Here is a 113037-nt window from a genome sequence, read left to right on the forward strand (position 1 = left end):
AGTGTTCATGCTCCTCAACCTCATGGACGAGCAGGAAAAGATCCCGGTGGCCGGCAAGGTCGTCTGGATCACCCCCAAGGGGGCCCAGGGCAACCGTGCCGCCGGCATCGGCGTGCAGTTCAACGACGGCGACACCGGTGCACGCAACAAGATCGAGACCTACCTCGCCGGTGCCCTCAAGTCGGACCGCCCCACCCACACCATGTAACGCCGCGCCGGCCCATCGTGGCCGGCGCCTCCTGACGTCCAAGTGATCCGAACCATGCTGGTCGATTCCCACTGCCATCTCGATCGCCTCGATCTCGCCGCTCATGGCGGTTCCCTCGATGCGGCGCTCGAGGCTGCCCGTGCCCGCGGTGTCGGGCAGTTCCTCTGCATCGGCGTCAGCGCCGACAACGCCGCCGCGGTCAAGGACCTGGCCAGCCGCTATGCCGACGTGCATTGCTCCGTCGGCGTGCACCCGCTGGACCTGGCTCCCGGCGAAGCCCCGGCCCTGGATTGGCTGCTGGGTGAGCTCGACCACCCCCGCGTTGCCGCCATCGGCGAGACCGGCCTCGACTACCACTACGAGCCCGAGGCCGCCGAGTTGCAACAACAGGCCTTCCGCCTGCACCTCGAAGCCGCCCGCATCACCGGCAAGCCGGTGGTCGTGCACACCCGCGAGGCGCGCGCCGATACCCTGGCGCTGCTGCGCGAGGCAGCGCTGCCCCAGGCGGGCGTGCTGCACTGTTTCACCGAGGATTGGGAAATGGCCAAGGCGGCCCTGGACATCGGCTTCTATATCTCGCTGTCCGGCATCGTCACCTTCCGCAACGCCGAAGCGCTGCGCGAGGTCGCCCGGCAGGTGCCGGCCGACCGCCTGCTGGTCGAGACCGACTCGCCCTACCTGGCCCCCATTCCGCATCGAGGCAAGCCCAACCTGCCCGAGTACGTGCGGGAGGTCGCCGAGTTCCTCGCACAGCTGCGTGGGGTGGAGTTCGAGCGCTTCGCCGAGCAGACCACCGCCAACTTCCGGCGCCTGTTCCCCTTGGCGCGCCTGGCGGGTTGAAACTCGCGGGCAAAAAAAACCCGGGTTCTGGGGGATGAATCCGGGTCAAGACCATTAGGAGTAAAACAAAGGTACGCGATCCTCGGTACCTTGACTGGTGGGGCACTTGGGGGGAGATGCCGCACGCCAGTCATTTGAGTATTGGTCAATATCCTCTAGCGTCCAGATGCGATTGCTCGTTTTTTAAACAGATTTGGAATACGCGCAAGGCGTCTGAGTCCTCAAGCGTCTGCCGACTGGGCTTGTGCCTGCCGGTGACGGCTACGCCCCTTCCTGACCGGGCTGCGCTCAATGGTCGCACCCCGAATCCACGCGCTGGCGTGCGTCATCTTTGTGCAGAAGGGGTGGCGTTGCGATCCGAAAGCCTACTGCGTGTGCGCTTCGCGTTCATCGGTATGACCGCTGCAAGCCATCTGGTTCGCGGTTTCCAGGGCCTTCGAGCATGCCCTGAAACATGTCGAACCCATCTGGCAATAGGCTCATAGTCGGATGTTCCGTGCATTTTGGCGCTAATTAGGCATAATACGCGGCTTGATTTTTGACCCTACAGTCCCTTTATGCAGAAAGAACCCCGTAAAGTCCGTGAGTTCCGCCGTCGTGAGCAGGAAATCCTCGACACCGCCCTGAAACTGTTCCTGGAGCAGGGTGAAGACAGCGTCACCGTCGAGATGATCGCCGACGCGGTGGGCATCGGCAAAGGCACCATCTACAAGCACTTCAAGTCGAAGGCGGAGATCTACCTGCGCCTGATGCTCGATTACGAGCGTGACCTGAACGAGCTGCTGCATTCGGCGGATGTGGACCGTGACAAGGAAGCGCTGTCGCGCGCTTACTTCGAATTCCGCATGCGTGACCCGCAGCGCTACCGCCTGTTCGACCGCCTGGAAGAGAAGGTTGTGAAGAACAGCCAGGTGCCCGAGATGGTCGAGCAACTGCACAAGATCCGTGCTTCCAACTTCGAGCGCCTGACCCAACTGATCAAGGGCCGCATCGCCGAAGGCAAGCTGGAAGACGTCCCGCCGTATTTCCACTACTGCGCGGCCTGGGCCCTGGTGCATGGCGCCGTGGCGCTCTACCACTCGCCGTTCTGGAGCAACGTCCTCGAGGACCAGGAAGGCTTCTTCCAGTTCCTGATGGACATCGGCGTGCGCATGGGCAACAAGCGCAAGCGCGAGAATGACGCCCCATCGGGCTGAGTGATCGCGCCCAGCCGGATGGCAAATGCATGGGACTGGCGATGGGGCGGCGATATACTTCGCCCCATTCCCCGTCGGAGCGTCCCATGATCGTCGACCGCCAAGGCAGGCGCTTCCGCAACCTGCGCATCAGCCTGACCGCCGCCTGCAACTACGCCTGCACCTACTGCGTGCCCAACGGCAAGCGCCTGGTCGCGGCACAGGACGAGCTTTCTGCCGAGGCCATGGTTCGCGGCGTCTCCTACCTGATGGAGGCCGCCGGCATCGAGCGCCTGCGCATCACCGGCGGCGAGCCGCTGGTGAGCCCCAAGCTCGATCACTTCCTTCGCGGCGTCAGCGGCCTCGGCCTCGATGACATCAGCCTCACCACCAACGGCCAACTGCTCTCGCGCAAGCTGCCGCTGCTGGTCGATTGCGGCATCCGCCGCCTCAACGTTTCCCTCGACACCCTGGATGCCGACGCCTTCCGGGGTATCGCCCGTGGCGGTGACCTGAAGACCGTGCTGCAGGGGCTCGCCGAGGCCCGGGCGGCGGGGCTGAAGATCAAGCTCAACATGGTGCCCCTGCGTGGCCAGAACCTGGACCAGGTCATGCCGTTGCTGGAGTACTGCCTGGAGAACGGCTTCGAGCTGCGCTTCATCGAGCTGATGCGCATGGGTCACCTGGCTCGCGATGGCGTCGGCTTCCAGCAGCAGTTCATCGGCCTGGACGAGCTGCTCCAGTTGATCGGCGAGCGTCACGAGTTCGTCCAGGCCGAAGCGCCGGTGGACGCCACCGCGCTGCGCTATGCGATTCCCGGGCTGGGGTATTTCGGCATTATCGCCAACGAGAGCGTGCCGTTCTGCCGCACCTGCTCGCGCCTGCGCCTGTCCTCCACCGGCTGGCTCCACGGCTGCCTGTCATCGAGCAACCGTCACTACGTCGGCGACCTGCTGGACAAGCCTCGCCACCAGGCCCTTCCGGGCCTGCAGCGGCTGCTGGTCAAGGCTCTGGCGGACAAGCAGGACATCGCCTTCTCCGGCGGCGTCACCGTCATGAAGATCATCGGCGGCTGAACGCCCGTCCCTCCCGTACCGATAAACGCAGCTCGGGCGATCCAGGTCGCGAGCTCGCGCTCGTCGTTCGCCTGATCCACCAGCAGCGCCTCGAAGTCAGGAGCGTGTCGCCATCGCGATGGTGATTCTCCGGCGGCATATGACTCGTCACAGGCGGAACGAGGCGACGGCGGACTTGAGTTCCACCGCCAGGCGTGACAGGTCCTGGCTGGAGGCGCGGGTCTGGCTGGCTCCCGCCGAGGTCTGGGTGGACAGGTCGCGGATGTTGACCAGGCTGCGGTCGACCTCGCGGGCCACTGCGGCCTGTTGTTCGGCAGCGCTGGCCACCTGGACGTTCTGTTCGTTGATCGAGGCGATGGTCCGGGCGATGTCGCCCAGGCTGCCATCGGCGGCCTGAGCGAGGTCCACCGTTGTCTGGGCCAGGCGCGAACTGCCCTGCATCGTGGCGACGGTGGCACTGGCCTCCTGCTGCAGCTGGTTCACCATCTGCTCGATTTCCCGGGTGGATTGCTGGGTGCGCTGTGCCAGCAGGCGAACCTCATCGGCCACCACCGCGAAGCCGCGCCCCTGCTCGCCGGCACGTGCGGCCTCGATGGCGGCGTTGAGCGCCAGGAGGTTGGTCTGCTCGGCAATCGAGCGGATCACATCGAGCACCTTGCCGACGTCCTGCATCTGCCGGGCGAGCTTCTCGACACGTTCGGCGCTGCCGGTCACGTCGGTCGCCAGGGCGTTGATCGAGCGCACCGTCTCGCCCACCTGCTCGCGGCCATGGCGCGTGGCGGTATCGGCCTGCCGCGAGGCGTCCATGGTCGTGGCCGCGTTGTGGGCCACCCCGTCCACCGCGGCGCTCATCTGGTTGCAGGCCGTGGCCGCCTGCTCGATCTCCTGGTTCTGCTGCACAAGGTCCCGGTTGGCGTCTTCGGTCACCGCATGCAACTGCTCGGAGGCCGAGGCGAGCTGGGTGGAGGAGTCGGCGATGAGGCTGATGGTCTGCCGCAGGTTCTGCTGCATGCCGCGCAGGGCGTTCATTAGGGAAGTCGCCTCGTCGTGCCCTTCCACCGGAATATCCCGGCTCAGGTCGCCCTGGGATACCTGGCTCGCCACTTCGACCGCCTGGTTCAGCGGCCGCACGATGCTTCGTGAAAGAAGGAGGGCGAGGATGACGGCCAGTCCGACGGCTCCGACAAGAATCAGCACGACAAGCAGGTTGGCGCGCTGGAAGGCAGAGGTGCTGGCCGTCGAGGCCTGCTTGGCTCCCTCCTCGTTGATTCTTATCAGTGCGGCGAGATCGTTACTGAGTGCACTGCCCAACTCATTCAGCTTGGCGGTGACCAGTGATTGGGCGCCGTCCTTGTCACCGGTTTCCAAGTGCTGGACCACTGTGCCGCGGACATCGATGTAGCTGCGCAGGTCCTCGAGATACCGGTCGAAGAGCCGCTGCTCCTCATCGCTCGAAATCATCCTGATGTAACTGTCCCGGGCTTTTTGCAGTGCCGTTTCGTCAGCCGCCAGGCGGTTTCTGGCAGCCTCGTCGTAGGTCACCAGGGCCCGCAGTGTAGAGGCTCGAAGCTGAAGGGTCGCCTCGTCCATGTGGCCTAGGGCGATGATGCTGGGAAGCCAGTTCCCATCGACCGCTTCGGAGCTGTCATGCATCTGGTGCATTTGCATCAGGGAGCCTACCCCGACCAGCATCAGCAACGTGACCAGAACTGCAAAGCCAAAATTGATCCGGGTGGATACACGTAACGAGCGAATCAACATGATGATCTCCCCAGTTGCACGGGCGTGTGGCGATATGAGTGCCCGATAGAAGTTTCAGGTCATGGGCGGATGTTTAACGAGCCGTTTGTGAAAAGTGCGTGAATTCAATAAGGCCACGATGACTCGTCGTCGTTACAGCAGTTGCAAGTTCCTATTCCTACAGCACTGATGGCAAAGTGCTTTTATCGTATTGTCGACTATTTCTACGGTATTTCCATGGGCGACAGGCGGTATAAGACTTTAGTGGGAAGTTGGATGGCTGATAATGATTTTCAGCTGAATGTAGTGGCCGTTATTGATTGCAAGCACGGCTCAACTGCGTATGGCCAATCCAGTCGAGCCGTGTCGCATCGAATATTTCGACGGCGCGTGCAATCTTCAGGCATTTTTGAATTCCGCACGCTCCTAGGCTTCCTGCCTGCCCGTATCGCTCGCTGGCATCAACGCTGCAAGTTCGATGTTCCTGAATCGGCTGCAATCCCGTCCCGCTTCCTTGGCCTCATATAAGGCGGCATCCGAAAACTCGAGAAGTCTTGCGATGTTCGGTACGACTTCATTGCTTTCACTGGAATGCGGCCAACTGGGACTTTCTTCATCGAAACTGGCGACGCCGATTGAAACCGTCACGTTCCCGTGTGGGCTGTCGGGGTGGGGAATGTTCAAGTGCCTGACACCGTCCCCCAGTTGGTCGGCTATGCGGCAGGCGCCGACATGATCGGTTTCGGGCAACAGCACGGCGAACTCTTCACCACCATAGCGGGCCACCAGGTCGGCGGGTCTGTTGATGCAGGCGCGCAGGGCATGGGCGACGGCGATCAGGCACTGGTCGCCCTGCAAGTGGCCGTTACGGTCGTTGTAGCGTTTGAAATAGTCGATATCCATCAGCAGCAATGAGAAGGGTTGCCCGTTGCGGCGGGTCCTCAGCCATTCGCGCTCGATGGTCTGATCGAGGAAGCGACGGTTGGCCAGGCCCGTCAGGCCGTCGGTCTGCGCCAGCAGGTTGAGCCGGTCCATGGCCAGCTTCAGGTGCAGGTGCGTCTTCACCCGTGCATTGACGATGGCAGGGCGTATGGGCTTGCCGATGAAGTCCACCGCGCCCAGGGCGAGGCCCGCTTCCTCCATGCTCGCCTCGGTGTGGCTGGTGATGAAGATGACCGGGACGTCGCGCAGTTCCATTTCGGTCTTCATCCGTTCACAGACCTCGAAGCCGCCCATGCCGGGCATTTCGGCATCCAGCAGGACCAGGTCGGGCCTTTGCTCCTGTGCCGCCCGGAGTGCATCGGGGCCGTTGGTGGCGAAGCGGACCTTGCCGAGACTGCCGATCGCCTTGCTGAGGATGCGGATCGCTGAAGTGTCGTCATCGACGATCAGCAGGGAGGGTGTGTAGTCCATGGGGGTCACTCCTTGGCCACGAGGCCTGCGGACTCGAGCAGGTGCAACGCCTGTTCGAAGTCCAGGTTGTCGATCGCCTGCCAGACCTGTTCGGCCAGCGCCTGGCTCGAAACCTGGATGGCAGGGTATGCCTGGGCGAACTGCTCCAGCGCGGCCATGTCGTGGTCGCGCAGGTGGTCGATCAACCTCGCCAGCGCGGGGCCCGCTGCCAGGTGGTCCGCGTCGCTGCGGGGGAGGGTGATCGCCTCGATGACGCCCGTCTGGCGTTCGAGTTCGAGATAGGCCCCCACCAACTGCCCGAGCAGTACCGGCAGGTGTGGGGCGTCGGGTTCGACCCGCAGCAGGGTCTCCGCCTCACCTGCAAGCTTGTGAAGGCGCCGGGCACCGAGCATGCCCGCCGACCCCCTGAGCTTGTGCAGGCGCGCTGTTAGCCCGGGCGGGTCGTCCTGCAGGCGCCGCCGGGTCGCTTCGTCGTCGCGGAATTCGCCGAACTCGCTGAACAGCCGCCGCAGCGAGGAGTTGAACAGCTCCAGGTCGTGACTCATGCGCTGGGCGACTTCAACGGTATCGATGCCTTCTATCGTCGGCCAGGGGCGGGAAGGCCCGGTGGGCGCCTCGATCGGACGTATGGGCAGGGGAGCGCCCCGGGAGTCCTGGACCGCCCGGCGGATGGCGCGGATCAGCACCTTGGGTTCCAGGGGTTTGCTGAGGAACTCGTCAATTCCGGCCGCCTTGGCCTGCCGACGTTCTTCCGGCAACGCTCCGGCGGTCAGGGCGAGCACGGGCAGTCGTTGCAGGCCGAGTTCGCCACGCAGTCGGCGGGTGGCCTCGAACCCGTCCATTTCCGGCATGTGCAGGTCCATCAGCACCACATCGAAGGCGGTGGTGTCCTCGCGCAGACAATCCAGCGCCTGGCGGCCGTTCATGCAGGTCTGCACCTCGGCGCCCTGCTGCTGGAGCATGAGACTGGCCACCTCGAGATTGATGTCGCTGTCATCCACCAGCAGCAGCCTTATGCCCTCCAGCCACCGGGCCTGGGTGATGTCCAGCTCGGTGGCGTGGATCAGTTTCTCGCCGTGGCCGTTGGGATGCCCGAGGCTGGCGGCAGCGATGGCGTTGTAGAGATCGGAGCCGTCCAGTGGCGTTCGGGCGTGATGGTCCACCAGTGCATCTTCCAGGGTGGGTGCAGCCGATGTCCGTGGCGCCGAGAACACCACGCTGCTGGGCATGCGTTCGCGTCCCAGCAATGCCCTGAGCTTTTCGAGCGTCTCCAGCACATCGTCGCCGGCCAAGTGGTCGAGTAGCAGGACATCGGCCAGTGGATGGCGGCGTGCGAGCCGTTGCCCGAGGTGTTCGAGCAGGTCTTCCCGTCTGAAGAATGGGGTGGCTCGCCAGCCCAGCGAGCGGCACAGCTGTGTGAGTCGCTGGCGTTCGCTCTCGTCCTGGCTCACCACCAGCACATCCAGGCTGGACGCGTTATCCGACAGGGCCTGTTCGTCGATGATCGGATCGAACGGCAGGCGTACCCAGAATTCGCTGCCCACCCCGAGGGTGCTGCGCACACCGACCGTCCCGCCCATCTTCTCGGCCAGGCCGCGTACCACCGACAGGCCCAATCCCGTGCCGCCGAAGCGACGGGTGGTGGAGGTGTCTGCCTGGGTGAAGGGGAGAACACCCGCTCGATCACCTTGGCATCGATACCACAGCCGGTGTCCCGGACGCTGATGCAGAGCCAGCAGCGTACGTCGGTCTCGTGGGCGCATTCGACATTGACCTCGATGCCGCCGGCGGCTGTGAACTTGAGGGCGTTGCCGATCAGGTTCATGAGGATCTGATTGAGTCGCAACGCGTCGCCGGCAAGTTGTTCGGGCAGCGCATCGGCCTTGACTTCGAACCGCAGGCCCTTGGCTTCGGCCTGGGGCGCGAACAGTTCGGCGAGCTCGCCGAACAGCCGATGGGGACGGAACGGGCTGTTCTCCAGAAGCATCTCGCCGGCCTCGATCTTGGCGATGTCGAGGATGTCGTTGATGATCCCCAGCAGGGAGCGCCCGGCGATCTGCAGCTTGCCGAGCAGTTTCTCCTGCTGCTCGTCCAGGCGCGTGCCCTGCAACAGGTGGGCGATGCCGATGACCGCGTTCATGGGGGTGCGGATCTCATGGCTCATGTTCGCCAGGAACAGGCTCTTGGCGGCGTTGGCGCTTTCGGCCGAGGCTTTGGCCGCAAGAAGCTCGGCGCTGTTGCGCAGGCGCTCGGTGATGTCCTGGGCGATGGCCAGGTGACCGATGATCGCACCGGTTTCCATGCGAATGGAGGTGATGACCATGGACACCTGGATCTGCGAGCCCCCCTTGCGGATGTAGGTCCACTGGCGTGTTTCCGCGCCTTGCTCGTCGGGTTTGCAACGGAATACCTCCATCCCCTCGATGGGGCGGCCGTATTCGCGGCTGAGTTCGACCGCACGTGCCTGGACTTCCTCTGGCAGGTGGAAGTCCAGGAGATTGCGGATGCCGATCATTTCGGCGGCGGTATAGCCCAGCAGCAGTTCCGCGCCCCGGTTGAAGACGACGATCTCGCCCTGCATGTCCACGGCGATGATGGACACCTCGGACGAGGCGTCGAGCACCGCCTGCAGCAGGCCGGCGACCCGGGAGAGTTCGGCGGTGCGTTCGCTGACCTGTTGCTCGAGGTTGGCGTTGAACTGGCGCAGGTAGTTCTCCGCGCGCTTGCGGTCGCTGATGTCGTGCATCAGCTTCGCCGCGCCGAGGATGCTGTCGTCGGCCTCGCGGATCAGGCTGCAGGTGATGGTCACATCGATCAGGCGACCATCCTTGTGCAGGCGCTGGGTCTCCAGCGTCGGGCCGCGTTCCCCGCGTGCCACCCGTTCGAGCAGCGCTTCATCCTCGGCCAGGCGTTCCTGCGGGACCAGCAGGGGGGCCAGGGGGCGGCCGAGGATCTCCGCCTCGGTGTAGCCGAACATCTGCTCGGCGGCACGGTTCCAGGTGATGATCCGGCCATCCAGCGCCTCGCCGATGATCGCGTCGCTGGAGTTCTCGACGATGGTCGCCAGCCGCGCCTGGCCGGCCATCACCTGGTGCTGGCGCTGGCGTGACAGCAGCAGGGTGCCGACCATGCCGGTGAGCAGGAGGCTGGCCAGCAGCCCGACCACGAACACCCTGGCGGGGTGCACGGGGTCCAGGGATTCGACGAAGGCCGCATGGGCGCTGACCTGGAACAGCCAGGTGCGCCCGTAGACCTCGCGTTCGAAGCTGTAGGTCTGGACCAGCTCGCCATCCGGGCTCTGGTGGTGGGTCTCGAAGATGAGCTTGCGCTGCGGGGCGTCGGTCTTGTCGTAGATCGCCAGGTGGAGGCTGTCCACGGGCAGGTCGAGGTCGGTCATCACCTCGCTCATCGCCAGGGGGGCGTAGCTCCAGCCCAGGGTTTCCTCATGGCGCGAGGGCAGGTCGGCGGGGGTGTCCGGGGTCCTGTAGACGGGCAGCAGGAACAGGAAGGAGCGATAGGCCTCCCTGGATTCGTTGATGAAGGTGATGGGCGCGGTGAGCGTGGCCTTGCCGCTGAGCATCGAGCGTTGCGCGGCGAGCCGGCGCAGGGGTTCGGAGGCGATGTCCAGGCCGATGGCTTCGATATTGACCTCCGGCGGATCGATGTACTGGATCACATAGCGTTCGCCCTGGAAGGGGGCGAACTGGTGGATGGTGAAGTTCGGCTGGCCATCGGCCCTGACCCTGTGCAGGAACTCCGCCTCCTCGTTGACCCTCACCCGGCGGATGAAACCGAACCCACGGGCTCCTGGGAATTCCTCCTGGAGGTTGCGCGCCCGGCTGTAGCGGGTGAACAGGTCGAGGGTGACATTGTCGATGCCCAGCATATGGACGGCGCCGCGCCAGCCCCTGAGGCGGAACTCGTAGATGCGCAGGCGCGACATGAGGTCGCCCTCTACCTCGCGGCTTTCGTCCTTCAGGGCCTCCTGCACGTGGTTGTCGATGGAGCGGACCTGCTGGAGGCTGGCCAGCGCGCTGAGCAACAGGCCCGAGAGCAGTACCAATGCCATCCAGATGGCGATGTGGATCCACGGCTGTGCCTTCATCCGCTCGAGTTCTCACGCCGGTGGGTGTTCGAAGCGGCCTGGGTAGGATGCTTCGAGCCCTGACTTTCCTGTCTTTATCCGTATTGGCGCCAGCGTACTTATGCCTAGTATCACTGTGACATCATTCTCTCGATGGAGAAGACGTCGTCTCGCTGTTGCCTCCTCACTATAGATGGCCCTTTGCCCGACTTCCGGGCAAATGACGTCGCGTGCGACTCGGCCTTTCGCCGATCGGTTCCGGCCCGATGAACCGCACCGGGCACGCTTCAGACTCCATTCAGATTGGCTGCGGATACTCGCCCCCATCGAAACGCACGTTGGGGGCCAGACATGATCCAGTCGCAATGGGAATCGTTGTTCCCGCTTCACTTCGGCAGCCTGGGGGAGCGCCACGCCTTCCTGGACCTGAACCTGCAGGGAGACCCGGGGCGCGCGGAGCTGGAGTCGTTCGTCCAGCGTGGCTTCAAACAGGCTCATGGTGCGGATATCCAGCACTTCCTGCCGGAGATGCTCGGACTCTACGACGGCCGCGGCACCCTCGACGCCGCCGTGGGCATCCGCCTGGCCAGCACCGGGCAACTGTTCCTCGAGCAGTACCTGGATGAGCCGATGGAGGCTGCGCTGGCGCCGCGGGTGGGGGAGGTGTCCCGGGCGGCCCTGGTCGAGGTCGGTAATCTCGCGTCGCTGTCGGCCGGTGGCGCACGGCTGCTGATCATCGCCGTGACCTGGCTGCTGGCGGCAAGAGGCCTGCGCTGGGTGGCGTTCACCGGCACCTCCACCCTGGTCAACAGCTTCCACCGCCTCGGGCTCGAACCCATGGTGCTGGGCCGCGCCGATGCCGAGCGCCTGGAGGACCCGGGCAGCAACTGGGGCACCTACTACGAGCAGCGCCCGCAGGTGTTCGCCGGGGACATCCAGCACGGCCATTCCGAGCTGGAGCGTCGAGGCATCTTCCAGCGCCTGGGTTTCCCGCTGCTGCTGGGGGAGAACGGTAATGCGGCCTGATACCCGCTGGTTCCGCCAGCTCCTGGAACAGCATGCCGGGCGCGAGCCGCAACGTTGCGCGATACGTGGCATCGAACACCGCTACACCTATGCGCAACTGCTGGATGAGCTGGCGTTGCGCGAGTCGCGGCTCCGCGCGCAGCCGGCGGGGCCCATCGCGCTGCTCCTGGACAATGGCCCCGAGGCCCTGCTGTGGGACCTGGCCGCGTTGCTCAGCGAGCGCCCCTGCATCGTGCTGCCGCCGTTCTTCAGTGCTTCCCAGCGTGCGCATTGCCTGCAATTGAGCCAGACGCCACTGGTGCTCGCTGGCGAAGCGCTGACCGACGAGCTGCATGCGCTGGGCTACCTGTTCAGCGAGGGATTCTGGAAGCGCCCGGTGAGCTCCCCGGCGTTGCTGCCGGCGACCACTGCCAAGATCACCTACACCTCCGGCAGCACCGGCACGCCCAAGGGGGTATGCCTGTCGGCCGAGTCGCTGCTGCGTGTCGCGCGGGAGCTCGAAGCCGCCAGTCGCTCCACGGGGCCTAGCCGCTACCTGGCGGTGCTGCCGCTGGGCGTGCTGCTCGAGAACCTGGGCGTCTACGCGGCGCTGATCGCCGGCGCCGAGGTGACGCTGCTGCCCCTGGACCAACTGGGCATGAGCGGGGCCAGCGGCATCGACCTCAAGCGGCTGCTGAGCTGCATCCTGCTCAGTGGCGCGCAGAGCCTGATCCTCGTGCCCCAACTGTTGCTGGGCCTGGTCACGGCCATCGAGCGCGGGCTCACGCAGATCGGTGCATTGCGCTTCGTCGCGGTGGGCGGGGCGCGGGTCTCGGCGAGCCTGCTGGCGCGTGCCCAGGCCATCGGCTTGCCGGTGTTCGAGGGCTACGGCCTCTCCGAGTGCGCGTCCGTGGTCTGCCTCAATCGCCCGGAGGCCAACCGCCCCGGTACGGTCGGGCGTCCGCTGCCCCATGTCGAGGTGCGCCTGGCCGAGGATGGCGAGGTGCTGGTGCGTGGCTCGACCCTGCTCGGCTACCTGGGAGAGCCGCCGCCGGATTCTCCTTGGTGGCCGACCGGCGACCTGGGGCACTTCGATGAGGAGGGCTACCTGCACATCCTGGGCCGCAAGAAGAACCAGTTCATCACCAGCCTCGGTCGCAACGTCAACCCGGAGTGGGTCGAGGCCGAGCTGACCCAGGACGGCACCATCCTCCAGGCCTACGTCCAGGGCGAGGGGCTCGCCCACAACCTGGCGCTGCTCTGGCCGCTGTCGCCGGAGACGACCGACGCGCAGCTGGAGGCCGCCGTGCAGCGCTGCAACCGCGAGTTGCCCGACTACGCCCGGGTGCACCGCTGGGTGCGGCTGGCCGAACCCTTCACATCCGCCAACGGCCTGCTCACCGGTAACGGCCGGCCGCGTCGCGAAGCGATCTACGTCCGTTACCAGACCCTTCTCAACCAACTCGCCAACGAATGAGGCCCACCATGTCTTTCTTCGACTCGCTGCAAGCTGCAACCCATGAGGAGCGCCAGACCCTTTTCGGCGTCCCGGTGATCCGCGATGCCCTGGGCGGAACCGTCAGCCTGGAGGGCTACATCGCCTTCCTGACCCAGGCCTACTACCACGTCCGCCACACGGCGCCCCTGATGATGGCCTGCGGTGCGCGCCTGCCCAGCCGGCTCGAGTGGCTGCGCAAGGCGGTGTGCGAATACATCGACGAGGAGTACGGCCACGAGCAGTGGATCCTCAATGACATCGAGGTCTGCGGCGGCGACCCCGAGCAGGTGCGCAACGGCAGCCCGTCGCTTCCCATCGAGCTGATGGTGGCCTACCTCTACGACACCATCGCGCGGCACAACCCGGTCGGGCTCTTCGGCATGGTCAACGTGCTGGAGGGCACCAGCATCGCCCTGGCCACCCATGCGGCGGGCAGCATCCGCACGTCCCTCGGCCTGCCCGCCAATGCCTTCAGCTACCTGAGCTCCCACGGCGAGCTGGACCAGGACCACATGGCCACCTACCGCAAGTTGATGGACCGCCTCGACCAGCCGGAGGACCAGCAGGCCGTCATCAAGACCTCCAGGGTCGTCTACGGGCTCTATGCGGACATGTTCCGTGGCCTGCCGCGCGCCAGCGTCCGCGACGAGGTGCGTCATGCGCTTGTCTGACTGCCGTGCCGTGCTCACCGGCGCCAGCGGGGGCATCGGCCTGCAGTTGGCCGGGCAGTTGTGCGAGGCGGGTGCCCAGGTCCTGGCGGTGAGTCGCCACGAGGGCAGCCTGGCGGCGCTGCGCCAGCGCTTCCCCAACCAACTGCGCTGGCAGGAGGCCGACCTCAACCAGGCATCCGGACGCCAGGATGTGCTGAGTGCTGCCTGGCAGATGGGCGGGACCAACCTGCTGATCAACGCAGCGGGGATCAATCACTTCGCGCTGTTCGAACAGGCCAGCGAGGAGGGCATCGCGGAGCTGCTCGACCTCAACGTCAAGGCGACCCTGCAGCTGACCCGCCTGCTGCTGCCGCTGCTGCGCCGGCAGGAGCACGCGCTGATCACCAACATCGGCTCCACCTACGGCTCGATCGGCTACCCCGGCTATGCGGCCTACTGCGCCAGCAAGTTCGCCCTGCGCGGTTTCTCGGAAGCCCTGCGCCGCGAGCTGGCGGACACGGCGGTGGATGTCCTCTATGTCGCGCCGCGCGCCACCCGCACCGCGATGAACGGCGCTGCCGCCAGGGCGCTCAACGATGCCCTCAAGGTCGGCACCGACGATCCCGGCGATGTCGCCGTCGCGGTGCTGGAAGCGATCGAGCGCAATCTCCGCGAGCTCTACCTGGGCTGGCCGGAGAAACTCTTCGTGCGCCTGAACCACCTGCTGCCGGGGCTGGTCGACCGTGCCCTGCGCAAGCAGCTGCCATTGATTCGTCACCACAGCCGCCCGGGGGCGGGGGAGATCGGCAAATGAAACGACTGATGCTCATCGGCCTGCTTTTCGCTTCATCCTTCGCCTTCGCCCTGGATGAAGCGGGTCAGCAGCGCCTGGCGGATATCCAGACGCGCTGGGCGCAGATCCAGTACCGCACGGCCGAGGCGGAACGTGCTGCGGCCTTCGCCAGGCTGGCTGCCGACACCCAGGCGTTCGCCCGCCAGCAGCCGACCGCCGCCGAGGCCTGGATCTGGAACGGTATCGTCACCAGCAGCTGGGCCGGCGCCGAAGGTGGCCTCGGGGCGCTGGGCAAGGTGAAGGACGCCCGGGCCAGCCTCGAAAAGGCGCTGGCGCTGGACCCCAGGGCCCTGCAGGGTTCCGCCTACACCAGCCTGGCCGCCCTCTATGATCGAGTCCCCGGCTGGCCCATCGGCTTCGGCGATGCCGAGAAGGCCGAGACGCTGCTCCAGGAAGCGCTGCGCCTGAATCCCGACGGCATCGACAGCCTGTATTTCTGGGGGGATCACCTGTACCGTCAGGACCGCTTCGCCGAGTCGAGGCAGGCCCTGGAGCGCGCACTGCAGGCCGCTCCCAGGCCCGGTCGCGAGCTGGCTGACCAGGGGCGGCGGGAGGAGATCAATGCTTTACTCAAGACCCTCAAGGACAAATAGGACTGGGCATGCGCCTGTTGCTGGTTGAAGACGACACTGCGTTGGGGGAGGGCCTGCGGACGGGCCTTCGCGAGGAGGGGTACACCATCGACTGGCTGCAGGATGGCGCCAGCGCATTGCATGCACTGACCCAGGAGAACTTCGACCTGGTGATTCTCGATCTCGGCCTGCCGCGGATGGATGGCATCAATGTGCTCAAGCGCCTGCGTGGCAGCGGGTCGGTGCTCCCCGTGCTGGTGCTCACGGCGCGCGATGGCATGGAGGATCGCATCGCCGGCCTCGACGCGGGTGCCGACGACTACCTGATCAAGCCCTTCGACCTCAACGAACTCAAGGCGCGTTTGCGTGCCTTGCTGCGTCGCAGCAGTGGCCGCGCCAAGGTGCTGATCGAGCATGGCGGGGTCAGCCTCGATCCCGTCTCGCAGCAGGTCCACTACCAGGGCCGGCCTGTCCTGCTGACACCGCGCGAGTACCTGCTGCTGCACGAGCTGCTGGCGCAACCGGGGAAGGTGTTCAGCCGCGAGCGCCTGACCCAGCTGCTGTATGGCTGGGACGAGGAGGCGGAGAGCAACACCCTCGAAGTGCACATCTATCACCTGCGCAAGAAGCTGTTCAGCGAGCTGATACGGACCGTCCGCGGGATCGGTTACCTGGTGGAAAACAGACTATGACGTCGTTGCGGCAACGCACCCTCTGGCGGGTGGTGATCCTGCTCATCCTCGGTACCGGCCTCCTGGCGCACTACAACTACCGCGACAGCAGCCACGAGATCGCCGAGGTCTACGACGCCCATCTGGCCCAGAACGCCCGCCTGCTGCAGGGCGTGATGAGCCTGCCGCTCGCCCCCGCCGACCGGGGGCGGCTCTACGATGCCTTCGACGAGGCCCTGCGCCAGGCCGGCAGGCCGGGTGTCGGGCACCCCTACGAGAACAAGCTGGCGTTCCAGGTCTGGCGCGACGGTGGCGAGCTTCTGGTCCATACGCCCAGTGCGCCACGGATCGACCCTTCGCAACGCCTTCCGGGCTTTTCCGACATCGTCATCGAGGGCAAGCAGTGGCGTGGTTTCCTGCTGCCGGTGCCGGCGCAGCAGGTGTCGATCTGGGTGGGTGAGCGCAAGGATGTCCGCGGCGACCTGGTCGGGCGCATCGTCCGCCATACCCTGTTGCCGTTCCTGTTCGGCGCTCTGGTGCTGGCACTGCTGGTGTGGTTCGCCATCGGCTCGGGGCTGCAGCCTCTGCAGAACATGGCGAACGTCATCCGCGGGCGCCATGCCAAGTCGCTCGAGCCCCTGCAACTGGCGCCCCTGCCCAGCGAACTGGAGCCGATGCAGGCCGCCATCAACCGGCTGCTCAGCCAGGTCGCCGACCTGCTCAAGCGCGAGCAGCGCTTCATCGCCGACGCGGCCCATGAGATGCGCACCCCGCTGGCCATTCTCCGCCTGCATGCACAGAACGTGGAGGAGGCCCGGACCGAGGAAGACCGGGCCCGGGCGCTGGGCTTTCTGATCGGCGGGGTGGATCGGCTGAGCCGAGTGGTGAACCAGTTGCTCACCCTGGCGCGGATCGAGCCGCGGCTCGGCCAGCGCCACCTGGAGGATGTCGACCTGGCCAAGGTCGCCATGGACACGCTGGTGGAGATGACGCCCTGGATACTGGAGCGCAACGTTGAGCCTGTGCTGGATATCGAGCCGGGCACCTGCCATGTCCGGGGCGACGCGATGAGCATCGGCATCGCCCTGCAGAACCTGGTCAGCAATGCGGTGAATTTCTCGCCGGTCGATGGCGTGGTGAAAGTCGGCCTCATCGTCCGCGAGGGGCATGTCGAGCTGTCGGTCGAGGACGAGGGGCCCGGTGTTCCGGCCGATCGCCTGGCGGTGGTGTTCGAACGCTTCTTCAGCGATGGCCACGAAGGGGGGGCCGGCCTCGGGCTGCCCATCGTGCGGACCATCATGGAACACCTGGGCGGCGCCGTCCGCCTGGAAAACCGGCCCGGCGGCGGAGCCCGGGCCACCCTGGAGTTTCCCTTCGCGGAGGCGGCCGGGCGCCCCGCAGCCTAGTGGGGCTCGTCGTCGCCCGGTAGCGGGCGGCGGCGGCCGGTGATCATCGAAAGCGGCAGGTTGTCGCGTACGCGCAGGCTTTCGAACACGGCGGCGGCCACGTGCAGCGACACGAGCAGGGCCAGGCCGTTGGCGATCCAGCGATGCGCATCCTCCGGCCATTCGGCGCCCCACAGCGCATCGACTTCCTGCATCAGGTAGCCGGTGAGCCCGAGCAGTGCCATGGACAGCATCATCAGGATCATCACCAGCGCGCCGAGGGGCGAGTGCCCCAGGCGGTGGTGCGGCGCGCCGCTGCGCAGGGCGCGCAGGTGCGTGGCGAGGCGTCCGGGGGTGGGCCAGAAGTCGCGCCAGCGGGCGCTGCGTGGGCCGATGAAACCCCACGGCACCCGGACCAGCAGGCAGAAGCAGGCGTAGTAGCCCAGCCAGGTGTGCCAGGCGTCGCCTTCCTCGGTGAACAGGTAGTTGGCGAAGAAGGCGCCGGCGACCGAGGCATGGAACACGCGGACGACGGGGTCCCAGAGCCGGATGGTCGCTCCGCCCATCAGTTTTCCACCCGGCTCTTGACCGGCTGGCCGGTGACCGGGTCGTGATAGATCTCGACCTTGCGCTTGTCCTTGTCGAAGCCGTAGATCTCATAGCAGTTGCCGGAGGTGATCTTGAACTTGCTGATCTGGTAGCCCTGTTCCTTCAGCTGTGCCTGGAATTGCTCGGGGTCCTTCCAGGTGGAGCGTTCGGCGGTGGTGCACTGGGGGGAGGCGAGGGCCGCGGTGCTGGCGATGAGCAGGGCGGGAGGCAGCAGGTAGCGCATGATGAAGTCCTCGATGGAGTGGGGAGGCTTCACTCTGCGCGTCGAAGCTTAAGGGATTCTGAGGGGGGCGATATCGACATTCCGGCGCGGTTGAGGGAGGCTGTGCCGCCTGAATTTCTCCTGGCGCCCGGGGTCAGCTCTTGCAGGGGGCGATTCGCGCCAGGGTTTCGACGGTGCGGTGCCCCGGATGGAAAGCCCGTTGCGCACCCTGGCGCAGGGACGCCACGCGCGGCAGCGGCTCGTGCGGGCGCGCTGGCAGGCGTTCGAGGGTGTGCGGCGGGCTACGGGGGCGGCCCGGATTGGCGGCGGAGTACGTGATGGCGCGGAAGCTGCATCGCTGCGCCGAGTGCCGGTTTTTCGTCGCCGGCCGTGGAGGATTGAGAATGCGTAGTTTGATGCTGTTGCTGGCGCTGCTGGCCCTCGGGGGCTGCATGAAGGTCAGCGACATGACCCTCGGCGCTCGCGAGCAGATGAGCGACGCCGGGCTGCTGGATCACAGCGAGACCTATCGCTCGATGTCCTGGCGGCTGCAGCCGGATTCGTTCATCTACATCGCCCAGAGCAGTTTCATGCCCCAGGGCGGCACCCACACCAAGGCGAACGTGGTGGCCGAGGAGGCCTTCAAGGGGTTCGTCGAATACTTCCCGCTGGTGCGCCGTGCGAGCCAGCCGGTGAGCCTGGAGCAGGCGATGAGCGAGGCCCGTTCGCTCGGGGCCAACTACCTGCTGTACAGCCGCTTCGCCGATGCCGATGATCGCATCGGCACGCTGGAGGAGTGGGAGGACCAGGAGGCGCTGGACCGGCTCGGCGTCGACAATGGCGTGATCCAGCTGATGCTGATCGAGACCGGCAACCGCTATCTGGTGGACACGGCGCGCATCACCCATCGCGGTGGCCTGTTCACCTTCCATGACCAGAAGCCCGAGGACCTGATCGGGCCGCCGTTGAGACAATATGCGCGCAGCCTCATGGGGCTGAGCCGCTGAGGAGGATGTGATGAACGACCCGGGCAAGGCCGGCGATCTGCTGGCGCAGATTCCCAAGGAGAAGGGGCTGCCGCCGGTGCACCTGTGGAACCCCGATTTCTGCGGCGATATCGACATGCGCATCGCCCGCGACGGGACCTGGTACTACCTGGGCACGCCCATCGGCCGCAAGCCGATGGTCAGGCTGTTTTCCACCATCATCCGCCGCGATGGCGACGACTATTTCCTGGTCACGCCGGTGGAGAAGGTCGGCATCACCGTCGACGACGCGCCCTTCGTGGCGGTGAGCGTCGAGGTGAGCGGGGAGGGCGAGGCGCAGGTGTTGCGCTTCGTCACCAATGTCGAGGACGAGGTGGAGGCGGGCGCCGAGCACCCGATCCGTGTCGAGACCGACCCGGTCACCCAGGAGCCGGCGCCCTACGTTCATGTGCGCACCAACCTGGAGGCGCTGATCCATCGCAATGTCTTCTACCAGTTGGTGGAGCTGGCGGTGGTGCGCGAGGTCGATGGTCGCAACTGGCTGGGCCTGTGGTCGGGTGGGCAGTTCTTCCCGATCGGCGAGGAGCCTTGACCGGGGCTTTTCCCGCAGGCAACAAAAAAGGCCCCGAGGGGCCTTTTTCGTTCGTCGCGCTTACATGTTGGGGTAGTTCGGGCCACCGGTGCCTTCGGGCGCGACCCAGGTGATGTTCTGGGCCGGGTCCTTGATGTCGCAGGTCTTGCAGTGGACGCAGTTCTGCGCGTTGATCTGGAAGCGCTTCTCGCCGTCTTCCTGGGTCACCACCTCGTATACGCCGGCCGGGCAGTAACGCTGCGCGGGCTCGTCGTAGAGCGGCAGGTTCTTGGCGATCGGGATGCTCGGGTCGGTGAGCTTCAGGTGGCAGGGTTGTTCCTCTTCATGGTTGGTGTTGGAGAGGAATACCGAGCTCAGCTTGTCGAAGCTGAGTTTGCCGTCGGGTTTCGGGTAGTTGATCTTCGGCGCTTCGCTGGCCTTCTTCAGGCAGGCGTGGTCCGGCACGTTGTCGTGCAGGGTGAAGGGGATCTTGCCGCCGAAGATGTTCTGGTCCAGCCAGTTGATGCCGCCGCCGATGACCGGGCCGAACTTGTGCAGCGCGGCACCGAAGTTGCGGCTGCGGAACAGCTCGTCATACAGCCAGCTGGCCTTGAACGCGTCGACGTAGGTGGTCAGCTCGTCGCCGCCTTCCTTGCCGCCCAGCAGCGCTTCGGCCACCGCTTCGGCCGCGAGCATGCCGGACTTCATGGCGGTGTGGCTGCCCTTGATCTTGGCGAAGTTCAGGGTGCCCAGGTCGCAGCCGATCAGCGCGCCGCCCTTGAAGACCATCTTCGGCAGCGAGTTCAGGCCGCCCTTGCAGATGGCACGGGCACCGTAGGCCACGCGCTTGCCACCTTCCAGGTACTGCTTGATCACCGGGTGGTGCTTGTAGCGCTGGAATTCGTCGAAGGGCGACAGGTGCGGGTTGGAGTAGGACAGGTCGACGATCAGGCCGACCACCACTTGGTTGTTCTCCAGGTGATAGAGGAAGGAGCCACCGGTGTTGTCGGTGCCCATGATCGACAGCGGCCAGCCGGCGGTGTGCACCACCAGGCCCTGCTCGTGCTTGGCCGGGTCGATGTCCCAGATTTCCTTGATGCCGATGCCGTAGTGCTGGGCGTCGGCTTCGGAGTCCAGGTTGTATTTCTTGATCAGTTGCTTGCCGATGTGGCCACGGCAGCCTTCGGCGAACAGGGTGTACTTGCCACGCAGTTCCATGCCGGGGGTGTAGTAGCCTTCCTTCGGATGGCCTTCGCGATCCACGCCGAGGTCGCCGGTGATGATGCCGCGTACCACGCCGTTCTCGTCGATCAGCGCTTCCTGGGCGGCGAAGCCCGGGTAGATCTCGACGCCCAGGCCTTCGGCCTGCTGGGCCAGCCAGCGGCACAGGTTGCCCAGGGAGATGATGTAGTTGCCCTCGTTGTGCATGGTCTTGGGCACGAAGAGGTCGGGGATCTTGATCGCGCCTTCGGCATCCTTGAGCATATAGATGTCGTCGCGCTTGACCGGGGTGTTCAGCGGGGCGCCGAGTTCCTTCCAGTCAGGGAACAGCTCGTTCAGCGCACGCGGCTCGAACACGGCACCCGAGAGGATGTGGGCGCCGACTTCGGAACCTTTCTCGACCACGCATACGCTGATCTCCTGACCAGCTTCGGCGGCCTTCTGCTTCAGTCGGCAGGCGGCGGACAGGCCAGCAGGGCCGGCGCCGACGATGACGACGTCGAATTCCATGTATTCGCGTTCCACAGTCATTCTCCTCAAGGCTCTCTTCGATGTTTTATGTGGGAGGGCTAGGCTCGATCCCTGACCAGAGCTGGCGCATTATATCCACACCCTTTGGCCGGTCCAATACAAACGTTTGTTTGAATTTTGTAGAAGCCTGATAGGATAAGGCTCTGCGGCTTATGGCGGGGTATTTTCCCGTATTGACCGGATTAGGCGTTACGGTCAAGATACGGGCGGTTTTGCGCTCGCCGTATGGGCTGACCGTCGGTTCCGGCCGACGAGCATCACCCGCCAGAGGCTCGTCCTTGGCGACATTCTTATTCACCGGAGAGTAACGAGGAATCCATGAAGGTTCTTGTAGCTGTCAAACGAGTGGTCGACTACAACGTCAAGGTTCGCGTCAAGGCGGACAACTCCGGCGTCGACCTCGCCAACGTCAAGATGTCGATGAACCCCTTCTGCGAAATCGCCGTGGAAGAAGCCGTCCGTCTGAAGGAAAAAGGCGTGGCGAGTGAAATCGTCGTCGTCACCATTGGCCCGGCCACTGCTCAAGAGCAGCTGCGTACCGCCCTGGCCCTCGGTGCTGACCGCGCCATCCTGGTCGAAAGCGCCGAAGAGCTCAGCTCCCTGGCCGTCGCCAAGCTGCTGAAGGCCGTCGTCGACAAGGAACAGCCCCAGCTGGTGATCCTTGGCAAGCAGGCCATCGACAGCGACAACAACCAGACCGGCCAGATGCTGGGTGCCCTCACCGGCTACGCCCAGGGCACCTTCGCCTCCAAGGTCGAAGTCGCCGGCGACAAGGTCAACGTCACCCGCGAGATCGACGGCGGCCTGCAGACCGTAGCCCTGAACCTGCCGGCTATCGTCACCACCGACCTGCGCCTGAACGAGCCGCGCTACGCGTCGCTGCCGAACATCATGAAAGCCAAGAAGAAGCCTCTGGACACCGTCACCCCGGACGCCCTGGGTGTTTCCACCGCTTCCACCGTCAAGACCCTGAAAGTCGAAGCGCCTGCTGCCCGCAGCGCCGGCATCAAGGTCAAGTCCGTGGCTGAACTGGTCGAGAAACTGAAGAACGAGGCGAAGGTAATCTAAATGACTATCCTGGTTATCGCTGAACACACCAATGCCGCCCTGGCCGCTGCCACGCTGAACACCGTTGCCGCTGCCCAGAAGATCGGTGGCGACATCCACGTCCTGGTCGCTGGTGCCGGTGTCGGCGCCGCTGCCGAAGCCGCCGCCAAGGTCGCTGGCGTTTCCAAGGTCCTGGTTGCCGACAACGCCGCCTTCGCTCATCAGCTGCCGGAAAACGTCGCGCCGCTGATCGCCGAGCTGGGCAAGGGCTACAGCCACATCCTGGCTCCCGCCACCACCAACGGTAAGAACTTCCTGCCGCGCGTCGCCGCCCAGCTGGACGTCGACCAGATCTCCGAGATCATCGCGGTCGAAAGCGCCGATACCTTCAAGCGCCCGATCTACGCCGGTAACGCCATCGCCACCGTGCAGTCCTCGGCTTCGGTCAAGGTCATCACCGTGCGCACCACCGGTTTCGACGCCGTTGCCGCCGAAGGCGGTTCCGCTGCCATCGAAGCCGTCGGCGCCGGTAGCGACGCCGGCAAGTCCGCCTTCGTTGGCGAGGAACTGGCCAAGTCCGACCGTCCGGAACTGACCGCAGCCAAGATCGTCGTTTCCGGCGGCCGCGGCATGCAGAACGGCGACAACTTCAAGCACCTGTACGCGCTGGCCGACAAGCTGGGCGCTGCCGTCGGCGCTTCCCGCGCTGCCGTCGACGCCGGTTTCGTGCCGAACGACATGCAGGTCGGCCAGACCGGCAAGATCGTCGCTCCGCAGCTGTACATCGCGGTCGGCATCTCCGGTGCCATCCAGCACCTGGCGGGCATGAAGGACTCCAAGGTCATCGTCGCCATCAACAAGGACGAAGAAGCCCCGATCTTCCAGGTGGCTGACTACGGCCTGGTGGCTGACCTGTTCGAAGCCGTACCGGAGCTGGAAAAACTGGTCTGATCCAGCTTTCCGCACCCACGAAAAACCCGCTCATCGAGCGGGTTTTTTGTTGCCCGGGGAATCACTGCGAATCGAGGAAGGCCTTGTAGTGCGAGGCTGTTTCGGCGGGGCGTTCGATCATCGGCACGTGGCCGCAGTCCTTCATCACCACCACGCTGGGCTTGGCCAGCAATGGCTTCATCACCTCGATGCTGGAGACATCCAGGACGCGGTCGCGGTCGCCCCAGAGCAGCAGGGTAGGGGCGGTGATCTTCGGAAGCTCCGGTTCCAGCGGCACGTAGCGCTGCACCAGATGCTGGAACACCTGATCGTAATGTTCGCGGTTGGCCACCGCCTGCTCGGCGAGATAGCGCTTGAGGGAGCCGGGGATCGCCGGTTTCTCGACGAAGACGAAATCCATCAACGGGTCGTAGTCCGCGACCGAGGCCACCACCAGCGGGTTGGCATCGCCGCGTTCCAGACGCTCGTACAGCTCGCTCTTGTGCGGGGCGGTGATCCCGGCGTTGTCGAACAGCGCCAGCGAGCGCACCTGCTGTGGATAACGCGCGGCGTAGAGGGCGACGATGTGCCCGCCCATGGAATTGCCCACCAGGTGCACCTTGCCCGCGCCCAGCGTGGCGATGAAGGAGGCCAGGCGCTCGGCCTGGGTGCCGACGTCGTAGCTGCCGGCCGGGCGGCTGCTGTCGCCGAAGCCCGGAAGGTCCGGGACGATCACGTGGTAGCGCTCGGTGAAGTGTCGCGCCATGCGCAGCCAGTTGTCCTTGTTGGCCCCGAAACCGTGGACCATGACGATGGTTTCGCCGCTGGCCGGGCCACCCTCGTAGTAGGCGATATCCAGGTCGCCGACCGTCACGTTGCGGGTGGACAGCCCCGCCAACTGGCACTCCACGAAACGTGCCGTGGTCATCAGGGCGGCGGGGGAGAAGTACAGGGTGGCAGCCAGGGCTGCCAGCACCGTCACAAGTCCGACAAGCAGTTTTTTCATGGCGCGTCCTTATCGCAAAAAATTATTGCAGTTCGCCTAAGCTAGCATGACGCTAGAGCGATGCAGCGCAGTGGCTGCATCGCCCAAACCAAGGTCCGGTCCAGGAAGTCCCTGATGCACATACGCCCCTTCATCGCTCCGTTGTTGCTGGTCCTGGCCACGCTGCCGGGGCTGGGTCATGCGGCTGGCAAGTGCGAGCGCCTGGTCGCCACGGGCAACCCCGAATATCCGCCCTACCTGTGGCGCGACCCGCAGAACCCCAAGCTGCTGGTCGGTGCCAACGCCGATCTGCTCAAGCGCCTGGGCGACGAACTCGGGTTGAAGATCGACATCCTCTATACCGGCCCCTGGTCCCGCGCCCAGGATGAGGTACGCACCGGTCGCGTGGACCTGATCGCCGGCGCCTTCCTCACCCTGCCGCGCCTGGAGACCATGGACTACATCCACCCGGCCTTCCTCGACACGCCCAGCGTCGTGTGGGTCAAGCGCGGCCACGGCTTCCCCTACGCCCAGTGGCAGGACCTGCTCGGCCATACCGGCGGCACCCTGGTGAACAACAGCTTCGGCCAGGCCTTCGACGCCTTCGCCAAGGCGAACCTGACCCTCGAAGAGGTCCCGAGCCTGACCCAGGCCTACCAGAAGCTCGTGCTGGAGCGCACCGAGTACGTGCTCTACGAGCATTACCCGGGCCTCGCCCTGGCCGACACCCTGGGCATGGCGGATGATCTCGAGGCGCTGGAACCGCCGATCTCCAGCGAGGGCCTGTACCTGACCCTGTCCCACAATTCGGCCTGCAACGATCCCTGGCTGCGCGGACAACTCGCGAAAAAAATGACAGAATTGACCGCCGCAGGTGTGCCGCAAGTCCTCTTGCAGCGCAATCTCGAGCGTTGGAAGGCCCAGCAGTTGCAGCCGGCCAGCGCCCCGAAACCCTAGGAATCCCTCGTGATCGAACAACGCATTCTGGCCCTCGGCCTGGCCGTCCTCGCCCTGGCCGGCTGTGCCAACGACCCCGCTCCCGTGGAGCAGCTCCGCCTCACCGAGCAGGCCGTGGCCCAGGCCCGTGCCGTGGGTGCGAGCGCCGAGCAGAGCCCCGACATGAAGCTGGCCGAAGAGAAACTCGCCCGCGCGCAGAAGAACATGGGCGAGCAGGACTACAAGCGTGCCCGCATCTTCGCCGAGCAGGCCGAACTGGATGCGCGCCTGGCCGAGTCCAAGGTGCTGACCGAGAAGAGCAAGGCCCAGTTGGCCGACCTCAGTGCCCGCATCAATCGCCTGCGCAAGCAACTGGGGAATTGCAATGAGCCATCGCATCGCCCTCGGCGGCCTCCTGCTGGGCCTTGGCCTGTTGGCCGGCTGTGCCAGCCCGCAGCGCGCCGAAGACAGCCTGGAGGCCGCGCGTGCCCGCTTCCAGCAGGTGAAGGAAGACCCGGACGTGCTGCGCAGCGCGCCGAAGGACGTGATCCGCGCCGGCGAATCCCTGGCCCGCGCCGAGCGCCTGTCCAACTACCTGGGCAATGACCAGGATGTCGAGCACTACGCCTACCTCAGCCAGCGCTACAGCGAGATCGCCAGCCAGCACAGCGAGCTCAACCTCAACCAGGAGCGTGCCGCCAAGCTGCAGGTGGACCAGGAACGCCTGCAACTGGCCCTGCGCGAAGCCAAGCTGCTCAGCGTCCAGCAGCAGGGCGACTGGATGGAAGAACAGATGGTCAGCCTCGCCGCCACCGAGACCGACCGCGGCCTGGTGATGACCCTGGGCGACGTGCTGTTCGACACCGGGCGTGCGGAACTCAAGGCCTCGGCCAACCGCACGCTGCTCAAGCTGGTGCAGTTCCTCCAGATCAACCCGCGCCGCGTCGTGCGCATCGAGGGCTACACCGACAGCAGCGGTGCCCGAGAAGAGAACCTCGTCCTGTCTCGCGATCGTGCGCAGGCGGTGGCCGACGTGCTCGGCGACCTCGGCATCGATGCCAAGCGCATGGAAGTGGTGGGCTACGGCGAAGCCTTCCCCGTAGCCGAGAACGCCTCCTCCCACGGGCGGGCGCAGAACCGCCGCGTCGAGATCGTGTTCTCCGACGAGAAGGGCAAGCTCGGCGAGCGCCGCTGACGGCAAGCGTTCGAAAGACCCCGGCGGCTTCGGCCCCCGGGGTTTTTTATTGCCCGTACAGCTGCGCCGGAAGCGGTGGGCCCGTCGGAGTGAAACGATACAGTCACTGGCGAAAGCGCACTGTATGGCCCACAATTCCACGCTCTGTACCGGTGCAATTTGTTACTGCTCGGGTACTGTTTCGGTCCAGTGAACCAGGTGCCGCCGCCATGACCAATCTGTTGCTCTATCAACGTATCGCCCAGCAACTGGCCGAAGACATCCGTCGCGGCGTTTACCAGCCTGGCGAGCGCGTGCCCTCGGTCCGCAAGATGAGTTCGCAGCTCAATGTCAGCCATGCCACCGTGCTGCAGGCCTACGCCAACCTGGAGGACCAGGGCCTGATCCGCGCGCGGCCGCAATCCGGCTTCTACGTGCACCAGACCCCGGCCCTGACCGCGTCCACCCCGGACATCGCCCGTGTCGAGCGCCCCGGCCTGGTCACCCGCGCGAGCATCATCAACCAGGTGCTCACCGAGTCCCGCCGCGAAGGCGTCTTCCCCCTGGGCGCCGCCGTGCCCCATGTGGACTACCTCCCGGTCCGCGCGCTGCACCAGCAACTGGCCAAGGTCACACGCTTCCACAGCCCGCGCGCCTTCAGCTACATGTTCAGCCCCGGCTTCGAGCCGCTGCGCCGCCAGGTGGCGATCCGCATGCGCGACGCCGGCGTGGTGGTCAACCCCACCGACGTGGTGATCACCCATGGCTGCGTCGATGCGCTGCAGATGAGCCTGCGCGTGCTGACCCGTCCCGGCGACCTGATCGCCGCCGAGTCGCCCACCTACTACGGCCTGCTGCAACTGGCGGACCTGCTCGGCCTCAAGGTCATCGAGATCCCCAGCGACCCCACCACCGGCATCAGCCTCGAGGCCCTGCAGCTGGCCGCCAACCAGTGGCCGATCAAGGCGCTGGTGCTCACCTCACGCCTGAGCAATCCCCTGGGCGGCACCATCCCCGAGGAGCGCCAGAAGCAGCTGCTGCGCCTGGCGTCGGACTTCGACATCCAGATCATCGAGGACGATATCTACGGTGAGCTGATGTTCGAGCAGGGCCCCTCCAAGGCGCTCAAGGCCCACGACCGCGAAGGGCGCGTGGTGTACTGCTCCAGCTTCTCCAAGACGCTGTCGCCGGGCGTGCGCATCGGCTGGATCATCGCCGGCAAGTACCAGGACGAGATCCAGCGCCTGCAGACCTTCAGCACCCATTCCGCCTGCAGCGTCACCCAGATGGGCGTCGCCGCCTACCTGGAGAACGGGGGCTACGACCGGCACCTGCGCTACATCCGCCAGGAGTACCGCAAGAACCTCACCGCCTTCCAGCTGGGTGTGCAGCAGTACTTCCCCGAAGGCACGCAGATGAGCCGGCCCAACGGCGGCTTCATCCTGTGGATCAGCCTGCCCGCCAAGGTCAACACCAAGGACCTGCACGTGCGCGCCTTGCAGCAGGGCATCAGCATCGCGCCGGGGCTCATCTTCAGTAACACCGAGCAGTTCAACCACTGCGTGCGGCTCAACTGCGGCATCCCGTGGAACCGCGAGGCGGAGCGCGCGATCATGACCCTCGGCATGCTCGCCAAGCAGCTGTGCCAGGAAGCCGGCAGCTTCTTCTGACACCAGGCGCGCCGGGCTGAAGCCCGGTGCCCCTATTGCTCCACGCCCAGCCCGAAAATAATTTCATCACCCTTTAACCCGACCTGATCGCCGCCCCCGTCTACTGGTGCGTATGGACATTCCGTCCCCAGGAGACCCGCCATGACCACCCCCGCCACACTGCTCCGCCAACCCCTCGCCGCCGGTTTCGCCGCCGGCCTGCTGCTCGCCCTGGCCGCCTGCCAGGGGCATGAATCCGGCACCACGCCCGGTGCAAGCGAGACCAAGGCCGAAGCCGAGGTCAGCGGTTCGGTGAGCGCCAACGACGACGCGCGCCAGCAGGAACTGGCCAAGCCCGCCGCCGAGCCGAATGCCGCCTATGCCCCGGCGCCGATGGCCAAGCGCGCGGCCCCCATCGCGGTGGCGGGTTCGATGGCCATGCCCGTGGCCGCCGCACCGCTCAGCGACGCCCTGGCCGCCGGCTACCGCGACGAGGGCCGCGAGCAATACGCGCATCTCGCCGACAACCCCATCCATGCCGTGGCCAGCGACCCGGTCTCCACCTTCAGCATCGACGTCGACACCGGCGGCTACGCCAACGTCCGGCGCTTCCTCAATGGCGGCCAGCTGCCGCCCAAGGACGCGGTGCGCCTGGAAGAGCTGGTCAACTACTTCCCCTACGCCTACCCGCTGCCCCAGGGCGACGTGCCCTTCGGCATCGGCACCGAGCTGGCGCGTTCGCCCTGGAACCCCGAGGCGCGCCTGCTGCGCATTGCCATCAAGGCCTCCGACACCCAGGTCGAGCAGTTGCCGCCGGCCAACCTGGTGTTCCTGGTCGACGTCTCCGGCTCCATGGACCGCCGTGACGGCCTGCCCATGGTGCAGGGCACCCTCAAGCTGCTAGTGGACCAGCTGCGCGCCGAGGACCGCGTCTCCCTCGTCACCTACGCCGGGGAGGCCCGCGTGGTGCTCGAATCCACGTCGGGCAGCGAGAAGGCGAAGATCCGCGCCGCCATCGACCAGCTCGCCGCCGGCGGCTCCACCGCAGGCGAGTCCGGCATCCAGATGGCCTATGCCCAAGCGCAGAAGGGCCTGGTGAAGAACGGCATCAACCGCATCCTCCTGGCCACCGACGGCGACTTCAACGTCGGCATCAGCGACTTCGAAAGCCTCAAGCAACTGGCCGCCGAGAAGCGCAAGGGCGGGGTCTCGCTGACCACCCTGGGCTTCGGCACCGACAACTACAACGAACAGCTGATGGAGCAACTGGCCGATGCCGGCGACGGCAACTACGCCTACATCGACAGCCTGCGTGAGGCGCGCAAGGTGCTGGTGGACCAGCTCAGCTCGACCCTCAAGGTGGTGGCCAAGGACGTCAAGCTGCAGGTCGAATTCAACCCCGCCCAGGTCAGCGAATACCGTCTGCTGGGCTACGAGAACCGCGCCCTCAAGCGCGAAGACTTCAGCAACGACAAGGTCGATGCCGGCGAGATCGGCGCGGGCCACACCGTCACCGCGCTCTACGAGATCGTCCCGGCCGGCGGCAAGGGCTGGCTGGAGCCGCTGCGCTACCAGCAGGCGCAGAAGGCCGATGGCAAGTCTTCCGAGCTGGCCTGGCTGCGCATCCGCTACAAGGCGCCGGGCAGCGAGCAGAGCAAGCTGCTGGAGCGTCCCATCGCCGCCGCCGAGGTGCCCGCGATCGCCGGGGCCAGCGAAGACCTGCGCTTCGCCGCCGCCGTGGCCGCCTTCGCCCAGCAGCTCAAGGGCGGGCAGTACACCGGCAGCTTCGGCTTCAACGACACCCTGGCGCTGGCCCGTGGCGCCCGTGGCGACGATCGCTTCGGCTTGCGCGGCGAATTCGTGCAACTGGTCGAACTCGCACAAAGCCTGCAAAATCCAACTCCTTCACAGGCACGGATCGAGTGACTTGAGCGAACCCATCACGGATGACGACGCCGCGCTGCTGCGGCGCTACCGACACGGCGATGCCGAGGCCTTTGGCGTGCTCTATGCACGCCATCGCCTCGGCCTCTACCGTTTTCTCTGCGGGCTGTGCGGCGACGCCGGCCTGGCCGAGGAGATCTTCCAGGAAACCTGGCTGAACCTGATCCGCAGCGCCACCGAGCAGCGCGAGCAGGTGGCGTTCAAGACCTGGCTCTACCAGATCGCCCGCAACCGCCTGATCGATCATTGGCGCAAGCACGGGCGGCTCCATGGCCGCGTCGAGGCGTTCGACGAGCAGCTGCACGGCGATGCCCTGCCGGGGAGCAGCGACGACCCGGAGGAGCAGCTGAGCCTCAGCCGTGATCGCCAGCGCCTGCAGGCCGCGCTGGAGGAATTGCCCGGCGAGCAGCGCGAGGTGTTCCTGCTGCGCGCCCATGGCGACCTCGAACTGCACGAGATCGCCGAGATGACCCGCACGCCCGCCGAGACGGTGAAGAGCCGCCTGCGCTACGCGTTGCAGAAGCTACGTCGGTTGCTGGCCGATCCGGCCGCCACCGAGGAGGTATCCACATGAACCAGGACCCACGCAAGCCGGACGGGCTGGAGCAGCAGATGCTCGCCCACTTCCGTGCCCATGAAGGGGGCGAACCGTCCGCCGAACTGGATGCGCGCATCCTCGCCGCGGCGCGTGCCGCCGTGCGTCCCGCCACGCCGAGCCTGGCTGAGCGCCTTCACGCCTGGCTGTTCGGCCCCGGTGGTCGCCAGCGCTGGTCGGTGGCCTTCGCTGGCCTGGCCTGCCTGGGCATCGGTGTCAGCCTCACCTGGCGCAACCTCGACCGCCCTGACCTCGACTACGGCAACAGCGCCCCGGCCCCGGCGGCGATGATGATGCCGGCGCCCATCGTGCCTGCCGCGCCCGCTGCTGCACCGATCGCCCGCTCCAGCGTCGCGGCCGGCGACACCGCCGTGGCCGGGAGCATGGAGAGTGCCCCGGAGCCCTCCATCCAGGCCTACGACGCTCCGGCGCAGGCCGAGGCACCGCAGATGGCCCGCGAGGCGAAGAAGATGGCGGCCTCGCGCCTGGCTGGAGAGGCCGAGCGCCAGGCTCCGGTGGATGCCCTGTCCGACCAGGCCGAAGTGCGCGAGCAGGCCGTCGAAACCATGAAGGCCGAAGCCTCCGCCCTGGCCGCCAAGCCGCGCATGGCACCGGGCAAGGCCAAGGAAGCCACCCTGGTGGAGCAACTCGAAGAGCTGCTGCAACTGCGCGAGAAGGGCGATACCCAGGCCGCAGACGCGCTGCTGGCGCGTCTGCGTGAAGCCAACCCGCAACTGGATATCGAGGCCGAGCTGGATCGGCTCGGGAAACGCCGCTGATCCGGCCCCGGCGGTGTTGAACCGCCGGGGCCGCGAGCGGCGCAAGGAGCGCGCGATTGTCCATCCCATCCACCGAGCCTGACGACAAAAGCTTCGGCCGCCTGCTGCTGGAGCTGTTGGTGCAGCTGGCGCTGACCCTCCTGCCCATCGTCATCTGCGCCTGGCTGCCCCTGCCGTTGTCGGCCGCCCTGGTGGCGCTGTTCGCCCTGGTCGTGGGCCTCGCCGCGCGCCTGGGCCGCATGACCCTGGCGCGGCGCCTCAACCCACAACTGTCCTGCGCCATGATCGGGCTGGGCATTGGCGTCGGTCGCGCTCTGCCCGGCTACTGGGGCATCTTCGCCGGCATAGTCGCGGTGTTCTGCGGCCTCGCCGCGCTGGCCGCCTGGGAGCGCCGCCTGGGTATCGCCGAGCCCGCGCCTGCGCCGGGGGCCAACGCCTGGGGCAGCGATGGCCCGCTGCTGACGCCCGAGGGCCAGCCGGTGCACAGCTTCAACTGGAGCGAAATCGCCATGGGCGGGCCCGCTTTCTGCGACCACCTGCTGCCCGACGGCGTGGTGCTGGAGGGGCTGGGCAGCTCGCTGTGCTTCTCCAGTGACGGCCGTTACCTCGCCGCGCCCATCCCCTCGCGGGGCGAATGGGGCCTGGTGGTCTTCGACCGCCAGCTGCGCCGCTTGTACCAGTGCGCCAACGGCCAGCAGTTCTGGGAGCTGGATGCCTTCGATGGCGAGGTGCTGCGTGGCCGCCACAGCCCGCTGGTGGCCAACCAGGCCCGCGAGGTGCGCCTCGATGAGTTGCTGGCCAGCGCCCAGAGCGAAGACTTCGTCGCGCTCGGCGACCTTTGGCTCAGCCCGGCCTGGGCCAAGCGCCTGCCCGTCCCCCGCGACTTTCCTGCTCCCGCCGGGGCGCACCGCCTGCGGGGCTTGCCGTACCTGCCGGCCAGCCTGCGCGAGCTGGATAACCCGCTCGCCCCCCTGGCCAACCCCGCCTGCGAGCTGTGGCTCGACGATCAGCCCAGCGGCCTGCTGCTGGCGGACGGCGAAGCGGTGATCTGGCGCGACGATGGCCGTGCCCTGGTGTGCCGTGCGCGCCCGACCGCCGAGCTGGAGCGGGGCTGGAGCAACGACTGCTGGTTGTGGGAGGAGGGGGGCGGCTGGCGTCAGCTGGAGGAGCCCTGGCAGGCGCTGGAGGGCGAGCCGCGCCTCAATCTGGGCGCACCGCTGCGTATCGACGGGCGGCAGCTGTGGCGCGCCGCCTATCTCGACTTCGCCGGCACCGACCATCTTGGCTTCGGTTACGGCCTCTACAGCATCCACAGCGACAGCGAGACCCTGGCCGGCCTCGACGAGCAGGGCCGTGCCCTGGCCGGCGAGCACCGGCTGACGCAACTCAGCCTCGGCGTATCGCTGGACGGCGCGGGGCGCACTGGCGCCAGCCTGAAGCTGCAGGCCCTGGCCAATGGCGTGGAGCCCCACCTGGACTGGTTGCGCGACGGCGTGGACGGCCGCCAGGGCGCCTTCGCCTGCCGCATCGGTGACTGGCGGCTCGACGGTGAATGGTGCCTGGACCACCGCGTTTCCGACTGCGGCCGCTACCTGGCCCTGGTGGCGTTCGCCGAGGCTCCGGCCGTGCCCCATCGCCTGGTGGTGGCCGATATTCGCGAGCGCCGCCTGCGGGTGCTGGAGCAACCCTTGCTGATCGCCCGGCTGCATGACTTCCAAGAGGGTGTCGTCAGCCTCGCCCATGTCCTCGGGCGCCTGCCCGAAGGGCACGAATCCGGCCCCCTGCAGCGCTTCACCGAGGCGGCCCCGGACGCACAGCGGGCCGCCACCTTCATGGCCGCTGGTGGCGAGCGCCTCTATTACGAGGTGGCGCGGGTGGCAGTCGACCTCGACGCGCTGCGCCTGTTGCCGGCCTGGCGCCTGGCCGAGTGCCCGCCGGTTGCCAACGCGCAGGGGGATTTCGTCCTGTCTGCGCCTGGCGGCGGGGATGCCGCCTGGCTGTTCGGCTGTGAAAGCCGCTTCGCCGACAGCTACCTGCGTGAGCAGGAGCCCCGCATGGGCGGTTGCCTGCTCACCGCCTCCGGCTGCGCGATCGCCGACCTGGGGCCGGCGATGATCTGGTCGGCCGATGGCCGCTTCCTGGCGCTGACCCGCTTCGGCGAGCACCACGACCCAAGGGCCGGCAGCCATCCGCTCTGGCACCTGCTGGTGCTGGATACTCACGAACACCGCCTGTATCGCTGCGCCGATCCCATCGGCCTTATGCCGCGCTTCGAAGGCTTCGATGGCGCGGGCCTGCGCATGCGCATCCATGCCTACGCCCATGAGGTGGAAGACGATGTCGGCGAGCCGCGTCGTTTCAGCCTCGATGAGCTGCTGGCGCTGCGTGCGGAACCGCTGCGCCGCGAAGGGGCCCTCTGGCTGCCCGATGCGGAGCGGGAGCGCATCGACCTCTGGCAGCACCTGGATTCCACCCACCTCGCCCCCTGGAGAGCCCCATGACCGACAGCCCTTCCGCCATCTTCTCTTTGCTCAGCTCCGTCGGCCTGCTGCCACTCGTCGTGGTCTGGCTGCTCGGCTGCGCCATGGCCGCGCGCTTCTGGCGTGCCCAGCCCCGCGCCGCCGGCCTGTGCCTGGCCAGCATGCTGATCCTGCTGGTATGGCAGGGCATGACCATCGGCCTGCACGCGCTGATCCCGATCCTGGCCTTCGATATCTGGCCCGATGCGGAGCCCATGTACTTCTACGCGGCCATCAACCTGCTCGGCAGCCTGGTCCACACCCTGGCCTTCGGCCTGCTGATCTGGGCGGTGTTCACCGGCCGGGAAGGGGTGTAAAGCGTTGGCAAGTTCCGAATTACGGGGTTGCCAGGGCGGGATCGAGGGGCGAGCATGGCCCCTCATGCCTTGCCTTGCACACTGCCCATGACCCGTTTTCCCTTCTACCTGCTGTTGCTCCTGGGCCTGCTCGCCGGCTGCGAGCAGGAAGCGCCGCCGCCGCAGAAACCACCCGCCAGCCCGCCTCCGGTGACCGAGGTCGCGAAGCCCGAGCCTGCCGCCCCGGCCAAGGAGGCACCTGCGGCCAAGCCGGCCAGCGAGCCCCCCAAGGTGGCGAGCGAGGCGCCCAAGTCCACCGCCAAGCCCGACCCTAAACCCGCAGCCAAGCCAGAAACCAAGCCGAAGGCGGACGCCAAGCCCGTCGCCAAGGCAGCCCAGCCGGCCACCAGCCCAGCCGGCAATGCACGCAAGCCGGAAAAGACCGAACTGCCCAAGGCCAAACTCGACCTGCGCCTGCCCAAGCACCTGGTGGACAAACTCGAGCCCGAGATCGTGGAGGAGCGCAAGGCCGAAGAGCCCTTGCTGCCGCCGATGTTCACCGAGAAGGCGCCCACCGAAGGCCCTTTCCAGCTCAACGGCAAGCTGCTCACCAACGAGAAGGAAGACGACTACTGGCGCTCGGTGGAAGGGGCGGAACTGCAGTTCGAGTTCAAGCAGTAGCGGGGTTACCGCACTCGCCGGGTACTCCGCCGGTGGATGGAAAGAGCGCCATCCACCCTACACACCGGTTGGCACCGTGGTTCGGGTTGCGCGCGGTGCCGTAGGTTGGCGCCGAGCGCAGCGAGGCCCAACGCGGCCATCTCCGGTCTCGCGGCGGGCTCTCCCTGTGGGAGCGGCTTCAGCCGCGAAAGACTTGCCGCCGGTACCTGGCTACGCGTTGTCGGATGCTCCATCGCGAATGAATTCGCTCCCACGACTCGGGCCTGGCAACCGGACCCCCGCGCAAGGGCCGTTCAGAAGCGGTACTCCCCGCTCTGGATCGCCTGGTGCAGGGTGCTGTCCAGCGGGCGGAACGCGTCTTCGCCGGGCAGGCGCACGAACAGCGGCTCGCTGACCTGGTTCGGGTCGAAGCCATTCTTCTTGAGGTCGGTCTTCTTGTACTTGAAGGTCCCGGTGGTCTCGATTTCCTCCAGCAGGCGGATGAACAGCGGCGCCGCGTAAGGCGGCAGTTCACGGTCCAGGTGGGCGGCCACGGCCTGGGCGTCGAGCTGCGAGCCGCTGCCCAGGCGCAGCGCGGCCATGCCGCAGCGACCGTTGGTCCCGGGGATCTCCACGCCATAGACCACCGCGTCCTCGACACCGCCGAAGGCGCCCAGCACGCTTTCCACCTCGGTGGTGGAGACGTTCTCGCCCTTCCAGCGGAAGGTATCGCCGAGGCGGTCGACGAACTGGGCGTGCTTGCAGCCGATGTCGCGCATCAGGTCGCCGGTGTTGAACCAGGCATCCCCCTTCTTGAACACGTCCCGCAGGATCACCGACTCGCTCTTGGCCGGGTCGGTGTAGCCGTCGAAGGGCCATTTGGCGCTGATCTCGCTGATCAGGAGGCCCGGCTCGCCCTTGCCGACCTTCTCCAGGTAGCCCTTGTGGTCGCGCACCGGACGGTCGTTTTCCAGGTCGTAGCGGACGATGGCGTAGGTGGCCGGCGAGAAGCCCACGGTGTTGTCGAAGTTGAAGACGTTGGTGAAACCGATGTTGCCCTCGCTGGAGGCATAGAACTCGGTGATGCGCTCGATGCCGAAGCGCTCCTTGAACTCGGCCCAGATGGCCGGTCGCAGGCCGTTGCCGATCATGCAGGTGAGGGTGTTGTTGCGTTCCTCCTCGCTGGGCGGCTGGTTCAGCAGGTAGCGGCACAGCTCGCCGATGTAGCCGAAGCAGGTGGCCTGGTACTGCGCGACGTCCTTCCAGAAGCTGCTGGCGGAGAACTTGCGGCGCAGGGCGATGGCGGCGCCACCGGCCAGCACCGAGGCCCAGCTCACGGTGACCGCGTTGTTGTGGTAGCAGGGCAGGGTCAGGTAGAAGACGTCGGTGTCCGTCAGCCCCAGGCCGGAGTGGCCGAAGCCGCCATAGGCCTTGATCCACTTGCCGTGGCTGAGGATCGAGGCCTTGGGCAGGCCTGTGGTGCCCGAGGTGTAGATGTAGAAGCAGGGGTCCTTGAGGCGCACCTTGGCGGTTTCCGCCGGATTGTCGGCGCTATGCTCGCCCGCCATGCGCATCAGGTTGTTCCAGCCTCGCGGCGCCTGGCCCGGGTCGCGACGGGTGTCGGCGTCGTCGATCCAGTAGCGACGCCCGGCCGTATTGCCCAGTTCGGCCTCCACGTCCTCGAAGGCTTCGCGCAGTTCCTCGCCGACCAGGTAATGGGTGGCCTTCACCAGGGTCAGGCTGTGGGCCAGGACCTTGCCGCGCTGGGTGGTGTTGACCAGCGCGCCGATGGCGCCGAGCTTGGCCAGCGCCGCCAGCAGCGCGAGGACCTCGATGCGGTTCTCCAGCATCACCGCCACCACCTTGCCGTGGGACACGCCCTCGGACTTGAGCGCGTGCGCCAGGCGGTTGGCCCAGGCGTTGAATTCGGCGTAGGTCAGGCGCCGGGTCTCGTCGATCACCGCCGGGCGCTGGGGGAATTTCTGCGCGGCACGCTCCAGGGCCCAGCCCAGGGACAGCGACTTCTCGCGGTTGCGTATGCCGGTGTAGTACAGGCCCAGCAGCATGCGCGGCACACGTGGCAGATTGCCCGGGAGGCGGGCGAGGAAGCGGAACGGGGAAATCAGATCGGCCTGGGTCATGGCTCTCGCACTTTGTCGTTGTTGTGGGCAGGCAATGGCGCTTTCACGACTGTAGAAGCCGCTCAGGCAAAGCGGTATGACCGTGGCGCGGGGAACGCCGGGCAGATGGGCAAATAGCGACGCCCGCCCCGCGCGGAGTCCGGCACGGGGCTGGCGTGGGCCGGGCTTCAGTCGAGGAACAGGTCAGGCACCAGGCTGCCGCCCTCGGGATCGAAGCGGTAATGCTCGAAGTCGGTCTGGCCCTGTTCGCGGAGGATCTCCTCGTCCACCAGCAGGCGGCCGGTGATGCTGCGCCCGGTGCTGGAGAGGATGGCGTGGGCGGCGTCGGCCATGATCGCCGGGGTGCGCGAGCGCTTGAAGGCGTCGCGGCTGCCCAGCTCGAACTCGATGGCGGCGGTGGCGATCATGGTCTGCGGCCACAGTGAGTTGACGCTGATGCCGTACTTCTTGAACTCCTCGCTCATGCCCAGGGTGAGCATGCTCATGCCGTACTTGGTGACGGTGTAGGGGCCGTGCTGGGCGAACCACTTGGGCGCGAGGTTGAGCGGCGGGGAGAGGTTGAGGATGTGCCCGCCCGCGCTTTTCTTCAGGTAAGGCAGGGCGGCCTGGCTGCAGACCATCACCGCGCGGGTGTTGATCTGGTACAGCAGGTCGAAGCGCTTGGGCTCCAGTTGCTCGACGCCCACTAGCTTGATGGCACCGGCGTTGTTCACCAGGGCGTCGATGCCGCCGAAGTGCCCGGCCGCCTGGGCCATGGCGTCACGCACCGCGGCTTCGTCACGCACGTCCAGTTGCAGGGCCAGGGCCTTGCCGCCCGCGGCCTCGACCTCCTCGGCCACGCTGAAGATGGTCCCGGCCAGCTTGGGATGGGGCTCGGCGCTCTTGGCGGCGATGACGATGTTGGCGCCATCGGCAGCGGCGCGCAGGGCGATCTCGCGACCGATACCACGGCTGGCACCGGTGATGAACAGGGTTTTGGCAGAAAGGCTCATTGCAGTGCTCCTGAATTGTTGTTGTCGGGCATGAAAGCCGGAAGCCGGAAGCCGGAAGCCGGAAGCTAGAAGCTAGAAGCTAGAAGCTAGAAGCCCGCCCGCATCAGCCTGCTCTTGTCTTCCAGCTTCAGGCTTCAAGCTTCAAGCTGCTCTTCCACTTCCACCAACACCTGGCGGCTCTTGACCTGGTCGCCGGCGGTGGCCTGGACGCGGCGGACGATGCCGTCCACCCCCGCCTTGAGCGGGTGTTCCATCTTCATCGCTTCCAGCACCACCAGCAGTTGGCCCTTGGCGACGCGATCGCCTTCGCCCACGAGGACATCGACGATGGCGCCGTCCATGGGGGCCTTGACGGTGCCGGAGCCGGCACCGCCCTGGCCGCCGGCCGGTTCGTGGGTGATGTCCAGCAGTTCGACGTTGCCCTGTTGCCCATGCAGCCACAGGCGCGGGCCGTCCAGGTGGTAGGCCAGGCGGCGACGCACGCCCTCCAGCTCCAGGGTGGCCCAGCGGCCATCGCTGGCGAGCAGGTGCAGGGCGATGGCCTGTTCGCCGATACGGGCCAGCAGGCGCGGTTGCGGGCCGCTGGCTTCGACTTCCAGCTCCACCGCCAGCTTGTGCTCGCCCTGGCGCAGGACGAAGCGCCAGGGCGCGCTGCCGGCGCTGCGCCAGCCGGCCAGGCCGGACTGGTGGGCGCAGGATTCGGCTGAGGCCTGGTAGAGCAGGGCGGCCGCAGCGGCCAGCTCGCTGGCAGGCAGCGGCTGCGGGGCGAGGCTCGGGTCGTCGGCGAAGTGCTCGCCGATGAAGGCCGTGGTGGCATGGCCGGCGGCGAACTCGGGGTGCGCCAGCAGGTTGGCGAGGAAGCGCTGGTTACCCTTCACGCCCAGCAGCACGCAATCCTCGACGGCGCGTACCAGCTTGCGCCGGGCTTCGTCGCGGGTGGCGCCCCAGGCGATCACCTTGGCCAGCATGGGGTCGTAGAAGGGCGTCACCGCCTGGCCTTCCACCAGGCCGTGGTCGATGCGGATGCCCGGCAGGAGGGCGGGCTCCCAGCGCAGCACGTCGCCGGTCTGCGGGAGGAAGTTACTGGCCGGGTCCTCGGCGTACAGGCGCACCTCCATGGCGTGGCCGTCGAGGCGGATGTCGTCCTGGGCCAGCGGCAGCGGCTGGCCGGCGGCGACCTGGATCTGCCAGGCCACCAGGTCGAGCCCGGTGACCAGCTCGGTGACCGGGTGCTCCACCTGCAGGCGGGTGTTCATTTCCAGGAAGTAGAAGCGGCCCTCGGCGTCGAGGAGGAATTCCACGGTGCCGGCGCCGGTGTAGTTGACCGAGGCCGCGGCCTTGACCGCAGCCTCGCCCATGGCGCGGCGCAGTTCCGGGGTCATCACCGGGCAGGGCGCTTCCTCCACCACCTTCTGGTGGCGGCGCTGCACCGAGCAGTCGCGCTCGCCCAGGTAGAGGAGAGTGCCCTGCTGGTCGCCGAACACCTGGATCTCCACGTGGCGCGGGCGGATCACCGCGCGTTCGAGGATCAGCTCGCCGGAGCCGAAGGCGTTCTGCGCTTCGGAGCGCGCGGTGCGGATCTGCGCGGCCAGCTCGCCGGCTTCGTGCACCAGGCGCATGCCGCGACCGCCGCCGCCTGCGCTGGCCTTGATCATCAGCGGGTAGCCGATGCGCTCGGCCTCGCGGGCGAGGGTCGCGTCGTCCTGCTCGGCGCCCTCGTAGCCGGGGATGCAGGGCACGCCGGCCTCGAGCATGGCGATCTTCGACAGGCGCTTGCTGCCCATCAGGTGGATGGCTTCGACGCTGGGGCCGATGAAGACGATGCCGGCGGCCTCGCAGGCGCGGGCGAACTCGGCGTTCTCGGAAAGGAAGCCGTAGCCGGGGTGCACGGCGTCGGCGCCGGTGCGCCGGGCGGCATCGATGATCGCCTCGACCTTGAGGTAGGACTGCGCCACCTGGGCCGGGCCGATGCACACCGCCTCGTCGGCGAACTGCACGTGGCGGGCGTCGCGGTCGGCTTCGCTGTACACCGCCACGGTGCGGTAGCCGAGCGCTTGCGCGGTGCGCATCACCCGGCAGGCGATCTCGCCCCGGTTGGCGATCAGGATCTTGTTGAATGCGGGCATCTTCGTGCTCCTGCTGGGGGACCGGAGGGCATCCGGGGCCCGGACTGTGTGCGTTCGGTGTTGCGGTGGATGTGAAGAGCGACATCCACCTGCGGGTGCCACGGTGTTGCATGGGGTGGATCGCGCTTTATCGATCCACCACTGGTGTTCACTGGGCCCAGGTCGGTTTGCGCTTCTGCACGAAGGCCATGGTCCCTTCGGCGCCTTCGGCTCCGGTCACGGCGTCGGCGAACCAGGCGGCGGCGTCGTCCAGCAACGGGCCCAGCTCGCGTTCCTCGGTGGCCAGCAGCAGTGCCTTGGTCCGTGCGTTGGCGCCGGGGGCGCAGCGGCGCACCTGCTCCAGGGTGGCGCCGAGGCGTGCGTCGACGGCGGCGTCTTCGGCCTCGGCGAAGTGCACCAGGCCCAGGCGCAGCGCCTCGTTGCCGTCGAAGCGCGCGGCGGTGAGGGCCAGGCGTCGGGCCTGGGTCAGGCCGATGCGCTTGACCACGAAGGGGGCGATCTGTGCGGGCAGGATGCCCAGGCCGGTTTCCGGCAGGCCGAATTGCGCGCCCTGGTGGGCGATGGCGATGTCGGAGATGCAGGCGAGGCCGAAGCCACCGCCGAGCACGGCGCCTTCCAGCACGGCGATCACCACCTGCGGGGCGGCCTGGGCCTCCTCCAGCAGGCTGCCGAAGGCACGGTTCAGCTCGCGGTAGGCGTCGGCACCGGCGGCGCGCGCCGAGGCCATGTCCTTGATGTCGCCGCCGGCGCAGAAGTGCCCATCGGCGCCACGCAGCACCAGGGCGCGGACGTCACCGCCCTGGCGCACGGCGGCCAGCACGGCGCGCAGTTCGCCGACCATGGCCAGGCTCATGGCGTTGCGCGCGTCCGGGCGGTTGAGGGTGACGTGGAGCACGCCGCCCGCCTGCTCCAGCAGCAGGGTTTCGCAGGCGGGCAGGCTCATTTCTTCTTACCGGGCAGGATGCCCATCAGCTTGCTGATGATGCCCAGCATGATCTCGTCGGCGCCGCCGCCGATGGAGACCAGGCGCGTGTCGCGGTAGGCGCGGGAGATGTGGTTGTCCCACATGAAGCCCATGCCGCCCCAGTACTGCAGGCAGGAGTCGGTGACTTCGCGGCCCAGGCGCCCGGCCTTGAGCTTGGCCATGGAGGCGAGGCGGGTGACGTCCTTGCCCTTCACGTACATTTCGGTGGCCTGGTAGACCAGGGCGCGCAGGCATTCCACCTCGGTCATCATCTCGGCCATGCGGAAGTGGATGACCTGGTTGTCGATCAGCGCGTTGCCGAAGGTCTTGCGCTCCTTGCAGTACTCGATGGTGGCGTCGATGCAGTGCTCCAGGCCCTTGATCATGTTGGCCGCGCCGAACAGGCGCTCTTCCTGGAACTGCAGCATCTGCATCATGAAGCCGGCGCCTTCGTGGCCGATGCGGTTGCGCTGCGGCACGCGGACGTTGTCGAAGAACACCTGGGCGGTCTCCGAGCTGCGCATGCCGAGCTTGTCCAGGTGCGGGCTGACGCTGATGCCGGGGGTGTTCATCGGCACCATGATCAGCGACTTGTTGACGTGGGGCTTGTCGTCGGAGGTGTTGGCCAGCAGGCAGATGAAGTCGGCGGACGGGGAGTTGGTGATCCACATCTTGCTGCCGTTGATCACGTAGTCGTCGCCGTCCTTGCGGGCGCTGGTCTTGAGGCCCGCGACGTCGGAGCCGGCGCCCACTTCGGAGACGCCGATGCAGCCGACCATCTCGCCGGCGATGGCCGGGCGCAGGAACTCCTCGCGCAGCTCGTCGGAGCCGAAGCGCGCCAGGGCCGGGGTGCACATGTCGGTCTGCACGCCGATGGACATGGGGATGCCGCCGCAATGGATGGTGCCGAACTCTTCGGCGGCGACGATGGAGTAGCTGTAGTCCAGGCCCATGCCGCCGAATTTCTCCGGCTTGGAGATGCCCAACAGGCCCAGCTCGCCGGCCTTCCTGAAGATGTCGTGGATGGGGAAGCGACCGTCTTTCTCCCACTGGTCGACGTGCGGGTTGATTTCCTTGTCGACGAAGTTGCGGACGGTACGGCGAAGCTCTTCGTGTTCCTGGGTAAAGATCATCCTGTCGTTCTCCTCTTGGGGTGCGTCGTGCGCACCGTGATCGTTCGGTTCAGAAACGGGCGACGCCGAAACTGTTGGCTTTCAGCGGTCGCCGCTGGGCTTCCGCGCAGATGTCCAGCAGGTAGCCCAGCAACTGGCGGCTGTCGCGGGGGTCGATCAGGCCGTCGTCCCACAGGCTGGCGGTGCCGTAGAGCGCGGTGGACTGGCTGTCGAGCTTCTGCGCGGTGACCTGTTCGAGCATGTCGAGCATCTTCGGGTCGGCTTCCTTGCCCTCCTTGGCGTGCTTCTCCTCGGTGACGATGCGCAGCACCTTGCCGGCCTGGGCGCCGCCCATCACGGCGGTGCGGCTGTTGGGCCAGGCGAAGATGAAGCGCGGGTCCAGCCCGCGGCCGCACATGGCGTAGTTGCCGGCGCCGTAGGAGCCGCCCACCACCAGGGTGAGCTTGGGCACGGTGGCGTTGGCCACCGCCTGGATCATCTTCGAGCCGTGCTTGATCACCCCCAGCTGTTCCGACTCGGTGCCGACCATGAAGCCGGTGGTGTTGTGCAGGAACAGGATGGGCGTGTTGCTCTGCTCGCAAAGCTGGATGAACTGCGCCGCCTTGGCTGCACCGCGGGGGGTGATCGGGCCGTTGTTGCCGATCAGGCCGCAGGGCTGGCCCTCGATGCGCAGGTGGCCGCAGACGGTCTGGCTGTCGAACTCGTTCTTGAAGTCGAGGAATTCCGAGCCGTCGGCGATGCGCGCGACGATCTCGCGCACGTCGTAGGGCTTCTTCGGGTCGGCCGGCACCAGGCCCAGCAGGTCGCTGGCCGGGTACAGCGGCTCGCGCCACTGGTGCTGCTCGCGCGGCGGCAGCTGGGCGTTCCACGGCAGCATGGCGAGGATGTCGCGGGCGATGCGCAGGGCGTCGGCGTCGTTCTCCGCCAGGTACTCGGCGGTGCCGGCGACCTGGGCGTGCATCTCGGCACCGCCCAGCTCCTCGTCCGTGGCCACCTCGCCGGTGGCGGCTTTCAGCAGCGGCGGGCCGGCGAGGAACATCTTGGCCTTGCCGCGCACCACCACCACATAGTCCGACAGCCCCGGCTGGTAGGCCCCGCCGGCGGTGCTGGAACCGTGCACCACGGTGATCTGCGGCAGGCCCATGGCGGACATGCGCGCCTGGTTGGCGAAGCCGCGCGCGCCCTCGACGAAGATGTCCGCCGCGTAGTTGAGGTTGGCGCCGCCGCTCTCGGTCAGGGCGATCACCGGCAGCTTGTTCTCGAAGGCGATCTGCTGCAGGCGCAGGGTCTTCTTCAGGCCGGTGGGGGAGATGGTGCCGCCCTTGATGGCGCTGTTGCTGGCGGTGACCAGGCAGCGCACGCCGGCCACATAGCCGATGCCGGCGATGATGCCGCCGCCGGCCTGGGTGCCGTCCTTGTCGTCGTGCAGCTTGTAGCCGGCCAGCGAGGAGAGCTCGAGGAAGGGCGCGCCCGGGTCCAGCAGCAGGTTGAGGCGCTCGCGGGGCAGCAGCTGGCCACGCTTCTCGAACTTGGGCTTGGCCTCGAAGGCCTTGTCCAGGACCTTGCGCTCGACATCGCGGAAGCTGTCGATGGCGGCGAGCATGGCCTCGCGGTTGCGGGCGAATTCCTCGCCCTGGGTGTCCAGTTCGGAGTGGATGACGGCCATGGCTTACTCCTCGTCCTTGAACACGGCGGGCATATAGGCCCGGTGGAAACCGTTGTAGGACTCGCTGGCGCGGGCCTTGCCCAGGGTCCAGGCGCGGGTGCCCTGGCTGGCGGCGCCGTCGATGCGGATGGTGTTGCCGCTGATGAAGTTGGCTCCGGGGGAGAGCAGGAAGACGATGGGGGCCGCCACCTCGGACTCGGTGCCGATGCGCTGCAGCGGGACGTGGTCCTTGAGGGAGCGGATCATCGATTTCATGGATTCGGGGTAGGTGTCCATGCCGCTGGAGGCGATCCAGCCCGGCGCCACGGCGTTGACCCGCACCCCGGCGTGGCCCCATTCGTAGGCAGCGGTCTTGGTGAAGTTCTCCATGCCGGCGCGGGCGGCGCCGGAGTGGCCCATGCCGGGCATGCCGCCCCACATGTCGGCGAGCATGTTGACGATGCTGCCGCCGGTCTTGCTCATGCTCTGCAGGAAGACCTCCTTGGCCACCAGGAAGCCGCCCACCAGGTTGGTGCGCACCACGGTCTCGAAGCCCTTCTGGTTGATGCCGATGAGCGGCGCGGGGAACTGGCCGCCGGCGTTGTTGACCAGGTGGTGGATGGGGCCGCGCTCGGCCACCACGGCCTTGACCATGGCCTTGACCGCTTCTTCGTCGCGGATGTCGCAGGCCTGCCAGCTGGCGCTGCCGCCGTCCTCGATGATCTCGCCGGCGGTGGCTTCGAGTTTTTCCGCCTTGCGCCCCACCAGCACCACGTGGGCGCCCAGGTGGGCGAGCTCGTGGGCCACGCAGCGGCCGATGCCGCTGCCGCCGCCGGTGACGAGTATCGTCTGGCCGCTGAACAGGCCGGGTTTGAACACGGAATCGTAGGCCATCGCGTGCTTATCCTTTCAGGCTGTCGGCCAGGGCGCGGGGCACCGGGACCGGGAATTCGAGCAGTTGCTGGGCGAAGGCCTTGCCTTGCGGGTCGATGCGCAGGCTGGCGACGCCACCACCGCCCAGGGCGTTCTCCAGGAGGAAGTTGAGGCTGTGGCTGCCAGGCAGGTACCAGCGCGCCACGCGGCCGATCTGCGGGTCGAGCACATGGCCCATCCAGTCGACCACCGCCTCGGGGGTCAGCGCCTCGGCGATCCAGGGCAGGTAGTCGCTCTGGCGCGCCATGACGCCGATGTTGCTGTGGTTGCCCTTGTCGCCGGAGCGCGCCACGGCCAGCTTCACCAGCGGCACGCTGGCATCCGCGGGGCCCTGGGGGGCGGGCGGGTCGAGGTCGTCGGCCAGGCTGGCGGCGTCGAAGGCCTCCAGCTCGGGCAGGGCCACGGGGTGGCGTTCGCCGGCCAGTTCCACGTCCAGGTCGCAGGCGGCCTTGTCCACCAGGAAGGAGAACAGGCGGATCACCGGGTACACGGTCGGGCGCCCGCCGACGATGCCGGTGAGGCCCGGCGCCATGCCGGTGGCGGCCTGGGCGATCTCGCGGGAGAAGAGGATCAGTGCTTCCTTCTTGGCGTGGCGCACGGCCAGCTTGACCACGATCTCGCGGCTGTCCTGCCTCTGGCCGTGCGGCCCGTAGGTGGCCTCGCTGCCGAGCAGCTCGATGCTCACCTCGCGGTAGGGGCCCCAGCCGCGTGCGGCGAAGATTTCCTCGGTCTTGGCGATGATGGCGCGGCTCACGCGGTCGGCCTTCTTCACCGCGTCGATGCCGGCGATCAGGCAGCTGGCGGTGCAGCGGAAGCCGTCCGGGTGGGTGGCACTGACCTTGTACTGGTCGGTGGGCGGCAGGCCGTGTGCGCCCTCGACGCTGACGCGGTGCTCGCCGACCTGGGCCAGGCGCACCCGGGTGAAGTCGCAGACCACGTCCGGCAGCAGGTAGGCGCGGGGGTCGCCGATCTCGTAGAGCATCTGCTCGCCGACGGTGAAGGGCGTCACCAGGCCGCCGGTGCCGGCCGGCTTGGTCACGGTGAAGCGGCCGTCGGCCTCGACTTCGACGATGGGGAAGCCGATATGCTCGTAGTCGGGCACCTGCTCCCAGTCGGTGAAGTTGCCACCGGTGCACTGGGCGCCGCACTCGATGATGTGGCCGGCGAGGGCGGCCTGGGCCAGGCGGTCGTAGTCGTTCCAGCTCCACTTGAATTCATGCACCAGGGCGGCACTGACCACCGCGCTGTCCACCACCCGGCCGGTGATGACGATGTCGGCGCCTTGCTCCAGCGCGGCGACGATCCCCGGCGCACCGAGGTAGGCGTTGACCGAGACGCACATGGGCGGCAGCGGCGCGCCGCTGAACATCTCGGTGACGCCGGCCTTGGCCAGGGCGGGGAGCTTGGGTTGCAGGTTGTCGCCATGCAGCACGGCGATCTTCAGGGCCACGCCGGCCTTTTCGCAGGCCGCGGCGAGGGCGGCGGCGCAGGCCTGGGGATTGACCCCGCCGGCGTTGCTGATCACCCGGATGCGTTTCTCGGCGATGGCCGGCAGCAGCGGCGCCAGGACCTCGACGAAGTCGGTGGCATAGCCCTCGTCGGGCTTCTTCATGCGAGCGCCGGCGAGGATCGACATGGTGATCTCCGCCAGGTAGTCGAATACCAGGTAATCCAGCGGCGCACCGTTCACCAGTTGTGCGGCTGCGGTGGAGGTATCGCCCCAGAAGGCGGAGGCGCAACCGATGCGTACGGTTCTAGTCATTGTTCGGGCCCGTATCACTCGAAGGAGGTGTTGGCGACATTACCAAGCAAGCGCTTGGTTGAAAAGTGTGCCAGAGCAGTTTTTTACCCAAGCGCTTGCTTGGGCGGCGGGTGCAGCATAGATTTCACGAATCTAGACAGAGACTTGCGCCCCATTCTTAAGTTGGATGGGCAAGCGCCGTGCAGCCGAGGTAGTGGGGATAGATGAGCCTGGACGACCAAAAAGCCCAAGAAGTTATGCGCGAACTGGTGACCACCGGCCAGGTGACCGACCCCGATAGCGCCCGCGGCAAGTTGCTGCAGACCGCCGCTCACCTGTTCCGCAGCAAGGGCTATGAACGCACCACGGTGCGCGACCTGGCCGGCGCCGTGGGTATCCAGTCGGGCAGCATCTTCCATCACTTCAAGAGCAAGGACGAAATCCTCCGTTCGGTGATGGAGGAAACCATCCTCTACAACACCGCGCTGATGAAGGCCTCCCTGGCCGATGCGACCAACCTGCGCGAACGGGTACTGGCGCTGATCCGCTGCGAGTTGCAATCGATCATGGGCGGCACCGGCGAGGCGATGGCGGTGCTGGTCTACGAGTGGCGCTCGCTGTCGGAGGAGGGCCAGCGCTACATCCTCGAGCTGCGCGATGCCTATGAGCTGCTCTGGCTCGAGGTGCTGGGCGAGGCCAAGGCCCAGGGCTACTTCAATGCCGATCCCTTCATCCTGCGGCGCTTCCTAACCGGCGCGCTGTCCTGGACCACCACCTGGTTCCGCCCCGAGGGGGCGATGTCCCTCGACCAGCTCTGCGAGGAAGCCTTGTCGCTGGTTATCAAGGAAGTCTGAAGGCCCTTGAGCTAGTCTTGCCAGCGTGCGGGTTTCCTCTTCTTCGGGGCTTCGATGTCTGCCGTTCGGCTTGTTTTTTCGGGTTTTCTGCTGCTTGCGTTGTGCCTTTCCTGCACCAGCGCGTCAGCGGCTCGGCCCCGGGAAATACTGGTCGGCGGCTACCATTTCCCGCCTTACCTGATAAAGCCCGAAGAGCAGGGGCAGGGCCTGGTTCCCGACCTGGTGGCGCAGCTCAACCGGCTCCAGGGGCGTTTCCACTTCAGTATCGTGCCCACTTCGGCCGCGCGCCGTTACCGCGACCTGGAGCAGGGCCGCTATGACCTGATGCTGTTCGAGGACCCGGATTGGGGCTGGAGCGGCGTGCGCTACGAAGGCGTCGACATGCGCACCTCCGACGCCGAGGTCTACGTCGCACGCAAGCAGGCCGGGCGCGGGCAGGATTTTTTCGACCAACTGGCCGGCAAGCGCCTGGCGCTCTACAACGGGTATCACTACGGTTTCGCCGGCTTCAATGCCGACCCCGAATACCTCTTCAAACGCTTCTCCGCCACGCTGACCTACTCCCACGACAGCAATCTGCTAATGGTTTTGCACGGTCGTGCCGATATAGCCGTGGTCACGCGCTCGTTCCTGGATCTGTTGTTCGCCAGGGAGCCGGCGCTGCGCGACAACCTGCTGGTTTCCCGTCGGATCGATCAGGAATACCATCTGTACGCGATGCTGCGTCCGGATGCGCCGATCACCCGCGATGAGCTGGCCGATTTGCTCCAGAACCTGCAGGACGACGAGGCATTCCAACGGCTGCTGGCCAAGTACCAGCTGACGTTCAAGAAAAACGACCGACGATGAACGAGCGGCGCGAATATCGGGGACACCATGGCTTTTGCATCAGCCTGCCAGGCAGGCCTTCGCTACGGATGGGCGAGATGGGGATATATGGATTCTTTCCGCCATGCACTGCTGGCCGTGCTGTTTGTGGCCGCCTGCGGCAGCGCCCAGGCGGCCGACCTGGTGCGGGTCGGCGGTGCGCACTTTCCCCCCTATGTGATCAAGCCCGAGTCCGCCGAGGCCACCGGCCTGCTGCCGGAGTTGCTGGCGGCGCTCAACCGCGAACAGGACGAGTTCGAGTTCGTCATGCTGCCGACGGCCATCCCCCGGCGCTTTCGTGACTTCCAGGCCGGTCGCATCGACATGGCGGTGTTCGAGAACCCCGACTGGGGCTGGCAGGACATCCCCGGGTCGCGCATCGACATGGGCCTGGAGGATGCGGAGGTGTTCGTCGCCCAACGACGGGGCTCCCGTGACCAGGAGTACTTCCGCACCCTGGCGGACAAGCGCCTGGCGCTCTACAGCGGCTATCACTACGGCTTCGCCGGCTTCGACGCCGACCCCGAGTACCTGACCCGCGAATTCAACGCACTGATGACCTATTCCCACGACAGCAACCTGCTGATGGTGCTGCGGGGCAGGGCGGACATCGCCCTGGTCACTCGTTCCTATCTGGGCATGTACCTGGAGAAGAACGCCGATCAGGCCGGGCAGTTCCTGGTGTCCACCCGTGTCGACCAGCATTACCGTCACTACGCACTGCTGCGCCCCGGCGCGCCGATCAGCCCCGAACGCTTCACTGCGCTGCTGGAGCAATTGCGGGCCAAGGGCGACCTGGAACGCATCTTCGGGCGCTACCAGATCCAGGTCAGCCCAGCTTCACTGGATAGCTCAGCATTGCCAGGTGGCAGAGATTGACCGCCAGGTGCAGCGCGATCGCCACCCCCAGTCGCCCGCTGAAGTGGAAGGCCAGCCCGTAACCCAGGCCTGCCACGGCCGCCACGGCGGCGAACAGCGGGCTGAACGGCAGGTGCACCGCGCCGAACAGCAGGGCGGTGATCGCCACCCCCGCCCACGCGCCCAGGCGTGACACCAGCGCGCTCTGCAGCAGAGCGCGGAACAGCAGCTCCTCCGCCAGCACCACCGCCAGCAGGTTGACCGGCAGCCAGCGCCACACCAGCTCCGGCCATTTCGGCATCCAGTCCACCAGGCCAAGCCCCAGGGCCAGCACCGGCACCGCCAGCAGCGTGGCCACCGCTGTCAGCGCCGTGGCGCGCCAGCGGGCGGCCATCTGCGGCGGGCGGCCCAGCCACCAGGCCAGCAGCGTCATGCCCACCAGCGTCTTGTCCCAGGACAGGCGCAGTGCGTAGAGCGGCGCGTCGGCACTGAGGCGCAGCGGCTCGGCCAGCGGCAAGGGCGAGAACCCGGGGACCAGGTGCGCGGCGAAGGCGATGCTGCCCAGCAGGGTGACGGGGAACCACAGGCGCGCCGGGATTTTCGGCGCGGCGAGGACCCAGAAGGCATAGGCCAGCCCGCAGGCCAGGCCGGTATGGGACACCTGCCCGAAGCCATGGCCCAGGGCGAGGGTGAAGAGCGGAAGCAGGATCTGCAGATGGAGCGGCATGGCACCTCCTTGTAGCGGTGCCGCACTGTAACCGCCGGGCGGTCGGGTGTCAGCGCTCCTTGGCTTCCTTGGCATCCATCTCGGCATTGCGTTCATGGATGCGCTTGAGCTGCTCCTCGGTCAGGGGCAGTTTCTTCGCCGTATCGCGCAGCATCATCAGGCCGCCGACTATGGAGCCGATGGCGAGAATCAGGATCAGCCAGGCGTACCAGGGCATGGGAATCTCCTTCGAGGTGGGGCCGCTACTGTAATTCGAACGCGCTGCGCTTGCCGCGTTCCCTTCACATTTGCCCATGGCGAGCGGTGATCACCTGCACGGCCGATCGCGAATGAATTCGCTCCTACAAGGGTGGCGGCGCTGCGCACCGCTTGGCGACTGAAGTCGTCCCTACAGAAAGCCGCAGGACTGCGAGTTGGCGCGCATGGCACTTGTAGGCTGTGCTGCGCGCACCGGGAAAGATGGTACGCGCACCGTTCCCCCGATCGAGCGACGCGGGCCGGGCAGGCCTCAATCCAGCTGCGCTACCGGCTGCAAATTGCTGTCGTCCTTCAGGCTCACGCCCGACAACTGAAGCCGCAGCGCCTCGCGCGCCAGGTAGTCGAGCTTGATCGCCGCCAGGGCATAGGGCAGCCCCTCCGGGCGCACGTTGGAGATGCAGTTGCGCTCGCTGTCCATGCGCCCGACGCGAGGCTGGAAGGTCAGGTACAGGCCCAGGCTGTCCGGCGAGGTGAGGCCCGGCCGCTCGCCGATCAGCACCGCCACCAGCTGCGCCCGCAGCGCTTGGCCTATGCCGTCGCCGATGGCCACCCGGCCCTGCTCGGCCAGCACCACCGGGGTATTGGCCCAGTCGGTGGAAAAGCGTTCGCGGAAGGCTTCCAGCAAGGGCAGGGCGTGGCGCTGCACGGCGATGGAGGAGAGCCCGTCGGCGATCACCACCGCCAGCTCCGGTGCCGGTGCCTCGGCCAGCAGGCGGGCCTGGCAGTCATCATGCAGGCGACGGCCGCGATCCGGGCGCAGCAGGTAGGCCTGGCGATCCTCGGCGTCACTGCGCACCTGCAGGGTGCGGAAGCCGGCGGCCTTGAGCTGCGCATCGAGGGTGGCGAAATCCAGCGGGTGGTGCACCGCGTCGCGGGCCTGGGCGTGGGCCAGGCCGAAGCGCAGCACCTCGGCGGTGGGCAGGCTGGAGCCGACGCGACCGAGCGCGATGCGTGCGGAGGTGTGGGCGCGGAGTTCGTCCCAGGGGTTGTGTTGCACCAGTTTCATCAGGCGGCTCCCAATCGTGGCAGGTCCTTGAGCAGGGCGTGGCCCTTGCCGATGTCGCGCAGGCGCCCGGAGGGCTCGGTGATGGCCATGCGCAGCAGCCACTCCTCGTACTCCGGCGCGCGCTTCAGGCCCAGCACGGAACGCAGGTAGAGGGCGTCGTGGAAGGAGGTGCTCTGGTAGTTGAGCATGATGTCGTCGGCACCGGGGATGCCCATGATGAAGGTGATGCCCGCTGCCCCCAGCAGGGTCAGCAGGGTGTCCATGTCGTCCTGGTCGGCTTCGGCGTGGTTGGTGTAGCAGACGTCGCAGCCCATCGGTACGCCGAGGAGCTTGGCGCAGAAGTGGTCCTCCAGCCCGGCGCGGATGATCTGCTTGCCGTCGTAGAGGTATTCCGGGCCGATGAAGCCGACCACGGTGTTGGTCAGCAGCGGGCGGAACTCCCGGGCCACGGCATAGGCGCGCACTTCGCAGGTCTGCTGGTCGACGCCGTGGTGGCCGCCGGCGGAGAGCGCGCTGCCCTGGCCGGTCTCGAAGTACATGACGTTGTCGCCCAGGCTGCCGCGCCCCAGCGAAAGCGCCGCTTCGTGGGCTTCCCTGAGGATGGCCAGGGACACGCCGAAGCTCGAATTGGTCTTCTCGGTGCCGGCGATGGACTGGAACACCAGGTCGATGGGCGCGCCGGCCTCGATGGCCTGGATCTGCGTGGTGACGTGGGTGAGCACGCAGCTCTGCATGGGAATGGCGAAGTGCTCGCGCACCTCGTCCATCATCTGCCACAGGCGCATCAGCGTCGGCAGCGAATCACTGGCCGGGTTGATGCCCACCACCGCATCCCCCGAGCCGTAGAGCAGGCCGTCGAGCATGCTCGCGGCGATGCCGCGCACGTCGTCCGTGGGGTGGTTGGGTTGCAGGCGCACCGAGAGGTGGCCCGGCAGGCCGATGGTGTTGCGGAAGCGGGTGACCACGCGGCATTTCTTCGCCACCAGGATCAGGTCCTGGTTGCGCATCAGCTTGCTCACCGCAGCGGCCATCTCCGGGGTGATGCCCCAGCGCACGGCCTCCAGGGTGGCGGAGTCGGTGCTGTCGAGCAGCAGCCAGTCGCGCAGGTCGCCCACGGTCAGGTGGCTGATGGGGGCGAAGGCGGCGCGGTCGTGGCGGTCGATGATCAGCCGGGTGACCTCGTCCTCCTCGTAGGGGATCAGCGCCTCGTCGAGGAAGCGCTTGAGCGGCACCTCGGCCAGGGCCAGCTTGGCGGCCATGCGTTCTTCATAGGTGGCGGCGGCGACCCCCGCCAGGTAGTCACCCGAGCGGGCGGGACTGGCCTTGGCCAGCAGGGTCTTGAGATCGGCGAAGCGGTAGACCTGGGCGCCGACTGTGGTCTGGTAAGGCATCACGGCCTCCGGCGGTTGCAACGGGGCAGAAAAGACGAGGCCCGGCGGACCGGGCCTCGCGGGTTCAGCATAGAGGCTTTGTCAGGCGGCATCACCTGTCAGCAGCGCATCGGCCGGCGCGCTGGCGCGGTGGTGGGCGGTGAACTGGAACCAGACGAAACCGACCGCCATGAAGCCGAGGAAGATCAGGCCGATGGTGGTGTTGAACCAGGCCATGGCCACCAGGCAGACCACTGCCAGCACCAGGGCGATGGCCGGGACGACGGGGTAGCCCGGCGCGCGGAAGGTGCGCTCCAGGTTCGGCTCGCTTTTGCGCAGCTTGAACAGGCTGAGCATGCTCATGATGTACATCACGATGGCGCCGAACACGCTCATGGTGATCATCGCGGCGGTCAGGCTCATGCCCTGCAGGTTGATCAGGCCGTCGCTGTAGATCGCCGCGATGCCCACCAGGCCACCGGCGATGATGGCGCGGTGCGGGGTCTGGAAGCGCGACAGCTTGGCCAGGCCACGTGGCAGGTAGCCGGCGCGGGCGAGGGCGAAGAACTGGCGGGAGTAGCCGAGGATGATGCCGTGGAAGCTCGCCACCAGGCCGAACAGGCCGATCCACACCAGCATGTGCAGCCAGCCGGAGTTCTCGCCGACCACGGCCTTCATGGCCTGGGGCAGCGGGTCGTTGATGTTCGACAGCTGGGTCCAGTCGCCCACGCCGCCGGCGAAGATCATCACGCCCATGGCCAGGCTCACCAGGGTGAGGATGCCGGCGATATAGGCCTTGGGAATGGTGCGTTTCGGGTCCTTGGCTTCCTCGGCGGCCATGGCCGCGCCCTCGATGGCGAGGAAGAACCAGATGGCGAAGGGAATGGCGGCGAAGATGCCGGAGATGGCCGCGCCACCGAATTCATTGCTGCCGGCCCAGCCATTGAGCACGAAATTGCTGAAGCTGAAGCCCGGTGCCACCACGCCCATGAACACCAGCAGCTCGGCCACGGCGAGCACGGTGACCACCAGTTCGAAGGTGGCGGCGATGCTGACGCCGAGGATGTTCAGGGTCATGAATACGAAGTAGGCGCCGACCGCCGCGTGCTTGGGATCGAGCCCCGGGAACTGCACGTTGAGGTAGGCGCCGATGGCCATGGCGATGGCCGGCGGGGCGAAGACGAATTCGATCAGGGTGGCGAGGCCGGCCACCAGCCCGCCTTTCTCGCCGAAGGCGCGACGGCTGTAGGCGAAGGGGCCGCCGGCGTGGGGGATGGCGGTGGTCAGCTCGGTGAAGCTGAAGATGAAGCAGGTGTACATGGCCGCGACGATCAGCGCGGTCACCAGGAACCCGAGGGTGCCCGCCACGCCCCAGCCGTAGCTCCAGCCGAAGTATTCGCCGGAAATCACCAGGCCGACGGCGATGCCCCAAAGGTGCAGGGTGCCGAGGGTCGGCTTGAGTTGCAGGGTCATAAAGCCTCCATGGATGGAATGAACGCAGACGAGGCTGTGTTTGCAGTGCCCATGCCAGGTCCCCGAATGGCGTCGCAAAGACCCGTGAAACGTCGTTTGCGGGATGCTTCGCCACCTGATCGCCGCCGTTCGTGACTCGCAATGGTGCGCAGGAGGGATGTAACCAATCGTTTCGGTGCACTGGTCTAGGCCAGTGTGACGGTTGTGTGAACGGCAGATGGCGGGACACCCGGCGATCTGCGCCAACCCCTGTAGGGGCGAATTCATTCGCCCGCTCTTTTCGGTGTGAACTCTATTTGCGTTATGCGTTGCTGGAGGACTTGAGCTCAGCTGATTGCCGAGTTCTGTTGAGACTTTCTGTTTCGCCCTCCCGGGCGAGTCTCTTTTTTCAGTCGCCAAAAAAGAAACCAAAAAGGCTTGCCGGTATGACTCACCCACATAGGTGACAAATCGGTTCAACCACATGGGTAACAGTTTTTAACCTGGCGGGGTTCCCTCAGGAGGGTGCCCCATGCCTTGGCGAGAGCTGAAACCTATGGACGAAAAAGTACTGTTCATTGCTGATTACCTCAGGCAGGTGAGCAGCTTTACTGGGCTTTGCGAGCACTTCGGCATTAGCCGCAAGACGGGTTACAAGTGGGTCGAGCGCTACAGACAAGCCGGGATGCAAGGGCTTGCCGAGCAGAGCCGGCAACGGCACCACCAGGAGCGAATTCCCTACGTCATCCGTCAGTACATCCTCGACTTACGTCGCCGCTCGACAGTTGAGCTAGGGCCCAAGAAGATCCAAGCACTGGTCGAAAGGCGATACCCGGGCCAGAGCCCCTCCAGAACCACGATCTACATGATCCTCAAGCAAGAGGGGCTCGTTACTCCACGCCGAGTCCGCCGCCGGGTACCGAGCTATCCAAAACCGCTGAAGACGACCCATGAGCCCAATGAGCTCTGGAGCGCGGATTACAAAGGCCAGTTTCTGACCCAGGACGGTAAGTGGTGCTACCCCCTGACGGTTATGGATCACGCCAGCCGATACCTCCTTGCCTGTGAAGGAATGGCAGGGACACGACTGGAGGAGACCAAGGCAGTCTTTGAGCGGCTGTTTCGTTGTCATGGGCTGCCGCTGCGACTGCGGACCGACAACGGAACACCGTTTGCCAGTACGGGCAGAACTGGTTTGACTCAGCTGTCGATCTGGTGGTTACGTCTGGGCATCATTCCGGAGCGCATTGCCCCAGGGCGGCCTGAGCAAAATGGGCGGCATGAGCGCATGCACCGGACCTTGAAACGAGCAGTCACCCAGCCTGTGGCGGCGCACATGGCAGAGCAACAACAGCGCTTCGATGAGTTCATTCAGGACTACAACCAGCAGAGACCTCATGAGGCCCTGAAGCAGCAGACACCCAGCCAGTGCTATCAGGAGTCGCCACGTGCTTATCCAGAACAGTTGCCGGAGCTGACGTATCCGGGCCATGTCGAAGTCTATCGGGCAGATTGCAACGGCATCCTCAATCGAAGGGGATTACGTATCTACGTAGGGCACCTCCTCAAGCACGAACAGATTGGATTGGAGCAGATTGGTGAAGAACTCTGGGCTGTGCATTTCGGCCCAGTTGTAATTGGCCGTCTGGATGAGCGAGAACAGCAGGAGGGTTATCTATCCTTGAAAGTGTCACCCATGTGACTGAACTCATTTGTTACCCATGTGGTTGATCCATACATGCCCCTGCATACGGGGCTGGCTCCGCCAGACTTCCCTCGCTCCATCATCGTTACTCGCTGCGCTCGCCCTTCGGGCCGCACTGAAGTGCGTTCGCCGCAAGCGTCGTCCAGGGGGCACGGCGCGAAGGGCCATCCCTGGCCCATCGCGCCTCTCGCGACATCCATGTCGCTCAACCCCTGAAACGACGATTGCGCTCGGCCTCCTGAAAGGGGCATTTGGCGGCTGCTCCAACGACTTTGTTCGCTCTGCAGAATCCTTGTTTGCATCACAATTTGATTCACGTGGCTCTCCTTCGTGGGAGCGAATTCATTCGCGATGCTTTCCCTCCGCCCCTCAACCCCAAGCCTTGTCCCGCGTTCTTTACGCTTTCTTTATGCCCCGCCCCGGGTCCCCGTCTCGTCCCTTTACGCCCCTGATGCCGAGAATTCCTCCAAAGCGGCGCAGTCCGCATATCGGAGCGACAGTCATGAGCATTCTCGACGGGTTGTCCCTGGCGATGGCCACGGGGCTTTTCATCTACTTGCTGGTTGCGCTGCTGCGCGCCGAACGCAGCTAGGGGGCGTCATGCAAGTACAGGACTACGGGCTGATTCTGGCCTTCTTCGTGCTGGTGCTGGTGCCAGCGCCCTTCCTCGGCCGTTTCATCCATCGCGCGATGGAGGGTGAGCGCACCTTCCTCACGCCGCTCTTCGCCCCCGTCGAGCGCCTCTGCTACCGCATCGCCGGGGTCGACCCGCACAGCGAGCAGGACTGGAAGACCTACACCCTCGCGCTGCTGCTGTTCAACGCCGCCGGCCTGGCACTGCTGTTCACCATCCTCATGCTGCAGGGCATGCTCCCGCTCAACCCGCAGAAGCTGCCGGGCCTGGAATGGACCCTGGCCTTCAACACCGCCGTGAGCTTCGTCAGCAACACCAACTGGCAGGCCTACAGCGGCGAGGCGAGCCTCAGCTACTTCAGCCAGATGGTCGGCCTGGGCGTGCAGAACTTCGTCAGCGCCGCCGTCGGCCTCTGCGTGCTGGTAGCCCTGGCGCGCGGCATCAGCCGGCGCAGCAGCGACAAGCTCGGCAACTTCTGGGTCGACCTGACCCGCGGCACGCTCTATGCGCTGCTGCCGCTGTGCCTGCTGCTGGCGCTGTTCCTGGTCTGGCAGGGCGTGCCGCAGACCTTGCTCGACTATGTCAGCGTCCACACCCTGGCCGGCACCGACCAGGTGGTCCCGCTCGGCCCGGCGGCCAGCCAGATCGCCATCAAGCAGCTCGGCACCAACGGGGGCGGCTTCTTCGGCGTCAACTCCGCGCACCCGTTCGAGAACCCCAGCGCGTGGAGCAACCTGCTGGAAGTGGCGTCGATCATCCTGATCCCCGCCGCCCTGGTGTTCACCTTCGGCCACTACGTCAAGGACCTGCGCCAGAGCCGCGCGCTGCTGGCGACCATGCTGATCCTCTTCGTCATCGGCCTGGGCGTGACCCTGTACAGCGAGTACCAGCCCAATCCGGCCCTGGCCGCGCTGCCCATCGAGCAGTCCGGTTCCCTGGAGGGCAAGGAGAGCCGCCTCGGCATCACCGCCTCGGCACTCTGGGCGGTGACCACCACGGCCGCGTCCAACGGCTCGGTGAACTCGATGCACGACAGCTTCAGCGCCATCGGCGGGATGATCCCGATGTTCAACATGATGCTTGGCGAGGTGATCTTCGGCGGCGTCGGCGCGGGCCTCTACGGCATGCTGCTGTTCGTGCTGATCGCGGTGTTCCTCGCCGGCCTCATGATCGGCCGCACCCCTGAATACCTCGGCAAGAAGCTGGAGGCCCGCGAGGTGCGCCTGCTGGTGGCGACCCTGCTGGTGATGCCGGTGGGCGTGCTGGTGTTCTGCGCCCTGGCGGTGAGCCTGCCGGGCCCGGCGGCCTCCATCACCAACCCCGGCGCCCACGGTTTCAGCCAGGCGCTGTATGCCTACACCTCGGGCACCGCCAACAACGGCTCGGCCTTCGCCGGCTTCGGCGCCAACACGCCGTTCCACAACATCATGATCGGCCTGGCCATGCTCCTCGGTCGGTTCGGCTACATCCTCCCGGTGCTGGCCATCGCCGGCAGCCTGGCGGCCAAGCAGCGCGCGCCGGTGGGCGGCAACAGCTTCCCCACCCACGGCCCGCTGTTCGTCACCCTGCTGACCCTGACCATCCTCCTGGTCGGTGGCCTGACCTTCCTCCCGGCATTGGCCCTGGGGCCGATTGCCGAACACCTCGCGCTGATCGGCCTTTAAGGGAGACCCGCATGAACGCCCCTATCCAGGCGCCGAAGAATGGCGCCAAGCAGCAACAACCCCGTACAGCCATCGCCGCGCTGTGGAAGCCGGCGCTGGTGCAGGCCTTCGCCAAGCTCGACCCGCGCCAGCTCAAGCGCTCGCCGGTGATGCTGGTGGTGGAACTGACCGCCGTGGTCACCACGGTGCTGTGCTTGATCCCCAACCCGGCGGTGTCCACCGGCCTGGCGGTGCAGATCGCCCTGTGGCTGTGGTTCACCGTGCTCTTCGCCAACTTCGCCGAGGCCCTCGCCGAAGGCCGTGGCAAGGCCCGCGCCGACAGCCTCAAGGCCGGTAGTCAGGGCCTCAGCGCCCGCCGTCGTGCTGCCTCCGGGCAGTTCGAGACGGTGGCCGCCAGCAGCCTGCGTCGTGGTGACCTGGTACGCGTCGAGGCCGGCGAGCTGATTCCCGGCGACGGCGAGGTGGTCGAAGGCATCGCTGCCGTCAACGAGGCCGCCATCACCGGCGAATCCGCACCCGTGATCCGCGAGTCCGGCGGCGACCGCTCGGCGGTCACTGGCAATACCCGCGTGGTCTCCGACTGGCTGCTGGTGAAGATCACCGCCAACCCGGGCGAGTCGACCCTAGACCGGATGATCGCCCTGGTGGAGGGCGCCAAGCGCCAGAAGACCCCCAACGAGGTGGCGCTGGACATCCTGCTGATCGGCCTGACGCTGATCTTCCTGCTGGTGGTCGCCACCCTGCAGCCCTTCGCCCGCTTCGCCGGTGGCGACCTGCCGCTGGTGTACCTGGTGGCGCTGCTGGTGACCCTGATCCCCACCACCATCGGCGGCCTGCTCTCGGCCATCGGCATCGCCGGCATGGACCGCCTGGTGCGCCTCAACGTCATCGCCAAGTCCGGCCGCGCCGTGGAGGCGGCGGGTGACGTGCACGTGCTGCTGCTGGACAAGACCGGCACCATCACCTTCGGCAACCGCCGCTGCAGCGCACTGGTCAAGGCCCCGGGCGTGAGCGGCAAGGAGCTGTCCGACGCCGCGCTGCTGGCATCGCTGGCCGACGACACGCCGGAAGGCAAATCCATCGTCGAGTACCTGCGCGCCCTCAGCGCCATGGTCGAGCCGGCACGCGACGAGGTCACCGCCATCGCCTTCAGTGCCGAGACCCGCCTCTCCGGGGTGGACTGGAACGGCCACAGCTACCGCAAGGGTGCGGTGGACGCGGTGCTGGCCTGGGTCGGCATGAGCCGCGCCGAGATGCCCGAGCAGCTGTCCCGCGAGGTCGACAAGATCGCCCAGAGCGGCGGCACCCCGCTGCTGGTGGCCGCCGATGGCAGGCTGCTGGGTGGCATCCACCTCAAGGACGTGGTCAAGCCCGGCATCCGCGAGCGCTTCGCCGAGCTGCGGCAGATGGGCATCCGCACCGTGATGGTCACCGGCGACAACCCGCTGACCGCTGCCGCCATCGCCGCCGAGGCGGGGGTGGACGACGTGATCGCCGAGGCCACGCCGGAGAAGAAGCTGGCGCGCATCCGCCAGGAGCAGGGCGAGGGCAAGATGGTCGCCATGTGCGGCGACGGCGCCAACGATGCGCCGGCGCTGGCCCAGGCCGACGTCGGCCTGGCGATGAACGACGGCACCCAGGCCGCCCGCGAGGCCGCCAACCTGGTGGACCTGGACTCCGACCCGACCAAGCTGCTGGACGTGGTGCAGGTGGGCAAGGAGCTGCTGGTGACCCGGGGTGCGCTGACCACCTTCTCGGTGGCCAACGACGTGGCCAAGTACTTCGCCATCCTCCCGGCCCTGTTCGCCGGCATCTACCCGCAGCTGGGCGTGCTCAACCTGATGCAGCTGCACAGCCCGCAGAGCGCCATCCTCTCGGCCATCGTGTTCAACGCGCTGATCATCATCGCGCTGATCCCCCTGGCCCTGCGCGGGGTGCGCGTGCAAGCCGCCGACGCCGCCAGCCTGCTGCGCCGCAACCTGCTGATCTACGGCCTGGGCGGGCTGGTGGCGCCCTTCATCGGCATCAAGCTGATCGACATCCTGCTCACCGCCCTGCACCTGGTCTGATGCCTTTCCCCCTCTCCACGGAGAGGGGACTTAATCCGAGGAACTGAATATGCTTACGCAACTCCGTCCCGCCCTGAGCCTGCTGGCCCTGATGACCCTGATAACCGGCGTCGCCTACCCGCTGTCCGTCACCGCCGTCGCGCAACTGGCCTTCCCGGCGCAGGCCAACGGCAGCCTGGTGCGCGACGCCAAGGGCGATGCACGCGGCAGCCTGCTGCTGGCGCAGCAGGTGGAGGGGGCCCAGTGGTTCCAGCCCCGCCCCTCGGCCGGTGGCTATGCCACAGTCGCCAGCGGTGCCAGCAACCTGGCCCCTAGCAACCCGGCGCTGGTCGAGCGCATCGCCAAGGACGCCACCGAGCTGGGCGCGCTGGGGCAGGGCCCGGTGCCCATGGCCCTGGTCACCACCTCCGGCAGCGGCCTCGACCCACACCTGCCGCTGGCCGCCGCGCGCTACCAGATCCCGCGGATCGCCGAGGCGCGGGGCATTCCCGCCGCGACCCTGGAGCGCCTGGTGGAACAGCAGGCCGAGCGCCCGCTGATCGGGCCGGCGGTGGTCAACGTATTCGCCCTCAACCTGCGACTGAACGAGATGCCTGAATGAGTGATGCCGGCCGTGCCGATGCGTTGTTGGCCGACCTGCCGCGCGAAGGGCGCGGCCGGCTGAAGGTCTTCCTCGGTGCCGCGCCGGGCGTGGGCAAGACCTTCGCCATGCTGCAGGCGGCCCAGGCGCAGTTGCGCCAGGGCGTCGACCTGCGTGTCGGCGTGGTCGAGACCCACGGCCGCGCCGAGACCGAGGCGATGCTCGCCGGGCTGCCCCAGCAGCCGCTGCGGCGCCTCGAATACCGGGGCGTGCCGCTGACCGAGATGGACCTGGACGGCATCCTCGCCGCGCCGCCGAAGCTGGTGCTGGTGGACGAACTGGCCCACAGCAACGCCCCCGGCAGCCGCCACGCCAAGCGCTGGCAGGACGTGCAGGAACTGCTCGCGGCCGGCATCGACGTCTACACCACGGTCAACGTCCAGCACCTGGAAGCGCTCAACGACCAGGTGCTCGACATCACCGGCGTGCAGGTGCGCGAGACCCTGCCGGACTGGGTGCTGCAGGAGTCCGACGAGATCCTCCTCATCGACCTGCCGCCGCGCGAGTTGCTGGAGCGCCTGCGCGAGGGCAAGGTCTACGTGCCCGAGCAGGCCCGTGCGGCCATCGACGCCTTCTTCTCCCAGACCAACCTCACCGCCCTGCGCGAACTGGCCATGCAGACCGCCGCCGCGCGGGTCGATGCCGATCTCAACCGCCGCTATCGCCTGCAGGGCCAGGAGGCGCCGACGGTGCGTGGCCGCCTGCTGGTGGGCGTGGACGGCAGCGAGCAGGCCGAGCGCCTGGTGCGCCACGCCTGCCGCGTGGCCGAGCGCCGCCACCTGCCCTGGAGCCTGGTGCACGTGGACACCGGCGGCACGCAAAGCGAAGAGGCCCGCACGCGCCTGCAGGCGGCCCAGCAACTGGCCGAACGCCTGGGGGGCGAAGTGGTGACCCTGCGCGCCGAAGGCGTGGCCAGCACCCTGATCGAACACGCCAACGAGCGCCGTGCCAGCCTCCTGCTGGTGGGCCGCAGCCGGCAGCGCCTGCGCCGTCGCTGGCTCGGGCGTGGGGTGGCGGAGCGCCTGCTGCGCCAGGCCGAGGGACTGGAGATCAGCGTGCTGGACACCGACGCCGACGCGCGCCCCGCCAGTGCCCGGTCGCGCCACCCGGTGCCCCTGGGCGACTACGGCCTGGCCCTCGGCGCCGCGCTGGCCGCCAGCGCCCTGGCCTGGGGCGCCTACCAGGTGCTGGCGCTGCCGAACATCTCCCTGGTGTTCCTCGCCGCCGTGCTGCTGGTGGCGGTGCGCAGCAGCCTGGGCCCGGCGCTGCTCTGCGCCGGTGTGTCGTTCCTGGCCTACGACTTCCTGTTCATCCCACCGACCTTCTCCCTGACCATCGCCCGCCAGGAAGACGTGCTGACCCTGCTGTTCTTCCTGCTGATGGCCGGCCTCACCGGCAACCTGGCCTCGCGCCAGCGCCGCCAGCTGCAGGCCCTGCGCGCCACCCAGACGGAAACCACCGCGCTGCTCGACCTCTCGCGCAAGCTCACCGCCGCCACCGACCGCCAGGCCGTGCTCAGCGTCGCGGCCCAGCAGTTCATCCCCTGGACCGACGTCGAGGTGTGCCTGCTGGCGCGCAGCCGTGATGGCGTGTGGAAGGTCGAGGCCGGCGTGCAGCGCCTGCTGGCGGACCAGGAGCGCGCGGCGGCGGAGTGGTCCTGGCAGCACGACCAGGTGGCCGGGCTCGGCACCGGCACCCTGCCCAGCGGCCGCTGGTGGTGGTTGCCGCTGTCCGGCGAGGAGGGGCCGCTGGCGTTGCTCGGGGTCAGCCCGCGCGACGGTGCACCGCTGCCCGCCGAGCGCCGCCGATTGCTGTCGGCGCTCGGCCAGCCCCTGGCCCAGGCGCTGGCGCGCGCGCAGCTGGCCGAAGACCTGGAGGCCGCACGCCTGCATGGCGAGACCGAACAGCTGCGCAGCGCGCTGCTGGCCTCCGTTTCCCACGACCTGCGCACGCCGCTGACCGCCATGCGCGGCTCCATCGACAGCCTGCTGGCGCTCGGCGAGGCGATCCCCCTGGAGGACCGCCGCGAGCTGCTGGAAGGCACCCGCGATGAGGCCGAGCGCCTCGACCGCTACATCCAGAACCTGCTGGACATGACCCGCCTCGGCCACGGCGGCCTCAAGCTGGCCCGCGACTGGGTGGCGCCGGTGGACATCGTCGCCAGCGCCCTGCAGCGCCTGCGCCCGGTGCTGGCGCCGCTGAAGGTGGAGACCGTGCTGCCCGCCGAACTGCCGCTGCTCTACGTGCACGCCGCACTGATCGAGCAGGCGCTGGTCAACGTGCTGGAGAACGCCGCGCGCTTCTCGCCGAGCCAGGGCCGCCTGCGCGTGGCGGTGACGGCCGACTCCGAGGAGCTGCGCTTCGCCGTCAGCGACCAGGGGCCCGGCATCCCGGCCGCCGAGCGGGAGAAGATCTTCGACATGTTCTACACCGCTGCCCGTGGCGACCGGGGCGGGCAGGGCACCGGGCTGGGCCTGGCCATCTGCCAGGGCATGGTCGGCGCCCACGGTGGCCGCGTGACGGTGGGCGAGGGGCTGGACGGCAAGGGCACCACGCTCACCCTGCACCTGCCGCTGCATCCGCAGCCGGTGCTGGAGGAGGAGGCGGGTGATGGCCCGCTGTAGGAGCGGATTCATTCGCCATGCGGGCCGCAGGACCGCCGCGTGCGACCCGGTGCGGCGTTGCCGCCCTGGGCGAATGAATTCGCCCCAACACGATTCGGTAGCCAACGGATTTCGAAGGACAAGATGACGACCAACCAACCAACCCTCCTGGTGATCGACGACGAGGCGCAGATCCGCAAGTTCCTGCGCATCAGCCTCACCGCCCAGGGCTACAAGGTGCTGGAAGCCGCCAACGGCACCGAAGGCCTGGCCCAGGCGGCCCTGGCGCGGCCGGACCTGGTGGTGCTCGACCTGGGCTTGCCGGACATGGACGGCAAGACGGTACTGGCGGAGCTGCGCGAGTGGTCGGCGGTGCCGGTGCTGGTGCTTTCCGTGCGCGCCAGCGAAGGCGAGAAGGTGCTGGCCCTGGACGGCGGCGCCAACGACTACGTGACCAAGCCCTTCAGCGTGCAGGAGTTCCTCGCCCGCGTACGGGTGCTGCTGCGCCAGGCCGGTGGTGGCGAGCAGCAGGAGGCGGTGGTCGAAAGCGGCCCGCTGAGCGTCGACTTCGCCTACCGCCGGGTGACCCTCGATGGCGCCGAGGTGGCGCTGACCCGCAAGGAATACGCTGTGCTCGCCCAGCTGGCGCGGCACCTGGGGCGGGTGGTGACCCAGCAGCAGCTGCTCAAGGACATCTGGGGCCCGACCCATGTCGAGGACACCCACTACCTGCGGGTGGTGGTCGGCCACCTGCGGCTGAAGCTCGGCGACGACCCGACCGAGCCGCGCTTCATCGTCACCGAGGCCGGGGTCGGCTACCGCCTGCGCGAGGGCTAGCCGTACGACTTCCTCGTAGGTCGGCGACTGTCGTAGGGGCGACTTCAGTCGCCTCTTCCGTGGGAGCGAATTCATTCGCTCTGTCTGCGTTAAGTGTTGCAGGGGATTTGGAGCTCGGTTGATTGCCGAGTCTTGCTGATGGCTTCTGTTTCGCCTTGCCGGGCGAGTTTCTTTCTTCAGTCGCCAAGAAAGAAACCAAAGAGGCTTGCCCCTGCATACGGGTCTGGCTCCGCCAGACTCCCCTCGCTCCATCATCGTTTCAGGGGTACGCCGCGAAGGGCCATCCCTGGCCCATCGCGGCTCTCGCGACATCCATGTCGCTCAACCCCTGAAACGACGATTGCGCTCGGCCTCCTGAAAGGGGCGTTTGGCGGCTGCTCCAACGTAGAGGCTCACGACTTCACATTGATGTGCGCATCACCACCGGATGAACGCAGCTGCTGGTGGCTTTCGTAGGATGGTGTAGAGCGAAGCGAAACCGATGCGGTGAGTGTGTCAGGAATCCAGAATCGTCCTGAAAGAACCGTTCTTGAGCCTTTTCGTTGAGTCCACAACAGCTAACGCAGACAGAGCCAATTCATTCTCGATTGGGCGGCACTACGCTGGCGCCCACCCGGCGAATTGTCGTCCCGTGCCCGCTTTTTGCGCGTGGTACTTCCCCCGCTGTGTTGCGCGACCCGAATCCGTCGTCTAGCGCTTAATCCAGGCGCCTGGCGCCATTCGTTGCCGGAAGGAAGACATGCAACAACTGCTCGACGAGATCCTCGATGAAGTCCGCCCGCTGATCGGGCAGGGCAAGGTGGCCAGCTACATCCCGGCATTGGCCGGGGTGACGGCGAACCAGCTGGGCATTGCGGTGTACAGCAATGAGGGCCAGCTCTATTGCGCCGGTGACGGGCGCACGCCGTTTTCCATCCAGAGTATTTCCAAGGTCTTCAGCCTGGTGCAGGCGATCCAGCATTCGGGCGAGGATATCTGGCAGCGCCTGGGCCACGAGCCGTCGGGACAGCCGTTCAATTCCCTGGTGCAGCTGGAGTTCGAGCGCGGCGTGCCGCGCAACCCCTTCATCAACGCCGGGGCCTTGGTGATCTGCGACATCAACCAGTCGCGTTTCGCCGCACCGGCGCTGTCGATGCGTGATTTCGTGCGGCGCCTGAGCGCCAACCGCGACGTGGTGGCGGACGAGGTGGTGGCGCGCTCGGAGTACCAGCACCGCGCGCGCAATGCGGCGGCGGCCTACCTGATGCAGTCGTTCGGCAACTTCCACAACGATGTCGAGGCCGTGCTGCGCAGTTACTTCCACCACTGCGCGTTGCGCATGAGCTGCGCGGACCTGGCCCTGGCCTTCAGCTTCCTGGCCAACGAGGGGGTGAGCCCGCACAGCGGCGAGGCGGTGCTGAGCGGTCGGCAGACCAAGCAGGTCAACGCGCTGATGGCCACCAGCGGCCTGTACGACGAGGCCGGCAACTTCGCCTACCGGGTCGGGCTGCCCGGCAAGAGCGGGGTGGGGGGCGGCATAGTCGCGGTGGTGCCGGGGCGCTTCACCGTCTGCGTGTGGTCGCCGGAGCTCAATGCGTCCGGCAACTCGGTGGCGGGCATGGCGGCGCTGGAGAAGCTCTCCGAGCGTATCGACTGGTCGATCTTCTGACTCAGTCCTGCTCGTACTTCTCCAGGGTGTCGCGGGCGATCTGGCGGCCCAGCTGGATCAGCTCCGGCGCCTTGTAGAACTCGAAGAAGCGGCACACGCGCTTGGGCACGTTGATCAGGACGTCCGGCGGGTAGCCGGCGATCTTGTACTGCGCCAGCGACGTCTGCATCACCTCGAAGCTCTGGTTCACCAGGTCCAGCAGCGAGGCCGGGCCGACGCTGGCGACCACCTGCGAGCCGCTGGCCGAGCTCGGCGCGCCTTCCTTCTGCGGCGCCGCGGCCGGTTGCTGGGCGCCGGGTGCAGCAGCGTCCTCGACCCAGGGATTGGCGATGGGCGCGGTGGCGCCTTCGAGCAGCAGTTCCTCTTCGACGCCGCGCTTGCGGAAGGGCAGGCGCTCGCCGAGGGAACTCATCATCTGGTCGATGCGGCCCTTGAAGGCCGGCGGTCGTTCGATCACCGGCAGCTGGTACTGCTTCTGGTTGGTGGAGTTGAGGTTGACGGCGATGATCAGGTCGCAGTGGCTGGAGACCACCGGCACGATGGGCAGCGGGTTGAGCAGGCCGCCGTCCACCAGCATGCGCGAGCCCTGCATCACCGGGGTGAACAGGCTGGGGATGGCCGCCGAGGCGCGCATGGCCTGGTGCAGGCAGCCTTCCTGGAACCAGATTTCCTGCTGGTTGGTGAGGTCGGTGGCGACGGCGGTGTAGGGGATGGCCAGGTCTTCGATATCGATGTCGCCGACGATCTCGCGGATGCGCCCGAACACCTTCTCGCCCCGGATGGCGCCCAGGCGGAAGCTGACGTCGAGCAGGCGCAGCACATCGAGGTAGTCCAGGCTCTCGGTCCACTCGCGGTATTCGTCCAGCTTGCCGGCGGCATAGATGCCCCCGACCACCGCGCCCATGGAGCAGCCGGCGATGCAGGCGATCTCGTAGCCCCGCGCCTCGATTTCCTGGATCACGCCGATATGGGCATAACCCCGGGCCCCGCCGGAGCCGAGGACCAGTGCGACACGCTTGCTCATGACTTCACCTTTTCCTACACAAGGGGCAGACGATACCTGTGGGGAAGGGCGAGGCCAAGTGAATGGGCGTCTCCTTGTGGCGGGAATGCTACGGTCCCTTGAAAAGCTGGCCTGGAGGGCGCTGGGCGGAATTTTTCCTGTTCCGTACCGTCTTAACCACCATTAGACTCATGGCCATTTCACATCCCGAGGAGAACCCCCATGAAAGCCTGGATCAGCCTGCCCTTGATCGTGCTGGTGCTCGCCGGTTGCGCTGGCAAGACGGCCTACCGCGACAGCTGCGAGTCCCAGCTCGACGCGGCCTGGAGAGAACTCGACCTGGCCAAGGCCGAAGGCTTCGCCGGCACCGTCAGCTACTCCAAGGCGCTGGGCCTGCTCACCGCGGCCAAGACCGAGCAGCAGTTCGAACGCTTCGAGGGCTGCACCGCCAAGGCCGACAAGGCGCGTTTCTACATCCGCGAGTCCCGCGCCGGGCGCTGAGGCGCCGGAGTGGCAAGGGCCGGGGCATGCCCCGGCTTTTTTGTGGGCGCGTACTGGCCTGAGGACGCGGGGACGCAGTGGAACGTGCCTCGCCTCAGTGCCCGCCGGCATCGCGCATAGCCCTTTCCTATCCGTATTATCAAAGAAATATCTTGTTTAATCTGCCGTCTCGCTCCTAATATCCAAGTAATTACTTGTGTAAATGACCTGGAGAGACGCCTGATGGACACCACTGCCTCCCTCGATTCCCAGCCCACCGCCAGTTGGGGCGAACTGCTCAGCGGGCGCAACGGCCTGATGGCGGTGGCGCTCACCGGCGGTGTCGCCCTGCACGCGATCAACGTGCACATCGTCACCACGGTGCTGCCGTCGGTGGTGCGCGAGATCGGCGGGCTGGATTGGTACGCGTGGAATACCACCCTGTTCGTGGTGGCCTCCATCGTCGGTGCCGCGCTGGCATCGCGCCTGCTCGCCGTCGGCGGGCCGCGTGGCGCGTGCCTGGCGGCGCTGGTGTTGTTCGCCCTGGGTTCGGTGGGGTGCGCGACGGCGCAGACGATGCCCTGGATGCTCGCCGCGCGGGCGGTGCAGGGGTTGGGCGGTGGCCTGCTGGCGGCCCTGAGCTATGCGCTGATCCGCGTGGTGTTCGCAGCGCCGCTGTGGCCGCGCGCGGTGGCGCTGGTGTCCGGCATGTGGGGCGTGGCGACGCTCTGTGGCCCGGCCGTGGGGGGCTTGTTCGCCGAGGCCGGGCACTGGCGCTGGGCCTTCTGGTCGCTGCTGCCGGTGGCCCTGTTCCAGGCCCTGCTGGTAATGGCCCAGTTGCGCCCGCGCACCGATGACGCCGAGGCGGAAGCGCTGCCGGGCATCCCGGTGCTGCAGATCGGCCTGCTGTCCGCCTCGGTCCTGGCGGTGGCGGCGGGCAGCCTGTCGCCGCAGCTGCCCTTGCAAGCCCTCGGCGTGGCCGTGGGGCTGGCCCTCGGGGCGCTGGCGCTGGGCTGGGATCGTCGCGCGACCGTGCGCCTGCTGCCGTCCGGTGGCGCTTCGCTGGGCAGCGCGCTGGGCGCCGTCTATGCCTGCGTGGCCTTGCTGCTGGCGGGGACCACCACCGAGATATTCGTGCCCTATTTCCTCCAGGTGCTGCACGGCCAGACGCCGCTGCTGGCGGGCTACCTGACGGCGGCCATGGCCGGTGGCTGGAGCCTGGGGTCGCTGCTGTCGTCCGGACGCCACGGCGCGGGGGCGGTGCGCCTGCTGCGCGGCGGGCCGGTGCTGTGCGTGGTCGGGCTGCTGGCCCTGGCAGTGCTGATTCCGCTGGCGGGGGAGCTGGCTTATGCGCTGCGTACCCTGCTGGTGGGCGTTGCACTGGCGGCGGTGGGCGCGGGCGTGGGCATCGGCTGGCCGCACCTGCTGACCCGGGTGCTGGAGCTGGCGCCGCGTGGCGAGGAGAGTGCGGCATCCACCGCGATCACCACGGTGCAGCTCTACGGCATGGCCATCGGCGCGGCGCTCGCCGGCCTGGTGGCCAACGCCTCCGGGCTCAGCGTGCCGGGGGGCGTGGCCGGCGCCCAGTCGGCGGCGGCCTGGCTGTTCGCAGGCTTCGCCCTGGCACCGCTGCTGGCCGCAGTGCTGGTCCGGCGCGTGGTCGGGCGGGCGGATTAGCAGGCTGCGTCGTCTGCATGTTTCAGCGGCCTGTTAGACGATCGCCGACTTTCCACGCGGGGGAGGGCGCGGGGCATAATCCACCCATCCCCCTCTCGCTTCCCCGGAGCCCCCGATGCAGCTCGATTTCACCACCCTCAGCCCGCTGGACGCCTATCGCTGGCTGGCGTCCACCGTCACTCCACGCCCCATCGCCTGGGTTTCCAGCCAGGCCGCCGACGGCACCCTGAACCTCGCCCCCTTCAGTTTCTTCCAGGTGATCAGCGACGCGCCGCCGACGCTGATGGTGAACGTCAACAACCGCGCCGACGGCAGCCTCAAGGACACCCTGCGCAACGTGCAGGAAACCGGTGAGCTGGTGATCCAGCTGGTGTCCCATGCGCTCGCCGATGCGATGAACGCCAGCTCCGCGCAGCTGCCGAGCGAGGTCAGCGAGTTCGAGGCCTGTGGCATCGCCAGCGAGCCTTCCGTGCGCGTGGCCCCGCCCCGGGTCAAGGGCGCGCCGGTGGCCTTCGAGTGCCGGCTGGTGGAGGTGCAGCCCTACCCGCGCGAGAACCCCAACTGCCACCTGATCTTCGCCGAGGTGCTGCTGGCCCATATCGACGATGCGGTGCTCAACGAGCAGGGACGCGCCGACCCGCACCGGCTGGACCTGGTGGGCCGCCTGGGCGGCAGCGCCTATGTGCGTACCCGGGACACCTTCAACCTGGTGCGCCCGAGCTGAACGGGCACCGTCTTCGGGCGCTGGGGTGATGATTCTGGCGCCGATTCCCTGGCGTTCGCTCTGAAAGCGACCTCGACTTAGCTAAAACCTCCAATCGGCCGCCCCCTGGCAGGGTTATGGCTTGTCGCCAGCATGGTCTCGCTCCTAAGTTCACGCTGTTGTCCCGGCAGCCTATGAGGCGAGGCCGGCCATCCGGCGAGGAGGAGTCCCCATGGCATCGGTTCTGCAACGTGGTATCGCCAGCCTCGGTACGGCGAAGAAGCTGACCCTGGGGTTCGGCGTGGTGCTGCTGCTCACGGCGGTCGTGGCCGCCACGGGCTTCTCCGCGCTGCGCAGCGTGGCCGACGGCGCCGCCCTGCTGGAGCGCACCAACGCGCTGGGGGGCGAGGTGCTGCGCATCCGCCTGATCGAGAAGGACTACGCGCTTACCGGCGATGCCAAGCAGGCCGAGGCGCTGCGCCAGGCGACCCAGGCGTTGCAGGAGCACGGCCAGGAATTGGGAGCCGACCTCGGTGGCGCCAGCCAGCAGACGCTTGGGCAGGTGGAGCAGGCGGTGACCACCTACCGCGCGGCCTTCGACCGCTATGTGGAGCTCACCGACAACATGCGCCTGTCCCTGGAGGCGGCCAACTGGCTGGTGGTCAGTGCCTCCAACAGCCTCGACGTGCTGCAGTCGGGCCTCAACGAGGACGGTGTCGACCTGCTGAAGAGTTCCCAGGGCGCGGAAGGCGCCGAGATGGTCGCCCAGGGCGGCGAGATCAGCCGTGTCTACCAGTCCCTGCTGCTGGCGTTGAACCAGGCCCGCGTGCGCTTGGAGCAGAGCCGCAGCAGCGGCGATATCGACGAGAGCGCCATCCAGGAGGCGCTGGATGCGCAGAAGCTCGCGGGCGAGCTGCGCGAGAGCATGAAGGACCCGGGCTACGCCGCAGTGCTCACCGAGGTGATCGGCAATATCGATTCGTTCAACGACCGACTCAAGGAATACACCGGCCACCTGCGCCAGCAGAAGGTGGAGTACCAGGCGCTGGTAGGCGCCGCAGAGGTGATAGTCGGCGCCGTCGACCAGGCCTACGGGCAGCAGAAGGAGGCGATGCTCGCCCAGCAGCGCGCGAGCTCCCTGCTGATCCTCTCGGCCAGCGCCCTGGCGCTGCTCATCGGCCTGGCGGCCACGGTGCTGATCGCGCTGCTGATCGTGCGGCCGTTGCAGCGGGTGATCGCGGTGGCGCGGCAGATATCCGCGGGCGATCTCAGCGTCGAGATCGAGGTTGACCGCAGCGACGAGGTGGGCCAGTTGCTGGAGGCCATGCGCGGCATGTCGGCCAACCTGCGCGACATGGTCGGGCGCTTGCAGGGCGGGGTGGCGCAGATTTCCTCCTCGGCCCAGGCGCTGTCCTCGGTCACCGAGCAGACCCGCGTCGGCGTCAACGGCCAGAAGCTGGAGACCGACCAGGTGGCCACCGCCATGAGCCAGATGACCGCCACGGTGCATGAGGTGGCGCGCAACGCCGAAGCGGCCGCCGCCTCGACGCAGAGCGCGGACAGCAAGGTCAGCAGCGGCAGCGAGGTGGTGCGCCAGACCCTGGGGCGGATCAACCAGCTGGCGACGGCCATGCAGGCGGCGACCCAGAGCATCGAGCAACTGAGCCATGAGACCCAGAGCATCGGCTCGGTGCTGGACGTGATCAAGAGCGTGGCCGAGCAGACCAACCTGCTGGCCCTCAACGCCGCCATCGAGGCGGCACGTGCCGGCGAGCAGGGGCGCGGCTTCGCCGTGGTGGCCGACGAGGTGCGCGCACTGGCCAAGCGCACCCAGCAGTCCACCGCCGAGATCGAGCGGCTGGTCGTCACCCTGCGCGATGGCGTGCGGCGCTCCGTCGAGCGCATGCAGGAAAGCGGGACGCTGGTGGAGATGACGGTGCAGGACGCCAACCACACCGAGCTGGCCCTGAGCGGCATCGCCGAGGCGGTGTCGGTGATCCACCAGATGAACCAGCAGATCGCCGCCGCCGCCGAGCAGCAGAGCGCCGTGGCCGAGGAGATCAACCGCAGCGTCACCAGCATCCGTGACATCGCCGACCAGTCCGCGCTGGCCATGGAGGAAACCGCCAGCTCCAGCACCCAGCTCGCTTCCCTGGGCCGGGACCTGCAGGCGATGGCGGGGCATTTCCGTTTGTGACCCCGGGGCTGCCGATGTGGGAGCGGTTTCAACCGCGAATGGCAGGGTGCCTGGCAATCGCGAATAAATTCGCTCCCACAGGACGGCGTACCGGCAGCTCTGGCGCAGCGTTTCGCCGGGGTGGACCTGGCGCACGGTTTCGTCAGCAAAAATTGCAGGGCGCTTTGCCATCCCCGTGCCCACCGGTAGCATCGGCCCATTGTTTCGGGAGCCTGCGATGCGAACCAGACTGGATGCCTGCCTCAACGCCGTGAACCAGGTCGTGCTTGGCAAGGAGCCCCAGGTGCGCCTGGCGCTGACCTGCCTGCTGGCCCGCGGTCACCTGTTGATCGAAGACCTGCCCGGCATGGGCAAGACCACCCTCAGCCATGCCTTGGCACGGGTGCTGGGGCTGAGCTTCCAGCGCATCCAGTTCACCTCCGACCTGTTGCCCGGCGACATCCTCGGCACGTCGGTGTTCGACAAGGACACCGGCCAGTTCGTCTTCCACCCCGGCCCGGTGTTCGCCGAGCTGGTGCTGGCCGACGAGATCAACCGTGCCACCCCCAAGAGCCAGAGTGCGCTGCTCGAAGCCATGGAGGAGGGGCAGGTGACCATCGAGGGGGCGACCCGGCCGCTGCCCGAGCCCTTCTTCGTCATCGCCACGCAGAACCCGGTGAGCCAGGGCGGCACCTTCGCCCTGCCGGAGTCGCAGCTGGACCGCTTCCTCATGCGCCTGTCGCTGGGCTACCCGGCCCGCGCGGCGGAGAAGGCGTTGCTGCTGGGCGAGGCGCGGCGGGAGATCCTGCCGCGCCTGGACCCGGTGCTGGATCACGCCGAACTGGCCCTCATCCAGGCCGAGGTGCCGAAGATCCGCGTCAGCGACGCCCTGGTGGACTATGTGCTGCGCCTGGTGGAGGCGACCCGTTCCCACACCCGGTTCGCCTGGGGCCTGTCGCCACGGGCCAGCCTTGCGTTGCTGGCCGCCGCCCGTGCCTGGGCGCTGCTGGCGGGGCGCGACTACGTGATCCCGGAAGACGTGCAGGCCGTGCTGCCCTCGGTGGTCGGCCACCGCCTGCGTGAACAGGCCGACCCGGCCGGCCACGGTGGCGGCGCCCTGGTGCAGTGGCTGCTGCGCGAAGTCCCGGCGCTCTGATGCTGAAGCAGCGCGTGCGGCCGCGCTGGAACCGCTGGCTGGCGAAGCGGATCCCGCCTGCGGCCGAGGTGCGCCTCAACCAGCGGCGCATCTTCATCATCCCCACGCGCACCGGGCTGGCCTTCGGCATCGCCCTGGTGCTGATGCTGCTGGCGGCGATCAACTACCAGAACAGCCTGGCCTACGGCCTGACCTTCCTGCTGCTCTCGGTGTTCATCCTGACCATCCTCCACACCTTCCGGAACCTCGCCGGCATGACCCTGCGCGCGGCCGGCGCCCCGGCGGTGTTCGTCGGCGAGCGTGCGCGCTTCCGGGTGCGCCTGGAGAGCGAGCGCCAGCCGCACCAGGCCATCGCTCTGGGCTGGCCACCGGCCGAGCTACAGGCGCAGGACGTGCCCGCCGCCGGTTCCTGCGACTGCGAGGTCGACCTGCCGGCCGAGCGCCGAGGCTGGCTGCGGCCCGGGCGCCTGCGGGTGGAAAGCCGTTTCCCCCTCGGCCTGCTGGTGGCCTGGAGCTGGGTGGACCTCGACCAGGCGGCGCTGGTCTATCCGCGCCCGTTGCCCGGCGACCTGCCGATGGGCGCCGGTGGCCGCCGGGATGATGAAGAGGACGGCGTGCGCGTGCTCGGTCGCGGCGCCGACGATTACCAGGGGCTCAAGCCCTACCAGCCCGGCGACTCGCGGCGGCGCCTGCACTGGAAGGCCTATTCCCGGGGCCAGGGCCTGTTCGTCAAGGATTTCGCCGCCCTCGCCGGGGCCGACCTGTGGCTCGACCTGGACGGCCTGGAGGGCGAGCTGGAAAGCCGCCTCTCGCTGCTCTGCCACTGGGTGCTGACCTTCACCGAGCGCGGCCAGCCCTTCGGCCTGCGCCTGGGCGGCGAGGAATTGCGCCCGGCCACCGGTGAACCTCACCGCGACGCCTGCCTGCGTGCGCTGGCCCTCTACGGGGTGGCGCGATGAGCACGGTGCAGCCGATCCCGCGCATCGCCCTGACCTGGTTGCTGGTGGCCCAGGTGCTGGTGATCCTGCCGCACCTTTTCCACCTGCCGCCCTGGATCATCGGCCTGTGGCTGGTCTGCGCCGGCTGGCGGATACAGGTGTTCCGCATGCGCGCCCGCTACCCCAGCGGCCTGGCCAAGATGCTGATGATGCTCGGTGCCGGCGCGGGGGTGCTGCTGTCCCGGGGCAGCCTGATCGGCCTGGATGCCGGCGTGGTGCTGCTGGTGGCGGCCTTCATTCTCAAGCTGGTGGAGATGCGGACGCGGCGCGATGCGCTGGTGCTGGTCTTCCTCGGCTTCTTCACCGTGGTGACGGCGTACCTCTTCGACGACGGTATGCTTGCCGCCCTCTACAGCCTGCTGCCGGTGACCGCGTTGCTGGCCTCGTTGATCGGCCTGCAGCAGAGCGCCTTCGCCGCCCGCCCACTGGCCACCCTGCGCCTGGCGGCGACGCTGCTGGCCCAGGCGCTGCCGCTGATGCTGCTTTTGTTCCTGTTCTTCCCGCGCATGGGGCCGCTGTGGTCCCTGCCGTTGCCCAGCGACAAGGGCGTCACCGGGCTGTCCGACAGCATGGCGCCCGCCGATATCGCCGAGCTCAGCCAGTCCGCCGAGCTGGCCTTCCGCGCCAGCTTCGAGGGCGCGCCGCCGCCGCGCCGCGAGTTGTACTGGCGTGCGCTGACCTTGGAGCGTTTCGACGGCCGTCGCTGGTCGCAATCGGAGGCCAGCCAGTTCAACTCCCCCGCGCAGTGGGAAAAGCGCGGCGAACCGCTGAGCTACAGCGTGGTCATGCAGCCCAGCGAGCGGTCCTGGTTGTTCACCCTGGACGTGGGCGAGACCAGCCTCGAAGGTACCCGGCAGATGATCGACTACCACCTGCAACGGCGGCTCCCGGTGGACCGCTCGCTGTTGTACCGGGTGACCTCCTGGCCCGAGGCGGTGCGTGACCCGCAGCTCGACGAGCGCGTGCGCCGGCGCACCCTGCAGTTGCCGGAACAGGGGGACCCGCGCAGCCGCGCCTGGGCCGCCGAGCTCAAGGCGCGACACCCGGCGACGGAGGACCTGGTGCAGGCGCTGCTGCGGCATTTCAATCGCGAGCCCTTCGTCTACACGCTGAAGCCGCCGCCGGGCGGGGCGAACAGCGTCGACGAATTCCTCTTCGACAGCCGCCGCGGCTTCTGTGCCCACTACGCCGGCGCCATGACCTTCGTGCTGCGTTCCGCCGGCGTGCCCGCGCGGATCGTGGCCGGCTACCAGGGCGGCGAGATCAACCCGGCGGGCAACTACGTGGCGGTGCGCCAGTTCGATGCCCACGCCTGGGTCGAGTACTGGACCCCGGAGAAGGGCTGGAGCAGCGTCGACCCGACCTTCCAGGTCGCGCCCAACCGCATCGAACAGGGGCTGGAGGAGGCAGTGGCAGGGGAGCAGAGCTTCCTCGAGAACTCGCCCTTCTCGCCGCTGCGCTATCGCCAGGTGAGTTGGGTGAACCAGTTGCGCCTGGCCTGGGACCAGCTCAACTACGGTTGGCAGCGCTGGGTCCTGGGCTACCAGGGCGAGGTGCAGATGCAGGTGCTGCAGCGCTGGTTCGGAGCCCTCGACGGTCGTACCTTCGCGCTCTTGCTGGTGGGCGGTGGTGGCGTGCTGCTGGGCCTGGTGGCGCTGTTCATGTTCAAGCCCTGGCGCCGCGAGCGCGACCCGCAGCTGCGCCTGTTCCAGGGATTCGAGCGTGCGCTCGGCCGCCAGGGCGTGCGGCGGGGCAAGGGCGAGGGCCCGCGTGACTATGCCGCGCGCGCGGCGCGGGCGCTGCCGGCACAGGCCGGGCTGATCGAGGAATTCGCGCGCCGTTACGAGGCTCTGCGCTATGCTGGCGAGCCTTTGCCACCGGCAGAGCTCGCGCAGGCGCTGAAGGCCTTGCGCAGGGCGCTGCCCTGGCGCCTTACCCGCGTGGAGCGCTGATCGGACGCGCGCCCGCCTGCCCGGATGACCCTTCCATGCCTGCCATGCTCGACGACCTGATCGCCCAGGTGCTGACCCTCGAAATCAAGCTGCTGTCCTGCCGTGAGCGCCTCGAAGCCGGAACCGATGGCGAGGCCCTGCACGACCTGCGCATCAACACCCGGCGCCTGCGCAGCCTGCTGCGCCCCCTGCGGGACCTGCCGGCCGCCCAGGTGCTGAACGAGGCGGCGCGCGAGGTCGGGGCACTGAGTACGCCGCTGCGTGACCTGGAAGTGCTGATCGTCGAACTGGAAAGCCAGGGGCTCGCCCCTCTGGCCGAGCCGCGCCGCAAGCGGTTGCGCGAAGGCCATGCCGCATTGCTGGCGAACCCGGCCCTGGTGCAGTTGTTCCGCGTGCTGGATGCCTGGCCGCAATTGCTGCGCATCTCCCATCGCGAGGGGTTGTTGGTGAAGCCGCGCAAGACCGTGCGCAAGCACCTGGCGCGGGACTGGAAGCGCCTGGAGCGGGCGCTGGCCGACCCGGCTCACGACCGCCATCGCCTGCGCCTGCTGATCAAGCGCGTGCGCTACGGTGGCGATGCCTACCCGCAGTTGGTGGAGGCTTCCGCCAAGGCCCAGCACCTGCTCAAGGGCGCGCAGGCCGCCCTCGGCAAATGGCATGACCGTCTGCAATGGCTGCTCATCGCAGAGCAGGAGCCCGACCTCGCTCCTCGGTTGAAGGCCTGGCGCGTAGCCATGCACGCAGCCGAGGTGCGTTCGGATCGGGTGCTGGACAAGCTGCAGGCGAGCCTGGGCTGATCTTTTCCCGTGGGTCGGGTGCAATCCGGCGAACCCCATGCGCCGAACCTTCCTGGCACTGCCTTTCGGCGGGCTCTTCATTGATGGGATTCGCTTCGCTCTTCCCATCCTACGGGCTGTTCTCGCAGGTGACCCCTGCTTGGGTCGAGAGCGGGATCAAGGCGTTTCGCGGGCAGAGCTCGCTCCTACGGGGAGGGAGTCGCGGCCATCAGCGCGCCTGATGCCCTGGCATTTTTCCCCTCCCCGTTGTCGCTACCCGCTTGAAGGTCGGCTTTCTAGCGCCTGGGCAATCCCCTAACATCCCTCCACTTTCGAATTCAGCGGGTGAGTGGACCATGAAGTTTTCCCAATTGATCCAGGCCGTTCGCAGCAATCCCGACGAAGTCGTGGTGCCCAGCGCATGGGCCCAGGGCCGGGCCAGTTTCGGCGGCCTGGTGGCCGCGCTGGCCTATGAGGCGATGAGCACCAAGGTGAGTGAAGGGCGCCCGGTGCGGTCGCTGGCGATCACCTTCGTCGGCCCGCTGGAGGCCGAGGTGCCGGCGAGCTTCGAGGCGGAGGTGCTGCGCGAGGGGCGGGCGGTGAGCCAGATGTTCTGCCGCGCGGTGCAGAACGGCCAGACGGTGGCGGTGGTGCAAGGCAGTTTTGGTGCCTCGCGTGAGTCGGCCATCGATGTACAGGCCGATCCGGCACCGGTGATCAAGCCGGCGGAGGAGTGCCAGGAACTGCCCTTCCTGCGTGGCGTGACCCCCGATTTCACCCGTTTCCTGGCCATGCGCTGGGGCATCGGCAGCATGCCGTTCACCAACAATCCGGCCCGCGAGATGGGCGGCTGGGTGCGTTTCCGGGGCGAGGTCGAGGACGAGCCCGCCGGAATCGCCCACCTGCTGGCACTGGTGGACGCCTGGCCGCCGGCGGTGCTGCCGCACCTGCGCAGCCCGGCACCGGGCAGTTCGCTGACCTGGACCATCGAGTTCGTGCAGCCCCTACCGGCCGTAGGCACCCTGGAGTGGTGCCTGTACCGCGCCGAGATCGACCACGCCCGCGATGGCTACGGTCATGTCTCGGCACGCCTGTGGTCGCCCTCCGGCGAGCTGGTGGCGCTGAGCCGGCAGACGGTCACGGTCTTCGGCTGAGGCGTCAGAGGGACGCGACCTCCACCCGGTTGCGTCCGGCCTGCTTGGCGGCATAGAGCGCCGCATCGGCGCGGCCGAGCAGGGATTCCAGCGTTTCTCCCGAGCGCATCTCGGCGATCCCCAGACTGAGCGTCAGGCGCAGGACATCACCCCCGACGAGGTCCACGCGCAGGGCCTCGACCCCGGCACGCAGACGCTCGGCAACCAGCGCAGCCTTGCCGTCCCCGGTCTCCGGCAGGATGGCCGCGAACTCCTCGCCACCCAGGCGCCCGAGGACATCGACGCCACGCAGGCAGTCACGCATCACCCGTGCGACGGCGCGCAGGGCTTCGTCGCCGATGGCGTGGCCATGGCCGTCGTTGACCGACTTGAAGTGGTCGATGTCCATCATCAGCACCGAGCACGGATGGCCGAAGCGTTCGGCCTGGCGCAGCATGTCTTCGGCGCGCTGCATGAAGGCGCGGCGGTTGTCGAGGCCGGTGAGGCCGTCGGTGGTGGCCAGGGTCAGCAGCTCGTGCTCCATGCGCTTGCGCAGGCTGATGTCGTAGCTCCAGACCAGATGCGCAGGCTCGCCCTCGAGCTCGACGATTCGACCGAACACCACGCCCCAGTAAGGCGCGGTCTTGCCCAGCAGCGCCTCCCAGTCATCGATCTGGCGACGCGCCTCCAGGGCGGCGCGGAAACGCTGGGCTTCGGATTCGGCGGCGAACAGCCGGTCCAGGGAGAACTGCGAGCCACGCTGCAGGCCCTGGCGGACGATCAGGCGCTGGTTGACGAAGTGCACACGGCCCGATTCCGAGCCGATCAGGGCGACGTCGCTGGGGCTGGCTTCGAGGATGTGCTTGAGCAGTTCGCGGCCTTCGCTGAGGGCGAGGGTGCGCGCCTCGACGCGGCTTTCCAGGGTATGGGCGAGCTCGCCCAGGCTCTCGCTCAGCCGACGGGCCTCACGGAAGCTGTAGATCAGGTGGGCCACCAGCAGGGCGCCACCCACCAGCAACCCAAGCAAGGCCCAGGCGAGCTTGCTGAAATAGTCGTAAAGACGCTGGCGCTCTTCATCAAGCTCGTTGGCCAGGGAAATGTTGGCGGCCACCATCACCTCGTGCATGGCGCGTTGCAATGGCGGCAGCTCACGGAGGATCTCGGCGCTGGTGGCGCGGGCGGAGGCCTGGTCGTTCCAGTCGACACGTTCCAGCCAGCGCTGGCTGAGTTCGGAGACGCGTTGCAGGGTGCGGGTGGTTTCCGGGCGCGCGGCGGGCAGGAAGTCGAACAGGCGATGGCCTTCGACCGGACGCGACAGGCTGCGCAGCACGCCGAGGCGGACCACCAGTTGCGTGGCGCCGCTGTGGCCCTGTTCGATGTGCTGCGCTTCCTCCAACAGGCGGTCCATGCCGTTGCGGATCTGATAGACCTGCCACAGCTCGCCATGGGAGCCGGGTCGGCCGAGCTGCCGTGCCTCGTTGACCACCAGCCACAGCGAGCCCCCGGCGGTGATCGCCATGACCAGCATGAGAACCAGGAGGACCGCCATCACCAGCCGCTTGCGCGGCAGGGAAATACTGTCGGCAAAACTGTCGGGCATGGTCGCTACTCGATGTAGATATCGCTCAGTTGCCAGATGGCACGGTTGTAGTACTTCTGCACGCGCAGTTCGGCGTGTGTATCGAAGGGGTACATGAGGAAAAGCGGCCCATAGGCTTCCACCGCCATGGGCTGGCCGTCGCGGGAATAGGCGATCACCGGCTGGTAGCGCTCGATGTCGCTGGCGGGGATCACCACCGAGTAGTCGTTGAGTGCCCGCAGGTGCAGCTCGGTGGGGTGCCGCGCACCTGGTAGCCGCTCGAGGAGACGGCTCAGGGGCACGCCGTGCCAGTCGGAGACCCGATCGTCACTGGGGCCGCGGGCGCGCAGGGTGACGCCGGGCATGGCCTGGAGATCGCGCAGGGTGAACACCTGGGGACCGGCACCGGGCAGGTGCAGACGCAGGGCGGGAATATCCAGCGGGTAGGCGGACTGCTCCCCCCGGGCGAGGGCGCTCAGGGTGACTGCCAGGAAAATGGTGCCAAATATCTGTCGCTTTGACGGCATGCGACGACCCTCATACAGCGTGGTGCCAGCATATCGTCATTCCTTTGGCGAGCTTGAGTATTTTCCGACGAAAGTAATGGCTCTTTGGTGGCAGAGATATCAGTGGCGGTTCCGCCAGTTGCGCCACCAGGCGCCGCTGAAGAGGAAGCGCGGGAAGGTGACGAACTGTTCGGTGAGCAGGCGGCCAACGGCATCCCTGCGATCGGCGAACGGCTCCGGTTCCTCGGCTTCGAGGCGGTGTCCGTGGGATTGCAGGCCGAGGGAGGCGGCCAGTCCGATGAGGCCGAGGGCGATGTTCAGGACGCTCAGGGTGAACAGCCCGTCGAGCAAGACCAGGGTGGCGACGATGAACAGCGGCACGGCCAGCAGGTGCAGCACCAGGTTGGTGGGGTTGCGGTGGTTCCTGGCGTAGGTCTTCCACTGCCAGGCGCGGAGGTTGGGATGACGTTTGCCCATGGTGCGGATTCCTCTGAGGATTGCGGGCAAGTCTAGGCCGGCCCTGGAGGGGCCGGCGAATGGGTTGTGTCTATGGGCGGGATAGCCAGTTCAGAGCTTGAGCTGGCGGATGGCGCGAGAGAGTTCGCTGGCGAGGCTGGCCAGTTCGGCGCTGGTGGAGGCGGAGCCTAGGGTCTGGCTGACGGTGAGTTCGGTGACGTCGCGGATGCCGACCACGGCGCGGGTCATCTCCTCGGCGACCTGGCTCTGCTGTTCCGCTGCCACGGCGATCTGCGTGTTGCTCTGGCGCATCTGCGCCACGGCGCCGGTGATGGCGGCCAGCGCTTCGCCGGCTTCGTGGGCCTGTTGCACGCAGCTGTCGGCCTTGAACGAGCTTTCCTGCATGAACTCCACGGCGTCGCGGGTGCCGGACTGCAGGGCGAGGATCATGCTGGTGATCTCGTCGGTGGAGTCCTGTACGCGCTTGGCCAGGTTGCGCACCTCGTCGGCCACCACGGCGAAGCCACGGCCCATCTCGCCGGCGCGGGCGGCCTCGATGGCGGCATTGAGGGCGAGGAGGTTGGTCTGCTCGGCGATGCCATGGATGACGCTGACCACGCTGCTGATCTTCTGGCTGTCCTCGGCCAGCTTCTCGATCATCTCGGCGGTCTGCTGCACGCCGCTGGAGAGCCCGGCGATGGACTCGCCCACGCGGCTGACCACGCTCTGGCCGGCTCCGGCGAGCTGGTCGGCGGTCTGCGACTGGTCGCGGGTGTCGGCGGCGTGCTGGGCGATGTGATGCACGGTGGCGGACATCTCGTTGATGGCGGTGGCGGCCTGGTCGGTCTCGCTCTGCTGGCCGAGCATGCCCTGGCGCACCTCGCCCATGCTCGACGCCAGTCGCGCGGCGCCCTCGTCGAGGCGCTCGGTGACCTGGGCAACGGTGCCCACCACGCGCTGGAAGCCCGCCTGCATGGCGTTGAATGCACTGGCCATCTGGCCCACCTCGTCACGGCTGTCCAGCGGTACGCGGGCGGACAGGTCGCCGCTCTTCTCCACGTGCAGCATCACGTCCTTGAGGGTGTTGAGGTGGCTGAGGAGGAAGCGGATCAGCAACTGCGAGGACGCCAGCAGCGCCATCATCAGCAGGAAAACGGTGACCGCGTAGTTGAACATGCGCGAGGTGAACACCTCGGCGAAGCTCGGCGCATGGGCGAGCACGGCGATGCGCTGGCCGTCGGCGGCGTCCTGCACCTGGGCGCCGACCACCGGATCGCTGCCGAACAGGGCGTCGTGGTCCAGGTCGACCCAACCGGTGGCACGGGTCAGCGCGCTGGTGTCGACCCCCTGTAGCTGCGGGGCGCTGCCGGCCGCGAAGCGCACGATCTCCTTGCTGGCAGGCAGTGCCTGCCCGGCGGGCCAGGCGCGCAGCAGTGCGGCCTGCGCCACGGCCGCATCGCGGGCAGCCTCGACGCGGGCATCGCGCTCGAGGCTGATGGCGTGCAGCACCAGCAGCAGCGTGGTGACGAAGGCGACGGCGTTGACCGCCCAGAACTTGTACTTCAGGGAAAGATCGCGCATCCAGTTACCCATGTTCTGTTCTTTTTTCTCTAAGGCTTGGCAAGGTGCCAGCATTGTTTCGCAGCACTGTGACGTGATCGTTGATCCGTATCAATCGGCCTCTTTACCGGAACAGGTTAGGCGATGTTCGGCAGACCGAAAAACGCGCGTGCGCAGACGGTGGTGTGCTGGGCCAGGTGCTCGGGTGTTTCGCCCCGGTGGCGGGCGACTTCGTGGAGCACCTCGGGCAGGAACGCCGGCTCGTTGCGACCGCTCTTCGGCTTCGGTCGCAGGCTGCGGGGCAGCAGGTAGGGAGCGTCGCTTTCCAGCATCAGCCGGCCCGAGGGGATTTCACGTACCAGCGGGTGCAGGTGGGTGCCCCGGCGTTCGTCGCAGATCCAGCCGGTGATGCCGATGTGCAGGTCGAGATCGAGGTAGGCGAAGAGGGCGCGCTTCTCGCCGGTGAAGCAGTGCACCACGGCGGCCGGCAGGCGATCGCGGAATTGCCGCAGGATGGCCAGCAGGCGCTCGTCGGCGTCGCGTTCGTGGAGAAATACCGGCAGGCTCAGTTCGACGGCCAGGGCCAGTTGTTCCTCCAAGGCCTTCTCCTGCTGCGGGCGCGGGGAGAAGTCGCGATTGAAGTCCAGGCCGCATTCGCCCACGGCGCGTACTTCCGGTTCGGCCAGCAGTGCCCGCAGGTGGCGGGCGCTGTCGGCATTCCACTGGCTGGCTTCGTGGGGGTGCAGGCCGGCCGTGCTGAACAGGCGGCCGCCTTCGGGGTCGAGCTGGCGAACCAGGGCCAGTGCTTCTTCGGCATCAGCCACGTTGGTGCCGGTGAGTACCAGTTGCGCCACGCCTGCGGCGAAGGCGCGTTCGAGCAGTGCTTCACGCTCTGCCGCAAAGCTTGAATGGGTCAGATTGACGCCAATGTCGATGAGTTGCATGGTGCTACCTCGAACGTGAGCGGAGCAGCATAGCAAAGCTCGATTCATTAAAGAAAATTCAATAAATACAGTTAGTTATGGTTTTTTGTTGAAGTTGTTACAGCGTTTTGGCTGGTGTCGACGGCCGAGCTGTGACACTCTCCGCGCCCCTCGCACCGCCCGGAACTCCGTCCGGGGGCTGCGTTCTCAGACGGTCGGCTCGCTTCCTGCGGCCTGATCCCGGAGATTCGATGACCCGAACGCTGCTGCTTCTGTTGTGCCTGCTCGCCCTGTCGCCGTTCCCGGCTGCAGCGCGCCTGGCCGGCCCGCCGGAAGCCTGGCAGCAGCCGAGCGAGGCGCGTGACCTGGCGCAGATCCGCCGCAGTGGCGTGCTACGGGTGTTGGTCAACCAGAGCCGCAACAGCTCCGGCGAGGTCAAGGGCGAAGCCATCGGCATCGAATACCACCGCATCCGCGCCTTCGAGCAGTACCTCAACCGCAACGCCCGCGATGGCCGCGAGCTGGACGTGAAGATCATCCCCAGGGCCAAGGACCAGCTGCTCGCCGCCCTTCAGCGCGGCGAGGGTGATCTGGTGGCCCCCGGCGAGCTGGTGGACCCGCGCAGCGGCGGCGAAGTCAGCGCCAGCGCCCCCATTCGCCGCCATGTGCCGCTGCTGCTGGTCAGCCGCAGTGGCGATCGCCGCTACCAGCGCCTGGAGCAGCTTTCCGGCCGCAGCATCGCGTTGCCGGCCGGCAGCGCGGCGGCCGAGGCGCTGCGCCGGGTCAACCAGCAGCTGGCGCAACGCAAGCTGGCGCCGATCGTCATCGAATGGGTCGATCCGACCCTGGCGGTGGAGGATGTGCTGGAAATGGTCCAGGCCGGCATCTTCCCGCTGACCGCTGTCGAGCAGCCCATCGCCGAGCGTTGGGCCAAGGTCATGCCCAAGCTGCGTATCGAGAAGCACCTGGTGCTGGACAACCAGCGCGACATGACCTGGTTCGTCCGCCGCGACGCGCCGATGCTGCGCGCCAGCATCGATCGCTTCCTGGCCGGCTACAACGCGCCCTCGGACCAGGACGCAACCTTCCAGCGCGTGTACCGCCGCTTGTACAAGGTGCACAGCCCCCTGGCCCGGGCCGATCGGCAGCGCCTGGAGAAGGTGCGCCCGGTGCTGCAGCGCTTCGCCGACCAGCATGCCTTCGACTGGCTGAACCTGGCCGCCGTGGCCTTCAAGGAATCCAGCCTCAACCCGGCCGCCCGTGGCGCCAGCGGTGCCACCGGGCTGATGCAGATCACCCCCGGCGCGGCGCGCACCGTCGGGGTTGGCAACATCCATGCGCTGGAGAACAACGTGCAGGCCTCGGCCAAGTACCTGGCCATGCTGCGCAAGGGCTTCTTCAACAGTTCGCAGCTCAATGAGCGCGAGCGCATGGCCTTCACCCTGGCCGCCTACAACGTGGGACCGCAACGGGTGCAGAGCCTGCGTGCGGAGGCTCGGCGCCGTGGGCTCAATCCCAACCAGTGGTTCTTCCAGGTCGAGCGTATCGCCGCCGAGCAACTGGGCATGGGCGTGGTGAGCTATGTCAGCGCGGTGAACAAGTACTACCTGGCCTATGACCGGGAGCGTTATCTGCTGGAACCGCAGAGGAAAGTCGCAAGCAGGGGCAAATAATCGATTTTATCGATTTCAATGCTGCGTTTTTTGCGGTTTTCATATCGAAAAAATCAACTAAGATTGCTCTCGTCTGAACCAACACCTCCTCACTCGAAAGGAAACGCGACATGAGCAATCCGATCAAACGCCTTCTCTCCACCAACGCCGGCATCGGCATCACCCTGCTGCGCGTGGTGACCGGCCTGACCTTCGCCGCCCACGGCTCGCAGAAACTCTTCGGTCTCTTCGGCGGCTACGGCCTGGAAGGCACCGGCCAGTGGATGGAAAGCATCGGCCTGGCGCCCGGCTACCTGCTGGCCCTGATGGCGGGCAGCGCCGAGTTCTTCGGTGGCCTGGCCCTGGTGATCGGCCTGCTGGTACGTCCCGCCGCCGCGTCGCTGATCGTCGCCATGGTGGTCGCCATCTTCAGCGTGCACTGGGCCAGCGGGTTCTTCATCACCAACGGTGGTTACGAGTACGCGCTGATCCTCGCCCTGATCTCCGGCACCTTGCTGATCGAAGGCGCGGGCCGCTTCTCGCTGGACCGCAGGTTCAGCCAGTAACCGCTGCGAACCCGAAGAAGGCCCGCCATGTGCGGGCCTTCTGCGTTTCAGGGCTGCTGCGCGCGCGCTGCGGCCAGTTCGAGCGCGGCGTCCAGGCGTTGGCGCTCGTGCTCGTCGAACTTCTCTTCGGCCAGGCGCTGGATCGCGGCACGGCGATCGCCATCGCTGAGCCCGGGGTTGGACTCGATGCGCGCCTTCTCGGCCTGGAAGGCGCCGATCCGCTGCTTCCAGCCCTGGCGACGCTGGTCCAGGGCCTCCAGGCGCTCGGTGGCTTCGGCACCTACCAACTGCTGGCGCAGGCGGCGGATCTCGGTGGGCGTGGCGCCTTGAGCCTGCAATTGGGCGGTCTGGGTGCGGAGTTCGGCCTGCAGCTGCGGCAGCACGCTGTCCTGCAGGGCCTCGGGCAGGCCCTGGCGCAGGCGGTCGACGGCGGCAGCCTTGGCGGCATCGTCGAGGGAGGCGTCATGGGCGATGGCCAGGCGCTCCAGGGTGAAGCGGTTGTAGGTTTCCTCGCCGGCGAAGAACACCTGGTGCACCTCGGCGCTGAACAGGCGGGCGCGCAGGGCGCTCACCGCGGCTTCGCGCTGGCGCATGGCGTCCAGGTCGGCCATCTGTGGCAGGTCCTTTTCCAGCTGCACAAGCTGCCGCTTGTAGTCCAGGTACTGCTCCAGCAGCGCCAGGGCCTGGCTTTCGGCCGGCTCCTGCAGCTGGGCGGTGATGTAGCCGCGCAGGCGCTGGATGGAGATGCCGATGGGCTCCTCGCCGATGGCGCTGAGGAAGTAATCGAAGATGCGGCGGATGTCCTCGGTGATCAGCAGGTTGCCCGCTGCGTCCAGCTGGAAGCGGCCGTCGACCTGGGTGCCGGCGAAGGAGGCGGGCAGGGCGGGCAGCTGCGCCGGCAGGGCGGGCGCGACGCCGGGGCCTGGTGTCGGGTCGTCGGCTGCGGAGGCATTAACGAGTGGCTGTCGGGGGCTGTCGGGAGCCTGCGGCGCCGGGCTGTCGGCGGCGGATTGCAGGTAGAGGATCGCGGCCAGGCAGCCGGCGAAGACCAGGGGCAGGGACAGCAGGAATCTCTTCACGGTGGCCTCTTGTCAGGGGGCGGGGCCCGCAGGCCCCGCCGGGGCGGCTTACAGGCCGTCGTTCTTCAGGCGGTTGGCATGCTGGCGGTAGACGGTCACCGGGTCGGTCTCGAACAGGCTGGTGAGGCCGAAGGTCTGGTTGACCTCGTCGAGGTGGTTCATCCGGTAGTTGTCACGCACCACCTTGCCCAGGTGGGAGCTGCAGCGGCCGACCAGGCCGTCGGTTGCTTCGCCCTTGAAGGTGAGGGAGGTGGCGCCGAGCAGTGCATCGCTGACGTCGAGCACATTGGTCAGCGGGCTGGTGCCGCTCCAGGAGTAGTAGCGCACGCCGTTGACCTGGTAGGCGCCCTCGCCGCAGGCGCTGGTGGGGATGCCCTGGGGGAACTTGGCGTTGAACCGGGCCGCGCCCTGGCTGTTGAGCGACTCCAGCGAGCCGAGGCCGTTCTGCGGCAGGGTGCTCCTGCTGCCGGAGAGGAAGTTGATCAGCGAGCCGAGGCCGTTGACGATGCCGGCGACGATCGTCTCGCCTGCCGAGCCGGGCGGGATCTGCCGCAGGAAGTCGGCGGTGGCCGAACCCTTGTGCGGGCCGCCGACGCTGGTGGCGGAGGCGACCAGGTCCGGACGCACGCCGGCGACATAGCGGATGGTCGGGCCACCGTGGCTGTGGCCGATCAGGTTGACCTTGGGTTTGCCGCTGATGGCGACGATTTCCTCGACCTGTTCCAGCAGCTCCTCGCCACGGGCTTCGGAGGTGTTCAGCTGGCTCACTTCGGTCACGTAGACCAAGGCGCCGTCACGGCGCAGGGCCGAGGGGATGCCATACCAGTAGTCGACGCCGAGGATGCTGTCGAAGCCGAGCATGCCGTGGGCGAGGACCACGGGGTACTTGGTCTGCGTGTAGCCGGTGGCGGCAAGGGCTTCGCCGGAGGCGGCGAGACCGACTCCAAGGGCGAGGGCGAGCAGGATCTTGTTGTTGTTCATTGGTTGCTCTCGGTGATGGTGGAACAGGCAGTGGGTGCCTCCCTGCGAAGCCGCCGCGCCCATCCTGGGCGCGTACATCAGCGGATGGGCTGGGGCAGGAACCATGCCAGGGCCGCGATTCGCACGAAATGGCGTCTGCGTCGCAGGTTTCACCGTTGTTTACAGCCGTTCACCGAATGTTCGCGGGCGTTTCCCTGTTACTGAGTGAAACGCTCGTTTGAGTCCCGAGGCAGCAGTGGCCAGTGCGCGAGGGCGCGGTAGTGCGCGCCGGACGCGGTGTTTTCCGAGGCGAAGAGGGTGAACTGGTTCACAGGCCAATCGAAGGTTGGGGCTGCTGTGGCCGGCAGGTGGGTGCAGTGGCGCGCGAGCGTGAGGTGTGGGTGGAAGGGCCTTCGCTCCAGCGCGAAGCCTGCGCCCCGCAATCTGTCCTGGAGGCTGGCGGCGAGGCTCATCAGGGCTTGCGGCGGATGTGCGGGGGCGAGGTGCAACAGGCCGTTCTGCCAGCAACGGAGCTGGTCGAGACGCAGTTCGAAGGCTTCGCCGACGAGGCTCGCGGCGAGGTTTTCGAGTTCGCCGACGCAGCCTCGTGGCTGCTCGCCGAGGAAGGCGAGGGTCAGGTGCAGGTTGTGCCTCGCCACGGCTTTGCCACCGCAGGAGGCGGCTTCGCGCCACAGGGCTATGCTCGTTGCCAGCGGCTCGCTGCAAGGCAGGGCGAAGAACAGGCGCAAGGGAGGTGTGGACATGGTCGCGGAGGCTCCAGGACGACGTCTTGGTCGTATTGACAGTATTGCGGGCGCTTCTCTAGGATGCCGCCCCATGCGCCGATTTAAGACAGCTACTTGCGGGGCGCGGAGGTGGAGTCCATCTCGAAATACCGCTAAAGCGCTGGTTCGGTGTCGCCTCTCACCGCTGCCCAGCGGGATCAACGAGGCGGAGACATGACACCATGACCTGTCCCCAACCGCTCATTCGCCTGGCGCCCATCACTTCGGGCCCGGTATTGCGCAACCCCAGGGTTCTTCTCAGCGGCCCCCACCAGCCGACCATGCTGCGTTATCTCGACGGCTGGCCGAAGCGCTGGGCCGGCCCGCGCAACCTGCTCATCCAGTTCGCCGTCGATGCCGGGTCCTTGCAGCGCTATGCCGCCGACAGCTTCGACATGGCCGTGGTGCAGGCGCCCGCCCGGGAAGACGTTGCGCTGATGGTCCGCGAACTGGTGCGGGTCTCGCGCCAGGGCCTGATCACCCTGCGCTGAGGCGCATCAGGGGTATTCGATCTCCACCACGTACCAGCTCTTCTCGCCGGTCGGCGTGTGCACCAGCACTTCGGCGTCCAGCGCCTTGCCCACCAGGGCGCGGGCCAGCGGCGAGTCGATGCTGATGTGGTTCTGCTTCAGGTCGAGCTCGTCCGGGCCGACGATGCGGTAGCGCGATTGCTCGCCGTCGTCGTCCTCGAGGGTCACCCAGGCGCCGAAGTAGACCTTGTTCGGGTCGGACGGGCGTTCGCTCACCACCTTGAGGCTTTCCAGGCGCTTGGTGAGGAAGCGCACGCGGCTGTCGATCTCCCGCAGCATCTTCTTGCCGTAGGTGTATTCGGCGTTCTCGGAGCGATCGCCCTGGGCGGCGGCCTCGCTCACCGACTGGGTGACCTTGGGTCGCTTCACGTGCCACAGCTCGTGCAGTTCGGCGCGCAGGCGGGCCTCGCCTTCGGGGGTGATCAGTGGGGTACCGGCGGTACGTGGGGGGCGATAGCGACTCATGTTCGGGGCAGCGGCTCTGTGCGCGACGGAAGGGGCCGGAGTCTAGCAAGAGCCCGGCCCGCCTTGTACAGGCGGGCCGGGCGATCAGGCTTCGCGCAGCACCTGCAGCGGGCTGGCGTTGAGCGCGCGGCGGGTGCCGATCACCCCGGCGCCACCCACGAGCAGCGCTCCCAGGGGCGGCAACAGCAGCAACCAGGGATGCGGGTGCCATTGCAGGTCGAAGGCCAGGGTGTAGAGCAGGGCGCTGACCAGCTCGCAGCCCAGGGCGGCGAGCAGGCCGGCAGCGGCGCCGAGCAGGGCGAACTCGGCGCGGCGAGCCCGCTGCAGCAGGCTGCGCTCGGCGCCCAGGGCCCGCAGCAGCGCGCCCTGGCGGATGCGTTCGTCGAGGGTCGATTGCAGGCCGGCGAAGAGCACGGCGAGGCCGGCGGCGAGCACGAACAGCAGGACGAATTCCACCGCCACCGTGACCTGGGCGAGGATGCTGCGCAGCTGCGCGAGGATGGCTTCCACTTCCAGCAGGGTCACCGCCGGGAAGGCACGGGCCAGCTCCACCAGCTCACGGTCATGCTGCGGCGGTAGGTAGAAGCTGGTGAGGTAGGTGGCGGGCAGGTCGGCGAGGGAGCCGGGGGCGAAGATCATGAAGAAGTTCGGCTGGAAGTTGTCCCAGTCGACTTCGCGCAGGCTGGTGATGCGCACGTCACGGCTGATGCCACCGACGCTGAAGCTCAGGCGGTCGCCCAGCTGCAGGCCGAGGTTGCCGGCGAGCTTGGCCTCCACCGAGACGCCGGGCAGGTCGCCGGCCGGCACCTGGTCCCACCATTGCCCGGCCACCAGGCGATTGCCACTGGGCAGGTCGGCGGCCCAGGTGAGGCTGAGGTCGCGCTGCAGGGCACGTTCGCCCTGGGATTCCTTGCTCGCATGCTCCTTCGCCGGCTCGCCGTTGATGGCGGTGAGGCGGCCGGGCACCACGGGAACAGGGGGGCCGGGTGGGGCGAGAGCTGGGCGAGGCGTTCGGCGAAGGCGTCCTTCTCGCCGGGCAGGACGTTGAGCACGAAGTAGTTCGGTGCGTCGGCGGGCAACTGGTCCTGCCAGGTGTCGAGCAGTTCGCCACGCAGCAGCGCGATCAGCGCCATCGCCAGGAGGATCAGGCCGAAGGCCAGCGATTGCCCGGCGGCGGCCAATGGGTGGCGCAGCAGCTGCCCGAGGCCGAGACGCCAGGGCAGGGCGGCACGGGCCAGCAGGCGACGCAGGCCATTGAGGCCCAGGAGCATCAGGCCGCCAAGGATCAGGGTGGCGAGCAGGCCGCCGCCGAGCAGGGCGAGGGTGAGCTTCAGGTCCAGGCTCAGGCGCCACATGATCAGCCCGAGGGCGAGCAGGGCGGCGCCGTACACCAGCCAGGAGCTGGGTGGCACGGGCAGGAGGTCGCGACGCAGCACTCGCAGCGGCGGCACGCGGCCGAGGGCGGCCAGCGGCGGCAAGGCAAAGCCGGCGAGGGCGACGAGGCCGGTGGCGATGCCGGCGAGTGCGGGCAGTACGCCGCCGGATGGCACTTCCGCCGGCAGCAGTTCGCGTAGCAGGTGGAACAGGCCGAGCTGGGCGAGCCAGCCGATCAGCGCGCCGAGGAAGGCGGCGGCGATGCCGAGCAGGCCCAGCTGCAGGGTATAGAGCAGCAGCGCTTCGCGACGCGACAGGCCCAGGCAGCGCAGCAGGGCGCTGGCGTCGAAGCGGCGGGCGGCGAAGCGGGCCGCCGACAGGGCCACGGCGACACCGGCCAGCAGCACGGCGGCGAGGCTGGCGAGGTTGAGGTAGCGCTCGGCGCGGCTGAGGGCGCCGCCGACCTGGCGGTTGCCGTCGCGGGCATCCTCGATGCGCTGGTTGGCAGCCAGGGTGGGTTCCAGGGTGTCGCGGTAGCTCTTCAGCGCTTCCGCCGGGCCGCTCCACAGTTCCCGGTAGCGCACCCGGCTGCCGGGCTGTACCACGCCGGTGGCGTCGAGGTCGGCGAGGTTCATCAGCAGGCGGGGGGTGAGGCTGTAGAAGTCCCCGGCACGATCGGGCTCGTAGGTAAGTACACGGGTCAGGCGCAGGGTCTTCTGGCCGACGTCGACCGTGTCGCCAGGACGGATGTCCAGGGCGGTGAACAGGCGCGCCTCGGCCCAGGCTTCGCCAGGTGCGGGGCCGGCACCGGGCTCTTCGGGCGCATAGGGGGCCGGTGCGCTCCTCAATTCGCCGCGCAGCGGGTAGGGCTCGTCCACCGCCTTGACGCTGGCGAGCTGGATGCCGGCGTCACCGGCGATCACGCTGGAGAATTCGACGGCACGGGCATGACGCAGGCCCAAGCGCTCGCCGGGTTCGATCTGCTCCGGCAGCGCTGGGGAGGAGCCGCCGAGCAGCAGGTCGGCGCCGAGGAATTCGGTGGCCCGCAGGAGCATGGCGCCGTTCAGCCGGGCACCGAAATAGCCGATGGCGCTGCTGGCGGCCACGGCGACCACCAGGGCGAAGAACAGCACGCGCAGCTCACCCGCGCGGGCATCCCGGAGCAGCTGCCGGGCCGCCATGCCCAGCAGGCGCGTGAGCGGCAGGCGCATCAGGGTTCCACCTGGTCGACCAGGCGCCCGGACTCGAGGCGGATCAGTCGGCGGCAGCGATGGGCGAGGCGCTCGTCGTGGGTGACCAAGACCAGGGTGGTGCCGCGCTCCTGGTTGAGCTGGAACAGCAGGTCGCTGATGCGCTCGCCGGTGTGGCTGTCGAGGTTGCCGGTGGGTTCGTCGGCGAACAGGACGTCGGGTTCGGCGGCGAAGGCGCGGGCGATTGCGACGCGCTGCTGCTCACCCCCAGAGAGCTGGCGCGGGTAGTGCCCCAGGCGCTGGCCGAGGCCGACACGATCGAGCAGGTGGCGGGCGCGGTCGCGGGCATCCGCGCGGCCTTCGAGCTCCAGCGGCAGCATGACGTTCTCCAGGGCATTGAGACTGTCGAGCAACTGGAATGACTGGAAGACGAAGCCGACATGCTCGGCGCGCACGCGGGCACGCTGGTCCTCGTCGAGGCGGGCGAGGGCGTGGCCCGCCAGGTTGATGTCGCCGGAGCTGGGCAGGTCGAGCCCGGCGAGCAGGCCGAGGAGGGTGGATTTGCCCGACCCGGAGCTGCCGACGATGGCCAGGCTGTCGCCTTGGGCCAGGTCCAGGTCCAGGTCGTGGAGGATGGTCAACTCGCCTTCCGCGCTGGGAACCACTTTGCTAAGGTTCCGCGCATTGAGAATGCTTGCGCTCATGGAGAATCCGATGCGTGCTTGGTTGTTGGGCAGCTGCCTGGCGTTGATGGTGATGGCCCAGGAGGCGGCGGCGGGGACCGTGCTGGTCGTCGGGGATAGTATCAGCGCCGCTTTGGGGCTGGAAACCAGCCAGGGCTGGGTCTCCCTGCTGCAGAAACGCCTGGATGAGGAGGGTTTCGAGCACCGCGTGGTGAACGCGTCCATCAGTGGCGACACCAGTGCCGGCGGTGCTTCCCGGCTGCCCGCGCTGCTCGGCGAACACAAGCCGGAGCTGGTGATAATCGAGCTCGGTGGCAACGATGGCCTGCGTGGCCAACCCCCCGCACAATTGCAACATAATCTTGCCGGTATGGTGGAGCGGTCGCAGCAGGCAGGAGCCAAGGTGCTGCTGCTGGGCATGCGCCTGCCGCCCAATTATGGCAAGCGCTATACCGACGCCTTCGCCCGGGTCTACCAGGACCTGGCGGCCTCCCGGCAGGTGCCGCTGGTGCCGTTCTTCCTCGAAGGGGTGGGGGGCGTCGAGGGTATGATGCAGGCCGATGGCATCCATCCGGCGGCGGGTGCCCAGGGCAAGTTGCTGGATAACGTCTGGCCGAGCCTGAAGCCGCTGCTCTGAGCCCTGCCGGGAGGCTTTTCCAGGCCTGGCCTTTCGGCTAATGTTGCGCACCCGTCCTGGAGTCCTTCATGCCGCGCCCCGCCTGGTCCCTGCATGCCTACAAGCTGATCGAGCCCGACGAACAGCTCGACCTGTTCGCCTGTCGCGAGGTGCGCCTGCACCTGGTCGCGCGCCAGCTCGAACTGGGTGGTCATGCGGACAGGACTCTCTGCGGCGGCCTGCTGCCGGCGAAGCCGCGCTGGTGCGAGCTGGAAAGGCCGCAGTTGCAGGACCGGAGGTTGTGCCCGGCCTGCCGTGCCGAGTTGAACGCCCAGCGCGACGGCCAGCGGCCCGAATGGTCCGACGGCTGAGCCCTCCCGGCGCGTTGCATGCCGGTGTACAATCCCGAGTCTTTTAATCAGCCACTTTTGCCAAGGATTACCGGATGTTGTCGCGCGTTCCCGCCGTCGCCCGTTCCCTGTCTCTGGCCGCGTTCGCGCTGGCCAGTCACGCCGCAGCACTGGAGCTGCCCCTGCCGCCCCGGGCGAGGATATCGTCGGCCAGGTCCAGGTGATCAAGGCCAAGTACGAAGACACCTTCGCCGACATCGGCGTGGCCAATGACCTGGGCTACCTGGAGATGGTCGCCGCCAACCCGGGCGTCGATCCCTGGCTGCCGGGCACTGGCACCGAGATCCTCCTGCCGACCCGTTTCATCCTGCCGCCGGGCCCGCGCGAGGGCATCGTGATCAACCTGGCCGAGTACCGCATGTACTACTTCCCGAAAGGGGAGAACGTGGTGCACACCTTCCCGCTGGGCATCGGTCGCGAGGGCTGGGGCTCTCCGATCAATACCACCAAGATCACCGCCAAGACGCCCAACCCGGCCTGGTATCCGCCCAAGTCCATCCGTGAAGAGCACGCCGCCGACGGTGACCCGCTGCCCACCGTGGTGCCGCCGGGCCCGGATAACCCGCTGGGGCCGTTCAAGTTCACCCTGGGCCTGCCCGGTTACCTGATCCACGGTTCCAACAAGAAGTTCGGTATCGGCATGCGTGTCAGCCATGGCTGCTTCCGCATGCTCAACAACAACGTGCTGGAGTTGGCGAAGATGGCGCCGGTCGGCACCCCGGTGCGGATCATCAACGAGCCCTACAAGTTCGGCGTGAGCGGCGGCAAGGTCTACATCGAGGCGCACACCCCGCTGAACGACCATGGTGATCCGTCGGTGGTGGACAAGCACACCGCGGTGATCAACGCGCTCCTCAAGCGTGAGGACCTGGTCAACAGCATCCGCCTGGACTGGGAAGTGGTGCGTGAAGTCGTGGCGGCCGAGGATGGCCTGCCGGTGGAGATCGCCGAGCCTTCCGCTGCTGTTGCCAACAGCGAGCCTGCACCTGCCCCGAGCTTCTGATCGCATTTCGCCGAGAGCCCGCCTTCCCTCGGATGGCGGGCTTTTTCATGCCCATGGAAATGTGCCGGGGCGGAGTCGCGGGCATAAAAAAACCGACCCAGTGAACTGGGTCGGTTTCGAGTAAAAGCCTTGTGGGCTATTACTTGCGGCTGGCTTTTTCCAGCATACGCAGAGCGCGCTCGTTAGCCTCGTCAGCGGTTTGCTGGGCTTTCTGAGCGGCGGCCAGAGCTTCGTCAGCCTTGCGGTAGGCTTCATCGGCACGGGCTTGAGCGCGAGCGGCTGCATCTTCAGTTGCAGTCAGACGGGCTTCGGTTTCTTTGGAGACGCTGCTGCAACCGGTGGCCAGAACTGCTGCCAGAGCCAGAGCAGAGAATTTCAGAACGTTGTTCATCGTGTTCCCCTTAAGGTGGACATTTCCATAAAAGCAATTCCCCGAGCTTGGGAAATTAGCCGGCGTACATACTACCCATAACTTGTAGTAAGTAAACTGACACGGTGCAAGGAGGCAGGTTTTTTTTCACCTGATCCTCTATTCCCTCGCGCAAGTCCTGGTGCATCTGTGCAAAAAGCATCCAGTTGGATAGTCCTTGAGCAGGCGAAGTTCAAAGTTTAGCCGCCGGTGGGGAAAGTGCCCTGGCGACCCCGGCCCGGTTGGTCGAGCGGAAGTAGTCGGTAAGTGATTGGAGGAGGTCGCTTTTGCATCTTCGCCCGCTTGCGGGATGTAAAGCACACAACTTCCCAATCGTTACAGTGAACTGGTTCTTCATATTGTAGGAAATGCCGTGGATGGCCTTCAGGCGCACTGATAAGCTGCGCCGATTTCCTCCCGCATTCCAGGACATCAAGGACGGCGTAATGGCAAGACTACTTAAGTGGGTGGTGCTCGCAGCGCTCGCGCTCGCGTTAATCATCAAACTCTCCCTGTACCTCTCGGTCAGGTCGATCATGAATGATGCGATCCAGCAGCTTTCGCCGATCATGGACATCAGCTACGGCGGGATCACGTCCTCCTTCGACGGCCGTGTCGGCCTCGAGAACCTCAAGATCCGCGTCCCTGCGCTGAGCGACAGCGTGCAGGTCGCCCATGCCGAGCTGAAGTTCAATGGCCTGCGCGAGCTGCTCAGCTTCAAGGAGCGCCTGGACGAGGGCAAATTCCCGAAACAGATGGCCATGCGCCTGAAGGGCGTGATGCTGGAAGTGCACGGCCCCTTCATGCAGCAGCTTTACGATGCGCCGACCGAACGCAGCATCTTCACCGCGATGAGCGAAGTGGCGTGTGGCAAGGTCAGCCACATCGGTACCAACGAACTGCTCGACATGGGCTATCGCACCTTCGAGACGGACGCCGAGTTCTCCTACCTGTTCGAGCCGGGCGCGCAGAAGCTCACGTTCAATCTCACTTCCGATACCCGTGACATGGGCGAGACGCGCGTCAGCATGGCGCTGTCGAACATGTCCGAGAAGCCGGGTGATTTGCGCGTCAACCCGCCGCGCCTGTCGAGCGTCGTCTTCGAACTCAACGACAACCAGTATCAGCGCAAGGTGCAGGAGTACTGCGCCGGTAAACTCGGGCAGTCGACGGACGTCTACCTGAAGACGGCGGTGGAGCAACTCGACCGCGTGCTGCGCTCGCAGAAGATCGCCCTCGACCAGCCGCTGCTGGATGCCTATTCGCGCTACCTGAAGGACCCGCAGTCGCTGCGCGTCGAGCTGACACCGACCGAGGGCATGAGTTGGGACGGCCTGCAGTTCTTCGAGCCCAAGGATGTCGTCGGCATGCTGCGCCCGGCGCTGCTGGTCAACCAGCAACCGGTGCAGCCGATCGCCTTCGCCTGGGTCGACCCGGACAAGCGCGCCGAAATGGGCGTGAACGAGAAGGTCTCGGTGGCAGCGGAAAAAGCCGACGATGCCGGTGCCTCGCCGCAGTACGAGTTCGTCAACGTATCCAGCCTGCAGGACTACGCGGGCAAGCGCTTGCAGTTCATCACCTTCGATGGCGCCTATTACCAGGGTGTATTACATAAGGTGGAGAACGGTAAGGCTTTCCTGAGTGTCCAATTTGGCTCCGGCTCCGCCGAAATGTTTCTTCGGCTGGAAAAGATAGATAAGGTACGGGTGTTGTTCTAAAACCCCCTGAGGAGTTGCGATGAGCGAGGCGCTGTCCATCCACCATGACCAGGCAGGTCATCAGTTCGAGACCACTGTGGACGGTCATCGTGCATACCTTGCCTACATGGACCTGGGCAAACAGACATTGGACATCTATCGCACCTTCGTGCCGAACGCGCTGCGTGGCCGGGGCATCGCAGCGGCGCTGACCGAGCGCGCACTGGGCTTTGCCGAAGACCAGGGCTATACGGTGATTCCCTCCTGCTCCTACGTGGAGCGTTACATCGAGCGCCGCCAGCGCCACGCCCACAAGGGCTGAACTGGGCTCAAACGAAAACGCCGGGCAGATGCCCGGCGTTTTCGTTGTGCGGTCGATCAGCCGCGCTGGCGCTTGGGCAGTACGTCCTTGAGCTTGGCGTGCATGCTGCGCAGGGTCTTCTCGGTGGTTTCCCAGTCGATGCAGGCGTCGGTGATGGAGACGCCATACTTGAGCTGGTCCAGGTCCTTGGGAATGGACTGGCTACCCCAGCCGAGGTGGCTCTCGACCATCAGGCCGACGATGGAGCGATTGCCTTCGAGGATCTGGTTGGCGACGTTGTCCATCACCAGCGGTTGCAGGGCCGGGTCCTTGTTTGAGTTGGCGTGGCTGCAGTCGACCATGATGTTCGGCTTGATGCCGGCCTTGGTCAGTTCCTGCTCACAAATGGCAACGCTCACCGAGTCGTAGTTGGGCTTGCCGTTGCCGCCGCGCAGCACGACGTGGCCATAGGCGTTGCCCTTGGTGGTGACGATGGAAACGCCGCCTTCCTGGTTGATGCCGAGGAAACGGTGCGGGCTGGACACCGACTGCAGCGCGTTGATCGCCACGGTCAGGCTGCCGTCGGTGCCGTTCTTGAAACCGACTGCCGAGGACAGGCCGGAAGCCATCTCGCGGTGGGTCTGGGATTCGGTGGTGCGGGCGCCGATGGCGGACCAGCTGATCAGGTCCTGCAGGTACTGCGGGGAGATCGGGTCAAGCGCCTCGGTGGCGGTGGGCAGGCCTTTTTCGGCCAGGTCGCGCAGCAGCTGGCGACCGATATGCAGGCCGTCCTGGATCTTGAAGGAGTCGTCCAGGTACGGGTCGTTGATCAGGCCTTTCCAGCCGACGGTGGTGCGCGGCTTCTCGAAGTACACGCGCATGACCAGGAACAGGGTATCGGACACTTCGGCAGCCAGGCCCTTGAGGCGATCGGCGTACTCGTGGGCGGCCTTGATGTCGTGGATCGAGCAGGGGCCGACCACCACGAACAGGCGATGATCCTTGCCATCGAGGATGTTGCGTACCACTTCACGGCCGTTGGCCACGGTGCGCAGGGCAGCGTCGGTGAGCGGAATCTCGCGTTTCAGTTGCTCCGGCGTGATCAGGGTCTCGTTGGAGGCAACGTTGAGGTCGTCGATCGGTAAATCAGCCATCGTGCTAGTCATCAGGTCAGTCGTCAGGTCACAGGTGCGGGCCGCCAGCCATCCCGGAGCTGCGGGGCACGGCATTTGAGTGCGCGTCGGGGACGCGGAACCTTAACGCGTTACACGCTGGCTCGACAATGGCACCAAGGGGGCAAATAGGCGGAAAATGCTCAGTTCAGGCTGGCTGCGGAGAACTCGGCGGCGTGACGGGCGATCCATTCCTGCGCGATGCGCTCGATCGGCAGTTCCTCGCCGGCTTCGAGCTCGCGCTGCTTGCGGTAGACCTCGATCTGGCAGACCTGCTCGACCATGCGGGCGCGGAAAAGCGTTTCCTCATCGGTGAAGCAGATGCCCACCAGGTAGTCGTCGGGCTGCTTGCGGCACCAGGCGACGATGCCGGCGTAGCGTGCCTCGTCACCGAACAGGGGGATGCGCAGCTCGATCGCGGTGCCCTTGCGAAAGCCTCGGATCGAGTTGCAGGCAACGCCGCCGAGACTGATATTGTGCAGCCGCTGTCGCGGCAGGAAGCTGTGCTTGCGCAGTACCAGCTCTACAGGCATATCGCTGGGGTGACGCAGGAATCGACGCATTTTTCATGGACTCCGGGTGCCATTTTTCCGGCATCGCTAAGGGCAGTATAGTGCGCGAACTCGAACTGACTGATTTCGATGCGGACCAGCAACTGCTGGCCCTGCCGGGTATCTCGCTCATCGTATTCACGAGCATAGGTTGTGCCAGTTGCCGCTGGGCGCGGCGCCACTTGTCGCAGATGCCCCTGGGCGTCGACAGATTGTGCTGGATAGACGCCGGCAATAATGGTGGCCTGGTGCAGCGCTACGAGGTATTCCACCTGCCCGCACTCTTCGTGGTGCGGGACGGACAATTTCTTGGCGCCCTGCACAGCACGCTGCAGGGCGAGGACCTGAACCGCAACCTGGACGACGCCCTGGCCCGCCAGGCAGAGGAGCTTCCCTGATGACCCAACCCTCGCAGCCACGCATCGGCATCATCGGCACCGGTGCCATCGGCGGCTTCTACGGCCTTTTGTTGGCCCGCGCCGGCTTCGACGTGCACTTCCTCCTGCGCAGCGAATACGACGCGGTGCGCGCCAATGGCCTGCAACTCAACAGCGCGGTGCACGGCGCCCTGGCCCTCAAGCCCGTGCAGGCCTATCGCGACGTGGCCGAGATGCCGCCCTGCGACTGGCTGCTGGTGGGCGCCAAGACCACCAGCAACGCCGATCTCGCGCCGCTGATCGCTCGGGCCGCCGCGCCGGGCGCCAAGGTGGTGTTGCTGCAGAACGGGCTGGCGGTCGAGGACGCGCTGCGCCCGCTGCTGCCGGATTCGCTGCACCTGCTGGGTGGGCTCTGCTATATCTGCGTCCATCGCGAGGCGCCGGGGGTGATCGAACACCAGTCCCTGGGCGCGGTGAACCTGGGCTACCACTCCGGCCCGGCGGGCGATGACGCGGCACGCCAGGCGCTGGTGGAGGAGGGCGCCGGACTGTTCCGTGCGGCGGGGCTGGACTCCACCGGGATGCCCGACCTGGAGCAGGCGCGCTGGCAGAAGCTGGTGTGGAACGTGCCTTACAACGGCCTCTCGGTGCTCCTTGACGCGGGCACCACCGCGCTGATGCGCAACGCCGACAGCCGCGAGCTGATCCAGGCGATCATGCAGGAGGTGGTGGAAGGTGCACTGGCCTGCGGGCACAGCCTTCCGGAGGGCTTCGCCGGTAAATTGCTGGCGGCCACCGACCGCATGCCCGACTACCTGCCGAGCATGTACCACGACTTCGCCCAGCGCCGCCCGCTGGAGCTCGAAGCCATCTATGCTGCACCCCTGGCAGCGGCCGCTGCGGCGGGCCGGGACCTGCCGCGCATCCGCGCGATGTACCAGGCCCTGCGCTTCATCGACGCGCGCAACCAGGAATAAGGAGACAGGCATGGCGGGAGGACTGGCGGACAAACTGGTGCTGGCGATTTCCTCGCGGGCGCTGTTCGACCTCAACGAAAGCCACAGGGTCTATGAGTCCGAAGGCATCGAGGCCTACCGCCAGTACCAGATCGATCATGAAGACGAGGTGCTCGACCCGGGCGATGCGTTCCCCCTGGTGCAGAAGCTCCTCGGCCTCAACAGCGCACTGGGCCAGCCACGCGTCGAGGTGATCCTGGTGTCGCGCAACAGTGCCGATACCGGGCTGCGTGCCTTCAACTCCATCCAGCAGCACGGCCTGGCCATCTCCCGCGCAGCCTTTTCCGGTGGCCGCAGCCCCGGGCCCTATCTCAAGGCTTTCGGTTGCCACCTGTTCCTTTCCACCCACGTGGACGATGTCCGTGCGGCGCTGCAGAGTGGTTTCGCCGCAGCCACCATCCTGTCCGGCGGGCCGCGCCGGGCCGCCAGCAACGAACTGCGCATCGCCTTCGACGGGGACGCGGTGCTGTTCTCGGACGACTCCGAGCGGGTCTACCAGCAGGGCGGGCTCGAGGCCTTCCAGGCCTACGAGCGCCAGGCGGCCTTGACCCCGCTGGACGGCGGCCCCTTCAAGCCATTCCTTTCGGCGCTCAACAGTCTGCAGCAGGAGTTCCCCGCCGATGCCTGCCCGATCCGCACGGCGCTGGTCACCGCCCGCTCGGCGCCGGCCCATGAACGGGTCATCCGCACCCTGCGCGAATGGAACATCCGCCTCGACGAGTCCTTCTTCCTCGGCGGGCTGGAGAAATCCTCCATCCTCGATGCCTTCGGCGCCGACGTGTTCTTCGACGACCAGGCGGGACATTGCGAGAAAGCCCGCGAAGTGGTCGCCACCGGCCACGTTCCCCACGGTGTGAGCAACGAACCGCTGATATCTGACTAAGCTGAGACGAGGCCCGCCACCCAGGCAGTAGGAGGCCTCATGATCCGTTCGATTCTCTACGCCACCGACCTCGGTCTCTACGCCCCCTATGTGCTGCAGCACGCCCTTTCGCTCGCCCGGGTCTACCAGGCCGAGCTCTACGTGGTGCACGCCGTCGAGCCGCTCGGGCTGTTCGCCGAGTCCGTCCTGCAGACCTACCTCGACGAAGAGCGCCTTGCGGAGCTGCGGACCAAGGGGCTGGGCACCGTCATGGCCAGCATCGAGCAGCGCGTGCTGGAAGGGTTCCGCGACGAGATGGGGGACGCGCAGAGCGAGCTGGAAATGATCCGCGCGGTGCGTGTGGTGCAGGGGGACCCGCCGCAGGTGATTCTCGAGGAGGCACAGAAACTCGGGGTGGATTTGCTGGTCGTAGGCAGTCACAGCCATGGCGCTGCGCTCGATACGCCCCTGGGGCGGACATCGGCGCGCCTAGTGCAGCTGTCCGACGTGCCCGTGTACCTGGTGCCCATGCTTCAGCACCGTGGGCGGGGCGAGCTGTGACGACGATGACGAATGGCGTGCAAAACTGAAAAAAACGTCTAGTTTTATCCATCAAACCATTAATATGGTTATAAACGTCGCTGACCATCCTTATGCGTCGTCATTTGCTTTGAGGGATATCTATGAAGCTTCAGCAACTGCGCTACATCTGGGAAGTGGCGCACCACGACCTCAACGTGTCGGCCACCGCGCAAAGTCTGTACACCTCGCAACCGGGTATCAGCAAGCAGATCCGCCTGCTCGAGGATGAATTGGGCGTGGAAGTATTCGCCCGCAGTGGCAAGCACCTGACCCGGGTCACCCCTGCTGGCGAACGCATCATCACCACCGCCGGGGAGATCCTGCGCAAGGTGGAGAGCATCAAGCAGATCGCCCAGGAGTTCTCCAACGAGAAGAAGGGCACGCTGTCCATCGCCACCACGCACACACAGGCGCGCTACGCGCTGCCGCCGGTGATCAGCGGCTTCATCCGCCAGTACCCGGACGTCGCGCTGCACATGCATCAGGGCACGCCGATGCAGATCGCCGAGATGGCCGCCGACGGCACCGTCGACTTCGCCATCGCCACCGAGGCGCTGGAGCTGTTCGGCGACCTGGTGATGATGCCGTGCTACCGCTGGAACCGTTGCGTGATCGTGCCCCAGGGCCACCCGCTGGCCAAGCTGCCGAAACTGACCCTGGAAGCCCTTGCCGAGCACCCCATCGTCACCTACGTATTCGGTTTCACCGGCCGCTCCAAGCTGGACGAAGCCTTCAGCCATCGCGGCCTGACGCCGAAGGTGGTGTTCACCGCCGCCGACGCCGACGTGATCAAGACCTATGTACGCCTGGGCCTGGGCGTGGGTATCGTCGCCAAGATGGCGGTCGATCCCAAGCTGGACAGCGATCTCGTGGTGCTGGATGCCAGCGAGCTGTTCGAGTCCAGCGTGACCAAGATCGGCTTCCGCCGCGGCACCTTCCTGCGCGGCTTCATGTGCGACTTCATCGAGAAGTTCGCCCCGCACCTGACCCGCGACATGCTGGCCAAGGCGGTGCAGTGCCACAACAAGGCCGAGCTGGACGAACTGTTCCACGATGTCGAGCTACCGACCTACTGAGTCGGTCGCGGTAAACGAAAAGCCCGGCATCCGCCGGGCTTTTTCATTGCGCTTCGAGCACCTGGTGCAGGAACTCGTGGAACACGGTGTAGACCTGCTCGCTGCCGTCGTCTTGGCGCACCACGAAGAAGGGCGCGGTGTCGACGCCATAGTGCTGGGCGACCATCCAGCCGGCGCTGGCCGGGTTGCGCTCGTCGGCCACAATCACCCGGTCGATGCGTTGCAGATGGCCGCCGCGCTCTAGCAGGCGCTGCACGTCCTTGCACTTGGCGCAGTCCTGGCCGTCGGCCAGGACCTTCTTTACCAGGGTGATCTTCATCGGCTCAGTGCTTCGCGATCAGGTTGCCGGCATGCAGCCCGCATTCCTTCTGGGTGGCCTCTTCCCACCACCAACGGCCTTCGCGTTCGTGCTGGTTGGGCAGCACGGGGCGGGTGCAGGGCTCGCAGCCGATGCTGATGAAGCCCCGCTCGTGCAGCGGGTTGTAGGGGATCTCCAGCATGCGGATGTAGGCCCAGACTTCGTCACTGGGCATCTGCGCCAGCGGGTTGAACTTGTACAGCGGGTTGTCCGGCGTGGAGAAGGCGCCGTCCAGCTCCACCACCGCCACATTGCTGCGGGTGCCAGGGCTCTGGTCGCGGCGCTGGCCGGTGGCCCAGGCGCGCACGGTGGACAGCTTGCGGCGCAGCGGCTCGATCTTGCGGATGCCGCAGCACTCCTCGTGACCGTCCTTGTAGAAGCTGAACAGGCCCTTCTCGCGGACGAAGGGTTCCAGCCGGGTCGCATCGGGGGAAAGCACCTCGATGGCGATGCCGTAGTGCTCGCGCACTTTCTCGATGAAGCGATAGGTTTCCGGGTGCAGGCGGCCGGTGTCGAGGCTGAACACCTTCACGTTCCTGTTCAGCTTCCAGGCCATGTCCACCAGCACCACATCCTCGGCGCCGCTGAAGGACAGCCACAGCTCATCGCCGAAGTGTTCGAAGGCGAGCTTGAGGATGTCCTGGGGGGACTTGCTGGCGTAGGCCGCAGCAATCTCGGCGACGTCGAAAGGTTGGCTCATCAGGCGGTTTTCCTAGTTGAAATGGCGCTACGCGCTCTGTGGCGCGGATGGTAGCAAAAGCAACTTATGCGCCTAAATAACCAGAAGGAAGGTGGACTGCCGTGTCCGGATATAAGTGCCGCGTTGCGTGGCTGCGGGTGAAAAGCTAGAGTGCCGCCTCCCCAACAAACCAATACCGAGGAATGTCTCGTGGAAATCGCCTGTCTCGACCTGGAAGGTGTGCTGGTTCCGGAAATCTGGATCGCCTTCGCCGAAAAAACTGGAATCGACGCGCTCAAGGCCACCACCCGCGATATTCCCGACTACGACGTGCTGATGAAGCAGCGCCTGCGCATCCTCGACGAGCATGGCCTCAAGCTCTCCGACATCCAGGAAGTGATCGCCACGCTCAAGCCGCTGGAGGGCGCCGTCGAGTTCGTCGATTGGCTGCGCGAGCGTTTCCAGGTGGTGATCCTCTCCGACACCTTCTACGAATTCTCCCAGCCCCTGATGCGCCAGCTCGGTTTCCCGACCCTGCTGTGCCACAAGCTGATCACCGACGAGACCGATCGCGTGGTGGATTACCAACTGCGCCAGAAGGACCCGAAGCGCCAGTCCGTGATCGCCTTCAAGAGCCTCTACTACCGCGTGATCGCCGCCGGCGACTCGTACAACGACACCACCATGCTCTCCGAGGCCCATGCCGGCATCCTCTTCCATGCCCCAGAGAACGTGATCCGCGAGTTCCCGCAGTTCCCGGCCGTGCACACCTACGAAGACCTCAAGCGTGAGTTCCTCAAGGCCTCCAACCGCTCGCTGAGCCTCTGAGCCCAGCCATGAAAAAGCCCGCGAAAGCGGGCTTTTTCGTTTCCGCGCCTGCAGGGCGCAAGGTGAGCGTTCTGCCTACATCCCCTCCAGCGTCCGCAACAGCACCTGCACCTTGGTGATGGATTCGCGGTACTCCGCTTCCCAGTCCGAGTCGGCAACGATGCCGCCGCCGCCCCAGCAACTGGCCATGCCGTCCTTCACCAGCAGGGTGCGGATGGCGATGGAACTGTCCATTTCCCCGCGGACATCGAGGTAGAGAAGCGAGCCGCAGTAGATGGAGCGACGGGTCGGCTCCAGCTCGTCGATGATCTCCATCGCACGGATCTTCGGTGCGCCGGTGATGGAGCCGCCGGGGAAGCTGCCCACCAGCAGGTCCAGCGCGTCCTTGCCGTCGGCGAGCGTGCCGCTCACGGCGCTGACCAGGTGGTGCACGTTGGGGTAGCTCTCCAGCGCGAACAACTCCGGCACCTTCACGCTGCCGGTGCTGCAGCTGCGGCCCAGGTCGTTGCGCAGCAGGTCGACGATCATCAGGTTCTCCGCCCGGTCCTTCGGGCTCGCCAGCAGTTCCTGAGCCTGCTCGGCGTCTTCCTCCGGCGTGCGTCCCCGCGGGCGGGTGCCCTTGATCGGGCGAGTCTCCACCTGGCCCTTGCTGAGCCTGATGAAGCGCTCCGGCGAGAGGCTGAGGATGGCGCCGCCACCGGCCAGGGCCTGGTAGGCGGAAAAGGGCGTGGAACAGGCCTCGCGCAAGGCGAGGTAGGCGCTCCAGGGGTCGCCCTGGTACGGCGCCTGAAAGCGCTGGGCGTAATTCACCTGGTAGCAATCACCGGCTGCGATGTAGGACTGGATCCGCTCGATCGCGTTTTTGTAAGCCGCCTGAGTCAGATCCGCCTGAAAGGCGCTCTTAAGGCGAAATTCATCGACGTTGTAGGGATTTTCCGAGCAGCTGAACAGGTCTACCAGGCGTTGGCGCTCGCTCTGCGCGAGGCTCGGATGGAATACCAGCTGGCTGGTGCGCTGCTGGTGGTCACTGACGAGGGCCCACGCATAGAGGCCGAGCTGGGCGTCGGGCAACTGGCGGTCATCCTGTGCCCGGGCGGGCAGCGCTTCCAGGCGACGGCCGAAGTCATAGGAAAAATACCCCATCAATCCGCCCGTGAATGGCAGTTCCACGGCATCGGGTGTTTCGGCGAATCCCAACTGCTGCAAGGCCTCGCGAAGGCGGTGGATAAAGTCGTTGGCCGATTCGTCGGGTCCCGGCGCCAGTTCTGCCAATGGCCAGGCGCTGAATAGGTCATAGCGTCCACGACTGGCAATGGGCCTGCCGGCGTCGAGCAGCACCGCTCCGGGTGCATGGCGGACGAGGGCGAAGCGCTGTCCCGGGTGTTCGTGGTAGGGCAGGGGGTGTACGAGGCTATTGGGCATGATGGACGCAAAGAGGGCGCGAGTGAGGATTCTAGACCGCCTAAATTGTCGATCCTAGAGCCGTTTCTTAAGTTTACGCAGGAAATGCATTCTGATAATTATGGATAAATCCCGCGGGGTCATATCCCCGTCCCACAACGATAAAGATACAGGGATACAGGCCGTGGATGCAGTTCTCGACCCCGCAGCCGGCAGCCTACTGCGCTCAAAACTGATGACGCCCCAGGCGTCTGCCGACTATTTGCCACGACCGCAGGTGCAGGCGGTGTTGGCGGCACATCCCCATGCCCGGCTTCTGCTGTTCTCGGCACCCGCCGGCTTTGGCAAGACCACCGCCCTTGCGCTCCTTGCCGAACAGCGCCGCGCGGCGGGCTCCGCCGTTGCCTGGTTCTCCCTGGGCAAGGAAGACGACAATCCCTCGCGTTTCTTCCAGCAGTTGATCAAGACCCTGGGTGCTGCCGCGCCCGGCCTCGGCACGCACGCTTCGGGTTTCCTGCAGAACACCATGCAGGTGCCGGTCGCGGCGGTGCTGGAGAGCCTGCTGGTGGAGTTGACCAGCCTGGAAGGCCCCCTGCTGCTGGTGCTGGATGACGTGCACCTGCTCAGCGACGCGGAAATCTTCAGCGCCCTCGGTCGCCTGGTGAAGATGGCCCCGGCCCATTTCACCCTCGCCATCGGCAGCCGCTCCCTGCCGCCGATGAACCTCGCGACCCTGCGTGCCAAGGGCTGGTTGCTGGAGATCGGCCTGGACGAGCTGCGCCTGACCGAGGAAGAAACCCGCCACTACCTGGATCGCAGCGGCCTCGAGCTGGACGAGGCGACCCTGGCCGCGTTGCACAGCCAGACCGAAGGCTGGCTGATCGGCGTGCACCTCGCCAGCCTCTGGCTGCGCCACCAGCCCCAGGCATCCGACCAGGTCCTGGCGATGGGCGGCGACCAGGCAGCAGTGGGCGACTACCTGCTGACCACCGTCTTCGAGCAGTTGCCGGCGGACCTGCAGGACGCCCTGCTGGCCCTGGGCATCGCCAGCCAGTTGAGCGGTGACCTGGCCAACGCACTCACCGGGCGCAACGATGGCCAGGCGCTGCTGGAGCGGCTGGAGACCATGCAACTTTTCCTCCTGCCACTGGATCGCGAACGCCAGTGGTACCGTTTTCATCACCTGTTCGCCGATTTCCTCCGCGCGCGTCTGCAGGCCCAGGATCCGGAGCGTTTCCGCCAGCTGCACTTCAACGCCAGCCTGTGGTTCACCAACCACCACATGCAGAACCTCGCCATCGAGCATGCCTGCCTGGCCGAAGATCCGGAGATGCTCGCAGCGCTGGTGGATGGCTGCGGCCTGGAGCTGATCAACCGTGGGCAGCTGAACCAGATCTACCGCTGGCGCCAGTTCGTGCCCGACGACATCGCCGAGCGCTACCCGACGCTGATCCTCGCCGACGTCTGGAACCGCGCCACCGAGCTGGCCCTGCCCGAGGCCAACCATATGCTCGACGAGCTCTTGGCGCGCTGGGGCGGCGTCGGTGTCCAGGCGCCGTTGAGCGACAAGTACCTGGCGGCGCTCGCGGTGAAGGCCGCGATCGCCCTGCAGAAGGATGACCTCGATTTGTGCGTCAACCTGGCGCGCAAGGTGGAGGGCCTGCTCGGCCAGCACGAGGCCTTCCTCGAAGTGGCCATGCTGGTCATCGGTGCCCTGGCGCTGGTGATCCTCGCCCAGCCGGAACAGGCGCGCCGCCTGCTGGCGCTGGCGCAGCAGCGCAACCACTTCCTCGAGGGCCGCTACCTCGACATGCAACTGGGCAATGTGGAGATCCTCCTGTCCCTGGAGCAGGGCCAGGTCAAGCAGGCCCAGTTGCTCCACGAGCAGATGCGCGCCCAGCTGATGCCCTTGTTCGGCGAGAAATCACGGGCGCTGGCCCTGCCGGTGATCATCGAGTCGCTGATCGCCTACCAGCAGGGGCGCCTGGATGGCCTGGAAGAGCGCCTGCGCTGGGCGCTCAATCATGTCGACGTGATCAAGCCCATCGATATCTACGCCCAAGGCATGCTGTTCCTCGCGCGCATCCAGCGCATGCAGGACAAGCCCAAGGAAGCCCTCGCCAGCCTGGTGCTGATGCAGAACCTGGCCGCGCGCAACCAGTCCTGGCGCTTCTACGTCCAGGCGGTGGCCGACGAGGTGACGCTGATCCTCCAGGAGCCGGCCACCGACCGCATCAAGCGTGCCGAGCTGCGCCTGAAGGCGGTGGACTGGGCCAAGCTCGCCGCCGACTACGCCAAGCGGGGCTTCAACCCGGTGCTCTGGACCCAGGGCCTGATCCGCGTGCGCCTGCAGCAGGCGCGCGGGCACTACAGCGAGGCTCTGCACGAGATCAACCAGTTGCGTGCCCAGCTGCAACCCGGCTGGCATGGCCTGCAGCGCCTGCGCCTGGACCTGCTGGCGGCCCTCAGCTACCAGCGCCTGGGTTACCAGGAGCGTGCCCAGAGCCTGCTGGTGCAGTGCCTGCTCAGCGCCGAGCGCGAGGATGTGCGCAGCCTCTTCGTCGAGGAGGGCGACGCCATCCGCCTGCTGCTGCAGCAACTGGAAGCCGCCGAGCGCCAGCCGGCGTTGCAGGGCTTCATTCGCAGCCTGCTGGCCATCTGGCCGGGTCAGGACATACGCAAGTCACAGGACGTGCTGGAGGAAGGGCTGACCGATCGCGAGCGCGAGGTGGTCCTGCTGGCTGCCAAGGGGCTTTCCAACGAGGAAATCGGCCAGCAGCTCTCGCTGGCCCTGGGGACCGTCAAATGGCACCTGCACAACATCTACGAGAAGCTCAAGGTGCGCAATCGCACCCAGGCGATACGCCGTGCCCGGGAACTGGGGTTGCTGGAGTCATGAGCACCCCCTCCACCGATGCGCTGCCGTTCCCGATACTGCGCACCAAGCTGTTCCCGCCGGATTCCGGTGGCCGCCCGCGCCTGGCGCGGCAAGCCCTGATCGACCGCCTGTTCGAGGCGCGCGGCCAGCGCGTGCTGGTGCTCAGCGCGCCCGCCGGCTTCGGCAAGAGCACGGTGCTCAGCCTGTTCCGCGAAGCCCTGCAACGCGCCGGGGCGCGGGTCGCCTGGCTGTCCTGCGATGATTCCGACAGCGAGCCCCAGCGCCTGCTGCAGTACCTGGTGGCCGCGGTCGAGGCGGTCACCCCGGGCTTCGGCAGCAACACCGCCGGGCTCCTGCGTGGCGAGGTGAACTGGCCGGTGGAGGCGATCATCGATGCCTTCGTCAGCGACCTGCAGCGTCTCGACGGCGAGCTCTACGTGATGCTCGACGACTTCCATCGCATCCGCCACGCCAGCCTGGAGCAGGGCGCCCGTCACCTGGTGGAGCGCCTGCCGAGCAACGTCCACCTGATCAGCGCGACCCGCTTCACCCCGCGCAGCCTGTTCGTCGAGGGCGACGCCTTCATGCTCCAGGCCGAGGACCTGCGCCTGTCCCTGGAGGAGGCCGAGGCCTATTTCCGCGAAGTGCGCGAGCTGGAACTGAGCCGCAGCGAGCTCAAGCAACTGCATGCGCGCACCGAGGGCTGGATCACCGCGCTGCACCTGGCCAGCCTGGCGCTGGCGCGGCACCCGGATCGCGCGGCCTTCCTCGCCAGCCTCTCGGGGACCGAGCGCAACATCGCCGACTACCTGGCCGAGGACGTGGTCAACAGCCTGCCCCTGGCCTTGCAGCAGTTCCTCGACCAGACCTCGGTGCTGGACGAGTTCTGCGCCGACCTGTGCAACGCCCTGACCGGCCGCCGCGATGGCCTGGACATGCTGATGCGCCTGCAGCGCGAGCAGCTGTTCGTCATCCCGCTGGACGAGCAGGGCGAATGGTTCCGCTATCACCACCTGTTCGCCGAGTTCCTCCAGGGCCGCCTGCAGCGCCACACCGACAGCGCCACGCTGTTGCACGCCGCGGCCCGCTGGTGCGAGAGCCACGACCTGCCGGACCGTGCCATCAAGTACGCCCTGCGTGGCCGCGACTACGGCTTTGCCGCCGAGCTGCTGGAGCGCCAGGGCGCGCGGCTGATCGCCGGCAACCGCGTCTACGGCATCCTCTCCATGCTCAAGGAAGTGCCCGCCGAGGTGATCCGCGAGCACCCCGTGTTCCAGATCTTCTACGCCTGGCAACTGGCCTTCGAGCAGAAGTTCGCCGAGTCCGAGGCGCTGATCGAAGAGGTCAGCACCCGCCTGTTGCAGGGGCGCGGCAAGGTCATCCACTTCGGCCTCGGCGAACTGCTGGCGGCCTCCCAGGTACTCAAGGCGCTGGTGCTGCTGTACCAGGACAAGCTGGAGAGCTGCCTCAAGGTCGCCCGCCAGTGGCTGGCCATGGTGCCGGACAACCAGCCGGTGTTCCGCGCCAGCCTGTCCTGCGTGCAGGCGGCGGCCTATGCGTTGCTCGGCGAGTTCGGCGATGCGGCGAAATCCATCGCCACCGCGCGCGATTGCCTGCGCATCGTCGACAGTGAATACCTGCACGTGATGACCAGCCTGATCGAGGCGCTGATCTGCAAGGAGAGCGGTGAACTGGAGCGCGGGCGCTCCATCGCCGAGATCGCCCGGGGCCGGGTCGAGCGGGTGTTCGGCCGTCGCAGCCGCGTCGGCGGACCGCTGGTGCTGGCCTACGCCGACCTGCTCTACGAACAGGACCGCCATGCCGCAGTGCTCGCCGAGCTGCCCCTGGCCACCACCTGGCGTGACGTGGCGACGCCGGTCGAACTGATCAGTCGGGGCCAGCTGGTGATGGCCCGCGCGCGTTTCTTCGCCGGTGAATCCGAGCAGGCCCTCAATCAGCTGGACGACTGGCTGGCCGGGCTCCAGGGCCCCGGTTACGAGCGTGTCTTCGCTCATGGCATGGGCTGCAAGGTGCAGTTCCTGCTGTGGCTGCGCCGGCCCAACGAGGCCGAGCGCGTGTGCCTGCAACTGGAGCGCCACCTGGCGGCGCTGCCGCTGGCGCGCTACGCCGATGCGCATACGGCGCTGGCGCTGTCCGTCGCCCGCCTGGCTTTGGCCGAGCGACGCCCGGAGAAGGCACAGAGCGCGCTGGAGACCTGCCTCGCCCGCCAGGGGGCCGAGCACCAGCGCGACCGGCGCCTGCGCCTGTCCCTGTTACTTTCCGTGGCCTACTGGCGCAAAGGTAACAGCGACAAGGCCTTCGCCCTGTTCCTGCCCACCCTCGAGGAAGCCTGGAACCGCGGCTACCGGCGCCTGTTCCAGGACGACGCCCTCTGGCTGCTGCCGCTCTGGGAGGCCTGGCGCGCCGCCGAACCCAAGAAGGCCGGGGCCTGGCAGGGCATCGCCGAGACCTTGCGCGAGCAATGCCGGCGCCTGGCGGTGGACCCGGAGACCTTCGACGAGAACCAGGATGTGAGCCACCGCGAGCGGGAAATCCTGCGCTTCGTCGCGGCGGGCCTGTCCAATCGGGACATCGCCCAGGCGGTGCACCTGTCGGAAGCGACCATCAAATGGCACCTGCACAACCTGTTCGCCAAGCTGGGCGTGCGCAGCCGTACCCAGGCGGTGCTCAAGGGCAAGAGCCTGGGCCTGCTCAGCGAGGCCTGATGCCATTAAATAACTAGCGACTTGCCATCCTCCATCCCTTGGATGGGCTGGCAGCGAGGCGGGGCCTCAGTAACGTAAGAACCAGGTCGAGGAGCCTTGCGCTTCACGAGTCCAGGGCGGCGCGCATAGGGAAGCAGCGTTCGTGCTGGAGGTCGGCGAAAGCCGGCCCAACTGTCGCTGACAGGAGGTAGGCGGCAGGCCCCCGGGGCAACCCACCTGTGAACCTTGGAGATAACAACAATGAAAAGCTTCAAACAACTGGCTCTCGCCGCTGCTGTGCTCGCTGCACCCTTCATGGCCCAGGCCGACCTGAAAGCCATGGACGACTCCGCTCTTTCCAGCGTTACCGGTCAGGATGGCATCAGCATCTCCGGTAACTTCAACGGCACCATCGGCAGCGTGGTCTACAACGACAAGGAAGGCAGCACCACCGGTAGCCTGCGCCTTGAAACCATCGCCTTCTCCGGCTTCAACATCTCCGACAGCGCGCCGATCCTGGTCGACGTGATCGACGGCGGCTCTGGCGCCGGCGCCAGCGACAAGCTGCAGATCACCCTGCCGACCATCACCGGCGAGCTGAGCGTGGGCGCCATCCGCATGGGCGACGCCTCCGCCGCCAGCATCGGTTCCCTGGCCGTCAGCGATCTGAACCTGGCCGGTACCACCATCAAGGTATGGGGCCACTGACAGGTCGCTCCACTCCGTGATGTGGAAGGTCCCGTCGGCTTCGGCCGGCGGGCCTTTCTTTCGTCAGCCCTGCATTCGGAACGGCAATGATCGAGATCCTGGTCGGCAGTCTGCTGGGGTTGTTCGGGTTCACCCAGGCCGTGGATACCAAGCCACAGCCCAAGGGCTCCGTGAACATCACCCAGGCCATGGTGCCCAACGGTCCCTACCGGGAGACCGTCAATCCGGAGCCCATGAGCCAGTTGCAGTTCCGCAACGTCATCCGCCAGGCCTACGACTACAGCTGCGGTTCCGCCGCGTTGACCGGCTTGCTGGACTATTACCTGGGTCGCAACCTCGAGGAGCGCCAGGTGATGGAAGGGCTGTTGCGTTATGGCGAGGCCGACAAGATCGTCGAGCGACGCGGTTTCTCGCTGTTGGACATGAAGCGCTTCGTGGCCGCGCTGGGCTACAAGAGCGGGGGCTTCCGGGCCGAGTTCGAGGACCTCGACCAACTGGAGCATCCTGCGCTGGTGCCCATTCACTACGGTGGCTTCAAGCACTTCGTGGTGGTGCGCGATGTGTACAACGATCACGTGTTCATCGCTGATCCCGCCCTGGGAAACATCAGCTTCACCCGCACCCGGTTCGAGGAGGTGTGGGATGGGAACGTGCTGTTCGTGATCTACCCGACTGGAAACGAGCCACCCAACGCCATGGCCCTGACCGAGCGTGACCTGCGCCTGGTGGACGATCGCACCGTCAGCCTGCTGGCGTTCCAGCAGTTCCCGCAGATCACCAAGTTCACCGAGAACCAGATCGACCAACTGGGCTCGGGAGGCGACATCCAGTACATAAGACGCAAATAGAAAACCCGCATAAGTAAGAATAAAACCAGGGGTAAAAGTGCCATGGGAGTGAGGGGATACGCATGGCTGGCCGTGCTGGCGCTGGGCGCCTGCGGGCCGCTGTGGGCCGAGGAGAGCTCGGTGGACGATGCGCGTGAGGCGCTGACCAAGAAGGAAGGGGATGCCGACAGCGCCAAGGCGCTGGAGCAGGTGTTCCAGGCATCGGAGAAGAGCTACACCCTGCTGAAGAAAGGCGAGCGCACGCTCACCTACGGCTTCGACTATTCGCTGGTGCGCGATGTGCAGATCGAGCAGGTGCGCACGGGCAGCAACGTCTACAGCGTGATCCCTCGCAGCGAAGCCCAGCACACCTTCACCAACTCCTTCACCTTCGACTACGGCATCTGGGACAACCTGACCTTCAGCGTGCGCCTGCCCTTCGTGGCCAAGTACGACACCGAGCGCGACGTCAACGTCTACAGCCTCGGCGATATCTCCGGCAGCCTGCGCTGGCAGCCCTGGTCCGCCACCCGTGGGCGCCCGGTCAC

At 66.9% G+C, this 113037-nt stretch carries 99 protein-coding genes and 5 pseudogenes (2 of these 104 running past the window's edge); 64 read left to right on the plus strand and 40 right to left on the minus strand.

Annotated features, from left to right (window positions below):
• The 4 genes from PHLH3_RS08945 to PHLH3_RS08960 all read left to right on the plus strand — a co-directional run.
• Window positions 1–208, plus strand: the 3' portion of a protein-coding gene (locus PHLH3_RS08945; protein ID WP_021217603.1) for a PilZ domain-containing protein. Its footprint begins 149 nt before the window's first position; the window shows 208 of its 357 coding nt (coding positions 150–357); its start codon lies beyond the left edge, outside the window; it ends in the stop codon at window positions 206–208.
• A 54-nt stretch (window positions 209–262) separates the two neighbouring features.
• Window positions 263–1048 carry a TatD family hydrolase gene (locus PHLH3_RS08950; RefSeq protein ID WP_213628947.1) on the plus strand — a complete coding sequence of 262 codons (786 nt, stop codon included), beginning with the start codon at window positions 263–265 and terminating at the stop codon, window positions 1046–1048.
• 557 nt (window positions 1049–1605) lie between these two features.
• Window positions 1606–2244 carry a TetR/AcrR family transcriptional regulator gene (locus tag PHLH3_RS08955; RefSeq protein ID WP_021217601.1) on the plus strand — a complete coding sequence of 213 codons (639 nt, stop codon included), beginning with the start codon at window positions 1606–1608 and terminating at the stop codon, window positions 2242–2244.
• A gap of 86 nt (window positions 2245–2330) precedes the next feature.
• Window positions 2331–3299 (plus strand): radical SAM protein, encoded by a 969-nt coding sequence (locus PHLH3_RS08960; protein ID WP_213628948.1) that lies wholly within the window; start codon window positions 2331–2333, stop codon window positions 3297–3299.
• A 147-nt stretch (window positions 3300–3446) separates the two neighbouring features.
• Here PHLH3_RS08960 and PHLH3_RS08965 read toward each other — a convergent pair whose 3' ends face one another.
• The 5 genes and pseudogenes from PHLH3_RS08965 to PHLH3_RS30310 all read right to left on the minus strand — a co-directional run.
• Window positions 3447–5060, minus strand: a complete 1614-nt coding sequence (locus tag PHLH3_RS08965) for a methyl-accepting chemotaxis protein (RefSeq protein WP_213628949.1) — start codon at window positions 5058–5060, stop codon at window positions 3447–3449.
• A 405-nt stretch (window positions 5061–5465) separates the two neighbouring features.
• A complete protein-coding gene (locus PHLH3_RS08970; protein WP_213628950.1) occupies window positions 5466–6452 on the minus strand; it encodes a diguanylate cyclase in 987 nt (328 codons plus the stop codon).
• A gap of 5 nt (window positions 6453–6457) precedes the next feature.
• Window positions 6458–8014, minus strand: a complete 1557-nt coding sequence (locus PHLH3_RS30300; RefSeq protein ID WP_244863063.1) for a hybrid sensor histidine kinase/response regulator — start codon at window positions 8012–8014, stop codon at window positions 6458–6460.
• A 6-nt stretch (window positions 8015–8020) separates the two neighbouring features.
• A pseudogene (locus tag PHLH3_RS30305) lies at window positions 8021–8215 on the minus strand (ATP-binding protein); the annotation flags it as partial.
• Window positions 8167–10557 (minus strand): annotated as a pseudogene (locus tag PHLH3_RS30310) (CHASE domain-containing protein); the annotation flags it as partial. The pseudogenes PHLH3_RS30310 and PHLH3_RS30305, both read right to left, overlap by 49 nt.
• 330 nt (window positions 10558–10887) lie before the next feature.
• Here PHLH3_RS30310 and PHLH3_RS08980 point away from each other — a divergent pair.
• Genes PHLH3_RS08980 through PHLH3_RS09010 form a run of 7 tightly spaced genes read left to right on the plus strand, consistent with a single transcriptional unit; the run spans window position 10888 to window position 17191 of the window.
• Entirely contained in the window at window positions 10888–11562 is a 675-nt protein-coding gene (locus PHLH3_RS08980; RefSeq protein ID WP_213628951.1) for a thermostable hemolysin, read from the plus strand.
• Window positions 11552–13018: an AMP-binding protein gene (locus PHLH3_RS08985; protein ID WP_213628952.1), complete on the plus strand. Its 1467-nt coding sequence runs from the start codon at window positions 11552–11554 to the stop codon at window positions 13016–13018. The genes PHLH3_RS08980 and PHLH3_RS08985 overlap by 11 nt, the downstream gene beginning before the upstream one ends.
• A gap of 8 nt (window positions 13019–13026) precedes the next feature.
• The gene (locus PHLH3_RS08990) at window positions 13027–13710 is read left to right on the plus strand and encodes an iron-containing redox enzyme family protein (RefSeq protein ID WP_213628953.1); all 684 of its coding nucleotides are present in this window, start codon (window positions 13027–13029) and stop codon (window positions 13708–13710) included.
• Entirely contained in the window at window positions 13697–14503 is an 807-nt protein-coding gene (locus tag PHLH3_RS08995) for an SDR family oxidoreductase (RefSeq protein WP_213628954.1), read from the plus strand. The genes PHLH3_RS08990 and PHLH3_RS08995 overlap by 14 nt, the downstream gene beginning before the upstream one ends.
• Window positions 14500–15135 (plus strand): tetratricopeptide repeat protein, encoded by a 636-nt coding sequence (locus PHLH3_RS09000; protein WP_213628955.1) that lies wholly within the window; start codon window positions 14500–14502, stop codon window positions 15133–15135. The genes PHLH3_RS08995 and PHLH3_RS09000 overlap by 4 nt, the downstream gene beginning before the upstream one ends.
• Before the next feature lie 8 nt (window positions 15136–15143).
• A complete protein-coding gene (locus PHLH3_RS09005; RefSeq protein ID WP_173173859.1) occupies window positions 15144–15806 on the plus strand; it encodes a response regulator in 663 nt (220 codons plus the stop codon).
• Entirely contained in the window at window positions 15803–17191 is a 1389-nt protein-coding gene (locus tag PHLH3_RS09010; RefSeq protein WP_213628956.1) for an ATP-binding protein, read from the plus strand. The genes PHLH3_RS09005 and PHLH3_RS09010 overlap by 4 nt, the downstream gene beginning before the upstream one ends.
• Here PHLH3_RS09010 and PHLH3_RS09015 read toward each other — a convergent pair.
• Together PHLH3_RS09015 and PHLH3_RS09020 are read right to left on the minus strand one after the other, a co-directional pair.
• Window positions 17188–17736 (minus strand): cytochrome b/b6 domain-containing protein, encoded by a 549-nt coding sequence (locus PHLH3_RS09015; RefSeq protein ID WP_213628957.1) that lies wholly within the window; start codon window positions 17734–17736, stop codon window positions 17188–17190. The two genes, PHLH3_RS09010 and PHLH3_RS09015, sit on opposite strands and share 4 nt — an antisense overlap.
• On the minus strand, window positions 17736–18002 hold the full coding sequence (locus tag PHLH3_RS09020; RefSeq protein WP_213630472.1) for a PepSY domain-containing protein: 267 nt from the start codon (window positions 18000–18002) through the stop codon (window positions 17736–17738). Before PHLH3_RS09020 ends, PHLH3_RS09015 begins: the two co-directional genes overlap by 1 nt.
• A 383-nt stretch (window positions 18003–18385) precedes the next feature.
• On the opposite strand from PHLH3_RS09020, the gene PHLH3_RS09025 reads away from it, so the two are divergent.
• Both PHLH3_RS09025 and PHLH3_RS09030 read left to right on the plus strand, forming a co-directional pair.
• Window positions 18386–18988, plus strand: a complete 603-nt coding sequence (locus tag PHLH3_RS09025) for a DUF4823 domain-containing protein (protein WP_213628958.1) — start codon at window positions 18386–18388, stop codon at window positions 18986–18988.
• 10 nt (window positions 18989–18998) lie between these two features.
• Window positions 18999–19559, plus strand: a complete 561-nt coding sequence (locus PHLH3_RS09030; RefSeq protein WP_213628959.1) for a DUF1285 domain-containing protein — start codon at window positions 18999–19001, stop codon at window positions 19557–19559.
• 60 nt (window positions 19560–19619) lie between these two features.
• Here PHLH3_RS09030 and PHLH3_RS09035 read toward each other — a convergent pair whose 3' ends face one another.
• Window positions 19620–21284, minus strand: a complete 1665-nt coding sequence (locus tag PHLH3_RS09035) for an electron transfer flavoprotein-ubiquinone oxidoreductase (protein ID WP_173173869.1) — start codon at window positions 21282–21284, stop codon at window positions 19620–19622.
• Window positions 21285–21608: 324 nt separating this feature from the next.
• Here PHLH3_RS09035 and PHLH3_RS09040 point away from each other — a divergent pair, with 324 nt between their 5' ends.
• Both PHLH3_RS09040 and PHLH3_RS09045 read left to right on the plus strand, forming a co-directional pair.
• On the plus strand, window positions 21609–22358 hold the full coding sequence (locus tag PHLH3_RS09040; RefSeq protein ID WP_111262406.1) for an electron transfer flavoprotein subunit beta/FixA family protein: 750 nt from the start codon (window positions 21609–21611) through the stop codon (window positions 22356–22358).
• Window positions 22359–23288, plus strand: coding sequence for an FAD-binding protein (locus PHLH3_RS09045; protein WP_111262405.1), 930 nt, complete (start codon window positions 22359–22361; stop codon window positions 23286–23288).
• Between the two features lie 61 nt (window positions 23289–23349).
• Here PHLH3_RS09045 and PHLH3_RS09050 read toward each other — a convergent pair whose 3' ends face one another.
• Complete coding sequence (locus PHLH3_RS09050) at window positions 23350–24273, minus strand: alpha/beta hydrolase (RefSeq protein WP_213628960.1); 924 nt, start codon at window positions 24271–24273, stop codon at window positions 23350–23352.
• 114 nt (window positions 24274–24387) lie between these two features.
• Between PHLH3_RS09050 and PHLH3_RS09055 the strand changes: the two genes are divergently transcribed.
• The 10 genes and pseudogenes from PHLH3_RS09055 (at window position 24388) to PHLH3_RS09100 (ending at window position 34825) form a co-directional block, all read left to right on the plus strand.
• Window positions 24388–25209 (plus strand): transporter substrate-binding domain-containing protein, encoded by an 822-nt coding sequence (locus PHLH3_RS09055; protein WP_213628961.1) that lies wholly within the window; start codon window positions 24388–24390, stop codon window positions 25207–25209.
• Between the two features lie 39 nt (window positions 25210–25248).
• Window positions 25249–25569 (plus strand): annotated as a pseudogene (locus PHLH3_RS09060) (DUF4398 domain-containing protein); the annotation flags it as partial.
• A 4-nt stretch (window positions 25570–25573) separates the two neighbouring features.
• Entirely contained in the window at window positions 25574–26383 is an 810-nt protein-coding gene (locus PHLH3_RS09065; RefSeq protein ID WP_213628962.1) for an OmpA family protein, read from the plus strand.
• Window positions 26384–26592: 209 nt separating this feature from the next.
• Window positions 26593–28032 (plus strand): PLP-dependent aminotransferase family protein, encoded by a 1440-nt coding sequence (locus PHLH3_RS09070; protein ID WP_111262401.1) that lies wholly within the window; start codon window positions 26593–26595, stop codon window positions 28030–28032.
• Between the two features lie 141 nt (window positions 28033–28173).
• Entirely contained in the window at window positions 28174–29937 is a 1764-nt protein-coding gene (locus PHLH3_RS09075) for a VWA domain-containing protein (RefSeq protein ID WP_213628963.1), read from the plus strand.
• Window position 29938: 1 nt separating this feature from the next.
• Window positions 29939–30529, plus strand: a complete 591-nt coding sequence (locus PHLH3_RS09080; protein ID WP_213628964.1) for an RNA polymerase sigma factor — start codon at window positions 29939–29941, stop codon at window positions 30527–30529.
• Entirely contained in the window at window positions 30526–31329 is an 804-nt protein-coding gene (locus PHLH3_RS09085; RefSeq protein WP_213628965.1) for a hypothetical protein, read from the plus strand. Before PHLH3_RS09080 ends, PHLH3_RS09085 begins: the two co-directional genes overlap by 4 nt.
• Window positions 31330–31385: 56 nt before the next feature.
• On the plus strand, window positions 31386–33830 hold the full coding sequence (locus PHLH3_RS09090) for a hypothetical protein (RefSeq protein WP_213628966.1): 2445 nt from the start codon (window positions 31386–31388) through the stop codon (window positions 33828–33830).
• Window positions 33827–34165 carry a hypothetical protein gene (locus tag PHLH3_RS09095; RefSeq protein ID WP_213628967.1) on the plus strand — a complete coding sequence of 113 codons (339 nt, stop codon included), beginning with the start codon at window positions 33827–33829 and terminating at the stop codon, window positions 34163–34165. The genes PHLH3_RS09090 and PHLH3_RS09095 overlap by 4 nt, the downstream gene beginning before the upstream one ends.
• Window positions 34166–34252: 87 nt before the next feature.
• Entirely contained in the window at window positions 34253–34825 is a 573-nt protein-coding gene (locus PHLH3_RS09100) for a hypothetical protein (RefSeq protein ID WP_213628968.1), read from the plus strand.
• 293 nt (window positions 34826–35118) lie between these two features.
• On the opposite strand, the gene PHLH3_RS09105 is transcribed toward PHLH3_RS09100, so the two are convergent.
• The 8 genes from PHLH3_RS09105 to PHLH3_RS09140 form a co-directional block, all read right to left on the minus strand.
• The gene (locus tag PHLH3_RS09105; RefSeq protein WP_173173889.1) at window positions 35119–36945 is read right to left on the minus strand and encodes a long-chain-acyl-CoA synthetase; all 1827 of its coding nucleotides are present in this window, start codon (window positions 36943–36945) and stop codon (window positions 35119–35121) included.
• Window positions 36946–37112: 167 nt separating this feature from the next.
• Window positions 37113–37937, minus strand: a complete 825-nt coding sequence (locus PHLH3_RS09110) for an NAD(P)-dependent oxidoreductase (protein ID WP_173173891.1) — start codon at window positions 37935–37937, stop codon at window positions 37113–37115.
• Between the two features lie 134 nt (window positions 37938–38071).
• Window positions 38072–40063 (minus strand): geranyl-CoA carboxylase subunit apha, encoded by a 1992-nt coding sequence (atuF, locus tag PHLH3_RS09115; protein WP_213628969.1) that lies wholly within the window; start codon window positions 40061–40063, stop codon window positions 38072–38074.
• A gap of 148 nt (window positions 40064–40211) precedes the next feature.
• Complete coding sequence (gene atuE, locus PHLH3_RS09120) at window positions 40212–41006, minus strand: isohexenylglutaconyl-CoA hydratase (protein ID WP_213628970.1); 795 nt, start codon at window positions 41004–41006, stop codon at window positions 40212–40214.
• Window positions 41003–42160: a citronellyl-CoA dehydrogenase gene (gene atuD, locus PHLH3_RS09125; RefSeq protein ID WP_173173897.1), complete on the minus strand. Its 1158-nt coding sequence runs from the start codon at window positions 42158–42160 to the stop codon at window positions 41003–41005. Before atuD ends, atuE begins: the two co-directional genes overlap by 4 nt.
• Window positions 42161–42209: 49 nt before the next feature.
• Window positions 42210–43826 carry a geranyl-CoA carboxylase subunit beta gene (gene atuC / locus PHLH3_RS09130; RefSeq protein ID WP_213628971.1) on the minus strand — a complete coding sequence of 539 codons (1617 nt, stop codon included), beginning with the start codon at window positions 43824–43826 and terminating at the stop codon, window positions 42210–42212.
• A 3-nt stretch (window positions 43827–43829) separates the two neighbouring features.
• Window positions 43830–44699 (minus strand): SDR family oxidoreductase, encoded by an 870-nt coding sequence (locus PHLH3_RS09135; protein WP_213628972.1) that lies wholly within the window; start codon window positions 44697–44699, stop codon window positions 43830–43832.
• Window positions 44700–44706: 7 nt separating this feature from the next.
• Window positions 44707–46500, minus strand: coding sequence for an acyclic terpene utilization AtuA family protein (locus PHLH3_RS09140; RefSeq protein ID WP_213628973.1), 1794 nt, complete (start codon window positions 46498–46500; stop codon window positions 44707–44709).
• A gap of 209 nt (window positions 46501–46709) precedes the next feature.
• Here PHLH3_RS09140 and PHLH3_RS09145 point away from each other — a divergent pair, with 209 nt between their 5' ends.
• The 3 genes from PHLH3_RS09145 to PHLH3_RS09155 all read left to right on the plus strand — a co-directional run bounded on the left by PHLH3_RS09145 (window position 46710) and on the right by PHLH3_RS09155 (window position 49079).
• A complete protein-coding gene (locus PHLH3_RS09145) occupies window positions 46710–47333 on the plus strand; it encodes a TetR/AcrR family transcriptional regulator (protein ID WP_213630491.1) in 624 nt (207 codons plus the stop codon).
• Between the two features lie 54 nt (window positions 47334–47387).
• On the plus strand, window positions 47388–48182 hold the full coding sequence (locus tag PHLH3_RS09150; protein WP_213628974.1) for a transporter substrate-binding domain-containing protein: 795 nt from the start codon (window positions 47388–47390) through the stop codon (window positions 48180–48182).
• Window positions 48183–48269: 87 nt separating this feature from the next.
• Entirely contained in the window at window positions 48270–49079 is an 810-nt protein-coding gene (locus tag PHLH3_RS09155) for an amino acid ABC transporter substrate-binding protein (protein ID WP_213628975.1), read from the plus strand.
• Here the strand turns inward: PHLH3_RS09155 and PHLH3_RS09160 are convergent.
• From PHLH3_RS09160 to eat, 5 genes are all read right to left on the minus strand, one after another.
• Window positions 49030–49785: a CPBP family intramembrane glutamic endopeptidase gene (locus tag PHLH3_RS09160; protein ID WP_213628976.1), complete on the minus strand. Its 756-nt coding sequence runs from the start codon at window positions 49783–49785 to the stop codon at window positions 49030–49032. The genes PHLH3_RS09155 and PHLH3_RS09160 overlap by 50 nt on opposite strands.
• 49 nt (window positions 49786–49834) lie before the next feature.
• Window positions 49835–50002, minus strand: a complete 168-nt coding sequence (locus PHLH3_RS09165) for a DUF2897 family protein (RefSeq protein WP_111262384.1) — start codon at window positions 50000–50002, stop codon at window positions 49835–49837.
• 291 nt (window positions 50003–50293) lie between these two features.
• Complete coding sequence (gene eutC / locus PHLH3_RS09170) at window positions 50294–51049, minus strand: ethanolamine ammonia-lyase subunit EutC (protein WP_213628977.1); 756 nt, start codon at window positions 51047–51049, stop codon at window positions 50294–50296.
• Window positions 51049–52440 carry an ethanolamine ammonia-lyase subunit EutB gene (locus tag PHLH3_RS09175; RefSeq protein ID WP_213628978.1) on the minus strand — a complete coding sequence of 464 codons (1392 nt, stop codon included), beginning with the start codon at window positions 52438–52440 and terminating at the stop codon, window positions 51049–51051. The genes eutC and PHLH3_RS09175 overlap by 1 nt, the downstream gene beginning before the upstream one ends.
• A gap of 81 nt (window positions 52441–52521) precedes the next feature.
• Window positions 52522–53892, minus strand: a complete 1371-nt coding sequence (eat, locus tag PHLH3_RS09180; protein ID WP_213628979.1) for an ethanolamine permease — start codon at window positions 53890–53892, stop codon at window positions 52522–52524.
• Between the two features lie 511 nt (window positions 53893–54403).
• Between eat and PHLH3_RS09185 the strand changes: the two genes are divergently transcribed.
• The 8 genes from PHLH3_RS09185 to glsB all read left to right on the plus strand — a co-directional run bounded on the left by PHLH3_RS09185 (window position 54404) and on the right by glsB (window position 65671).
• The gene (locus PHLH3_RS09185; RefSeq protein WP_213625044.1) at window positions 54404–55573 is read left to right on the plus strand and encodes an integrase core domain-containing protein; all 1170 of its coding nucleotides are present in this window, start codon (window positions 54404–54406) and stop codon (window positions 55571–55573) included.
• 505 nt (window positions 55574–56078) lie between these two features.
• Window positions 56079–56168: a K(+)-transporting ATPase subunit F gene (locus PHLH3_RS09190; RefSeq protein ID WP_021220384.1), complete on the plus strand. Its 90-nt coding sequence runs from the start codon at window positions 56079–56081 to the stop codon at window positions 56166–56168.
• Window positions 56169–56176: 8 nt separating this feature from the next.
• Complete coding sequence (gene kdpA / locus PHLH3_RS09195; RefSeq protein ID WP_213628980.1) at window positions 56177–57874, plus strand: potassium-transporting ATPase subunit KdpA; 1698 nt, start codon at window positions 56177–56179, stop codon at window positions 57872–57874.
• An 11-nt stretch (window positions 57875–57885) separates the two neighbouring features.
• A complete protein-coding gene (kdpB, locus tag PHLH3_RS09200; RefSeq protein ID WP_213628981.1) occupies window positions 57886–59943 on the plus strand; it encodes a potassium-transporting ATPase subunit KdpB in 2058 nt (685 codons plus the stop codon).
• A 49-nt stretch (window positions 59944–59992) separates the two neighbouring features.
• Window positions 59993–60544, plus strand: coding sequence for a potassium-transporting ATPase subunit KdpC (kdpC, locus tag PHLH3_RS09205; protein ID WP_213628982.1), 552 nt, complete (start codon window positions 59993–59995; stop codon window positions 60542–60544).
• Window positions 60541–63207: a sensor histidine kinase KdpD gene (locus tag PHLH3_RS09210; RefSeq protein ID WP_213628983.1), complete on the plus strand. Its 2667-nt coding sequence runs from the start codon at window positions 60541–60543 to the stop codon at window positions 63205–63207. The genes kdpC and PHLH3_RS09210 overlap by 4 nt, the downstream gene beginning before the upstream one ends.
• Before the next feature lie 123 nt (window positions 63208–63330).
• Window positions 63331–64023 carry a response regulator gene (locus PHLH3_RS09215; protein ID WP_213628984.1) on the plus strand — a complete coding sequence of 231 codons (693 nt, stop codon included), beginning with the start codon at window positions 63331–63333 and terminating at the stop codon, window positions 64021–64023.
• A gap of 739 nt (window positions 64024–64762) precedes the next feature.
• Window positions 64763–65671, plus strand: coding sequence for a glutaminase B (gene glsB / locus PHLH3_RS09220; protein WP_213628985.1), 909 nt, complete (start codon window positions 64763–64765; stop codon window positions 65669–65671).
• A gap of 1 nt (window position 65672) precedes the next feature.
• On the opposite strand, the gene PHLH3_RS09225 is transcribed toward glsB, so the two are convergent.
• Window positions 65673–66695, minus strand: coding sequence for a patatin-like phospholipase family protein (locus tag PHLH3_RS09225; RefSeq protein ID WP_213628986.1), 1023 nt, complete (start codon window positions 66693–66695; stop codon window positions 65673–65675).
• Window positions 66696–66896: 201 nt separating this feature from the next.
• Here PHLH3_RS09225 and PHLH3_RS09230 point away from each other — a divergent pair, with 201 nt between their 5' ends.
• The 9 genes from PHLH3_RS09230 to PHLH3_RS09270 all read left to right on the plus strand — a co-directional run bounded on the left by PHLH3_RS09230 (window position 66897) and on the right by PHLH3_RS09270 (window position 77746).
• Window positions 66897–67175 (plus strand): hypothetical protein, encoded by a 279-nt coding sequence (locus PHLH3_RS09230; protein WP_213628987.1) that lies wholly within the window; start codon window positions 66897–66899, stop codon window positions 67173–67175.
• Between the two features lie 222 nt (window positions 67176–67397).
• Window positions 67398–68831 carry an MFS transporter gene (locus PHLH3_RS09235; RefSeq protein ID WP_213628988.1) on the plus strand — a complete coding sequence of 478 codons (1434 nt, stop codon included), beginning with the start codon at window positions 67398–67400 and terminating at the stop codon, window positions 68829–68831.
• 115 nt (window positions 68832–68946) lie between these two features.
• Window positions 68947–69555: a flavin reductase family protein gene (locus PHLH3_RS09240; protein WP_173173931.1), complete on the plus strand. Its 609-nt coding sequence runs from the start codon at window positions 68947–68949 to the stop codon at window positions 69553–69555.
• Window positions 69556–69766: 211 nt separating this feature from the next.
• Window positions 69767–71731 (plus strand): methyl-accepting chemotaxis protein, encoded by a 1965-nt coding sequence (locus tag PHLH3_RS09245; protein WP_213628989.1) that lies wholly within the window; start codon window positions 69767–69769, stop codon window positions 71729–71731.
• Window positions 71732–71948: 217 nt separating this feature from the next.
• Window positions 71949–72866, plus strand: a complete 918-nt coding sequence (locus PHLH3_RS09250; RefSeq protein WP_173173935.1) for an AAA family ATPase — start codon at window positions 71949–71951, stop codon at window positions 72864–72866.
• A 2-nt stretch (window positions 72867–72868) separates the two neighbouring features.
• Window positions 72869–73825 (plus strand): DUF58 domain-containing protein, encoded by a 957-nt coding sequence (locus PHLH3_RS09255; RefSeq protein ID WP_213630493.1) that lies wholly within the window; start codon window positions 72869–72871, stop codon window positions 73823–73825.
• Window positions 73822–75816, plus strand: coding sequence for a DUF3488 and DUF4129 domain-containing transglutaminase family protein (locus PHLH3_RS09260; RefSeq protein WP_213628990.1), 1995 nt, complete (start codon window positions 73822–73824; stop codon window positions 75814–75816). Before PHLH3_RS09255 ends, PHLH3_RS09260 begins: the two co-directional genes overlap by 4 nt.
• Before the next feature lie 35 nt (window positions 75817–75851).
• Window positions 75852–76613, plus strand: coding sequence for a CHAD domain-containing protein (locus PHLH3_RS09265; RefSeq protein ID WP_213628991.1), 762 nt, complete (start codon window positions 75852–75854; stop codon window positions 76611–76613).
• 335 nt (window positions 76614–76948) lie between these two features.
• Window positions 76949–77746 carry a thioesterase family protein gene (locus PHLH3_RS09270; RefSeq protein ID WP_213628992.1) on the plus strand — a complete coding sequence of 266 codons (798 nt, stop codon included), beginning with the start codon at window positions 76949–76951 and terminating at the stop codon, window positions 77744–77746.
• A 4-nt stretch (window positions 77747–77750) separates the two neighbouring features.
• Here the strand turns inward: PHLH3_RS09270 and PHLH3_RS09275 are convergent, their stop codons facing one another.
• From PHLH3_RS09275 to PHLH3_RS09295, 5 genes are all read right to left on the minus strand, one after another.
• Window positions 77751–79325 (minus strand): GGDEF domain-containing protein, encoded by a 1575-nt coding sequence (locus PHLH3_RS09275; protein ID WP_213628993.1) that lies wholly within the window; start codon window positions 79323–79325, stop codon window positions 77751–77753.
• A gap of 5 nt (window positions 79326–79330) precedes the next feature.
• The gene (locus PHLH3_RS09280) at window positions 79331–79831 is read right to left on the minus strand and encodes an oxidoreductase (RefSeq protein WP_213628994.1); all 501 of its coding nucleotides are present in this window, start codon (window positions 79829–79831) and stop codon (window positions 79331–79333) included.
• A 99-nt stretch (window positions 79832–79930) separates the two neighbouring features.
• On the minus strand, window positions 79931–80287 hold the full coding sequence (locus tag PHLH3_RS09285) for an Mpo1-like protein (RefSeq protein WP_213628995.1): 357 nt from the start codon (window positions 80285–80287) through the stop codon (window positions 79931–79933).
• A 90-nt stretch (window positions 80288–80377) separates the two neighbouring features.
• A complete protein-coding gene (locus PHLH3_RS09290; protein WP_213628996.1) occupies window positions 80378–81859 on the minus strand; it encodes a methyl-accepting chemotaxis protein in 1482 nt (493 codons plus the stop codon).
• Between the two features lie 104 nt (window positions 81860–81963).
• A complete protein-coding gene (locus tag PHLH3_RS09295; protein ID WP_213628997.1) occupies window positions 81964–82770 on the minus strand; it encodes a TatD family hydrolase in 807 nt (268 codons plus the stop codon).
• A 230-nt stretch (window positions 82771–83000) separates the two neighbouring features.
• Here PHLH3_RS09295 and PHLH3_RS09300 point away from each other — a divergent pair, with 230 nt between their 5' ends.
• Window positions 83001–84422 carry a transglycosylase SLT domain-containing protein gene (locus tag PHLH3_RS09300; RefSeq protein WP_213628998.1) on the plus strand — a complete coding sequence of 474 codons (1422 nt, stop codon included), beginning with the start codon at window positions 83001–83003 and terminating at the stop codon, window positions 84420–84422.
• A 110-nt stretch (window positions 84423–84532) separates the two neighbouring features.
• A complete protein-coding gene (locus PHLH3_RS09305) occupies window positions 84533–84967 on the plus strand; it encodes a DoxX family protein (protein ID WP_173173957.1) in 435 nt (144 codons plus the stop codon).
• 47 nt (window positions 84968–85014) lie between these two features.
• Here PHLH3_RS09305 and PHLH3_RS09310 read toward each other — a convergent pair whose 3' ends face one another.
• The 3 genes from PHLH3_RS09310 to thpR all read right to left on the minus strand — a co-directional run bounded on the left by PHLH3_RS09310 (window position 85015) and on the right by thpR (window position 87770).
• A complete protein-coding gene (locus PHLH3_RS09310; protein ID WP_213628999.1) occupies window positions 85015–86046 on the minus strand; it encodes a lipase secretion chaperone in 1032 nt (343 codons plus the stop codon).
• A gap of 48 nt (window positions 86047–86094) precedes the next feature.
• Window positions 86095–87027, minus strand: coding sequence for a triacylglycerol lipase (locus tag PHLH3_RS09315; RefSeq protein ID WP_213629000.1), 933 nt, complete (start codon window positions 87025–87027; stop codon window positions 86095–86097).
• Between the two features lie 197 nt (window positions 87028–87224).
• Entirely contained in the window at window positions 87225–87770 is a 546-nt protein-coding gene (gene thpR / locus PHLH3_RS09320; RefSeq protein ID WP_213629001.1) for an RNA 2',3'-cyclic phosphodiesterase, read from the minus strand.
• A 203-nt stretch (window positions 87771–87973) separates the two neighbouring features.
• Between thpR and PHLH3_RS09325 the strand changes: the two genes are divergently transcribed.
• Window positions 87974–88282: a class I SAM-dependent methyltransferase gene (locus PHLH3_RS09325; RefSeq protein WP_111261412.1), complete on the plus strand. Its 309-nt coding sequence runs from the start codon at window positions 87974–87976 to the stop codon at window positions 88280–88282.
• Between the two features lie 6 nt (window positions 88283–88288).
• Here the strand turns inward: PHLH3_RS09325 and greB are convergent, their stop codons facing one another.
• The 3 genes and pseudogenes from greB to PHLH3_RS09340 form a co-directional block, all read right to left on the minus strand.
• On the minus strand, window positions 88289–88786 hold the full coding sequence (greB, locus tag PHLH3_RS09330; protein ID WP_111261413.1) for a transcription elongation factor GreB: 498 nt from the start codon (window positions 88784–88786) through the stop codon (window positions 88289–88291).
• Window positions 88787–88870: 84 nt separating this feature from the next.
• Window positions 88871–91365: pseudogene (locus tag PHLH3_RS09335) on the minus strand (FtsX-like permease family protein).
• Window positions 91366–91370: 5 nt separating this feature from the next.
• On the minus strand, window positions 91371–92054 hold the full coding sequence (locus tag PHLH3_RS09340) for an ABC transporter ATP-binding protein (RefSeq protein ID WP_213629002.1): 684 nt from the start codon (window positions 92052–92054) through the stop codon (window positions 91371–91373).
• A 10-nt stretch (window positions 92055–92064) separates the two neighbouring features.
• On the opposite strand from PHLH3_RS09340, the gene PHLH3_RS09345 reads away from it, so the two are divergent.
• From PHLH3_RS09345 to PHLH3_RS09355, 3 genes and pseudogenes are all read left to right on the plus strand, one after another.
• Entirely contained in the window at window positions 92065–92670 is a 606-nt protein-coding gene (locus PHLH3_RS09345; RefSeq protein WP_213629003.1) for an arylesterase, read from the plus strand.
• 68 nt (window positions 92671–92738) lie between these two features.
• Window positions 92739–93020 (plus strand): hypothetical protein, encoded by a 282-nt coding sequence (locus PHLH3_RS09350; RefSeq protein ID WP_173173968.1) that lies wholly within the window; start codon window positions 92739–92741, stop codon window positions 93018–93020.
• Window positions 93021–93094: 74 nt separating this feature from the next.
• A pseudogene (locus PHLH3_RS09355) lies at window positions 93095–94062 on the plus strand (L,D-transpeptidase family protein).
• Between the two features lie 139 nt (window positions 94063–94201).
• Here PHLH3_RS09355 and oprI read toward each other — a convergent pair.
• Complete coding sequence (oprI, locus tag PHLH3_RS09360; RefSeq protein WP_003448337.1) at window positions 94202–94453, minus strand: outer membrane lipoprotei OprI; 252 nt, start codon at window positions 94451–94453, stop codon at window positions 94202–94204.
• Window positions 94454–94848: 395 nt separating this feature from the next.
• Between oprI and PHLH3_RS09365 the strand changes: the two genes are divergently transcribed.
• A complete protein-coding gene (locus PHLH3_RS09365; protein WP_337056710.1) occupies window positions 94849–96189 on the plus strand; it encodes a hypothetical protein in 1341 nt (446 codons plus the stop codon).
• Window positions 96190–96208: 19 nt separating this feature from the next.
• Complete coding sequence (locus PHLH3_RS09370) at window positions 96209–96490, plus strand: GNAT family N-acetyltransferase (RefSeq protein ID WP_213629004.1); 282 nt, start codon at window positions 96209–96211, stop codon at window positions 96488–96490.
• Window positions 96491–96546: 56 nt separating this feature from the next.
• On the opposite strand, the gene PHLH3_RS09375 is transcribed toward PHLH3_RS09370, so the two are convergent.
• Both PHLH3_RS09375 and PHLH3_RS09380 read right to left on the minus strand, forming a co-directional pair.
• Window positions 96547–97623 (minus strand): 3-deoxy-7-phosphoheptulonate synthase, encoded by a 1077-nt coding sequence (locus tag PHLH3_RS09375; RefSeq protein ID WP_213629005.1) that lies wholly within the window; start codon window positions 97621–97623, stop codon window positions 96547–96549.
• A 161-nt stretch (window positions 97624–97784) separates the two neighbouring features.
• Window positions 97785–98204 (minus strand): PilZ domain-containing protein, encoded by a 420-nt coding sequence (locus PHLH3_RS09380; RefSeq protein WP_213629006.1) that lies wholly within the window; start codon window positions 98202–98204, stop codon window positions 97785–97787.
• Window positions 98205–98209: 5 nt separating this feature from the next.
• Here PHLH3_RS09380 and PHLH3_RS09385 point away from each other — a divergent pair, with 5 nt between their 5' ends.
• The 5 genes from PHLH3_RS09385 to cysB all read left to right on the plus strand — a co-directional run bounded on the left by PHLH3_RS09385 (window position 98210) and on the right by cysB (window position 102105).
• Window positions 98210–98590, plus strand: coding sequence for a thioredoxin family protein (locus PHLH3_RS09385; protein WP_213629007.1), 381 nt, complete (start codon window positions 98210–98212; stop codon window positions 98588–98590).
• Window positions 98590–99546, plus strand: a complete 957-nt coding sequence (locus PHLH3_RS09390) for a putative 2-dehydropantoate 2-reductase (protein ID WP_213629008.1) — start codon at window positions 98590–98592, stop codon at window positions 99544–99546. Before PHLH3_RS09385 ends, PHLH3_RS09390 begins: the two co-directional genes overlap by 1 nt.
• Before the next feature lie 10 nt (window positions 99547–99556).
• Window positions 99557–100468: a 5'-nucleotidase gene (locus PHLH3_RS09395; protein ID WP_173173976.1), complete on the plus strand. Its 912-nt coding sequence runs from the start codon at window positions 99557–99559 to the stop codon at window positions 100466–100468.
• A gap of 39 nt (window positions 100469–100507) precedes the next feature.
• Complete coding sequence (locus PHLH3_RS09400; protein WP_173173978.1) at window positions 100508–101008, plus strand: universal stress protein; 501 nt, start codon at window positions 100508–100510, stop codon at window positions 101006–101008.
• 122 nt (window positions 101009–101130) lie between these two features.
• A complete protein-coding gene (gene cysB / locus PHLH3_RS09405) occupies window positions 101131–102105 on the plus strand; it encodes an HTH-type transcriptional regulator CysB (protein WP_173173980.1) in 975 nt (324 codons plus the stop codon).
• A gap of 43 nt (window positions 102106–102148) precedes the next feature.
• Here cysB and PHLH3_RS09410 read toward each other — a convergent pair whose 3' ends face one another.
• Together PHLH3_RS09410 and PHLH3_RS09415 are read right to left on the minus strand one after the other, a co-directional pair.
• On the minus strand, window positions 102149–102424 hold the full coding sequence (locus PHLH3_RS09410) for a hypothetical protein (RefSeq protein WP_213629009.1): 276 nt from the start codon (window positions 102422–102424) through the stop codon (window positions 102149–102151).
• 4 nt (window positions 102425–102428) lie between these two features.
• Window positions 102429–103163, minus strand: coding sequence for a phosphoadenylyl-sulfate reductase (locus PHLH3_RS09415; RefSeq protein ID WP_173173984.1), 735 nt, complete (start codon window positions 103161–103163; stop codon window positions 102429–102431).
• 189 nt (window positions 103164–103352) lie between these two features.
• Here PHLH3_RS09415 and thrH point away from each other — a divergent pair, with 189 nt between their 5' ends.
• On the plus strand, window positions 103353–103970 hold the full coding sequence (gene thrH, locus PHLH3_RS09420; protein WP_111261429.1) for a bifunctional phosphoserine phosphatase/homoserine phosphotransferase ThrH: 618 nt from the start codon (window positions 103353–103355) through the stop codon (window positions 103968–103970).
• Between the two features lie 75 nt (window positions 103971–104045).
• On the opposite strand, the gene pabB is transcribed toward thrH, so the two are convergent.
• Window positions 104046–105392 carry an aminodeoxychorismate synthase component I gene (gene pabB, locus PHLH3_RS09425; protein WP_213629010.1) on the minus strand — a complete coding sequence of 449 codons (1347 nt, stop codon included), beginning with the start codon at window positions 105390–105392 and terminating at the stop codon, window positions 104046–104048.
• A gap of 163 nt (window positions 105393–105555) precedes the next feature.
• On the opposite strand from pabB, the gene PHLH3_RS09430 reads away from it, so the two are divergent.
• The 5 genes from PHLH3_RS09430 to PHLH3_RS09450 all read left to right on the plus strand — a co-directional run.
• Window positions 105556–108270 carry a LuxR C-terminal-related transcriptional regulator gene (locus tag PHLH3_RS09430; protein ID WP_244863004.1) on the plus strand — a complete coding sequence of 905 codons (2715 nt, stop codon included), beginning with the start codon at window positions 105556–105558 and terminating at the stop codon, window positions 108268–108270.
• A complete protein-coding gene (locus PHLH3_RS09435; RefSeq protein ID WP_213629012.1) occupies window positions 108267–110975 on the plus strand; it encodes a LuxR C-terminal-related transcriptional regulator in 2709 nt (902 codons plus the stop codon). Before PHLH3_RS09430 ends, PHLH3_RS09435 begins: the two co-directional genes overlap by 4 nt.
• A gap of 240 nt (window positions 110976–111215) precedes the next feature.
• Window positions 111216–111662: a DUF6160 family protein gene (locus PHLH3_RS09440; protein ID WP_173173994.1), complete on the plus strand. Its 447-nt coding sequence runs from the start codon at window positions 111216–111218 to the stop codon at window positions 111660–111662.
• Window positions 111663–111748: 86 nt separating this feature from the next.
• Entirely contained in the window at window positions 111749–112510 is a 762-nt protein-coding gene (locus PHLH3_RS09445; protein ID WP_111261434.1) for a C39 family peptidase, read from the plus strand.
• Window positions 112511–112552: 42 nt separating this feature from the next.
• On the plus strand, window positions 112553–113037 hold the start of the coding sequence (locus tag PHLH3_RS09450; RefSeq protein ID WP_173173996.1) for a transporter. Its footprint extends 520 nt past the window's final position; the window shows 485 of its 1005 coding nt (coding positions 1–485); it begins with the start codon at window positions 112553–112555; its stop codon lies beyond the right edge, outside the window.

The organism is Pseudomonas sp. Pc102, assembly GCF_018408275.1.
GTDB classification, from domain to species: Bacteria; Pseudomonadota; Gammaproteobacteria; order Pseudomonadales; family Pseudomonadaceae; genus Metapseudomonas; species Metapseudomonas tohonis.

Bases quoted from the DNA above. Each gene is read 5' to 3' on its own strand.
- PHLH3_RS08950 (WP_213628947.1), top strand. From the start codon at position 263: ATGCTGGTCGATTCCCACTGCCATCTCGATCGCCTCGATCTCGCCGCT.
- PHLH3_RS08955 (WP_021217601.1), top strand. From the start codon at position 1,606: ATGCAGAAAGAACCCCGTAAAGTCCGTGAGTTCCGCCGTCGTGAGCAG.
- PHLH3_RS08960 (WP_213628948.1), top strand. From the start codon at position 2,331: ATGATCGTCGACCGCCAAGGCAGGCGCTTCCGCAACCTGCGCATCAGC.
- PHLH3_RS08965 (WP_213628949.1), bottom strand. From the start codon at position 5,060: ATGTTGATTCGCTCGTTACGTGTATCCACCCGGATCAATTTTGGCTTT.
- PHLH3_RS08970 (WP_213628950.1), bottom strand. From the start codon at position 6,452: ATGGACTACACACCCTCCCTGCTGATCGTCGATGACGACACTTCAGCG.
- PHLH3_RS08980 (WP_213628951.1), top strand. From the start codon at position 10,888: ATGATCCAGTCGCAATGGGAATCGTTGTTCCCGCTTCACTTCGGCAGC.
- PHLH3_RS08985 (WP_213628952.1), top strand. From the start codon at position 11,552: ATGCGGCCTGATACCCGCTGGTTCCGCCAGCTCCTGGAACAGCATGCC.
- PHLH3_RS08990 (WP_213628953.1), top strand. From the start codon at position 13,027: ATGTCTTTCTTCGACTCGCTGCAAGCTGCAACCCATGAGGAGCGCCAG.
- PHLH3_RS08995 (WP_213628954.1), top strand. From the start codon at position 13,697: ATGCGCTTGTCTGACTGCCGTGCCGTGCTCACCGGCGCCAGCGGGGGC.
- PHLH3_RS09000 (WP_213628955.1), top strand. From the start codon at position 14,500: ATGAAACGACTGATGCTCATCGGCCTGCTTTTCGCTTCATCCTTCGCC.
- PHLH3_RS09005 (WP_173173859.1), top strand. From the start codon at position 15,144: ATGCGCCTGTTGCTGGTTGAAGACGACACTGCGTTGGGGGAGGGCCTG.
- PHLH3_RS09010 (WP_213628956.1), top strand. From the start codon at position 15,803: ATGACGTCGTTGCGGCAACGCACCCTCTGGCGGGTGGTGATCCTGCTC.
- PHLH3_RS09015 (WP_213628957.1), bottom strand. From the start codon at position 17,736: ATGGGCGGAGCGACCATCCGGCTCTGGGACCCCGTCGTCCGCGTGTTC.
- PHLH3_RS09020 (WP_213630472.1), bottom strand. From the start codon at position 18,002: ATGCGCTACCTGCTGCCTCCCGCCCTGCTCATCGCCAGCACCGCGGCC.
- PHLH3_RS09025 (WP_213628958.1), top strand. From the start codon at position 18,386: ATGCGTAGTTTGATGCTGTTGCTGGCGCTGCTGGCCCTCGGGGGCTGC.
- PHLH3_RS09030 (WP_213628959.1), top strand. From the start codon at position 18,999: ATGAACGACCCGGGCAAGGCCGGCGATCTGCTGGCGCAGATTCCCAAG.
- PHLH3_RS09040 (WP_111262406.1), top strand. From the start codon at position 21,609: ATGAAGGTTCTTGTAGCTGTCAAACGAGTGGTCGACTACAACGTCAAG.
- PHLH3_RS09045 (WP_111262405.1), top strand. From the start codon at position 22,359: ATGACTATCCTGGTTATCGCTGAACACACCAATGCCGCCCTGGCCGCT.
- PHLH3_RS09050 (WP_213628960.1), bottom strand. From the start codon at position 24,273: ATGAAAAAACTGCTTGTCGGACTTGTGACGGTGCTGGCAGCCCTGGCT.
- PHLH3_RS09055 (WP_213628961.1), top strand. From the start codon at position 24,388: ATGCACATACGCCCCTTCATCGCTCCGTTGTTGCTGGTCCTGGCCACG.
- PHLH3_RS09065 (WP_213628962.1), top strand. From the start codon at position 25,574: ATGAGCCATCGCATCGCCCTCGGCGGCCTCCTGCTGGGCCTTGGCCTG.
- PHLH3_RS09070 (WP_111262401.1), top strand. From the start codon at position 26,593: ATGACCAATCTGTTGCTCTATCAACGTATCGCCCAGCAACTGGCCGAA.
- PHLH3_RS09075 (WP_213628963.1), top strand. From the start codon at position 28,174: ATGACCACCCCCGCCACACTGCTCCGCCAACCCCTCGCCGCCGGTTTC.
- PHLH3_RS09085 (WP_213628965.1), top strand. From the start codon at position 30,526: ATGAACCAGGACCCACGCAAGCCGGACGGGCTGGAGCAGCAGATGCTC.
- PHLH3_RS09095 (WP_213628967.1), top strand. From the start codon at position 33,827: ATGACCGACAGCCCTTCCGCCATCTTCTCTTTGCTCAGCTCCGTCGGC.
- PHLH3_RS09100 (WP_213628968.1), top strand. From the start codon at position 34,253: ATGACCCGTTTTCCCTTCTACCTGCTGTTGCTCCTGGGCCTGCTCGCC.
- PHLH3_RS09105 (WP_173173889.1), bottom strand. From the start codon at position 36,945: ATGACCCAGGCCGATCTGATTTCCCCGTTCCGCTTCCTCGCCCGCCTC.
- PHLH3_RS09110 (WP_173173891.1), bottom strand. From the start codon at position 37,937: ATGAGCCTTTCTGCCAAAACCCTGTTCATCACCGGTGCCAGCCGTGGT.
- atuF (WP_213628969.1), bottom strand. From the start codon at position 40,063: ATGCCCGCATTCAACAAGATCCTGATCGCCAACCGGGGCGAGATCGCC.
- atuE (WP_213628970.1), bottom strand. From the start codon at position 41,006: ATGAGCCTGCCCGCCTGCGAAACCCTGCTGCTGGAGCAGGCGGGCGGC.
- atuD (WP_173173897.1), bottom strand. From the start codon at position 42,160: ATGATCTTTACCCAGGAACACGAAGAGCTTCGCCGTACCGTCCGCAAC.
- atuC (WP_213628971.1), bottom strand. From the start codon at position 43,826: ATGGCCGTCATCCACTCCGAACTGGACACCCAGGGCGAGGAATTCGCC.
- PHLH3_RS09135 (WP_213628972.1), bottom strand. From the start codon at position 44,699: ATGGCCTACGATTCCGTGTTCAAACCCGGCCTGTTCAGCGGCCAGACG.
- PHLH3_RS09140 (WP_213628973.1), bottom strand. From the start codon at position 46,500: ATGACTAGAACCGTACGCATCGGTTGCGCCTCCGCCTTCTGGGGCGAT.
- PHLH3_RS09150 (WP_213628974.1), top strand. From the start codon at position 47,388: ATGTCTGCCGTTCGGCTTGTTTTTTCGGGTTTTCTGCTGCTTGCGTTG.
- PHLH3_RS09155 (WP_213628975.1), top strand. From the start codon at position 48,270: ATGGATTCTTTCCGCCATGCACTGCTGGCCGTGCTGTTTGTGGCCGCC.
- PHLH3_RS09160 (WP_213628976.1), bottom strand. From the start codon at position 49,785: ATGCCGCTCCATCTGCAGATCCTGCTTCCGCTCTTCACCCTCGCCCTG.
- PHLH3_RS09165 (WP_111262384.1), bottom strand. From the start codon at position 50,002: ATGCCCTGGTACGCCTGGCTGATCCTGATTCTCGCCATCGGCTCCATA.
- eutC (WP_213628977.1), bottom strand. From the start codon at position 51,049: ATGAAACTGGTGCAACACAACCCCTGGGACGAACTCCGCGCCCACACC.
- PHLH3_RS09175 (WP_213628978.1), bottom strand. From the start codon at position 52,440: ATGCCTTACCAGACCACAGTCGGCGCCCAGGTCTACCGCTTCGCCGAT.
- eat (WP_213628979.1), bottom strand. From the start codon at position 53,892: ATGACCCTGCAACTCAAGCCGACCCTCGGCACCCTGCACCTTTGGGGC.
- PHLH3_RS09185 (WP_213625044.1), top strand. From the start codon at position 54,404: ATGCCTTGGCGAGAGCTGAAACCTATGGACGAAAAAGTACTGTTCATT.
- PHLH3_RS09190 (WP_021220384.1), top strand. From the start codon at position 56,079: ATGAGCATTCTCGACGGGTTGTCCCTGGCGATGGCCACGGGGCTTTTC.
- kdpA (WP_213628980.1), top strand. From the start codon at position 56,177: ATGCAAGTACAGGACTACGGGCTGATTCTGGCCTTCTTCGTGCTGGTG.
- kdpB (WP_213628981.1), top strand. From the start codon at position 57,886: ATGAACGCCCCTATCCAGGCGCCGAAGAATGGCGCCAAGCAGCAACAA.
- kdpC (WP_213628982.1), top strand. From the start codon at position 59,993: ATGCTTACGCAACTCCGTCCCGCCCTGAGCCTGCTGGCCCTGATGACC.
- PHLH3_RS09210 (WP_213628983.1), top strand. From the start codon at position 60,541: ATGAGTGATGCCGGCCGTGCCGATGCGTTGTTGGCCGACCTGCCGCGC.
- PHLH3_RS09215 (WP_213628984.1), top strand. From the start codon at position 63,331: ATGACGACCAACCAACCAACCCTCCTGGTGATCGACGACGAGGCGCAG.
- glsB (WP_213628985.1), top strand. From the start codon at position 64,763: ATGCAACAACTGCTCGACGAGATCCTCGATGAAGTCCGCCCGCTGATC.
- PHLH3_RS09225 (WP_213628986.1), bottom strand. From the start codon at position 66,695: ATGAGCAAGCGTGTCGCACTGGTCCTCGGCTCCGGCGGGGCCCGGGGT.
- PHLH3_RS09230 (WP_213628987.1), top strand. From the start codon at position 66,897: ATGAAAGCCTGGATCAGCCTGCCCTTGATCGTGCTGGTGCTCGCCGGT.
- PHLH3_RS09235 (WP_213628988.1), top strand. From the start codon at position 67,398: ATGGACACCACTGCCTCCCTCGATTCCCAGCCCACCGCCAGTTGGGGC.
- PHLH3_RS09240 (WP_173173931.1), top strand. From the start codon at position 68,947: ATGCAGCTCGATTTCACCACCCTCAGCCCGCTGGACGCCTATCGCTGG.
- PHLH3_RS09245 (WP_213628989.1), top strand. From the start codon at position 69,767: ATGGCATCGGTTCTGCAACGTGGTATCGCCAGCCTCGGTACGGCGAAG.
- PHLH3_RS09250 (WP_173173935.1), top strand. From the start codon at position 71,949: ATGCGAACCAGACTGGATGCCTGCCTCAACGCCGTGAACCAGGTCGTG.
- PHLH3_RS09260 (WP_213628990.1), top strand. From the start codon at position 73,822: ATGAGCACGGTGCAGCCGATCCCGCGCATCGCCCTGACCTGGTTGCTG.
- PHLH3_RS09265 (WP_213628991.1), top strand. From the start codon at position 75,852: ATGCCTGCCATGCTCGACGACCTGATCGCCCAGGTGCTGACCCTCGAA.
- PHLH3_RS09270 (WP_213628992.1), top strand. From the start codon at position 76,949: ATGAAGTTTTCCCAATTGATCCAGGCCGTTCGCAGCAATCCCGACGAA.
- PHLH3_RS09275 (WP_213628993.1), bottom strand. From the start codon at position 79,325: ATGCCCGACAGTTTTGCCGACAGTATTTCCCTGCCGCGCAAGCGGCTG.
- PHLH3_RS09280 (WP_213628994.1), bottom strand. From the start codon at position 79,831: ATGCCGTCAAAGCGACAGATATTTGGCACCATTTTCCTGGCAGTCACC.
- PHLH3_RS09285 (WP_213628995.1), bottom strand. From the start codon at position 80,287: ATGGGCAAACGTCATCCCAACCTCCGCGCCTGGCAGTGGAAGACCTAC.
- PHLH3_RS09290 (WP_213628996.1), bottom strand. From the start codon at position 81,859: ATGGGTAACTGGATGCGCGATCTTTCCCTGAAGTACAAGTTCTGGGCG.
- PHLH3_RS09295 (WP_213628997.1), bottom strand. From the start codon at position 82,770: ATGCAACTCATCGACATTGGCGTCAATCTGACCCATTCAAGCTTTGCG.
- PHLH3_RS09300 (WP_213628998.1), top strand. From the start codon at position 83,001: ATGACCCGAACGCTGCTGCTTCTGTTGTGCCTGCTCGCCCTGTCGCCG.
- PHLH3_RS09305 (WP_173173957.1), top strand. From the start codon at position 84,533: ATGAGCAATCCGATCAAACGCCTTCTCTCCACCAACGCCGGCATCGGC.
- PHLH3_RS09315 (WP_213629000.1), bottom strand. From the start codon at position 87,027: ATGAACAACAACAAGATCCTGCTCGCCCTCGCCCTTGGAGTCGGTCTC.
- thpR (WP_213629001.1), bottom strand. From the start codon at position 87,770: ATGTCCACACCTCCCTTGCGCCTGTTCTTCGCCCTGCCTTGCAGCGAG.
- PHLH3_RS09325 (WP_111261412.1), top strand. From the start codon at position 87,974: ATGACCTGTCCCCAACCGCTCATTCGCCTGGCGCCCATCACTTCGGGC.
- greB (WP_111261413.1), bottom strand. From the start codon at position 88,786: ATGAGTCGCTATCGCCCCCCACGTACCGCCGGTACCCCACTGATCACC.
- PHLH3_RS09340 (WP_213629002.1), bottom strand. From the start codon at position 92,054: ATGAGCGCAAGCATTCTCAATGCGCGGAACCTTAGCAAAGTGGTTCCC.
- PHLH3_RS09345 (WP_213629003.1), top strand. From the start codon at position 92,065: ATGCGTGCTTGGTTGTTGGGCAGCTGCCTGGCGTTGATGGTGATGGCC.
- PHLH3_RS09350 (WP_173173968.1), top strand. From the start codon at position 92,739: ATGCCGCGCCCCGCCTGGTCCCTGCATGCCTACAAGCTGATCGAGCCC.
- oprI (WP_003448337.1), bottom strand. From the start codon at position 94,453: ATGAACAACGTTCTGAAATTCTCTGCTCTGGCTCTGGCAGCAGTTCTG.
- PHLH3_RS09365 (WP_337056710.1), top strand. From the start codon at position 94,849: ATGGCCTTCAGGCGCACTGATAAGCTGCGCCGATTTCCTCCCGCATTC.
- PHLH3_RS09370 (WP_213629004.1), top strand. From the start codon at position 96,209: ATGAGCGAGGCGCTGTCCATCCACCATGACCAGGCAGGTCATCAGTTC.
- PHLH3_RS09375 (WP_213629005.1), bottom strand. From the start codon at position 97,623: ATGGCTGATTTACCGATCGACGACCTCAACGTTGCCTCCAACGAGACC.
- PHLH3_RS09380 (WP_213629006.1), bottom strand. From the start codon at position 98,204: ATGCGTCGATTCCTGCGTCACCCCAGCGATATGCCTGTAGAGCTGGTA.
- PHLH3_RS09385 (WP_213629007.1), top strand. From the start codon at position 98,210: ATGGACTCCGGGTGCCATTTTTCCGGCATCGCTAAGGGCAGTATAGTG.
- PHLH3_RS09390 (WP_213629008.1), top strand. From the start codon at position 98,590: ATGACCCAACCCTCGCAGCCACGCATCGGCATCATCGGCACCGGTGCC.
- PHLH3_RS09395 (WP_173173976.1), top strand. From the start codon at position 99,557: ATGGCGGGAGGACTGGCGGACAAACTGGTGCTGGCGATTTCCTCGCGG.
- PHLH3_RS09400 (WP_173173978.1), top strand. From the start codon at position 100,508: ATGATCCGTTCGATTCTCTACGCCACCGACCTCGGTCTCTACGCCCCC.
- cysB (WP_173173980.1), top strand. From the start codon at position 101,131: ATGAAGCTTCAGCAACTGCGCTACATCTGGGAAGTGGCGCACCACGAC.
- PHLH3_RS09410 (WP_213629009.1), bottom strand. From the start codon at position 102,424: ATGAAGATCACCCTGGTAAAGAAGGTCCTGGCCGACGGCCAGGACTGC.
- PHLH3_RS09415 (WP_173173984.1), bottom strand. From the start codon at position 103,163: ATGAGCCAACCTTTCGACGTCGCCGAGATTGCTGCGGCCTACGCCAGC.
- pabB (WP_213629010.1), bottom strand. From the start codon at position 105,392: ATGCCCAATAGCCTCGTACACCCCCTGCCCTACCACGAACACCCGGGA.
- PHLH3_RS09435 (WP_213629012.1), top strand. From the start codon at position 108,267: ATGAGCACCCCCTCCACCGATGCGCTGCCGTTCCCGATACTGCGCACC.
- PHLH3_RS09440 (WP_173173994.1), top strand. From the start codon at position 111,216: ATGAAAAGCTTCAAACAACTGGCTCTCGCCGCTGCTGTGCTCGCTGCA.
- PHLH3_RS09445 (WP_111261434.1), top strand. From the start codon at position 111,749: ATGATCGAGATCCTGGTCGGCAGTCTGCTGGGGTTGTTCGGGTTCACC.